Origin of the sequence: Peribacillus asahii, from assembly GCF_004006295.1 — a bacterium.
Lineage (GTDB): Bacteria > Bacillota > Bacilli > Bacillales > DSM-1321 > Peribacillus > Peribacillus asahii_A.
In genome coordinates this window covers 4,552,501-4,667,843 of record NZ_CP026095.1, presented here as the reverse complement: position 1 = coordinate 4,667,843, position 115,343 = coordinate 4,552,501, and the positions used below count along the sequence as shown (strand labels likewise).

Below are 115,343 nucleotides of genomic sequence, written 5' to 3'. Positions count from 1 at the left end.
GTTACAAATACCTGGGCAACAGGAACATCAACAGATAGTATATTAATCGCCGCTACACAGCGAGGAGAGAGGCTTCAATATGCGGGTACAATTACGCCGCTCGGAAAGCTGATTAGTCGAGGTGTATACGATTGTACGGTTGAAGCAATTGAAAGAAATGAGCGGGTGAAGCGAACATGATACTAACTCATCTATATGCTATTACATTGGCGTTTTTCCTCGATGTATTGATTGGGGATCCTCCTAAGTGGCCGCATCCAGTCAAATGGATAGGGACGCTTATTAGCCGATTAGATCAAAAGTTAAATACAGGTCATTATAAGAAACAAAAAGGCATGGTCATGCTAGTGATTGTTTTGCTGCTAGCATTTGGATTAACGGTTGCGATTACCTATTTGGCTTATCAATTACATATGATTGCAGGAATCATTGTGGAAGCGATTTTAATTTTTACAACGATTGCTCAAAAAAGTCTTCGTCAGGCAGGGATGGACGTATTTCGTCCGCTTGTAGAGGGAGATATGTCAGAAGCTCGTTTAAAGCTTTCTTATATTGTTGGTCGTGATACGGATCAGCTGGATGAAGGTGAAATTGTTCGCGGAACGGTTGAAACAGTCGCCGAAAATACGAGTGACGGCATTACGGCTCCTTTATTTTGGGCTCTTATTGGCGGGGCTCCGCTAGCGATGGTGTACCGAGCGATTAATACATGCGATTCGATGGTTGGTTATCGCAATGATAAATACGGAGAGTTCGGCTGGGCATCTGCTAAGTTAGATGATGTTGTGAACTGGATACCGAGTCGACTAACAGGTTTTTTAATGCTGCTCGGTTATCCGTCACGCTATCATCAGTGGAAAAGGCGCTGGTTGATATTATGGGCAGATGCAAAGCGTCATCCAAGTCCAAATAGCGGATGGACAGAAGCGGCAGTGGCTTCTCTTTTAGGTATTCAATTGGGCGGTCGTAATGTGTATAAAGGCGTGGTTTCTTATCGTGCAAAAATGGGGCAGCCTCTTGTTCCATTAAAAGCCATTCATATTCGTAAGACAATCTCTATTATGCATTTCGCGTCGGTGCTTTTCTTAATACTGCTTTGGTTAGGGGGCTTGATTTATTATGGCATTACCAACTCATGGAGCTAATCCGCATTACTTATATGAAGCGCTTGGAATGGACATGCCTTCATCCTATGTCGACTTTAGCGCGAACATTAATCCTCTAGGCCCTCCTTCTAGCTTACAAGAGCATTGGTCTCGTCTGTTTAACAGCATGATCCATTATCCAGATCCGCATGCTGTGGAGTTGACAAAACTTTTAGCTTATAAAGAGCAGCTTTCGGAACATTCTATTCTGGTTGGGAATGGCGGTGCAGAAATGATTACCCTTGTTGCGCGTTTGTTAGCGGGCAAGAAGGTGCTGATTATTCAGCCTGCTTTTGCTGAATATGCAGAAAGCTGTCACGCTGCGGGCTGTGATGTGAGTTTTTATCAGCTGCAAGAACCGAATTGGGAGTTACATATCGAGTCATTGCGTCCGTATTTGCAAAAAAATGATGCTGTTTTTTTATGTACACCGAATAATCCTACAGGTATTTCCTTCGCGAGAGAATCGGTTCGTGAACTCATTGTGGAATGTGAACAAGCGAACTGTATGGTTGTCATTGATGAGGCATTTTATGATTTTACAGAAGATTCTTTTACCTATGCACCACTTCTTGCTCAATATAAGCATGTTATGATTTTACGTTCGTTAACGAAAATTTTTGCCATTCCAGGTTTACGTTTAGGCTATTTATTAGCAGATGCAGAAATGATTCAGCAATTAAAACCGTATAAACCGCATTGGAGTGTTAATGCTATTGCACTAGAGGCAGGGAAGCTCTGTCTTACTGAAGAGATATACGTAGAGAAAACGAGGGCGTATATCCATGAGCAAAAACAGAAACTATTTTCGTTTTTTGAAGAATATGAGTTTGATGTTTCTGATAGTTCCATTAACTTTTACCTATTAAAAGATTCAAAAGTTAAAGATTCAACGGCGATGTTGAAATTTTTATTAAGCCGGGGGATTATCCCACGCCACACGTATAATTTTCCAGGATTAGATGGGAGATGGCTTCGTTTCGCGATTAAAAGTAAACGGGATAATGAAGTATTGATGGAGGGATTACGTGAATGGCGAAAGCAGCACTCTACTTTATAACAGGTGGCGTCAGAAGTGGAAAGAGCCGCTTTGCCGAACAAACTGCGCAAGAATGGGCTATAGAGCAACATGCCACTCTTCACTATTTGGCATGCGGACGAGTATTTGATGCTGAAATGGCAGAGCGTGTAAATAGACATCAAGAGGATCGTGAGAACAGTCCGATTCCATGGAAAACATGGGAATTCCCTACTGATATTGAGAGAATAGTAGAGGGAATCAATCAAGATTCTGTCGTTTTATTAGATTGTTTAACAACGCTTGTGGATAATGAATTATTTACACCGCAAAAGCCGCTTGAAGCGGAGTTTTTAGAAGAGACTTTCATAAAAATTATGAAGGGTATTGAAGAAATTCAGCGTCACGCTGCTTGTTTGATTATTGTAAGCAATGAAGTGGTTCAAGAACCAATTTTCCACAACGAATTTTTGCATACATATGCGAAAATGTTAGGCTTGCTTCATCAAGGCATTGTAGAACGTGCTGATGCAGCGTACATGGTTGAATGGGGGATACCGGTCATGAAAAAAGGAGGCACACGAATATGAGTGCAATGATTGGGTTTCTGATCAACCTGCAATTTTTTACGGTTATTCCGCTGAAAAAAGCACTGCCAATGGAGAAACCATTTATCCATCGCGCAATTCAAACATTTCCTCTAGTAGGGGTGTTACTCGGCTTGGTGATGGGAACCGTTTTATATGCAATGGTTGAATGGACTCCGTTTTCAACGCTTTCAATCGCTTTTGTTCTTTGGTTATTAACGATTGTGTTAACCGGTGGTCTGCATCTTGACGGCTGGATTGATACGAGCGATGCGTTTTTTTCCTATCAGGATAAAGAACGACGTTTAGAGATTATGAAAGATTCGCGTACAGGTGCTTTCGGTGTCATTTCAGTTATTGTGCTGCTCGCTATGCGTTTCTTATTTATTTATGAGATTGTTGACCGCCTAACGATTTGGAGTTATTTTCTCATCATTATTATGCCGTTTTTAAGCAAGTGCGTGATGGGCTATTTGCTCTGTAAAATGCCGCTGGCTAAACAAGAAGGCTTAGGGGCTTTTTTTCAAAGTGCTGCCCGCAAAAATAGTCTGTACGTTTATTGGTTATATTTACTGGCAAGTGCTGTGATAGCCTTTGTATTAGGAACGAAACTCGGTATTTTATTAATGATTCTTATGATAGCAACCGGTTTATTTTTGCTATTTCTTAAGAAGAAAATTGTGCAATGGTATGGCGGAATCACTGGGGACGTATTAGGTGCATCAGTGGAAGGAGTGGAATTATGGTTATGGTTCATTCTATGGCTATTACATTACTTCGTCACGGGCTAACAGAGGCTAACGAGCGAAAGGCCTATCTCGGTTGGACAGATTCTCCTTTGAGTGAAGGCGGCAAGGCAGACATTCAGGCACTAGCCGGCTGTTTTGATACATATGAACATATCATTTCCAGCGATTTGCCTCGTTGTGTAACAACTGCACAGCTCCTATTTCCGACTGCCTCTATTATATCAGACTCCGCTTTTCGTGAAATGAATTGGGGGCTTTGGGAAGGGAAAACGTATGAACAATTGAAGGAAGATTCATACTATCAAACTTGGCTGGAAAACCCGATGAAAGCGGATGTTCCAGAGGGAGAAAGCTACCCTGTTTTTTCGGAAAGAATTAGGGAAGGTTGGCGAAATCTTAACATTGGAAAAGTAGAGAATATCGTGATTATGACACATGGCGGCGTTGTTCGTGAATTGTTAGCTCGTTATGCTCCTGAGGAAAAGTCGTTTTGGGATTGGCAAATTCCGCATGCGGGCGGTTATGAACTATTTTGGAATGATAAAGAGGCATGGAGGAGGGGAGAGCGATGCACTTCGTTACGGGTGGTGCCTATAATGGAAAAGCAGAATGGGTAAGAAACTATTACTCTGAGGAGGCACCGGTGCAATGGATATCTGCTTATCGAGGTGAAGCACTTCCCTTTGATTTCGATGAAGATTTTGTTGTCTTGCAAGGAATCGAGATGTGGCTTCGAAACGAAGTACAACAGCAAACGGCAGCAGCAATTCGCATGAAATGGCAGGAAATCATCAAACGATGGCGAATATGGGAAGAGGAGAAAAAAACAAGGTGTTGTATTATCATTGGAGCGGATATTACAAAAGGGATTGTCCCCATTGAAGCGTATGATCGAACTTGGCGCGATGCTTCCGGCTGGGTTTTTCAAGATATAGCTGCTGCTTCTAGCCGTGTCGATATCATTTGGTATGGAATAGCTCAACAAGTAAAGTAGAGGAGGAATTTTTTTATGAAGATTTACACACGTACAGGTGATAAAGGACAAACAAGTGTGATTGGCGGTCGTTTAGATAAAGACGATATTCGAGTGGAGTCTTATGGTACAGTTGACGAAGTGAATAGTTATATTGGGCTTGCGGTGACGGAGTTAGACCCTGCTGTTTTTGCTGATGTATTAGCAGATCTTGAAAAAATTCAACATGAGCTATTTGACTGTGGCGGCGACTTAGCAACCATTTCTGAAAAAGCACCGAAAAAATTAACGGATGAAGCGATTACATATTTAGAAGAGAGAATTGATGCATTTATCGTAGAAGCTCCAGCATTAGAGCGATTTATTTTACCAGGAGGATCAAAGGCAGCGGCAACAATTCACCTTGCTCGTACAGTGACTCGTCGTGCAGAACGATTAGTTGTTGCCCTTGTGAAAACGGGAGCTGCCGTGTCTCCTTTAGCACTTCAATATTTAAATCGCTTATCAGATTATCTATTTGCAGTTGCCCGTGTTATTAACTTCCGTTTAGGTGTGAGCGATGTAGAATATGCGCGTAGTGCGAATGTATTCCGCGGTGGAAAAAGAAAGGAACGCGAGACAGAATAAGCGTTTAGATTAAAGGAGTTCTTGTTTTCTATGGCTAGTAAAACAAATGCGATGCGTCTTCTTGATGCAAAGAAAATCGACTATCAGATGATGGGATACGACAATCAAGATGGCAAAATTGACGGCTTATCGGTTGCTGAGAAAATTGGCAAAAGCCCTGAGTCAGTGTTTAAAACGTTAGTCGCTCATGGTGCCCCACAGCATGTATATGTCTTTGTCATTCCAGTAGGAGAAGAACTAGATTTGAAAAAAGCAGCTAAAGCAGCGGGTGAGAAGAAGATTGAAATGCTTCATGTCAAAGACCTTTTAAAATGGACTGGCTATATCCGCGGTGGCTGCTCTCCGATTGGGATGAAGAAGCTATATCCAACCTTTGTGGATGATAGTGCTGAAAATCTCGATACAATCATTGTCAGCGGTGGCAAAATTGGTACGCAAATCGAACTAACTGTTGAAAATTTACTCGCTGCGACCGAGGCGAAAGTCGAAGCATTAACGAAATAGGGGCTATCTTCTTAGATAGCCTCTTTGTTGTTTCTATGGAATAAAAAGCATCAACGAAAATCCAGTGGAAAGCCCCCTTCCTTGCTTGATTGCTGGATTTTGTCTTTCAAGACTCTAATGATGAAGGCCATTTCCTGGCCAGATTTCTAGAATTTTGTCCTTAAACATACTTTTTGAGGACGGCAAAAAAGTAATTATCTGAGGAGAATGATTATTTAACTAAATGGGAGGAGTCCTAAGTCGTATAATCAACAATAAAAGTCTATTAAAAAGTAGGCATTCACCTATCCATTCCATTTTGCATACCCTATCCTGAAGCAACACATCTGGTTAAAGAGGAGAGTGTGTTCAAGGTGACAGGAAAAGCATTGCATTACTTTGCCGGGGGAAATACAGCAAGAGGCTATTTCAGCTTATACGAATCTAATTTCGCTGAGTTAGAGAAGGTTTTTATTTTAAAAGGCGGCCCAGGGATGGGGAAATCAACGTTAATGAAAAAACTAGCGAATGAATGGCTAGAAAAAGGCTATGATGTAGAGCATATTCACTGTTCTTCTGATCCCGATTCGATTGATGGTGTTATTTTTCCAGCTTTAAAAATTGGGATTGTAGATGGAACAGAGCCGCATGTCGTAGAACCGAAAGCACCGGGGGCTATTGAAGAGTATGTGAACTTAGGTCATGCATGGAATTCACAGCAGTTAGTTGCGGAAAAAGCGGATATTCTTCGTTTAATGAAAGAACGGCAGGAAGCTTATGAGAGGGCTTACAAACATTATGCTGAAGCGCTGGCCGTTCATGATGAATGGGAAGAAATATATATTGCTAATATGGATTTTGAAAAGTTAAATGCATTAACAGGGAAATTAAAAACAAAGTTCTTCGGCGATATTTTCTTGAATAAAAAGGCAGATGTCCGGCATCGTTTTCTAGGAGCTGCTACACCAATTGGCGCTGTGGACTATGTTCCTAACCTAACGGAAGGTTTGTCGAAACGTTATTTCTTAAAAGGAAGACCAGGTTCGGGAAAATCGACGTTGTTGAAAAAGCTTGCCACGACGGCGGAGAATAGAGGATTTGATGTTGAAATCTATCATTGTGGATTTGATCCAAATAGTTTGGATATGGTGATTGTTCGGGAGCTTGGGATGGCGATTTTTGATAGTACAGCTCCTCATGAATATTTTCCAAGTCGTGCAGGCGATGAAATTATCGATTTATATAAGGTCGCTATTTTACCTGGAACGGACGAAATTTATAGTGATCAAATTAAAGACGTTTCAGCTAGATATCGTGCAAAGATGAATGATGGAACAGCTAGTTTAACTGAAGCCAAGAAGCTGCACGATGAGATAGAAAAGATTTATCAAAGAGCGATTGATTTTACAATTATTGATGATATTCAAAAAGATATGGAAACGGATATCCTCGATTTAGCAAAAGGAAATACAAGTAAATCGATTTTACATTAATAGAGAATGCCGTATTCTTTTATAGAGTACGGCATTTTTCATTAAGTTATGGTTAATTGCCACTAGACAATTACAAAAAACAGGAGTATAGTTACCTAGGTAACTATATATCAGATAAACTTAGTATATTATTTAATTATGTAAAAGGAAGAGAGGGCATAGTAAATTTATGAGTCAAAAACCGAAATTGTGGACGAAAGATTTCATTATCCTTTCGTCGACAAACTTTTTTATTTTTTTAACGTTTTATTTATTAATGGTTACATTGACCGCTTATACAATTGATCAATTCCATACTTCCCCGAGTCAAGCGGGGCTTGCAGCTAGTATCTTTGTACTTGGAGCCGTTCTCGTTCGTCCGATTGCCGGAAAGACAATTAATCGCATCGGTCAGAAGAAGATGTTAATCATTTCACTTGCTCTATTTATGATTGCTTGTATGCTTTATTTTTTTACAAATAGTTTAGCTTTTTTATTCTTGAACCGTATTATTCATGGAATGGCCTTTGGTATCGCGACAACGGCTACAGCAACAATTGCCGCGGGAATTATTCCAGCAGAAAGACGTGGTGAAGGAACCGGTTATTTCTCGATGAGTATGAATATCGCGATGGCTATTGGGCCTTTTATCGGGTTAATGATTACTCAATATTTAAGCTATACATTCGTATTTGTAGCTACGATTATTTTCTCAATTGCTGGATTATTGGCGACGGTGTTTATTCGTATCCCTTCAATGGAGTTTACAGAGGAAATAACGAAAAAAGGGATGAAATGGAGCGATTTCTTCGAGAAACGTGCTGTTCCTATTTCGATATCAGTGGCGTTGATCGGGTTTGTTTATTCGAGTGTTTTATCATTTTTAACAAGTTACGCACAGGAGATTCATTTAGTAAGTGCAGCTAGCTTTTTCTTTGTGATGTTTGCGATATTCTTGTTAGTATCACGTCCATTTACAGGGCAGTGGTTTGATAAATATGGAGAAAATAGAATCATTTATCCATCCATTCTATTATTTGCAATCGGATTGCTTATATTGAGTCAGGCTCATATAGGTGCGATGTTATTGATTGCTGGGGCGATTATTGGGGTTGGCTATGGAACCTATCAATCAAGTACTCAAGCGATTGTAGCGAAAGAAGCTCCGTCTCATCGAATAGGGTTAGCGACATCTACTTATTTTCTGTTTACGGATCTAGGGATTGGAGTTGGTCCATTCCTGTTAGGCTTTGTGATTCCTTATATAGGATTTCGTGGTTTATATGTAACGATGTCAATTGCTGCTTTTGCTTGTATAATTGTGTATTACTTCGTTCATGGAAAAAAAACATCGAACCGAACAGGCAAACCGTTACATGCTGAAAATTTTTAAAAAGAGTATAGAAGATATCATAAGGGGACATACTATTGATGTAATTGAATTTTTCCAAAAGTATTCCCCCTTTTCTCCGCCTGTAATCATATTTACAGGCGTTTTTTTTTGATTAAAAAAATGTACGTTGTAGGTAGTTGATATAGCTGACAATTTTAAGATGATAGTATAATGTGATAATTAGGCCTTTGGCTAAAAATTGAGTCAAAGACCGATTTTCTAATGCTAAAATAGTAGGTAACTATATATCTGGAGGTAGGACAAATGCCTTTTTACAATAAGTTTTTTCATCATTATCTACAAGTATCTCGATTCTTTACGAAGAAATTAAATGAACATCTTTCTAAAATAGATTTGCATCAAGCTCAATGGTCAATTATTTATTATTTACATGAGTTTGGTACAGCAACTCTTGTTGAAATTAGCACTTATTTGAATGTGGAAAAACCAACTATAACAAGAACTGTTAATCGCTTAGAAGAGAGAGGGCTCATTGAACAAATTCCGGGAAAAGACAAGAGGGAACGCCGCATTCAGTTGACGGATCTAGGCATGCATACATATGAGGAAGGTAAAAAAATAGTCGATAAATTTGAACAAAATATTATGAAAGATATTCCTGAAGCTGATCGTGAAGTAACAAGGCGAACTTTAAGAAGCTTACAGAGAAACTTAAAGGAAAGTAGTAAATAAAGACAACCCACTAATAGTGGGTTGTCCTAAAATTTATATGTCCACATACGTTCTTCTTGAAGTTGGGAAATGAATTCTACCTCTTTGTTGGCGACTTGTTCTTCCCAATTTGCTAGAAGTGCCTCTGTTTGAGAACGATGTGCTTTCATGGCAGCTAGTTTTTTACTTTGAACAGAACGGATATCATGCACAATATCTGGATTTCCTAATTCATCTAGGCAGTTGTTTGAAAAAGCTACACAGTGGAGCTTTGGACGTTCAGCTTCTGACATTCTTGCAATAGCTCGTACAACGGCTCTTCCTGTTGCTTCATGGTCAGGATGCACGCTGTAACCTGGATAGAACGTAATAACTAACGAAGGATGAAGTTCATCGATAGCTTCTGCAATCATGTTTGTTAGCTTTTCGTCATCCTCGAATTCAATAGTTTTATCACGCAGTCCCATCATTCGTAAATCCTGAATCCCGACGGCTTTAGCAGCATCAAGGAGCTCTTGCTTACGAATAACGGGAAGGGATTCTCTCGTTGCAAATGGCGGGTTGCCAAGGTTGCGCCCCATTTCACCTAACGTTAAACACATATATGTAACAGGTGTCCCAGCTTGAATGTGTAGAGCAAGTGTTCCGGCAACAGCAAATGATTCGTCATCAGGGTGCGGGAATACGACTAAAATATGTTTTTCCTTTTCCAACATAATCTCTCCTTTCATTCCTTATTCAAAAGGGCTGTAACTAAGCTGTAAGGCAACAGCTAGCTTGCCTGTATAATCAAGTCCGGCTAATAATAATCTACCTGATTGATCCACCTCAAAATGAGTTAAACCTTCTGCGTAAATCCAGCCGATAGAAAGTTTTAAGCCAACTCGGTATGGTCCTTCACCAATGATTTTTCCATGTTCATATTGAACAAGGGCATTTCGAATATAGGCACCTGCTGAGAAGAACGCTTCATTATGATGGCTGGCATATGCTCCATTTGTTGTTTCTAAATGAAGATAAACATCTTGCTTAGCAAAGGAGTCAATGACAGCTTGTACTTCTTTTAAATCAATAGATTTCATTGATTTTCCCCCCTTATAGATGAAAGTGAAAAGGCCGCTCTATATGTTGGAGCAAGCCTTTTATGATGATTCGAATTCATTATTGAGTTACTTTGTTTGGCGTGCCATATTTATGATAAGCTCCGTGATTAACTGGACCTACATATTCATTCATTTTCCAAGAATGACGTACAGCTTCAGTAATGAAGTCTTTTGCCGTATAAATTGCTTCTTTTACTGATTTTCCTTCTGCAAGTTGAGCTGCGATTGCTGCTGAAGATGAGCAGCCAGCTCCATGTGTATTTGTTGTTTCAATTTTTTCGGATTCTAAAATTTCAAACTCTTTGCCATCAAATAAAAGGTCGATGGCTTTATCGTGATCTAATTTGTTTCCACCTTTAATTAGGACATATTTTGCACCAAGCGCGTGAATTTTTTCTGCTGCTTGTTTCATGTCGTCAATTGTTTTAATTGGTGCTGTGCCAGCTAGTTGTGCCGCTTCGAAAAGATTTGGTGTCACAACAGTTGCTCGTGGTACAAGCACATCGCGAAGAGCAACAGCCGTTTCAGGATGAAGTACTTCATCTTCTCCTTTACATACCATAACAGGGTCAATTACGACTCTATCTAATTTTAGCTCGTCTATTTTTCGAGCAACAAGTTCGATGATTTCTACTGAACCAAGCATACCTGTTTTCATTGCATCAATTCCAACAGACAAGATCGTTTCCATTTGTGCTTCTAGTACGTCGACAGGCGTTGGGAAAACGTTATGTGCCCAACCTTTTTTTGGATCCATTGTTACAATCGTTGTTAATGCAGACATTCCGTAAATACCGAACTCTTGGAATGTTTTTAAATCGGCTTGAAGACCTGCACCGCCGCTAGAGTCTGATCCAGCCACTGTCATTGCTTTTTTCATAGTCATATGTGTGACCCCCTTAGGAGAATTAAAATCTGTATAATATTATACCCAATATCCTTGTTTTAGAATATACCATTATTTCCATTCTGTAAAATGAAGAAGACCTTTGTTTTGCTTATCATGATAGGTAATAATGAGAGATAAAAAGGAGGGTAAAAATGATAAACCACGTGTTAGCAAAAGATTGGCAAGTTCTTTTAGAAAAGGAATTTAGAAAACCATATTATATGGAACTCGAACATTTCTTGGAGCAAGAGTATGAGCAGCATCATGTATATCCGAAGGCTGAGAACATTTACCAAGCTCTTCAATTAACTCCTTATGAAGAGGTGAAAGTTGTTATTCTCGGGCAAGACCCGTATCATGGTCCAAATCAAGCGCATGGTTTAAGCTTTTCCGTTCAACCTGAAGTGAAGGTTCCGCCATCTTTAAAGAATATCTATAAGGAGTTGCATCAAGATATAGGCTGTTCCATTCCGAATAACGGTTATCTGATTGAATGGGCTAAGCAAGGGGTGCTGCTGCTAAATACCGTTTTAACTGTACGAGAAGGAGAAGCGAATTCTCACCGTCGAAAGGGATGGGAGACATTTACGACGGAAGTTATTCGTTTGTTGAATGAACGAGAAAAGCCGATGGTGTTTATTCTATGGGGAAAACCAGCTCAAAGTAAAATGTCTCTAATTGATACAGCTCGTCATAAAGTTTTAACAGCTCCACATCCAAGTCCGCTCTCGGCTAATCGAGGATTCTTTGGGAGCAAGCCTTTTTCAAAGACAAACGCCTATTTAAAGCAATGGGGTATGCAAGAAATCGATTGGCAAATTTCAAATCGGTAAAGGGAAGGGAGGAGCCGGTTGATGAAACGGATAAATTGTATAGCATGTAAGCATTATTTTGTTACATGGGATATGAAATTTCCAAAGGGGTGTCGCGCTTTTCAATTTAAAACACCAAACTTACCATCTCTGGATGTCTTTCGCTCGTCAGGAGAAGTATGTCTAAAATTTGAAGATAAGCGAAAGAAGGGAAAAATCTAACGTGCACATTGTTTCTGTTGAAGGGGAATTTTTGATATGCTAAATAAGACCGATAGGCGAGGTGAATAGAATTGCAAATCTCATCGAAGCAAGTATTAGAAAAGATGGAGGAGCTTGTTGCAAGAGCAAAGCAGGCGGACTCTGAAGACGCATTAAAAGGATACATAATGGCTGTACAAGCACTGTGTGAGGTGATGGTGAATGAGCAGCCGCCAACTTCTTCACTGCATATAAGTCAACCCGTGAAGCAGATGACGACTATGCAGCCTATGCAACATACAACAACAGTCCCTATAACAGAGCGGGTAAAGGTAGAAGGGGCTAACGGCAGTTCGTTATTGGATTTTTAAACATAGAGGAGAGAATACGATGAAGCTGTTTATTATTCTAGGAGCGATTAATGGATTTCTAGCGGTCGCTTTAGGAGCATTTGGAGCACATGGCTTAGAAGGGAAAATTCCGGATAAATATTTGAACACATGGGAAAAAGCTGTTCAATATCAAATGTTTCATGCAGGTGGTTTATTAGTCATCGGTTTACTTGCTGGAAAGGTTTCGGGTTCTCTTATTAGTTGGTCTGGCTGGCTGATGTTTGCGGGGATTATTATTTTTTCAGGAAGTTTATATGTTTTATCTGTGACGCAAATTAAGATATTAGGTGCCATTACTCCAATTGGTGGAGTTGCTTTCTTGGCAGCGTGGGTTCTTATGATTATTGCGGTCTATAAATTGTAAAAATCAAAAAGCTGGTGAAAGGTTTATGCCTTTCACCAGCTTTTTTTATCTCGGTGGAAAGGAGGCTAAATTAGGACCACCTGCAAATGGATATTCATATTCAATTTCTTCATCAAATGTAATGTAGTCTAAGTATACCATTGGAATTAAGTAACGTTTTCCGCTTTGTGGATCACTAAGAATGAGATGGTCACGCCCAGCCGCTTCAATAATCCCTTTGAATATTTTTGCATTCCATTCTTTGTTATTCTCAAAAGTTGCATAAACGGTGGCAAGCTTTCCTTTATTTAAGCGGAGGATATTTTCAATATAAGATTGTTCGACAGGAAGCATACCAGGGACTTCAGGTCCTCCTGGAGGCTGGCCTGTTGGTAAGGGACCCTGTGGACCTGCTTGTTGTTGTTGTTGTGGAAAAGGTGCTTGTTGCTGTTGTTGCTGTGGAAAAGGTGCCTGCTGTTGTGGAAAAGACATTTGCTGCTGTGGCGTATACCCTTGTTGAAATCCTTCCCCTTGTCTATACGCAGCATCTGGACTTTCAAAAGGCAGGTAAGGACTGCCATAAGGATACATTCCATAAGGATTTGGGTTATTATTTTGTGACATGGTATTCCCTCCTAATTAATCAATATTTAAAAGGTTTGAGAAACACTTGGGCATTCGGATTGTGTCGGTTGGGAAGGCAGTATGTTGTATAACGATTAGTAAGTGATAGGCTGATAAGCTGTTAAAATTATCACTATTTCAAATTTATGGAGGAAAGGGTTGGATTATGCTAGAAGAAATTTTAATTTCATATGGCATATGAAAAGCCCTCGAATAATCGAGAGCTTACTTAATGGACTTGCACGTTTCTTAATGTCTAGCTTCAAAGGCTGACTGGTCGAGCCGTTTCCGCTTTTCCTGATGTCTAGCTCCAACGGCTAGCTCGCTGTGAAAAAGATGAAAGCCCTCGAAAGGCAAAGAGCGCCTTCCGGGTCTTTCCCTATTTTCTTCACGAGCTGGTCGAGCCGTTTCCGCTTTTCTTAATTAAACATATAGGAAGGATGGAATAGATTCTTCTGTTAAAATATTTCCAACGAAGAATGAACCAAACTCGCCGTAGCGAGCGCTTACTTCATCAAAGCGCATTTCGTATACTAATTTCTTAAATTGAAGTACATCATCCGCAAAAAGTGTAACACCCCATTCATAATCATCGAAACCGACAGAACCCGAAATGATTTGTTTTACTTTTCCTGCATAGCTGCGGCCAATCATACCGTGAGAACGCATTAAGCTTTTGCGCTCATCCATACTAAGCATGTACCAGTTATCGTCTCCTTGACGACGCTTATCCATTGGATAGAAGCATACATGTTTAGCTTGTGGCAGAATTGGATATAGTCGAGCACGTACATGTGGATTTTGATACGGATCTTCACCGTCTCCACCTGCTAAGTAGTTGCTTAACTCAACGACAGAAACATAAGAATAGGCTGGAATTGTATATTCAGCTAGCTTTGTTTTATTGAATTCATTTTCAATCGCATTTAATTCTTCCATTGTAGGACGAGCAAACATAAGCATAAAGTCTGCTTTTTGACCAACGATTGAATAAAGAGCGTGACTTCCTTCATTATTGCTTTGTGTTGTATTCCATTTGTCTAGTAAACCTTGGAATTCCGAAATCGCTAATTGGCGTTCGTCGCTCGAAAGCGTTTTCCAAGAAGCCCAATCAATTAAGCGAAAATCGTGTAAACAATACCAACCATCTAGAGTTTGTGCTGCTTCACTCATTACAATCACTCCTAAAGTGTTAAGATACTTTTAATATAACATAGTTTTCGTAATAGATTTGTCTTTAAACGATCGATTAATGATGTTCGAAAAAAGTTCATAAATAGAGTTTTCCCATTAAGGGAATCATTTAAAACCTTGAAAATAGTTTGAAAGCGGTTTAATAAGTATGGAATTTCAATACATCCTAGAGTATTCTTAAGTTATACCAAAAACCATACGTTTCTCGCCATACATAATGAGCGAACAGAGAAGGGAATCGTATACATTAAGGAGGATGTAGCAATGAGTGATTTATTTAAGATTTTAGAAGAGAAGATCTCTAAAGAAAATGTAAAAATCGTCTTTCCAGAAGGATTAGATGAGCGTATCCTTGCCGCTGCAGCTCGACTTGCCAACGAGAAATTATTAACGCCAATTTTAATTGGAGATATCGAAGAGATTCGGCAGAAAGCGGATCAATTAAAGGTTTCTTTAGAATCGGTAGAATTATATGATCCGAAAAAATATCCAGACATGGATAAAATGATTGCAGCTTTTGTAGAAGTTCGAAAAGGAAAAGTGACAGAGGAGCAAGCGCGCCAAATCCTATTAGATGGAAACTATTTCGGCACGATGTTGGTTCATCTGAATGATGCACAAGGAATGGTGAGCGGTGCTGCGCACTCTACAGCTGATACAGTTCGTCCAGCTCTTCAAATTATTAAAACAAAGCCTGGTATCCAAAAAACTTCTGGTGTATTTATTATGGTGCGCGGGGAAGAGAAATACGTATTCGCTGACTGTGCCATCAATATTTCTCCAGATAGCCAAGATTTAGCTGAAATCGCGGTGGAAAGTGCGAAAACAGGCCAAATGTTTGATATTGAGCCACGTGTAGCTCTATTAAGCTTTTCAACAAAGGGATCTGCTGTTTCACCTGAAACAGAAAAAGTCGTTAAAGCTGTACAGCTAGTACATGAGATGGACCCGCAGCTTGTTGTTGATGGCGAAATTCAATTTGATGCTGCCTTCGTACCAGCTGTTGCAAAAAGTAAAGCACCGAATTCACCCCTTCGCGGAAACGCTAATGTATTCGTTTTTCCAAGTCTGGAAGCGGGTAATATCGGCTACAAAATGGTTCAACGCCTCGGTAACTTTGAAGCAGTCGGCCCAATTCTGCAAGGTCTTAATCGCCCAGTTAATGATCTATCACGCGGTTGCAGCGAAGAAGACGTGTATAAATTAGCAATTATTACAGCAGCCCAGTCACTTTAAGTATTGTGGATAAATTGTGGGTAACTTATTAAAGGGGAGAGCAATATGCGTGAGACAGATTCTTTGTTAGTGCAGCGAGAGTGGAGAGTGATTGACCAGTCATCTCTCGGTCCCAAGTTTCATGCGTTGGAGTCCTTTGCGATGGATGATACGCTTTGCGCTTTAGTTGGAGCAGGGCAAACGACCGCTGTTGCTAGAGCATGGGTTCACCATCAAACTGTCGTGTTAGGCATTCAAGATACAAAGCTTCCTTTTCTTAAACAAGGTATGGATGTGTTGAATAGACATGGTTTTCAAGCGATTGTTCGAAATTCAGGCGGGCTTGCTGTTGTATTAGATGAGGGTGTATTAAATCTATCATTAGTTTTTCCTGAAACAGAACATCGAATTGATATTAATCGTGGTTACGATACAATGTGGGACTTAATTAAGCTTATGTTTGCTGATTTTGCGGTGGAGATTGAAGCGAAAGAAATTGTTGGTTCTTATTGTCCTGGCAGCTATGATTTAAGTATTGCTGGTCAAAAATTCGCCGGTATTTCACAGCGCCGGATTCGAAATGGTGTTGCTGTTCAAATCTATCTTTGTGTTAGTGGAAGCGGCTCTAAACGAGCACAGCTAATCAAAGAGTTTTATCATGCAGCGCTTGCGGAGACAGAAACGAAATTTACATATCCAGATATTCAACCAGATGTGATGGCATCGCTAGAAGAATTACTTCAAATCCGTCTTACGATATCTGATGTAATCAAGCGCTTTTTACAAGTACTCCAAACGCATACTGGACAAGTTCAGATGATACCTCTAACCGTGGAAGAACAACCATTATTTGAGTCTTATTTAACAAGAATTAAAGAGAGAAATGAAAAAGCGATGCCAAAATAAGAAAAGTAGAAGGCATCTGGAGCAAGATATCAAGAAAAGAGAAACTGGCTCGTTTAGATTAATCACAGAGAAGAGTCATCAAAAGGAAAAAATACCCTTTTGATGACTCTTCTTTTTTCAAAAGTGTAGTATAATCATTTTTCAATAAGCAAATTTTAATGGCGTGGAATGGAATACTAACAGCCACTATAGCGAAGCAGAGTAAATAAAAAAGACGATCCCCCTTGAATGAATGCTGGAGAATCGCCTTAGAGTCAAATGAATTTAGATTATGAATTATTCTTTTTAAAGAAATCTAAAAATGCATGGGAAATTTCAATTCCTTGATAAAAAAGAAAGCTAAATGCTGTAAGTGAAAAGAACCCCATCATTAGAAAACGAATCCACATATATATTCCCCCTTGTAATTTTTTAAAAAAATCAAGGAGTACGTATTAGATAATTCGCCTGATAAAAAATGGGTGTAAAGAAAATAAGTTTATTGCGGGTTTGAGCTAACAAGACATTGAATGAGATAAAAACAAGAGACAAATAGATAAAGAATTGTAAAATATTTATTGGAGTGAAAGGATGTTTCTTATTATCATCTTTTAAAGGAAGGTCTTGGACGTCCCCATTAAAGGCGGTGATTGCTTTGCTTTCATGCAAATTTAAAGCTTTCGTATTTTCGCTCGTATATTGAGTAACTAAGAAGGACAAAAAGACAAGTAGCAATACGCCATAAAAAACTTTTGTTTTTCTCATCTTTCCATCCCTCCTTAGAAAAGTATATGTTTATTATAATGGCTTTTTATGTATAGGTAAACAGAAGATTCTGAAAATTTTGGCATAAAATGGAATATGCCTATATGTCAAAAGCACGTTATCTTGAAAAAATAGAGATTATTCGTGAATTCTCTCTTATATAGTAGTCGTTTGTTCTTTGGGGATATACAAGTTTCAAGATTCATTTATATGATAAAAAACTCTGTTTATTCTCTTCCATATTGTTAAGAAGATAAACAGAGTTTTAGTTATTTTAAACTGCTCATGAGCAGTAGTTTATGTTAGAAGGAAAAGACGTATCTTATTACCGCTACATGTTCAACTTGTTAAATGGGCATAAGAATGTTTATTTGAATACGCTGTTGGTTTTTGGCTCCTGCTCGTGTGGGAATACGGTCCCACACACCTTTCAGCTATGCTGAAAGGTAGCTCTAGCTCCATGAAACGAAAGAGAAAGCAGGGGCCAAAAATTATTTCACCAATTAGCTGAGAGGATGTCGAAAACCAAATTGGCTTTATATATAACCTTTTTTCTATACTATCGTTCGTTTAGTATACATTCGGATAGTATAAGAAAATCTTGCTCTCTTATTCCGCCATTTTTTCTAAATTTCCATTACGGTCCATTTTAAATTTCGTTGTTGGACGCTCATCTTCTTCTAATAAAACGAGCTTTCGTGCACGATTCATAATCTTCATTAGAGTTTCATAATCTTCTTGAATTAAGCCCGTATTTTGTTCTAAATGATTAACTTTTCCTTCAAGCTCTTCATTTCGCTTTTTCAATTCTTTAATTTCAAGCTTTAAACGTTCGTTCTCTGTTTTTAACACTTCCGCTTGCAGCGTGCTTCCATTCATTGTTTCAAGGAATGAAATAACCGTATCGAGTGTTAGTGTTGTTTCTGTGAGCGCATAACTTTGAACGGTAGTTTCTGCTTTATTGACTTCATAGTTACTAGTTTCTAATGTTAGTTCAACTTCATTAGGTTCACTTGTTGGTACAGTAATATCTGCCATAGTAGGAGCGGGTGGCGTATATAGTAATTTCTTCTTGCCGCCTTGGTCTCTTCCTAAAATTCTTTGACGTTGCTTTCGTTGTTTTTTGGCGAGTGATAGAGCTTTATCATAGTTATGACGAACGACTGCATTCCAGCGAAAACCGCATGCAGCCGAAGTACGGTTTAATTTGTCGCCCACCTCTTCAAAAGCATTTAATTGTGTGCTTCCTTCACGGACATGACGTAGTACCGTCTCCGCTAATAATAAATCGTCTTCTTCTGTCCAAGCATCTTGCCGAATTTTCATAAGCGCATACTTCCTTTCTTGTACTATCTAAAAATGATAAATTGATGATATTGAAGTTTAGGAACATTGTTGTATTTTACTAATCAGTTTGGACAGGTTCGGGGAATTTTATTCATAAAAGTTAAAAGGATAGTAGTTTTTATTTGACTGCTTTAGATTGTTACTCTATATACGATGTTTGTGAAAAGTAGGAAAAGGAGCGTATATTCGGTGTATGTTCACCTCTTGAAATAAACAAGTAGAAGCGGTAAAATACCATTTAGTTATTTAAATATAAAGAGTAGATTGTTTATATATAGAAAGGATGGTAAACGAAGGATGGCTAATGAATTCCGAGTGTGTGATGACTGCCAGGCAGTTAATATCAAAACTTTGGTACCTCGTTTACAAAAGCTAGATCCGGATGCAAAGATTGACGTGGGCTGCCAATCCTATTGTGGTCCAGGAAGAAAGAAATCTTTTGCTTTTGTGAATAATCGTCCAGTAGCAGCGCCAACAGAAGATGAGTTAATGGATAAGATAGATAAAAAGCTTAAATAATGCAGTGTATTATCATCACCTCGTAGTTGATTGGCGTGGTGATTTTTTATCGCGAATGAATAGATAGGATGCCTCTTTAATAGAAGATTTATTCCAAATTTCTTACAATTTTAGCCGTGTTTCTTGCTGTACAGATAGGATTTTAAAGCGAAACAAGCTATAATTGATAGAAATGATTTTAAAAAAGAGGGGCGCTTATGAAGTATTCCCATGAAAAATTAATGGAAGAGAAAGTGTTTAAAGATCCAGTACATCGCTATATTCACGTTCGTGATCGGGTGATTTGGGATTTAATAGGGACGAAGGAATTTCAACGATTGCGTCGAATTAAGCAGCTAGGTACAACTTATTTGACATTTCACGGAGCTGAACATAGTCGGTTTAATCATTCACTTGGTGTGTATGAAATTGTGCGTCGTATTGTAGATGATGTATTTGTGAATCGACAAGAATGGAAGCAGGAGGAACGGCTTCTTTCTTTATGTGCAGCTCTTTTGCATGATTTAGGGCATGGACCATTCTCTCATTCTTTTGAAAAAGTGTTTAATTTGGACCATGAGCAGTTTACTCGGCAAATTATTCTTGGTGATACAGAAGTGAATACTGTGTTAAAAAGAGTTGCGGAAGATTTCCCAAAAAAAGTCGCAGAAGTCATTGCAAAAACATATGCCAATAAGTTAGTTGTCAGTTTAATTTCAAGTCAAATTGATGCAGATCGTATGGATTACTTGCAGCGTGATGCGTATTTTACAGGTGTTAGTTACGGCCATTTTGATATGGAACGGATTCTGCGGGTTATGCGCCCTCGTGAAGAACAGGTTGTTATTAAGCAAAGCGGGATGCATGCTGTGGAAGATTACATCATGAGTCGTTATCAAATGTATTGGCAAGTCTACTTTCATCCGGTAACACGCAGTGCGGAAGTGATTTTAACAAAGATTTTGCATAGAGCGAAATACTTATCGGAGTCAGGCTATACGTTCGCCCAAGAGCCTGTCCATTTTTATTCGATGTTTAACGGACATGTGACGTTAGCGGATTATTTAAAAATGGATGAAGCCGTGATGCTCTATTATTTTCAATGCTGGGAAAATGAAGAGGATGCCATTTTAAAGGATTTATGTAGTCGGTTTGTAAATCGTAGATTGTTTAAGTATGTGGAATTTCACCCATCAAATGAACAGATGAATAAGTTAATGGAATTAAATACGTTATTTAAAAAAGCGGGCATTGATCCCGAATATTATCTCGTAGTCGATTCTTCATCCGATTTACCCTATGATTTCTATCGTCCAGGTGAGGAAGAAGAGCGTTTGCCGATTCATCTGTTGAAGAATAACGGAGAGATTCGTGAATTGTCTCGTGAATCACAAATTGTCGATGCTATTTCAGGTAAGCGCAGAACGGATCATAAGCTATATTTCCCTGAAGATTTATTGCGCGATGAATCGACAAAGAAAATTGTAAAAAGACAAATTCGAAGACTATTGGATTTGCCGGAATTAAGATAGGAACATTTGGGTAAGGAGTGATGAGCCTTGTTTAAGGATCATGCGAAAATTATAAATGCTATTTCTGTTGCAGGAGAGATTTCTGGCCGAAAAAAACTGCAAAAGATTGTATATATTGCGAAAAAGCTATCATTTCCCTTTCAAGAGAAATATCAGTTCCATTTCTATGGACCGTATTCGGAGGAACTAACATTACGAATTGAAGAGCTGTGCAATATGGGCTACTTAAATGAAGTAAGAGAAAAAAGAGCTGGGTATTACCAATACTGCTATTCCATTACAGAAGCGGGTCGTGGCTTTTTATCGATGCAGGAAGTGGAGATGCCGATGTTAGAAGAGTGCTTGCTAGATATGAACGAACAAAATGCACGCTTTTTAGAGCTTGTTTCTACCGTATTATTTTTTGATACGCTAGAAAAAGATGAAGTAATCGAGAAGATTTTCACATTAAAAAGCAAGCAAAAGTATACGCTCGAAGAAATTGATGAAGCATATGCATATATTGAACAGTTACAAGAGAAAGCTAAGCTGAGCTAACAGCTTAGCTTTTTCTCTATGTATAAAATAAAAAAGCGGAACTAGCTCGTTCAAATCACGTACCAAATAGGGCGCTGATGGCTCCTGTCTTTTTCACGGTGACCTAGCCAGTAGAGCTAGATTTTACACTTTTCTATCCTTTTATAAATCGCTTTTGCGAACGCCTGCGACAGCTAGATGGTTTTTAGACATTTCTTCGATAAAAATCGTTACAGCTTCTGCTGGTGCTCCTGTTGTTTCTGAAACAGCTGCAGTTACTTTTTCTACTAATGCTTTCTTTTGCTCGTCTGTACGGCCTTCTAGCATTTTAACAGTTACATATGGCATATAGTTTCCCTCCTTCCCCAATATGATTGTAGTGTTTCATATTATGGAAGAAATTGCAACAATCTGAAAACAGAGTTTTTTCCCTTCTCAGTGATTTCCTGTATACTAGGGGTATAAAATAATGGGGGAGAAACTATGGATGGATTTTTTAGCGTTTGACTTAGAGCAGTTGCCATATGTCATCGTCGTTCTGTTAATTGCTTTTACCGTACATGAATTTGCCCATGCTTATGTGGCGTATAAGTTTGGTGATTTAACAGCGAAAAATGAGGGCCGAGTGACGTTAAACCCGGTTTCGCATTTAGATCCAGTCGGTACGATTTTTATTTTGCTGTTTGGATTTGGATGGGCGCGACCGGTTCCTGTGAATCGTTTTTATTTTAAAAATCCACGTCTAGCAGGAATTTTAGTATCTTTTGCTGGTCCCTTTAGTAATTTAGTGGTCGCGAGTATAGGGTACTTTGTTTGGTACGGATTGCTTGCTGCAGGAGTAGAAATATCTCCATTGATTGTCCCGTTTTTTGAAATGCTTATTTGGCTGAATCTCGTGTTGTTTGTCTTTAATTTATTGCCGTTTCCTCCTTTGGATGGATATCGGATTATTGAAGACTTAGTTTCGGCAGATATGCGGGCTAAATTAACGCAATTTGAACAGTATGGCATGTTAGTATTTTTAATTATTGTTCTTACCCCGCTCAGTCATTATACGATTGATCCACTATTTCAAACGGTACTGCCGTTTATTTCGGGTACATTAAGTCAATTTTTTAGCGGTATCTTTTTTTAAGATAAATATGGATGGAGGAGAATAGAAGAATGGAAGAACAACAAAAGAAAAAGGTCGGTTTTAATATTATCAAAAACGATCCTACAGAGGGACATGGTGGATTTGGTGCAGGCGTATTAACGCTTGATAATATTTCACCGGTCATTATTGATGTCGAAGCTGGAGAAGCAGAAGTGGATATTGGTGCGATGCATGCGCGCAGTGCGGTAGAACGCGGCATTAAGTTTTTAACTTCTAAAGAGGAAGTCCCAAATGCTAAACCATATTGGCTCGTCTGGGTTACGATTGAAGTAGGTCCAAATGGTCCGTTATATGCTGGTGTAACGGCTTGTGAAATGACGGTTGATCGCTCGATTCGCCGTGGATACAAGTCGTTGCCAGAGCATGTGAATAAAATGGATAAATCATTGAAACGTCATATTATGGTCGAGCATATGGACGATAAATCGAAAAAGATATTATCCGATTATTTACAGAATCATGATGCAGGTATGTGGGAACGTTCTGCAGAGCAATTAAAGCAGGATTTAACGGTTAAATAATATAATCGTGATAAATATAAGAACGAAAAAACCTCGCAGTCATTGAATTGCGAGGTTTTTTGTTAGGGAGAACTGATTAAGCCATTTCTGCTTTTCTTTAGCCCCAAGGTTTTAAAATCCATTTATACCAAGGTTTTTTCGCTGGTTGTTGTTCTTTTGGTGCATCACCTTTGAAATGCTCTGGACAGTATTCTTCTGGCTCTGTTCCTTTGACAAAGTAGGTTAAACGGGAATTGGAGCAGCGTTCGGACGCGATTTTTCCGCTTTTTGGATCGATATGGAGACCGATGACGTTGCTTGTTTCTTTAAAATATTTTACTGGTTTATCTTTAAGACTTGCTTCCATGAAGGTAGCCCAAATTTTCTTGGCGTATACCTTTTCGGCTGGATTTTCAATTTTTTTTGCTTGATCATATCCTGTCCATACACCCGTAACAAGCTGTGGTGTGTAGCCAATCATCCAACTGTCTGTAGAGGTGGAACCGGATTTTCCAGCGTATACGTGCGTTAATTGTTTACTAATCGTGCTGCCTGTTACTTTGGTATAACCGTTAAGCGTTTCATCAAAGACGCCTGTTAGCATTTGTGTCATGACAAAAGTTTGATCAGGGTCCAGCACTTGTTCGTTTTCTTTTTTATATTGAAATAAAACATCGCCTTGGTGATTCTCTACTTTTGTAATGAAAACTGGTTTTACCTTTTTCCCGCCATTAGCAAATAAGCTGTATGCATTGACCATTTCTATGATACGTGCTCCTGATGTTCCTAATGCAAGCGATGGCACGACTTCCATTTTTGATGTTAGTCCAAAACGTTTAGCGGTATCGCGAAGTACTTTTTGTCCAAGAAACAAATGTGTTTTCACCGCATAAATGTTGTCTGATAAGGCAATAGCTTGAGCAAGTGTAATTTCTGAGTCAGCGTACTGATGGTTGTAATTACTTGGTGAATACGAGGATTGGCCCTCGTCAAATTTAAATGTCGTTTTTTCACTCATTAAAGTAGTCGAAGGTGTGAATCCATTTTCTAATGCAGCATAGTAGAGAAGCGGCTTAATCGTAGAGCCCGGTTGACGAATCGCTTGTGTAGCTCGGTTGAAAGGTGATTGTTGATAATCTCTTCCTCCTACAAGCGCTGTTACTTCTCCCGTTTTGGGTTTCATCGCCACGAGTGCTCCTTGAATGTTGGAGGACTTGGTGATGATTTTCTCAAATGCTTCTTCTGCTAATGCTTGCTGTTTTTCATCCAATGTTGTATACACACGTAAACCGCCAAGCTCAATGGTTCGCTCATCGATTCCTAGCTCCTTTTGCAGCGTCTGCTTGACGGCGTCCTGAAAATACGGAGCCATTTTATTTGTAACAATTGTATGTTCACCTTTTAAGGATAAAGGAGCTTGGAGAGCCTGTTTTTGTTCTGCTTCAGAAATGTAGTTTTTTTGTACCATCGAATGTAAAACAATGTTTTGGCGAGTTTTTGCTTTCTCTAGATTTACAATCGGAGAGTAGCTGCTTGGCCCTTTTGGAATGCCAGCCAGAATACTAGCCTCAGCAAGAGTGAGTTCTTTTGCTGTTTTTCCAAAATAATATTGACTGGCTGCCTCGGCCCCATAAGCCCCATGGCCATAATAAATTGTATTTAAGTAGCCTTCGAGAATTTCTTCCTTTGAATAATTCATTTCCAGCCGAATCGTATATAAAGCTTCATTCCATTTTCGCTTCCATGTTTTATCGTGATCGAGAAAAAGATTTCGAGCATATTGCTGAGTAATCGTACTTGCTCCCTGGACTTTTGCTCTTGCTTTTAAATCCGCTATAATGGCGCCGCCAATCCGCTTTACATCAAAGCCTTTATGCGTATAAAACTGTCGATCCTCCACGGCGATAGTCGCGTTAACAAGCTCTGGTGAAATGGAGTCAATCGATACCCAATAGCGTTTTTGGCCATTATTGGTTTCTCCGATGACTGTCCCGCTTTCGCTGTAATAAAGGGTAGATTCCGGGACGGCCAATGGAGGCGGGCCAAGGATTTTTGCATAAATGAGCAGAGACAGAAGCATGATAAATAGAAGGATTATTCCGAGTGTTGCTAGGATTAGAAATGCTCGCACATACTTTCCAGCCCTTTTAAATCGCTGAAGTGGTATCACTTCCATTGCTTTGCCTCCTTATTAAAAAGTTTGCTAAGTAAGGTGAATCATCTATCTATTATTTATTATGGAAAAAAAAGTATTTTTTAAACATGGTAATTGTAAACAGCAAAGATTTATCTTGCAATTTTGCTAGATTCGTCTATACTTTTTCTAGCTAAAGACAACAGCAACCGGTTCATTTCAATAAATAGATGCGGAAAGGAAGCGAATAAATGAGCATTTGGTTTACCGAGAAACAAACTGAGAACTTTGGTATTACGATGAAAGTGAATCGTACTTTACATACAGAACAAACCGATTTTCAAAAGTTAGACATGATTGAGACCGAAGAATGGGGCAACATGCTTTTGCTTGATGATATGGTTATGACTTCACAACGTGATGAGTTCGTGTACCATGAGATGGTAGCCCACGTGCCGTTATTTACGCATCCAAACCCGGAAACCGTATTAGTTGTAGGAGGTGGAGATGGCGGGGTAATCCGCGAAGTATTAAAGCACCCAAGTGTGAAAGAAGCAACACTTGTAGATATTGACGGGAAAGTAATTGAATACTCTAAGAAGTATTTACCGGAAATCGCCGGTATGTTAGAGGATCCTCGTGTGGATGTACAAGTAGGGGACGGCTTTCTGCATATTGCTGAAAGTGAAAACGAATATGACGTTATTATGGTAGATTCTACTGAGCCTGTTGGACCAGCTGTAAACCTATTTACAAAAGGTTTCTATGCCGGTATTTCAAAAGCATTGAAAGAAGACGGTATTTTCGTGGCTCAGTCTGATAATCCCTGGTTTAAAGCGGACTTAATTCGTAACGTACAACATGACGTAAAAGGAATTTTTCCCATTACAAACTTGTACGTAGCGAACATCCCAACCTATCCAAGTGGTCTATGGGCATTTACAATCGGTTCGAAAAAATACAACCCGCTGGAAGTGGCGGATGAGCGTTTCCATGAAATTGAAACAAAATATTATACAAAAGAACTTCATAAAGCAGCTTTTGTATTACCTAAATTTGTTCAAGATTTAGTAAAATAAACGAGAGTTTTTTAGAAACTTCTATAGATATCATATTTAAAAGAACGAAGGCGGGGCGGACGAAACAGAGCTTTGCTCATTTTTAAAGCTCAATCTGATTTTTAGTAAATCCGATGTTCAGGCTAGTTAACTTGGCAAAGTTCCGCCCCTTATTCGTTGAGGAGGCCACAAAGATGCGTTTTGATGAAGCTTATTCAGGCAATGTATTTATTAAAAGTCACCCTAGTTATGAAGAATCGGAAGCAGTCCTTTATGGAATGCCAATGGACTGGACTGTCAGCTTCCGTCCTGGTTCTCGTTTTGGTCCAGCACGTATTCGTGAAGTATCAATCGGTTTAGAGGAATACAGTCCTTATTTAGATCGAGAATTAGAAGAAGTGAGATTTTTTGATGCAGGGGATATTCCGTTACCGTTTGGAAATCCGCAAAAAAGCATTGATATGATTGAAAGCTATATCGACGGATTACTTGAAGATGGTAAATTCCCGCTTGGAATGGGCGGCGAGCATCTTGTGTCTTGGCCGGTCATTAAAGCAATGTATAAAAAGTATCCGGACATGGCGGTTATTCATATGGATGCACATACGGATTTACGCGAAGATTATGAAGGTGAGCCGCTTTCACATGCAGCAATCATCCGTAAAGCAGCTGATTTAATCGGTCCAAAGAATGTGTATTCTTTCGGCATTCGTTCCGGCTTAAAGGAAGAGTTTGAATGGGCGAAAGAGCAAGGGATGCACATTTCGAAGTTTGAAGTTCTAGAGCCATTGAAAGAAGTATTACCGAAGCTTGCAGGTCGTCCTGTCTATGTAACCATTGACATTGATGTATTAGACCCTGCACACGCACCAGGTACAGGTACAGTTGATTGCGGCGGCATTACGTCGAAAGAATTATTAGCGGCGATTCACGCAATTGCTGGTTCGGACATTAAAGTGGTAGGCTGTGACTTAGTCGAAGTAGCACCTGTTTATGACCCCTCCGAGCAAACAGCTAACACAGCAAGTAAGCTGATTCGTGAAATGATTTTAGGATGGGTTCAAAAAAAATAATCATGATGTGTATCAAAACTCTACAAAGACTTTTGTTTCTCTGTAGAGTTTTTTTATATAAGGCTCGTTTATTTCACGTGAAATCGAAGTTGAAACTTCGCTTCAGAATCTTTATACTTAAAAAGTTAAGGATGACGCCATGAAGGAAGTGTTTTTTTGTCTCTTCATCATATAAATAAACAAAAAGTTAAAGTAACTCTCCAAACGAAAATCACGTTTGGTCAAGATACAGAAACGTATGAACTCATTACCTTTGGGACAAGTGTGTACAAAGGAGATACGTTATACATTCAATATACTGAAGAAAACGAAGCGGGTTCGACAAATACAACGGTTAAGCATAAAGAAAATGAAACATTACTGCTTAGAAGCGGTGTGTTTAAAATGCGTCAAGTATTTCGTTTAAACGAATTAACAGACGGCTACTATGAAAGTATATATGGCCGGCTTGGAACGCAGACGAAAACGAAAGTACGCAGTTATCATTGGGATGAACAAGCAAGAGAAGGGAAGCTTATGTTGCGTTATACATTACAGATGCAAGGAAGCGAGCCTGGGCAATATGAGATGAAGATTTCTTATAAGGAGGAAACAGCGAAATGAACGTTGTAGAACAAGTGCAAGCAAAGTTAAAAGAAGAAATTAAAGCAGCTGTCTTAAAAGCTGGCCTAGCAACAGAAGAACAACTGCCAGATGTTATTTTAGAATTGCCAAAAGATAAAGCAAATGGTGATTATTCAACCAATATGGCGATGCGCCTAACAAAGACTGCAAAAAAAGCACCAAAAATGATTGCGGAAGAATTAATTGCGAACTTCGATCAATCTAAAGCATCGATTGAAAAAATTGAAATTGCGGGCCCAGGTTTTATTAACTTTTATATGAATAATTCATATTTAACGGAGCTTATTCCGGTTATTCTTGAAGCGAAGGATGCTTACGGTGCAAGCGATTTTGGAAAGGGCGAGAAAATTCAGGTAGAATTTGTTTCGGCAAACCCAACTGGTGATCTACACCTAGGACATGCTCGCGGGGCAGCTGTAGGGGATTCATTATGTAATGTGTTAGCGAAAGCAGGCTATGATGTATCTCGTGAATACTACATTAATGATGCTGGGAATCAAATTAATAACTTAGCTCTTTCAGTAGAAGCGCGTTATTTCCAAGCGTTAGGCATCGATAAAGAAATGCCTGCCGATGGTTACCATGGGGAAGATATTATCGGGATTGGGAAAAAGCTTGCTGAGGAGTTTGGCGACAAGTATGTGAATGTGGATGAACAAGAACGTTTCGATTTCTTCCGTGAGTACGGTTTAAAATATGAAATGGCTAAATTAAAGCAGGACCTTGAAAACTTCCGTGTCGGTTTTGATGTATGGTATTCAGAAACATCTCTTTACCAAGATGGAAAAATTGATGCTGCACTAGCTGTCCTAAAAGAAAATGGTCATATTTATGAGCAAGATGGAGCAACTTGGTTCCGTTCAACGGAGCTTGGTGACGATAAAGACCGCGTGTTAATTAAACAAGATGGTTCTTATACGTATTTAACACCAGATATTGCTTACCACCGCAATAAATTAGAGCGCGGTTTTGAAACATTAATTAATATTTGGGGAGCGGACCATCACGGGTATATCCCGCGTATGAAAGCGGCTATTGAAGCGCTAGGATACAATCGCGAGCAGCTTGAAGTGGAAATTATTCAGCTTGTACATTTATATAAAAACGGCGAGAAAATGAAAATGAGTAAACGTACAGGTAAAGCCGTGACGATGCGTGATTTAATTGATGAAGTCGGTTTAGATGCAACGCGCTACTTCTTTGCAATGAGAAGTGCCGATACGCATATGGATTTTGACTTGGATCTAGCTGTTTCTCAATCAAATGACAACCCAGTATACTATGCACAATATGCGCATGCTCGTATTTCAAGTATTTTGCGTTCAGGTGCTGAACAAGGCATTAGCTTTGAAGGAGTTACGGATTTCACTGCGGTTTCTTCTGAAAAAGAAATTGAACTGTTGAAAAAGCTAGGAGAATTCCCTCAAGCTATTGCAGAAGCAGCGGATAAACGGATGCCTCACCGCATCACGAACTATATTTTTGACTTAGCATCTACATTCCACAGTTTCTATAATGCGGAGAAAGTATTAGATGCAGATCAGTTGGACAGAAGTAAAGCACGCTTAGCGCTTGTTAAATCTGTTCAAATTACATTGAAAAATGCCCTAGCACTAATCGGCGTATCTGCACCAGAGAAGATGTAAAAGAAAAGCGGAAGCGGCTCGACCAGCTTACGAAAAAACGGACAAACACCAAAATGGTTTGTCCGTTTTTCTATTTCCATATAACACTGCCGCCGCTTACTCTTTTAACACCGCGAATTTTAGTTATGTCTTCAACTAACTGCAGCATCGCTTGATCCTTCATTTTAGCCTCAATCATGAAATCCACATCTTGTCCAAGTTCTTGTAAAGCTTTGAATAAGGGCTTAAGAAACTCAATATCCACAAAATCAGCATGTGAGCGAAAGGCTGTTTCTGATTTTGGAGAAGAAATATGAATTTTCGGTACTACATTCGTATGCTTCCAAGTGGAAAAAACATCATAAAGTAAGTCTGTAAGCGGCACCTCACATAAATTGGCCATATGATGATGATAGTCAAATACAAGTGGAATTTGTTCCTTCTGACAAATATGGAACGTTTCGAGTGCGGTATACGTTTTATCGTCATTTTCTAATGTCATCTGCGCTTTTACTTGTTGGGGAAGCTGTTTTAGATTTTCATGAAAACGAGCAGTAGCTGCAATCTTATCCCCATAGGCGCCGCCGACATGAATATTGATATAGGACTGCTTTTCTATGCCCATTGCTTCAAGCATTCGATAATGAAAGGTCATATCTTTTACTGCATTTTTTGTTATGTGGGGCTGCGGACTTGTAAACAGCGTAAATTGATTAGGGTGGAAGCTAACACGCAAAGCATGCTGTGTAATCCAATCGCCGAGCTCCTTCCATTCTTGTTCAAACGGAGTGACAAAATCCCACTCAATATCAGGATGTGTCGCTAATGGAACAATTGAACTCGAAAGACGATAGAGTTCGATTTGATGAGCGGTATTGTAATATAAAATACGCCGTGTATTTTCGATATTTTGCTTCGTCACGTTAAGCAGTTTTGACAGCCCTTCTTCTTGACCTAGAGTTGTGAATCGCTTAAAGGTCAAAGTTTTAGCAGGGGAGGCCTCCCATAAACAAGTAGCATTGGCCACATAACCGAAGCGGATTTTCATCTATGATTCTCTCCCTTTGTTAGGTTATGCTCAAAGGTGAGGCTGTTCCAAAGGTCTTGAAAATGGCTTTCGGGGCAGCCTTCCCGTTTAGTTGAATAATCATTCTTCTTATATAATTTCTTTTTACCGTTCTCAAAAAGTGTGTGTAAGGATAAAATTCTAGAAATCTGGCCAGGGAATGTCCTTCATAGGAGCCATGAAGGACAAAATTCAGGAATCGGACAAGGGAAATGTCCCTCATCGGGGCCATGAAGGACAAAATTCAGGAATCCAGCCAGTAAAATGTCTTTCATCAAAGCCATGAAGGACAAAATCCAGGAATCCAGCCAGTAAAATGTCTTTCATCAAAGCCATGAAGGACAAAATCCAGGAATCAGACAAGGGAAGTGTCCTTCATCAGAGCCATGAAGAACAAAATCCGGCAATTAGACAAGGAAGATGTCCTTCATTAGAATCATAAAGGAACCCCCACTGATGGAAGTTCCAATTTATCGAAAAATTGTTTAACAAAGCGATTTATAAAAAGGGTGATAAGTAAAAGGCGATTGCTTCTTTTAACTTGTGAAATGCATTAGGTTTTTTATAAGCTTTCTCATTAATTGGAGCGGATTCAGTAATGTCGACTTCTACATACTTTTTGGTCTGTTCAATCGATATGGAATCGAATAGTAAAGCATTAATTTCACTATTTAAAAATAAACTTCGCTTATCGAAATTGGATGTTCCGATATCGCTGATTTGATCATCAATCAGCATCACTTTTGCATGATAGAAACCTCTATGAAATTGTAAAATGGTGGCTCCTTCTTTTTCTAATACACGAAAATACCGATAGGAGGCTTCTTTAACCAAAATATGGTCCGTTGTTTTCGGAACAATAATCGTTAGAGCAACGCCTTTATGAAGCGCTTGTCTTAGTTTATTAAATAATCTTTTACTTGGAATAAAGTAAGGCGTACCAATCACGATTTTTTCTTCTGCCTGGTCAATAAGATCCAGGAATATTCCTTCTACTCCCCAGCCATCTGTTACGATTAGCTGCTGTTTTTGGGTACCAGGCGAAAGTGGTGGAAAATAATGTGGATGTATGCGTAAATCCTCTTTCGTAGCCATGTACCAATCGGTTAAAAATGTACTTTGCACATCCTGGACAGCTTCACCCTTTATTTTTATATGATAATCTCGCCAAGGATTTAGCTTGTTATCTTGATTGACATATTCTTTTGCAATATTTAATCCACCTAGATATCCAATTTTCCCATCAATTACGGTAATTTTTCTATGGTTCCGTCTTTGTAATGTATAAAAAAAGAACGGAAATCGCGGTTTGAAGCAATAGGAAAAATGTACGCCGCTTTGTTTTAATTCCCGAATAATTTTTTTAGACAGTTTATGGGCACCTACCCAGTCTACTAACAAACGAACTTCCACATTGCTTTCGGCCTTTTGTTTTAAAAGCGCAACGAATTGCTGACTGAACTGATCATTTTTAATAATATAAAACAAAATATGAATATGTTTTTGTGCATGTTCGATTTCTGTAAATAAGTCATAGAACAGCTTTGGTCCTGAATTAAAAATTTTGATATTGCTTCGACGTAGCGGATACGTTTTTTTCTTCGTTTTTTTTCGATGTTGTGCTTGGCCCCACTTATAATCAATCCACAATAGAATAAGTATGATGAAGATGATGAAGGCTATCGTTCTAGCAATTTCCAACGATATTTCCCCTTTTTAACCAATTTTTATGTACTAATAATCCTTTAAGTTAGATGAAGCGCAAAGTCTGAAGAGCAAAGAGTAACTTTCTTATTTATTGATTTTTTCCAAAAAAGCCATTTCATAACCAAAGAAAAAAATGTAAAAAATTCAAAAAAGTGATTGACTGAATGCTCATTCATTATATAATAGAGGTAACAGTTAATTTCTTAAAAATACCATTTATACAAAAAAACAGAATATATGGTATTTTTAAATTGTGTAAAATATGCAAAAGGGGGCGGAGTGTAGAAATGAATGGCTTACTGTGGATTAACTTAATTGCTACTCTACTTGTAACCGCTTACGGGGTAAGTTTGTTTGTCTACTTGTTAAAGACACGAACGGCTTATGTGAAGCTCGGTAAGAAAGTAGAATTTGACAATCGTGTAAAAGAACGACTCGAAAAAGTTAAAATCAACGTTTTTGGGCAAAAAAAGCTATTCAAGGATAAAAAGAGTGGTATCATTCATCTTTTTCTTTTCTATGGATTTATTCTTGTTCAATTTGGCGCGATTGATTTCATTATTAAAGGAATTAAGCCAGGGGCTCATTTGCCATTGGGGCCTGTGTATCCAATCTTCACTTTCTTTGAAGAGATTGTTACGCTAGCAGTGCTTATCGCTATTTTTGCTGCTTTTTATCGTCGTTATATTGAAAAGCTAGTTCGTTTAAAACGAGGGTTCAAATCAGGCTTAGTTGTTATTTTTATCATGGGGATTATGATTACAGTTTTACTAGGAAATGGAATGGCAATGATCTGGCATGGGCATGAAGCTGCATGGTCAGAACCTGTTGCTTCCAGTATTGCTTTTTTGTTTGGCTGGATGGGTGAAACTGCGGCTATTACAGTTTTCTACATAGCTTGGTGGTTGCATCTGCTTATTATTTTAACGTTCCTAGTATATATTCCACAATCTAAGCACTTCCATTTGATTGCTGGACCGTTGAATGTATATTTGAATCGTTTAGATAATCCAGGAAAGTTGAAAGCGATTAATTTTGAGGAAGAACCAGAAGATGAAGAAGCGGAAGTGTATTACGGTGCGAAACGCATTGAAGATTTTACGCAACTTCAACTTGTTGATTTATATGCTTGTGTAGAATGCGGGCGCTGTACAAATATGTGTCCGGCAACAGGAACAGGAAAAATGCTGTCTCCGATGGATATCATTGTTAAAATGCGTGATCATTTAACGAATACAGGAGCTGTTGTAACAGGTAAACAGCCGTGGGTTCCAACTTTTGTTTTTGGAAACGCAGAAGGAAACCAATTGGCAGCAGCAGCAGCAAATTCAATTGGTGCTCAAGAATCAGCTGCAGCAGCAGAAGTATATTCAAGGAGCTTAATTGGTGAGGTTATTACAGAAGAAGAGCTTTGGTCATGTACAACATGCCGAAACTGTGAGGATCAATGTCCTGTTATGAATGAGCATGTAGATAAAATCATTGATATGCGCCGTTATCTAGTGTTAACGGAAGGTAAGTTAGATCCAGATGCACAGCGTGCGATGACGAACATCGAGCGTCAAGGGAATCCGTGGGGCTTAAACCGTAAGGAAAAAGAAGACTGGAGAGAGCTGCGTGACGATGTTCATGTACCGACTGTGAAAGAAGCGAAGAAAGCTGGCGAAGAATTCGAATATTTATTCTGGGTTGGCTCTATGGGCTCTTACGATAGCCGGAGTCAAAAGATTGCCCTTTCTTTTGCGAAACTACTAAATGAAGCGGGAGTAAAGTTTGCTATTTTAGGAAATAAAGAGAAAAACTCAGGTGATACTCCACGCCGTTTAGGAAACGAGTTCTTATTCCAAGAACTTGCAAGCAATAATATTGCTGAGTTTGAGAAGAATGAAGTGAAGAAAATCGTAACGATTGATCCTCACGCTTTTAATATTTTCAAAAATGAGTACCCAGATTTCGGTTTAGAGGCAGAAGTCTATCATCATACTGAACTATTAGCGAAGCTTGTTCAAGAAGGGAAACTTGTACCGAAGTATGAAGTAAACGAGAAGATTACATTCCATGATTCTTGTTACTTAGGTCGTTACAATGAGGTCTATGACCCGCCAAGGGAGATTTTAAAATCGATTCCAGGTGTTACGCTTGTTGAAATGGAGCGGAAACGTGAAACAGGTATGTGCTGTGGTGCAGGCGGCGGTTTAATGTGGATGGAAGAAGAAACAGGACACCGTATTAATGTTGCTCGTACTGAGCAGGCTTTAGCGGTTAATCCATCAGTTATTAGTTCTGGATGTCCATTCTGTTTAACAATGTTGTCTGATGGAACAAAAGCAAAAGAAGTCGAAGAAAATGTAAAAACGTATGATGTAGCAGAATTATTAGAAAAATCCATCATTGGTGAATCCACAACTTTAGTGTCTTAAACAGTGGAATACCTGCTTCAATGGTCTATTGAAGCAGGTATCCACCAACTACTAACAATCTATCAGATTGCAATGTATGTTGAAAGTGTAATGAAAAACGCATAGACCCATTTTTTATGATGTCATTTTGAGCGAGCGTTCAGTCAGTTAATTTTCGGAATCTTTATAATATTTCGGAGGGGAATGATTTTAATGGGTAAAACAGTCATTGTGAGTGGAGTTCGAACACCAATTGGAAAGTTTAACGGTGGATTAGGCAGTTTAAAGGCGTCAGAACTTGGCGGAATTGTAATTAAAGAAGCGCTTGAGAGATCAGGTGTACCTTTTGATCAAGTAGATGAAGTCATTATGGGAAATGTATTACAGGCAGGGCAAGGTCAAATTCCGTCCCGTCAAGCTGCTCGTGCTGCGGGCCTTCCTTGGGATATTAAAACAGAGACGATTAATAAAGTGTGTGCTTCGGGCCTTCGAAGTGTTACACTAGCCGATCAAATTATTCGCTCTGGGGATGAGGAAGTGATTGTGGCAGGTGGTATGGAATCGATGAGCAATGCTCCGTACTTCATTCCAAAAGCGAGATGGGGTTTACGCATGGGCGATGCTGAATTAAAAGATTCAATGACTCATGACGGATTAAGCTGCAGCTTTACGGGTGTATCTATGGGGACATATGGAGACCAATCGGCAGAGGAATTCAAGCTATCCCGCGAGGCTCAGGACGAATGGGCATATCGCAGCCATCAAAAATCCATTGAGGCTATAGAAGGCGGCATCTTTAGAGAAGAGATTGTACCTGTTGAAGTTCCGGTCCGCAAAGGCCAACCGATTTTGATTGAAAAGGATGAGTCACCTAGAAAGGATACTTCACTTGAAGTTTTAGCTAAATTAGCACCGGCTTTTAATAAAGAAGGAACAATTACAGCAGGGAACGCTCCAAGTGTGAATGATGGAGCAGGTGCTCTTGTATTGATGAGTGAAGAACGGGCAATGAAAGAAGGAAAAACGCCTTTTGCTTATATTGTTGGTCATGCTGAGTTATCAATGGAAGCAAAGGATTTCCCAAAATCACCGGGCCTTGTCATCAATAAGCTATTAGAGAAAACAGGAAAATCTTTAGAGGAAATTGACTTGTTTGAGATCAATGAAGCCTTTGCAGCAGTGGCACTTATTACTGAGGAGATTGCAAAGGTTGATCCAGAGAAAGTGAATGTCAATGGAGGGGCCGTTGCACTAGGTCATCCGATTGGAGCAAGTGGCGCCAGAATTATTATCACCCTTATGCATGAACTAAAGCGTCGTGGCGGCGGGTTAGGAATTGCAGCGATTTGCAGCGGTGGCGGTCAAGGGGATGCTGTTTTAATTGAAGTACCAAAACAAGATTAATAGATTATTAATAATGGAGGCATACAGTCATGGCAATTAAAAGAATAATGGTCATTGGAGCGGGGCAAATGGGTTCAGGTATTGCCCAAGTATGTGCAATGGGTGGCTATCAGGTTATTCTACACGACTTACAAGAAGCTTTTGTAGAAAAAGGTCTAGCTACTATCACAAAAAATCTAGCTCGCCAAGTAGAAAAGGAAAAGATTACTGCAGAATTGCGAGATGCAACTTTATCAAGATTAACGCCATCAACTGATCTGCAAAATGCAGCAAATGTTGATTTAGTTATTGAAGCAGCTGTAGAAAATATGGAAATTAAGTCAAAGTTGTTTACGGAGTTAGATCAAATTGCTCCAGAACATGCTATTTTAGCAACGAATACATCATCATTACCAATTACAGAGATTGCAGCTGTAACAAAGCGTCCAACTCAAGTGATTGGCATGCATTTTATGAATCCAGTTCCAGTTATGAAGTTGGTAGAGATTATTCGCGGGCTGGCAACTGCTGATGAAGTATATGTGGCGATTGAAGAAATGGCTAAATCATTAGGGAAGACTCCGGTGGAAGTAAATGATGCTCCTGGATTTATATCGAACCGTATTTTGCTGCCAATGATTAATGAAGCGATTTATGCCTTATATGAAGGAGTAGCGACAAAAGAAGCTATTGATGATGTCATGAAACTTGGGATGAATCATCCAATGGGGCCGTTAACGCTTGCTGATTTTATTGGCTTAGATACATGTCTATACATTATGGAAACATTGCACGAAGGCTTCGGTGATGATAAATATCGTCCATGTCCATTGCTGCGTAAATATGTAAAAGCAGGCTGGTATGGCAAGAAATCAGGACGTGGCTTTTACGAGTATAACTAAGTCTTATATTTGATTTTCAGTGGGAGGAATATTCATGAAATTGCAATTTACGGAAGAGCAACAAATGATGCGGAATATGGTCCGTGATTTTGCTAGAGAACATATTTCTCCATTTGTAGCAAACATGGAAAATGGCGAATTTCCGCGCGAGGTTTTGTACAAAATGGGGGAGCTTGGTTTGATGGGTATTCCCATCCCGGAGAAATACGGCGGGGCTGAAATGGATTTCATGTCCTATATTATTGCGATTCATGAGATTTCAAAAGTAAGCCCAACAATCGGCGTTATTCTCTCTGTACATACGTCAGTTGGTACAAATCCAATTGTTTATTTTGGTACGGAAGAGCAAAAGCAACACTATGTACCGAAGCTTGCTTCAGGTGAGTGGCTTGGCGCTTTTTGTTTAACCGAACCGGGTGCAGGCTCAGATGCTGCAAGTTTGAAAACGAAAGCGGTAAAGGAGGGGGATTTTTACCGCATTAATGGTTCGAAAGTGTTTATCACAAACGGCGGAGAGGCTGATGTATACATTGTTTTTGCTTCGACTGATCCGGCCAAGGGCAGCAAGGGGATTTCGGCCTTTATTGTGGAAAAAGGGACACCTGGTCTAGTCTTTGGTAAAGATGAACACAAGATGGGACTTCATGGTTCAAGAACGCTGCAACTATCGTTTGAAGATATGCGAATTCCTAAAGCGAATTTACTTGGTCAAGAAGGAGAAGGGTTCAAAATTGCCATGGCGAACCTTGATGTCGGGCGAATTGGGATTGCTGCTCAGGCGCTTGGGATTGCCGAAGGAGCCTATCAACACGCTGTACAATATGCAAAAGAGCGCATTCAATTTGGAAAACCAATTGCTATGCAGCAGGGCATTGGCTTTAAGCTAGCTGATATGGCGACAGCAATCGAAGCATCTAGACTACTAATCTATCAAGCTGCATCTCTGCGCGCACAAGGGCTGCCATGCAGCAAGCAAGCTTCGATGGCAAAGCTGTTTGCTTCTAAAACAGCGGTGGAAGTGACAACTGAAGCTATTCAAGTGTTTGGTGGTTATGGATATACGAAAGAATATCCTGTGGAACGTTATTTCCGTGATGCAAAAGTAACAGAAATTTATGAAGGAACAAGTGAAATTCAACGAATAGTTATTAGTAAACATCTATAAAAAATTACATTTATTGGGGGAAAAGATTATGCAATTTAAATTAACAGAAGAACATGAAATGATTAGAAAAATGGTTCGCGATTTTGCGTTAAATGAAGTAGCGCCAACAGCAGCTGAGCGTGATGAAGAAGAGCGTTTTGATCGTGAAATTTTTGATAAAATGGCGGAGCTTGGTTTAACAGGTATTCCTTGGCCAGAACAGTACGGCGGTATCGGCAGCGATTATTTAGCATACTGTATTGCAATTGAAGAACTATCAAGAGTATGTGCTTCTACAGGTGTTACACTATCTGCACATACATCACTTGCAGGTTGGCCAATTTATAAATTTGGCTCTGAAGAACAAAAACAAAAATATTTACGTCCAATGGCGCAAGGTGAAAAAATTGGTGGGTACGGTTTAACAGAACCAGGTTCAGGTTCAGATGCAGGCGGCATGAGAACAACAGCTAAACTAGTTGGCGATGAATATATTTTAAATGGCTCTAAAATCTTTATCACAAATGGTGGTATTGCGGATACATATGTAGTGTTTGCACTAACAGATCCAGAATCTAAACAAAAAGGAACAAGTGCATTTATCGTTGAAAAAGACTTCCCAGGCTTCAGCGTAGGGAAAAAAGAACAAAAATTAGGTATTCGTTCGTCTCCAACAACAGAAATCATTTTTGAAGATTGCCGTGTACCAAAAGAAAACTTACTAGGGCAAGAAGGTGAAGGGTTCAAAATTGCGATGATGACACTTGATGGCGGTCGTAATGGGATTGCTGCTCAAGCAGTTGGAATCGCACAAGGAGCAATGGATGCTGCAACGGATTACGCGAAAGAGCGTGTTCAATTTGGAAAGCCAATTGCTCTTCAACAAGGAATTGGTTTCAAATTAGCAGAGATGGCAACAAACATTGAAGCAGCTAGACTATTAACATACCAAGCTGCATGGTTAGAATCTGAAGGTCTACCATACGGGAAAGAATCTGCGATGTCTAAACTGTTTGCAGGTGACACAGCAATGAAAGTAACAACAGAGGCTGTTCAAGTATTCGGCGGCTATGGTTATACAAAAGATTATCCAGTAGAGCGCTATATGCGTGATGCGAAAATCACTCAAATTTATGAAGGAACACAAGAAATTCAAAAGCTTGTTATCTCTAGAATGGTTACAAAATAAATAGAATAAGTGAGCAGTTATCCGGCTTTAAGCATAGCGCCGGGTAACTCCCTTTATAAAGGAGAGGGAGGATGGAGAAGAGAGAGGTTCATGCATCTGTTAAGGATGAGCAGCTTGTCGAGAAGCGGCGGAAGCAAATGATTAAGGGTGCTGTAACTCTTTTTCGCGAAAAGGGCTTCCATCGAACAACTACTCGAGAAATTGCTAAAGCGGCTGGGTTTAGTATTGGCACTCTTTATGAATATATTCGCTCAAAGGAAGATGTCTTATATCTCGTGTGCGATTATATTTATGAACAATTTCAAGAAAATTTACAAGAAGAATTTCATAAAAGTGACGGCACACTTGAAGGGTTAAAGCGATCGATTGCTTACTTCTATCAATCTATTGATGAAAGACAGGATGAAGTGCTTGTCATGTATCAAGAAGTGAAAGCACTGACAAAAGATGCTTTATCCTATGTATTAAAGAAGGAGCTCGAAATGGTCTCCATATTTGAGCAACTGATTCAACAATGTGTCGACAAAGGTGAAATTGAATTAAATGAAAAAGAAGTATATCTCATGGCTCATAACATTTTTGTACATGGGCAAATGTGGAGTTTTCGCAGATGGGCATTGAATAAAACGTACTCTTTAAAAGAGTATATTGAGCTTCAGACGGAATTAATGTTAAAAGGTATATCGAACAAGGAAAGTATCGAATCTAAAACATTTTAATGAGGGGGAGTCCCATGAGTGAGATAGAAGTATATAAACCAAAGCACCATATTCGTTTTGTTACAGCATCTAGTTTATTTGATGGTCATGATGCATCGATTAATATTATGAGACGTATTTTACAATCGAGCGGAGTAGAAGTTATTCATCTAGGTCATAACCGTTCTGTTGAGGAAGTAGTCAATGCGGCAATTCAAGAGGATGTACAAGGAATTGCGATGTCCTCTTACCAAGGCGGACATGTTGAGTATTTTAAATATATGTATGATTTGTTGAAGGAAAAGGGAGCATCGCATATTCGGATTTATGCGGGTGGCGGAGGCGTTATTATCCCTCGTGAAATTAAAGAACTGCATGACTATGGAATTGCAAGAATTTTTTCTCCTGATGATGGGCGGGAGTACGGCCTTCAAGGGATGATTAATTTAATGCTTCAGGAATGTGATTATTCAACAGTTCAATCGTCATTGCAAAATCGTTTTGATCAGCTTTTGGCTGGCGATGTAAAAGCAGTTGCGCAATTTATTACCTTTGCTGAGAATAAGTTGGATACAGTTTGCGAATCAGCGGCTACAATAGAAAGCCTCCTTGAACAAATTAAGACATCTGAGCAAGCGGTTCCAGTTCTCGGTATTACAGGAACAGGCGGTGCAGGAAAAAGCTCCTTAACAGATGAATTAATTCGTCGTTTCCTTAATGAAGTACCTGATCGACAAGTTGCTGTTCTTTCGGTTGACCCGACAAAGCAAAAAACAGGCGGGGCTTTACTTGGTGACCGAATTCGAATGAATGCCATTTTCTCAGATCGCGTTTATATGAGAAGTTTAGCTACGCGAAACTCCAGAACAGAGCTTTCCTTAGCTATTAAGGATGCCATTTCAGTTACAAAGGCAGCTGGCTTTGACTTAATCGTTGTAGAAACGAGCGGTATTGGTCAAGGTGATGCTGAAATTGCAGAGATTTGTGATGTAGCAATGTATGTGATGACGAGCGAATTTGGAGCCCCTTCACAGTTAGAGAAAATTGATATGATTGATTATGCTGATTTAATTGTTATTAACAAGTTCGAGCGCAAAGGTTCAGAGGATGCGCGCAACCAAGTTCGTAAGCAATATCAAAGAAGCCGTCAGGAGTTTGACCGTGATTTAGCTGATATGCCTGTCTATGGTACAATTGCCTCTCAATTTAATGATGAAGGAACAAATGCCTTATTCGCTGCATTAATTGAAAAATTAAATGAGAAAACAGGTGTACAATGGAGCACTCGCTTTACAAAGAAAGCGGAAGTTCATAAGCAAGACGTGATTATTCCAACAGATCGTCGTTACTATTTACGAGAAATTAGTGAAACGGTTCGTTCATATCATAATCAATCAGAAGAGCAAGCTAGAATTGCCCGAAAAGTATTCCAACTAGAAGGTGCAATAGCAGCTGTTCAAGACCGTGAGAACAATGAAGGGGTAATCGCAGCTCTTGAAGCATTAAAAGAAGAAGCGGTCTCTCAATTAACTAACGAATCTAGGAAAATTTTAGCGGGTTGGCAAGCGCTTAAAGAACAGTATGCAGGCGAGAAATTAATCACGAAGGTCCGTGATAAAGAAATTGTTACACAATTGCAAACGAAAAGTCTTTCAGGTCTGTCCATTCCAAAGGTTTCGCTTCCAAAGTATGAAGATTATGGTGAAATCTTGCGCTGGGTTTATCGTGAAAATGTACCAGGTGCTTTCCCTTATACGGCTGGGGTTTTCCCGTTCAAACGTGAAGGGGAAGATCCGAAGCGTCAATTTGCTGGAGAAGGGCCGCCTGAACGAACAAATCGCCGTTTCCATTACTTATCGAAGGATGATGATGCGAAGCGATTGAGTACGGCTTTTGACTCCGTAACTCTTTATGGAGAAGATCCAGATTATCGTCCGGATATCTTTGGGAAAATCGGGGAAAGCGGTGTTAACGTTTGTACGTTAGATGATATGAAAAAATTGTATGATGGCTTTGATCTTTGTCACCCGTCTACATCCGTGTCGATGACAATTAACGGGCCTGCACCAATTATTTTAGCGCTATACATGAATACAGCCATTCACCAACAAGTAGAGAAAAAGGAGCAAGAACTAGGTCGTAAGTTGACGGAGCAAGAATATGCAGAAGTAAAGGCATATACATTGCAAACGGTGCGTGGAACGGTTCAAGCGGATATTCTAAAAGAAGATCAAGGACAAAACACATGTATCTTCTCTACAGAGTTTGCATTGAAATTGATGGGTGATATTCAAGAGTACTTTATTAATAATAAAGTGAGAAATTACTACTCTGTATCTATTTCGGGGTATCATATTGCAGAAGCTGGAGCGAATCCAATTTCTCAGCTTGCATTCACGCTTGCGAACGGTTTGACATATGTCGAGTATTACTTGAGCAGAGGCATGAATATTGATGACTTTGCACCAAACTTATCGTTCTTCTTCTCTAACGGGCTTGATCCGGAGTATACAGTAATTGGGCGTGTGGCACGCCGAATTTGGGCAACGGTAATGCGCAATAAGTATGGAGCAAATGAACGAAGCCAAAAGCTGAAGTACCATGTTCAAACGTCTGGTCGCTCACTGCATGCTCAAGAAATTGACTTCAATGACATTCGAACGACTTTACAAGCGTTAATGGCTCTTCAAGACAACTGTAACTCATTGCATACAAATGCCTATGATGAAGCGATTACAACGCCAACGGAAGAATCCGTTAGACGTGCTATGGCTATTCAAATGATTATTACGAAAGAACATGGTCTTTCTAAAAATGAAAATCCGCTGCAAGGAGCATTTATTGTAGATGAATTAACGGACCTAGTGGAAGAGGCTGTTCTTCAGGAGTTCGATCGAATTAACGATCGTGGCGGCGTGCTAGGAGCAATGGAAACACAGTATCAACGTGGGAAAATTCAAGAAGAGTCAATGACCTATGAAATGAAAAAACATAGTGGAGAGTTACCAATCATTGGCGTTAATACGTATTTAAACCCAAATCCTCCTTCTCTTGAAGAAATTGACAGCATGGAGATTGCTCGAGCAACGTACGAAGAAAAAGAAGGTCAAATCTTAAACCTTCGAGCTTTCCAAGAAAGAAATCAACCTCTATACGATGAGGCAATTAACCGTCTAAAAGCAGCAGCGTTAAATGGAGAAAATCTTTTCGCAGAGCTTATGGAAACGGTTAAAGTTGCAAGCCTTGGCCAAATTACTCATGCTTTATATGAAGTTGGCGGAAAATATAGAAGAAATACTTAAAAGGGAAGAAGGTTGTCGAATATGTTCGACAACCTTCTTTATTGTTGATTCATCAATCCTGTCCATCACATGGTCTTAAGAAAAGGCGTGTGAAACCGCGGTTTCGTACGAAATGATCCAAAAATCAACAGCGTTCTATAACAAAGTAAAGAAAAGAACAAGATGGTGTTTCACTATATATCATTTGTTTTGCAGCCTTTTCGATTATAATAGAGGATAAAACAGGGAATACCCCATTTGGGAGTTGAGAGATGTAATGAGACTGCTTATGATGATCATCGGCTGTGTGTTTACTTTGGTTGTTTGTATCACATTATATGAACATCAATTAGGAGCAATTGCCTTTCTAATTTTATCGATTATTTGTTTTGCAGCAGCTTATCGTCAAAGGAAAGTAAAGTAAGAGGAGTAAAATAGGGAAAAACTGTGAAAGTATTTAGATTGAACTAGCATAAACCTCTGCAATTTGTTTATAATGGTTTATATGTTTAGCTGGAGCTGTGCCTATCAAGTTCTAGTTAAATAGTTGATTAAAAGGCTAATTAATACTATTATTCAAAAGGCAACAATGTCATATAAAAGAGCCTATCAAAAATAGAATGGTTAAGTGAAGCTGTTTAAATAGAGAAGGGAAGTGTGTCATTTGAGTTTACAACAATGCTCAAAAGAACAATTAGCAGAAATGTCGTTAATTGAATTAGCATACGATTTATTAGTAGAGAAAAATGAGCCAATCTTTTTTAATGATTTAGTAGCAGAAATGGCTGCATTAAAAGGTGTATCAAAAGAAGAACTTGCGGCTAAAATTGCTCAGTTCTATACAGATTTAAATGTAGATGGTCGCTTTACTTCACTTGGGGAAAATCGTTGGGGATTAAAAATCTGGTATCCAGTGGATCAAGTGGAAGAAGAAGTTGTACATACAGATAAACCGAAAAAGAAAAAGAAATCGAAGAAGGCTGCAGCTGCTGTGGTTGACGGTTTCGATGAATTGGATGATGAAGAGTTAGAATTTGATGAAGATCTTGAGGATTTAGCAGAAGATCTTGATGATAGTGAAGATGACGATCTTCTTGATGATGATGATGACTTAGATGATGATCTTCTTGATGACGTAGACGAAGAAGACGATTTGGATGAAGATTTATTAAAAGATGAAGAATTTGAGTTGGATGAAGAAGACGAAGAAGAGGAAGAAGAAGAATTATTCGAAGATGAGGAAGATAAAAAGTAAAATAATCGGACTTGACTTTTGATGACGAAATTTGTAGAATCATTTTTGGGCTCCTTAAAAAGGACACAATGATGAATGATATCGCTCCCTTACAATAGTAGGTGGAGCGTTTTTATTTTTGGGTGTATTTTTTATGAGACTTTCGTTTGTTATGCCTTTTCACTAAATGAAATAGGTTAAAAAATGAATGGCGCTATATAACACAGTGTAATTGTCTTGTACTGCTTGGCCTGTAATGGGTTGAGTAAGTTAGTATAGGTAAAACAAGAGCTGCTAGTATATATACAGCTTTTAATCGGTAATGGACTACAGATGATGGAATGAACAATGACATCATTTTTTTATTTTTTCAAATGAATTTTTCAAAGAAGTAGAAACTAGGTAGGAAGCCGAGTGGAAGTTGTAGGATGAACAGAGGATGTGCGCGTTGCTGGGTAAGCATCTGAGCAGTAATTAAATGAACAGCATTGGTTGATAACTTTAAGAGGAGGACATATCATGACCAAATATATTTTTGTAACAGGTGGAGTAGTTTCTTCCCTAGGTAAAGGGATTACAGCTTCTTCTTTAGGGAGACTTTTAAAAAATAGAGGATTAAATGTAACCATTCAAAAATTTGATCCATACATTAACTTGGATCCAGGTACTATGAGTCCGTATCAGCACGGAGAAGTATTCGTAACAGATGATGGAGCAGAAACAGATTTAGACTTAGGCCACTATGAGCGTTTTATCGATATTAACCTAGGTAAACATAGTAACGTAACAACAGGTAAAATTTACTCAACTGTGTTGAAAAAGGAACGTCGCGGTGATTATTTAGGTGGAACAGTTCAAGTTATTCCACATATTACAAATGAAATTAAAGATCGTGTTTTCCGTTCTGGAAAAGAAACGAATGCTGATGTTGTTATTACAGAAATTGGAGGAACTGTAGGGGATATCGAGTCTCTTCCATTCCTAGAAGCAATCCGTCAAATTAAGAGTGATATTGGTCGTGATAATGTAATGTACATTCACTGTACGCTTGTTCCATATATCAAAGCAGCGGGTGAATTGAAAACAAAACCAACTCAGCATAGTGTAAAAGAACTTCGTAGTTTAGGTATTCAACCAAACATTATCGTTGTGCGTACCGAGCAACCTATTTCACAAGATATGAAAGATAAATTAGCGTTATTCTGTGATATTGACAAAGATTCTGTTATTGAATGTCAAGATGCAGATACGCTATACTCGATTCCACTTTCATTGCAAGAACAAAACATGGACCAAATCGTCTGTGACCATTTGAAATTAGATTGTGGTCAAGCGGATATGGAAGATTGGAAAGAGCTTGTAGCAAAAGTAACATCTCTTACAAAGAAAACAAAAATTGCTCTTGTTGGGAAATATGTTGAATTACAAGATGCTTACCTTTCTGTTGTAGAAGCATTAAAACATGCCGGCTATTCTTTCGATGCGGATATTGAAATCGATTGGATTAACTCTGAACATGTTACGAAAGAAAATGCGGCAGAATTGCTTCAAAGTGCAGATGGTATTCTTGTTCCGGGCGGTTTCGGTGACCGTGGAATTGAAGGGAAAATTGTGGCGATTGAATATGCACGTGTCAATAAAGTTCCGTTCCTTGGCATTTGTTTAGGTATGCAGCTAGCATCTATTGAGTATGCGCGCAACGTATTAAACTTACCGGATGCACATTCAGCGGAAATTAAGCCAGAGACAAAAAATCCAATTATCGACTTGCTTCCTGAACAAAAAGATGTCGAAGATTTAGGTGGAACGCTTCGTCTTGGATTATATCCATGTAAATTGACAGAAGGAACAAAAGCGTTTGAAGCATATAAAGAAGCTGTTGTTTACGAACGTCACCGTCATCGCTATGAATTCAATAATGAATATCGTCCACAGATGGAGAAAGCTGGTTTCGTCTTCTCTGGTACAAGCCCAGACGGACGTCTAGTAGAAATCGTAGAGTTGACAGATCATCCTTGGTTTGTGGCATCACAATTCCATCCAGAGTTTATTTCACGCCCAAATCGCCCGCAGCCGCTATTCCGTGACTTTGTTGGCACGGCATTACAACGCAGCGAAAACGCGTAAAAAATAACAAGAGGCTGTCCAATTGGGCAGCCTCTTTGTCTATTTATTCTCAGGAGGAATTCTGCTGATTCACTGATACTCCTGTAAAATTTCCTCTATGGTGAATTTAATGCCATAGTAAGCGAATAAAGCAATTAATAAAGTAGGGTAGCCGACTCGATTGCCTAATTCATCTGGAATTAATCCTCGTTGTACGCGTAAATCAATATGCACATCAGCAAGTGTAGCGAGAGAATCACCTTCTGCTTCAATAACGGTCGATACAGCAACAAAAGGAATGTCCGCTTGTTGTAATTGTTGTGCTAATCGAATGGCTTCCGGGTCGTTAGAGAATCGACTGAACAATAAGAAACGATCTTCAGAGCCGAGTGTTAGTGTTTCATCAAGATGATAGACCTTTGCTGCAGGTAAAGGTTCAACGCCACTTAGGGCCTCCCTCGTTACACCGTCCATTTCTTCAAATCCATATATATAAATGGATCCCTCACCGATAACGGCTTGAGCTAGGAGCCGAGCGGCATCTTCTATATTAAATTCTTCATGGTCCATCATTTTTTTAAATAACCCATTAATTTGAGTAGAAAATATTTTCAACATGGAGTATATAAGCTTCCTTTCATTTTTTCTTTTCATACTATCAGAAATTGCAGTTTTTCACGAATTGAATGATTTTGTCTGTACATTATGGAGAAAAAGGATAAAATAGTGATAAATGTTAATGTATATTACTAATGTGCTAATGCAGGAATTTTATTATTATTAGCGAATTATGAAGCGAGAGAATAGTTTGTACGAAAAATCAGGCGATAAAGAAGAGGTGGTAGTATGGCGGGGAAAATCTTAATTGTCGACGATCAATTTGGAATTAGGATTTTGTTAAATGAAGTTATGGTTCGAGAAGGGTATGAAACTTATCAAGCAGCAAACGGTGTACAGGCGCTCGAAATCGTTCACCAACATGATCCTGATTTAGTTTTATTAGATATGAAAATTCCAGGTATGGATGGTATTGAAATTTTAAAACGAGTAAAGAAAATTAAACCCGAGATTCGAGTGATTATTATGACAGCTTATGGAGAACTCGATATGATTCAGGAAGCGAAAGAATTAGGAGCCATTACTCATTTTGCTAAACCATTTGATATTGATGATATAAGAAAAGCTGTCCGGGATTATTTACCGATTCAATCTAATTAATTCGACAATGTTCAATAAGTGTTTCCCATGAGGATGAAACGGTATATGGACATGCTTTTAGCTCTTTCTAACCATAACAACACGGCTGTCCTTATGAAAAAGAACAGCCGTGTTGCTATGAAAAGCAGTCTCTCACGTCTTTCAAGATGCCGGAGCGGGAATAAGCAATAATAAAATATAGCCTAAAAGTAAGTAAATAAACATGGGGTATTTGTTGCTGTTTTTTTCATGTATTGATATGCTAAAAGAGAAAAACATGAACTCTAAGCGATTGACCAGAGTCATTTAAGGGTATAGCTAGGGATTGGATACATGTTGTAAAAAATACTTAGATTTTTATTTACATAGGAGGAACAAACATGCCTTTAGTTTCAATGAAAGAAATGTTGAACAAAGCACTTGCAGAAAAATATGCAGTGGGGCAATTCAACATTAATAATTTAGAATGGACACAAGCCATTTTAGCTGCGGCAGAAGAAGAAAAGTCTCCGGTTATTCTAGGAGTATCTGAGGGGGCTGCCCGCTACATGGGTGGATTTAAAACGACTGTAATGCTTGTTAAAGGTTTACTAGAAGATATGAATATTACAGTTCCTGTTGCGATTCATTTAGATCATGGATCAAGCTTTGAGAAGTGTAAAGAAGCAATCGATGCTGGTTTCACGTCTGTCATGATTGATGCGTCTCATCATCCGATTGAAGAAAATATTAGTACAACAAAGCAAGTGGTGGAATATGCACATGCACGTAACGTATCTGTAGAAGCGGAAGTAGGAACAGTTGGCGGACAAGAAGATGACGTTGTGGCTGAAGGTGTTATTTATGCAGATCCAAAAGAGTGTGAACAGTTAGTAAAAGAAACAAATGTGGACTGCTTTGCTCCAGCACTTGGGTCTGTTCACGGCCCTTATAAAGGTGAACCAAACCTTGGATATAAAGAAATGGAAGAGGTTCGTGATTTAACGAAAATTCCATTAGTGCTGCACGGTGGTACGGGCATTCCTACGAAAGATATCCAAAAAGCAATCTCACTTGGAACATCTAAGATCAATGTAAATACCGAAAATCAAATCGTCTTTACGAAAGTAGTTCGTGATATTTTGAATAAGGATGCAAAAGTATACGATCCTCGTAAATTTATCGGACCTGGACGTGAAGCGATTAAAGAAACTGTTATTGGAAAGATTCGTGAATTTGGTTCGAACGGAAAAGCGTAATCTTTTTTAATAATCTATCTTATGTCCTTTCATGCAGGAGTTACGTTCATTTAGCATGAAAGGACTTTGTTATCAATTACTTACTTATTGGAGGCTTACTCATGAAATTTTTTATTGATACAGCAAATATTGAAGAAATTCGTGAAGCACATGCTTTAGGGATTTTAGCAGGTGTAACAACGAATCCATCACTAGTAGCAAAGGAAAAAGGCGTTTCGTTTCATGATCGTTTAAAAGAAATTACAAGCTTAGTGAAAGATTCTGTATCTGCAGAGGTTATTGCTCTTGATTTTGAAGGAATGATGAAGGAAGCAGAGGAGCTAACGGCCATCGCTCCAAATATCACGATTAAAGTGCCGATGACTCCAGATGGTTTAAAAACGGTAGCGGCTCTTTCGAAAAAAGGAGTTAAGACAAATGTTACGCTTATTTTCAGTGCTAACCAAGCGCTGTTAGCGGCTCGAGCAGGGGCTACTTATGTATCACCATTCCTTGGTCGTTTAGATGATATCGGGCAAAATGGTTTACAACTCATTTCAGATATTGCAGATATTTTTGCTATTCATGATATTCAAACGGAAATTATCGCAGCATCTATTCGTCATCCAATGCATATTACAGAAGCTGCTTTAAAAGGTGCACATATTGCGACAGTTCCTTATAAAGTTATTCTACAATTATTCAATCACCCACTAACCGACAAAGGGATTGAAGCATTTCTTAAGGACTGGAGCTCACGTGCAGAACAATAAGAATCTTTCTCGCTAAGCCATGGTGTTTTATGCGATTTTTATATAATCGTATAAAAGTCATTTTGACGTAGTCGCTTAGTTTAGGGAAATCGTATACGGGCAACTACGCTTCAGGTTACCTAAAAGCGAGCCAATCGACGAGTTTTCTTTTTATTTTTTCTTAATTTATTACATGAATTTGCCATTTTTGTGCACACTAATAAAATGAAAAAATAAATTTGTCGATTTTTGCACATGTCAATTGGAAAAAATAACTATTTAGAATATCTTCTTCAGTGCTTAGCGTAGAAGGGAGTTTAATATGGAAAAATTAAAAATAGCTGGCGGTTATCCTTTGAAAGGAAGCATTCGTGTAAGCGGTGCTAAAAACAGTGCAGTTGCTTTAATACCTGCAACTATTTTAGCGGATTCTCCTGTGACGATTGAAGGGTTACCAGATATTTCAGATGTGCAAACATTACAAGCGTTAATGGAAGAAATCGGTGGACAAGTTCGTTTTGAAGATGGAGAAATGACGGTAGATCCTAGGCAGATGGTTTCTATGCCATTACCAAATGGGCGTGTGAAAAAGCTTCGTGCCTCTTACTATTTAATGGGGGCTATGCTTGGGAAATTTAAAAAGGCTGTTATCGGTCTCCCTGGCGGCTGTCATTTAGGTCCTCGCCCAATTGATCAGCACATTAAGGGATTTGAAGCACTAGGGGCTAAAGTAACAAATGAACAAGGTGCCATTTATTTGCGAGCAGATGAATTAAAAGGAGCTCGTATTTACCTTGATGTCGTAAGTGTTGGGGCTACGATCAATATTATGTTAGCTGCTGTTTTGGCAAAAGGAAGAACCGTGATTGAAAATGCAGCAAAAGAGCCGGAAATCATTGATGTTGCTACGTTACTAACGAACATGGGTGCCAAAATTAAAGGAGCGGGAACGGATATTATTCGCATTGACGGAGTAGAGCATCTGCATGGTTGCCGCCATACGATTATTCCAGACCGAATTGAAGCGGGAACGTTTATGATTTTGGCAGCAGCCGTAGGGGAAGGGATTTTAATCGATAATGTGATTCCGCAGCATCTTGAATCTGTTACAGCTAAACTTCGTGAAGCAGGTGTTCAGATTGAAGTGGCAGATGATCAAATGTTTGTTTCACGAGGAGAGGGATTGAAAGCTGTTGATATTAAGACGCTTGTATATCCTGGTTTTCCAACGGACTTACAGCAGCCATTTACCTCTTTATTAACGAGGGCTAACGGTTCAAGCATTGTCACAGATACGATTTATGGCGCTCGCTTTAAGCATATTGATGAACTTCGTCGAATGAATGGGAAGATTAAAGTCGAAGGAAGATCCGCAATTATTGACGGTTCTGTTCAGTTGCAAGGTGCGAAGGTCAAAGCGAGCGACTTACGAGCAGGTGCTGCTCTTGTTATTGCAGGTCTTATGGCCGAAGGGGTGACTGAAGTAACAGGACTTGAGCATATTGATCGTGGATATAGTCATTTAGTAGAGAAGCTTTCGGGACTTGGAGCGACTATTTGGCGTGAAAAAATGACGCAAGAAGAAGTAGAACAGCTAAAAAGCTAAATTCTTCTCTTATTGTGTTATCGTATATGATATAATGTGTTATACTATTGTTGGTATAGAAATATAAAAAGTCATATATGTTAGTGAACACTGAGGAGGAACCAGTAATGGAAAGAAGCTTATCAATGGAGCTTGTTCGCGTTACAGAAGCAGCAGCTTTATCTTCTGCACGTTGGATGGGACGCGGAAAGAAAAACGAAGCAGATGATGCTGCCACTACAGCAATGCGTGATGTATTTAATACGATTCCTATGCAAGGAACGGTCGTTATCGGAGAAGGTGAAATGGACGAAGCTCCTATGTTATATATCGGCGAGAAATTAGGGACGGGAATTGGCCCTTTAGTTGATATAGCTGTAGATCCTTTAGAAGGAACGAATATCGTTGCATCTGGTAGTTGGAATGCATTAGCCGTGCTAGCTGTCGCTGATCAAGGCAATCTTCTTCATGCTCCTGATATGTATATGGATAAAATCGCTGTTGGGCCGGAAGCGGTTGGACAGATTGATATAAATGCATCTGTTTTGGATAACTTGAAAGCTGTTGCCAAAGCAAAAAATAAAGACATTCAAGATGTAGTAGCGACTGTTTTAAATCGCGATCGTCATGCTAAAATTATTCATGAACTGCGCGAAGCGGGAGCGCGGATTAAGCTCATTAATGATGGTGATGTAGCTGCGGCGATTAATACAGCTTTTGATCAAACAGGTGTCGATATTTTATTCGGTTCAGGCGGAGCTCCAGAAGGTGTTATTTCTGCCGTTGCATTAAAATGCTTAGGTGGAGAACTCCAAGGGAAATTACTTCCGCAGAGTGATGAAGAATTAATTCGTTGCGGGAAAATGGGCCTTGATGTAAATAAAATTCTCCGTATGGAAGATCTTGTTCGCGGTGATGATGCTATCTTCGCAGCAACAGGGGTAACGGATGGAGAATTGTTACGCGGTGTTCAATTTAAAGGACATTACGGTTCAACTCATTCAGTTGTTATGCGTGCAAAATCAGGTACTGTTCGTTTTGTTGAAGGACGTCACAGCATTGCGATTAAACCAAACGGTTTTGTGGGATAATTGAATCATTAAAATATTTGCATGTTATTTATGAAAAAGCGGGCGATGATGATCGCTCGCTTTCCCTATAAAAATTTTTTAAGTTGAATATTTAATTTAAAGGAAGTACAATAAAACTTAATTTCCTATGATATAAAAAAATATTCTACCTTTAACTCCTAACTTCAAGAAGCCTTCCATTTATTTCTTCATTAAAGTGAGAGTGTATCATCCTTTCTAAAAGAGAAAAGCCGATTCAGGTACAAGATTGTGGTTTTTCTTTCTATCCATTAATCATTTCTTTTTTCAGTATGGGTGAAATATGTCTAATTAACTAAAGTGTGGTGTCAGAATGAATTTAACTATTTCTAATTTAGAAAACATGAAACTAAAAGATCTATATGAGCACGCACGTCAGTATAAAGTGTCTTATTACAGCAAGCTCTCGAAGAAGGAACTGATTTTTGCTATTTTGAAGGCTCAAGCTGAACAAGACGGACTGCTGTTTATGGAGGGTGTATTAGAAATTATTCCTTCAGAGGGATTTGGCTTCTTACGTCCGATTAATTATTCTCCTAGTTCGGAAGATATTTATATTTCTGCGTCTCAAATTCGTAGATTTGATTTACGTAATGGGGATAAAGTATCGGGAAAAGTACGTCCACCGAAGGAAAACGAGCGTTATTATGGGCTCTTGCACGTGGAGGCGGTTAATGGAGATAATCCGGAGTCCGCTAAAGAGCGTGTGCATTTCCCTGGCTTAACGCCGTTATATCCAAATCGCCAAATTAAGTTGGAAACGACTCCTAGAAACTTATCAACAAGAATTATGGATGTATTAGCTCCTGTTGGATTTGGTCAACGTGGTTTAATTGTTGCCCCTCCAAAAGCAGGGAAAACGATGCTCATTAAAGAAATTGCCAATTCCATTACAACGAACCATCCTGATGCGGAATTGATTGTTTTACTTATTGATGAGCGTCCGGAAGAGGTAACGGATATTGAGCGTTCGGTAGCGGGCGATGTTGTAAGTTCAACGTTTGATGAAGTGCCTGAAAATCATATTAAAGTAGCTGAACTTGTGTTGGAACGTGCGATGCGTTTAGTGGAGCATAAACGCGATGTTATTATTTTAATGGATAGTATTACGCGTTTGGCTCGTGCCTATAACCTTGTGATTCCACCAAGTGGACGTACATTGTCCGGAGGGATTGATCCAGCAGCTTTCCATCGACCAAAACGATTCTTTGGTGCTGCTCGTAATATTGAAGAGGGCGGCAGTTTAACGATTTTAGCTACGGCATTAGTCGATACAGGTTCGCGTATGGATGATGTTATTTATGAAGAATTTAAAGGGACAGGTAACATGGAGCTTCATCTAGATCGTTCATTGGCAGAAAGACGTATTTTCCCAGCGATTGATATTAGACGTTCTGGAACAAGGAAGGAAGAGCTTCTGATTCCGAAAGAACATTTAGACAAGCTGTGGGCTATCCGTAAAACGATGTCTGATTCTCCTGATTTTGCTGAGAAGTTCCTGCGTCGCTTAAGACAAACGAAGAGCAATGAAGAATTTTTTAGCAAGTTAGATGAAGAAATGAAAAAGGGAGTTGCGAGTGCAAAACGCTCTTAGTCGAGAGCATTTATGAAACTACTTGCACAACGCCCATAGACTTGTTATAATAGATTCATGTGTTTTTACAATAAATGTGTGGTTATTGCAATCACATCTTGGTTAATATAACTCTGTTTCGCAAGATTCAGGGCAGAAGGAGCTGAAAAGAATGAAAGCTGGAATCCATCCAAATTATAAAGCTGCAAAAGTTATTTGCTCTTGTGGTAACACATTTGAAACAGGTTCAGTAAAAGAAGAGATCCGAGTTGAGACTTGTTCTGAATGTCATCCATTCTACACTGGACGTCAAAAATTCGCTGAAGCTGGCGGACGTGTTGACCGTTTCAACAAAAAATACGGCCTTAAATCATAAGGTGAAGTTAAAAAACAGGCAAGTGCATTATCTTGCCTGTTTTTTTATGGCCTTAAACGGATAAATGAAAAGGGATTTTTGTATTTGGCTCGGTAAAATGGATAGAAAGCGAATAATTCGGTATGCTGTGAAGTAAGTGAGCAAGGAGGATTCGAATGGCACAATTATTTTTTAAATACGGGGCTATGAACAGCGGGAAGTCTATTGAAATTTTAAAAGTAGCGTACAATTATGAAGAACAAAATAAGCCGGTCTTAATGTTTACTTCTGGTATTGATACAAGGGATGAAGTAGGGCATGTTTCGAGTAGAATAGGACTAAAAAGAAAAGCGATTCCTATTTTTGATGAAACGAATATTGTTAATATCGTTAAAGAGCATGCTGAAAAGCCGTATTGTGTATTAGTAGATGAGGTGCAGTTCTTAAAAAAAGAGCATGTTCTGCAATTAACAGAAATCGTCGATGAGTTAGATATTCCTGTTATGGGATTTGGTCTTAAAAATGATTTCCAAAATGAGTTATTTGAAGGAAGTCGCTATTTATTGATATACGCTGATAAAATTGAAGAAATGAAAACCATATGCTGGTTTTGCCATAGAAAAGCCATTATGAATTTAAGGGTAGACGAACAAAGAAAACCGGTTTATGTAGGGGACCAAATACAAATTGGCGGGAATGATACCTATTATCCAGTTTGTAGGAAGTGTCATGCTAATCCACCGCTATAACTTTGAGAATGGGCGAGAGATAAAGAATATTCCACGATAAAGCTGATTTTTCCTGTGCTAAGGGAGATCAGCTTTTTATATATGGGAAGGACATGTTCTGGATGCTCGTTTCGTTTTCCAGGATTGTTTGTAGTTCATTTGAATCTCTTTGACGTTCATTATTTGCATATACTATAATGAAAGAAGTGTGATTACAAAGTCGAGTTCTTGGTGCATGGCAGAGAACATAATGAGGTGAATAAGCGTGTTTGATCGATTACAAGCAGTGGAAGATAGATATGAACGGTTAAATGAATTATTAAGTGATCCGGAAGTGATTAATGATTCGAAAAAACTTCGTGAATATTCGAAAGAGCAATCAGATATTCAAGAAACGGTTATGACATATAAAGAATATAAATCAGTAAAAGAACAAATTCAAGATGCGAAGGCGATGCTTGAAGAGAAGCTGGATGCAGATATGCGAGACATGGTAAAGGAAGAGCTTAGTGAGCTAGAGGAAGCCGAAGAACAGCTTCAAGGGAAATTGAAAATCTTACTGATTCCGAAAGACCCAAATGATGATAAAAACGTTATTATGGAAATTCGCGGTGCAGCTGGTGGAGATGAGGCTGCTTTATTCGCTGGGAACTTATACCGCATGTACAGCCGTTATGCCGAAATGCAAGGTTGGAAAACGGAAGTCATTGAGACGAATGCAACAGGTTTAGGCGGCTTTAAGGAAATTATCTTTATGATTAATGGTCAAGGGGCATACTCGAAGCTGAAGTTTGAAAATGGCGCTCATCGAGTTCAACGTGTTCCTGAAACAGAGTCAGGTGGCCGTATTCATACGTCTACCGCAACAGTAGTCGTTTTACCTGAAACAGAAGAAGTAGAAATTGAAATTCATGATAAAGATATCCGTTTTGATACATATGCATCTTCTGGTGCAGGTGGTCAAAGCGTTAATACGACGATGTCAGCCGTTCGGTTAACCCACATTCCTACAGGCGTCGTTGTTACGTGTCAAGATGAAAAATCGCAGCATAAAAACAGAGAGAAAGCGATGAAAGTATTGCGTGCTCGTGTGTATGATAAGTTTCAAAGAGAAGCTCAAGCGGAATACGATCAAAATCGAAAGCTTGCGGTTGGTACCGGAGATCGTTCGGAACGTATTCGTACGTACAATTTCCCGCAAAATCGCGTAACCGACCATCGTATTGGTTTAACGATTCAAAAGTTAGATCAAATTATGGAAGGGAAACTAGATGAAGTGATTGACGCATTAATTTTAGAAGATCAATCTTCGAAATTGGAGCAAGCTAATGAGTAGTTCCGTGCGTAAAGTATACGAAGCCCTCAATTGGGCTTCTTCTTTTTTAAAGGAATACAGTCGTGATGCAAATGCTGGGGAGTTGTTATTGCAGCATATTTTACAAATGAGTCGCTCGCAGCTATTTGCAAGCTTGCGTGATGAATTATCGGGCGATGCATTCACTGCTTTTGAAAAAGCTGTCAAACAACATGCAGAAGGAATGCCGATTCAATATATTATAGGAAGCGAAGAGTTTTATGGACGAACGTTTTTGGTTAATGAAGAGGTACTCATTCCAAGGCCAGAAACAGAAGAGTTAGTGTATCATACGCTGCGCAAAATTCAATCGATGTTCCCTAAAGATAAAGAGGTACATGTAGTGGATGTAGGTACTGGCAGCGGAGCGATTGCCATTACCATGAAGCTTGAAGAACCGCGTCTACGAGTCACAGCGACGGATATCGCTAGTCCTTCCCTGCAAGTAGCGAAGCGGAATGCTCAAGCTTTAGAAGCGGATGTCCAATTCGTTCAGGGAGATTTATTGCAGCCCTTTATAGAAGCAGGTCAACAGTTTGATGTGTTATTGTCCAACCCGCCTTATATTCCAGATGCTGATAGGATGGAGATGTCTGAAGTGGTGACGGAGCATGAACCGCATCGTGCGCTATTTGCAGGTGTGGATGGCCTCGATTTTTATCGACGGTTTATGGAAGAACTGCCGTCTGTAATGCGTATCTCTGGATTAATTGGCTTTGAGGTTGGTGCGGGTCAAGGCGAACGTGTAGCCGAGCTTTTACGCGGTGCGTTTAGCCAGGCTGAAGTATCGGTGGAATATGATATAAACGGAAAAGATCGTATGGTATTTGCGAGGCTGGTCTAGACTCTTTAGGCAGCCTTTTTTATCCTACACTGTAAGACCCTGCTGACGTAAGTTTCACTTTATGGGAGAGCCTCTTTGAAATAAGCTGTGTACACAGCCGGTCTATATGAGGAAGTTTTTCAAGCCCCTTTCCCATCTCGCCATTTAGAAAATATATTAATTTACTAGTTTAAGATATGGAAAAATTGGTGAGACTGTGGGTACAAGGGGGCGAGAGGAATGAAGAAACGAAACTTAGCTATTATATATCTATTAATCTTAACAATAGGAACAATTATTAGTTTATATATACCGAAGCAGGAAACGGCACAAGCGGATACGATGGTTATTCCGGATGAGGCGATTCGTTTGAGAATACTAGCTAATAGTGATCGGGAGGAAGATCAGGCTGTTAAACGCTTAATTCGGGATGAAGTGAATAAAGATATTACAGAATGGGTGGCGGAATTAACATCATTAGAGGAAGCAAGGAAAGTGATTACGTCACATTTAGATGATATTCAGGCAACGGCTGAGCGTGTAGTGGCTGAGGAAGGATTGGATCAGTCGGTACAAGTGGATTTTGGTCAAGCGGAATTTCCAACAAAACTGTATGGTCAATATTTATATCCAGCAGGTGATTATGAGGCTGTTATTATTACATTAGGTGAAGGGGATGGAGCGAATTGGTGGTGTGTGTTATTTCCACCGTTATGCTTTCTTGATTTTTCAAATGGGACAGCGGTAAGTCAAACTCCATTTGAAGAGGAAGAAGTACCTGCTGAATCTGTGTCTGTGCAGGCCGCTGAGACAGAAAATAGTCAAGTGGAAGAAAATAAGACTGATGCCAATGTTGAAGAAATTGTTGAAGAGCAAGAAGAACAACAGCAAATCGCGCCAAAAACGGCTACTCCTAATCAACCTGTATATGATGAGGAAGAACGACAACAAGAAGAACCGGCACAAAAAGTGGTTACTGCCAGTCAACCTGTATATGATGGAGAAGAAGAGCCGCAAATCGTAGAAAAATCTTTATTTGCAGAAATCTTTTCTAAAGTATTTTAGATGATTTATACACAAACTTATCCACAATATGTACACAACTGTCAAAGTCACTGTGACATAATTATCCACAGTATATACACAGTTTGTGGATAATGTTTGTATTATAGTGTGTATTCTTCTATACTTTCTAAGTGTATGAGCGGATAATTGTTGATAGTTTATGTCGATATTTGTTGTTTTGATAACAATTTGAATTAAGATGAAATGTGAAGATGAAATGAAGGTGTTAGTTGTGGAAACAAAGCTTTGGATAGTGGATAAAACTGTGGATAATACACAGCCTTATCCACAGATAATAGAAGCTGCTCATTTATTAGCTAAAAATGAAGTAGTGGCCTTTCCAACAGAGACGGTATATGGATTAGGAGCAAATGCGAGAAGTGAAGAAGCTGTCAAAAAAGTGTTTGAGGCAAAAGGGCGCCCGAATGATAATCCGTTAATTGTCCACATCGCATCCCAATCTCAGCTTGAAGAGATTGTTGTGGATATTCCGCCTATTGCGAAACAATTAATGGATGCATTTTGGCCGGGGCCTTTAACGCTTATTTTGAAGCAAAAGCCTGGAACACTAGCTGCAGCGGTTACAGCTGGACTAGATACAGTAGCTGTTCGTATGCCTAATCATGCTGTAGCTCACCAATTAATTGAGGCAAGTGGTCTTCCTATTGCTGCACCAAGCGCTAATACATCTGGAAAGCCTAGCCCTACTTTAGCGAAACATGTTCAAGATGATTTATATGGTCGTATAGCCGGTATTGTGGATGGTGGTCCGACGGGAGTAGGGGTGGAATCGACGGTATTAGATTGTACAGAAGATATTCCAATCATTCTTCGTCCGGGTGGTGTGACGAAAGAGCAATTAGAAACGATTATCGGGCAAGTAAAAGAAGACCGAGCGTTCGTAAAAAAAGATGAGGCGCCAAAGGCACCAGGGATGAAATATACTCACTATGCCCCAAAGGCACCACTTACATTAGTAAAAGGTGAGCGTGCTTTTATACAGCAATTGATTAATGAGAAACGAGCAGAGGGAATGAAAGTAGGTCTACTTGCGGCTAGCGAGCATCAAGCGTTGTATGAAGCAGACTATATTGTAGCTCCAGGATCTTTAGCAGAGTTATCCACAGTTGCGAGTGGTCTATATGATGCACTGCGGCAATTTGATGATGTACATGTGGATATTATTTATAGTGAAGTGTTCCCGCAGTCAGGGATTGGTCAAGCGATTATGAATCGTTTGTTTAAAGCGGCGGGTCAACAAATGATTGAACAATAATCGATTGTATTTTAAAGTGAAGCACCCAGCTTATAATTAGCTGGGTGCTTCACTTTTTTATGGTTTCATTTTTGATTCTAACTTTTCTCCGATGTACATAGCTTGTATAAGTACAAGCATATTCGAGGAGGAATCGTATGCAGGCTGTTATGAACGAACTGATTACATTAATCATTATGGCATTTGCGTTAGGGATGGATGCCTTTTCTATAGGATTAGGTATGGGGATGTTTAAATTACGTCTAAAACAAATATTCAAGATTGGGCTGACAGTTGGTTTTTTCCACATTTGGATGCCCTTGTTAGGTATGATATGCGGTCGTTTTTTATCGGAACAATTTGGTACATTTGCTGCTTATGCGGGGGGCATACTGCTTATTCTTCTTGGAATTCAGATGTTATTCTCGGGTATAAAAGGTGGGGAAAGTGCTACGCTTGCACCGGTCGGCAAAGGGTTGCTAGTATTTGCTTTAAGTGTGAGTTTAGATAGCTTTTCCGTTGGTCTGACACTCGGAATTTATGGAGCAAGGACCATTTTGGCACTTACATGCTTTGGTTTGGCGGCGATGATTTTAACATGGAGCGGGCTATTAATTGGAAGAAAGATTCAAGGTCTTTTAGGGTTATACAGTGAAATATTAGGTGGAAGTATTCTTTGTGCCTTCGGACTAAAATTGTTACTGTTTAATTAAATACTAATACAGTTGTGAAAAAATTCATAAAAATTTAATAGTGCGTGAATTGTTTCTGCTCTTGATATACGTTACGATTAGGGGTGCAGGTAATTATCCCTATGAAACCAAGCTTTTGATGTAGTTGTCCCAATCGCTGATGCAATAGTAGAGCGATATACATAACGAAACTTCATAAGCTCTGGGATTTTGAAGTTCGTTGAATAAAGGGTTATGTCGGAAATGTGAAATTACTGTAAAAATTACAGAAAAAATCTAGTTTTTTACAGTAATAATATGTTACATTTTAATAATAAGTAGGCTAAAAGTACCGATAATACTCATAGGGCTGTCATGTATAATTATAAACATAAAGGAGGTCCAACAAAATGATTAAAATACTTTTCGTTTGTACAGGGAATACATGTAGAAGTCCTATGGCAGAAGCGATTTTAAAAGACAAGAATATTCCGGGAGTTAAGGTGAAATCAGCAGGTGTGTATGCAGCTACAGGTCAAGAAGCCTCCGTATATGCCGAAAAAACATTACGTGAGCATAATATTATACATCATCATTCCTCTATGTCGTTGTCAGAAGAAGAATTGGAGTGGGCTACTCATATTCTTACGATGACAGAAGGACATAAATCCACCATTATTAATTCTTTCCCAAAAACTTTGAATAAGGTTTTCACTTTAAAAGAGTACGTAAATGACGATATAACCAATATGGATGTTATGGATCCCTATGGTGGTTCGCAAGATGTATATCGAGAAACATTTAGGGAGCTTGAGTCCTTAATTACTAAACTAATTAAGAAATTAGGAGTATAGGCGCGTGTACAAGGGGGAAAAGCAATGGCAGAGAGAAAGCATTTTAAGTTCGGCTTACGAAAACAAATGGCCATTTTTATTACATTGGTAGCCTTAGTTACTTATACAACGTCAGGTTTGTTTATTTTTGTTCTACAACCATTATTTTTTCCAGAATGGAATTTAGTTGCTTTTATTATTATTACATTATCATTAGGGATTATTTGGTCAGGTATACTTGCCTTTTTTGCAGCAGGCGTGATTATCAATCCATTGCGCAAATTAGAGGCAGTAGCATTAGATGCGGCGAATGGAAATATTACAGAAGAAGTGGAATTAGCGAAGGCCGATGATGAAATTCGTTCTCTAGGTGTTGCTTTCAATCATATGCTGTTTAACTTAAGAGAAATGGTTCAAAGCATTGAGGGGAATTTTCAAGAAACGAATCGTAAAGTCATCCATATTTCAGAAGAAGCGAAGAAGGCTTCTCAGCAAGCGGAAACTATTGCAGCTACAATTGACGATATTTCAAAAGGTGCGGATACTTCAGCTGTATCTATTATGAGTACGGCTCAGTCTATGGAAGATGTCACGATGATTGCACATCAAGTACAAAGTAAGGCGAAAGCATCCGTTGCTTCTTCAAGTGAAATGATGAATGAATTGATGAAGAGTAAAGAAGTGATTGCTTCCCTCGTACAAGGAATTGAGAGTTTAGCTGAAGAAAATCGAGCATCCTTAAAGTCGGTCAAGCGTTTAGAGGAAAATGCAAATAAGATTGGCCAAATTATCGAGCTTGTTGGCGATATTGCAGCACAGACGAATTTGCTTGCTTTAAATGCCTCCATTGAAGCTGCTCGTGCTGGAGAGCATGGGAGAGGCTTTGCGGTCGTAGCGGAGGAAGTTCGTTTATTAGCCGACGAAAGTGCGAAAGCGGTTCAAGGCATCACTGGCTTTATTCAAAATATTCAGCATGAAGTTCAAGTTGTTGTTAGACAAATTACAGAGCAAGTGGCAGCTGCCAATGAAGGTGCGCAAAAAGGGGCCGAAACCGATGTGGTCATTGCCGATATGACGAAAAAAGTTCACAATGTGGTAGCGGAAGTTCAAGACATCACTGATCTTGTCGATCGTCAAATGGAGAGCATTGAGCATACGTCTCAGCAAACGGAGGAAGTAGCAGCTATTGCAGAAGAAACGTCAGCAGGAGCAGAGGAAGTAACGACGACTACACATGAACAAGCTTTAATTATGGAGAATGTAGATGGTTTGGCTTCGGATTTAAAAGAACAAGCAGAGAAATTGAAGCAAACTATTACTCGATTTCGGATTTAATCGTTGAGCAAGAAATCATGATAAGATTTCTTGCTTTTCTTTATCTTTTTATACTTTTGTGACACAATACATATATCAAATATCTAGGGGGATAAGGATGAAAGTAGCAATTGCATCAGATCATGGAGGAATTAAAATCCGTGAAGAAATTAAACAATTAATGGATGAATTACAAATTCCGTATGAAGATTTTGGCTGTGAATGTTCAACATCAGTCGACTATCCAGATTATGCACTGCCAGTTGCCGAGAAGGTGGCTCAAGGAGAATTTGACCGTGGTATTCTTATTTGCGGCACAGGGATTGGAATGAGTATTGCTGCGAATAAAGTAAAGGGTGTTCGCTGTGCGCTTGTGCATGATGTATATAGTGCAAAACTAACACGTCAACATAATGACAGCAATGTATTAGCTATGGGAGAGCGTGTTATTGGACCTGGATTAGCGCGTGAAATTGCACAAGCTTGGCTGACAAATGAATTTGAAGGCGGGCGCCATGCAAATCGTATCGGTAAAATTGCTGATTATGAAGGAAAATAAGTAAGTAAGCATTTTTGAAAGGATGCGCATGTTAGATGATGGATGAGGCTTCTTTTTCAATAGAATTAAACAAATGGAGAGAGCAACTTCGTACGATTTTAACAGAATTTCAAGACGCTGCTCAGTTAAATGACAAGCATTTGTTTGTGATTGGATGCAGTACAAGTGAAGTTATCGGCAAGCGAATTGGCACAGGTGGCACGCTTGCCGTAGCTGAAATGATTTACAGTGAGTTGCAAGCCTTTCAACTACAGACGGGGGTTGGGCTTGCATTTCAATGTTGTGAACATTTGAACCGTGCGCTCGTTTTACCGCGTGAAATCGCTGAGCAACGAGGATATGAAGAAGTATCTGTCGTTCCTGTTCGTAAAGCGGGCGGCTCCATGGCTACGTATGCTTATCAACAGTTAAATAATCCTGTTGTTGTAGAGCATATTACAGCCGAAGCGGGCATTGATATTGGGGATACATTTATTGGCATGCATATAAAACATGTGGCTGTTCCAATTCGAACATCGATTAAAGGGGTTGGACACGCTCACGTAACGCTCGCTAAAACGCGTCCGAAACTAATTGGCGGCGAAAGAGCGGTTTATACGAATGATGTCATGAATACCAGTTGTTAAATAAAGCTGAGGCAAGGGGTTGTAGCAGACAATCGTTTGCCTCAGCTTTTTCTGTTTTATTTTATCAGCTTTGTTAAATAATATTATTGATCATACGATTTTTGGCTCACCTGTCTGAGACTGTGTCTTACATAAATGAGTGAGAGTCAACAACGTGCCATTTTTATAATTCGCGTTGTAAAATAACGGTATAAGGAAGGATTATAACGGTGGGAGATGGAAAAAACGAACGATTTTTTCTTGTTTAAATTTAAATGTTCGCAAAAAAGAGACTATCGTTTCCAAAAAAGACGTGTTAAAATGGAGTAGAATTTTCGAAATAACTAAGCAGTAGGCTTTTTCATGCCTATTTTGAGGGCATGTTGTCCATAAATAAAAAAGCGAAGATACCCGCAACAATAACTTAGGAGGCTTTACGTAATGAGTATTTTAGAAAAACAAGATGAACAAGTGTTTAAGGCGATTCAACTTGAATTAGGCCGTCAAAGAAGTAAAATCGAGCTAATCGCTTCTGAGAACTTCGTAAGCGAAGCGGTAATGGAAGCACAAGGATCTGTATTAACAAATAAATATGCAGAAGGCTATCCTGGTAAACGTTATTATGGTGGCTGTGAGTATGTTGATATCGTGGAAGATTTAGCTCGCGACCGTGCGAAACAAATCTTTGGAGCGGAGTATGTAAACGTACAACCTCACTCTGGAGCACAAGCGAATATGGCGGTTTACTTTACAGTTCTTAAACCGGGGGATACAGTTCTTGGAATGAACCTTTCTCATGGCGGTCACTTAACGCACGGAAGCCATGTAAACTTCAGTGGTGTAAACTACAACTTTGTTGAGTATGGTGTAGATGAAAAAGATCACCGCATTGACTATAACGATGTATTAGAAAAAGCACGTGAACATAAACCAAAATTAATCGTAGCTGGTGCAAGTGCTTATCCACGTCAAATCGATTTCAAGCGTTTCCGTGAAATCGCGGATGAAGTAGGTGCGTACTTAATGGTTGATATGGCGCATATCGCAGGTCTTGTTGCAACAGGTTTACATCCAAGTCCAGTGCCGCATGCACATTTCGTAACAACAACAACGCACAAAACACTTCGTGGACCACGTGGTGGAATGATTCTTTGTAAAGAAGAGTTTGGTAAGCAAATTGATAAATCAGTCTTCCCTGGTATTCAAGGTGGTCCATTAATGCACGTTATCTCTGCGAAAGCTGTAGCATTTGGTGAAACACTTCAAGACGATTTTAAAGAGTACGGAAAACAAATTATTGCAAATGCAAAACGTCTTGGCGAAGGCTTGAAAAAAGAAGGCTTTACACTTGTTTCTGACGGAACAGATAACCACCTTCTTCTAGTAGATGTTCGTTCCGTTAACTTAACAGGTAAAGTAGCTGAGATTGTGTTGGATGAAGTAGGGGTTACAGTTAACAAAAATGCGATTCCATTTGATCCGGAAAAACCATTCGTTACAAGCGGAATTCGTATCGGTACAGCTGCGGTTACTTCTCGTGGCTTTGTAGAAGAAGATATGGACGAAATCGCGTCTATCATCGGTCTTGTATTGAAAAACCATGAAGATGAAGCGAAACTAGAAGAAGCAAGACAACGTGTAGCGGCTCTTTCTGGTAAATATCAATTATATCCATCACTTTAATCAAATAAGAGAGTGACGTAAAGGGACTAGCTTCCACAACATGATCATATCAATATGATCTCGTGGAGGCTGGTCCTTTTTCTTTTTGAAAAATCAGACTTTTAAACCTTTATTGAAGATTGATAGGTTTTTCTGTACAATGAGTTGATGTGAATATTAGAAGTGAAAAACATACGTCCATATTTTATCAATATTTAATATTTGCTTAGTAAAATGTTAATAATGGAGTAGTAACATAAATGAAGGAGAGATGCAAAATGGGAAAAGTATATGTATTTGATCACCCGTTAATCCAACATAAATTAGCTTACATACGCGATGTAAATACAGGAACAAAGGAATTTCGCGAACTTGTTGATGAAGTAGCCTCTTTAATGGCTTTCGAAATTACAAGAGATATGCCGTTAGAAGAAGTAGAAATTCAAACACCTGTTAGTAAAGCAAAAGTAAAAATGCTTTCAGGGAAAAAATTAGGGATTGTTCCGATTTTGCGTGCAGGTATTGGAATGGTTGACGGGATTATTAAGCTCATTCCAGCTGCAAAAGTAGGTCATGTTGGTCTATACCGCGATCCACAAACATTAAAGCCGGTTGAATATTATGTGAAGATGCCAAGTGATTTAGAAGAAAGAGAATGCATCGTTGTAGACCCAATGCTTGCAACAGGCGGATCAGCGATTGAAGCCATTCATTCTATTAAAAAACGCGGAGCGGTCAATATTAAATTCATGTGCTTAATTGCAGCTCCAGAAGGCGTAGATGCATTGAAAGAAGCGCATCCAGATGTTGATATTTATATCGCAGGTCTTGATGAGAAATTAAATGACCATGGCTATATTGTACCGGGACTTGGTGATGCCGGAGATCGTTTGTTTGGTACAAAATAAGCTGAGCGAAGAAAGCGACTGTACATTTTAAACAGTTGTTATTTTGTTTGACTATATGAAAAATGGGGTGTTTGATGTGATAAAACCAATTAAGGTTATGACCATTTTTGGGACAAGGCCAGAGGCTATTAAAATGGCACCGCTTGTTCTTGAATTTCAAAAGCACCCAGAATTTTTTACACCAATTGTGGCGGTAACGGCCCAACATAGACAAATGCTCGATCAAGTGCTTGATTTATTTTCTATCCAGCCTGATTATGACTTAAATATTATGAAAGACCGTCAAACACTGGCGGATATTACAACAAAAGCGCTGTCTGGCTTAGACCGTGTGATGAAAGAAGCTGAGCCAGATATTGTCCTTGTACATGGAGATACGACGACGACATTTGCGGCAAGTCTTGCTGCCTACTATAACCAAATTATTATTGGTCACGTTGAAGCTGGTTTACGAACGTGGAATAAATACTCTCCATACCCTGAAGAGATGAATCGCCAGTTAACGGGTACGCTGGCTGATCTTCATTTCGCTCCAACGCTCCAAGCCGAACAAAATTTAGTTCAAGAACATAAAACGAACCATATTTTTGTTACAGGTAATACCGCAACCGATGCGTTAAAAACAACCGTTCAAGCTGCCTATTCTCATCCAGTTTTATCGGCACTTGGAGAGGATCGTCTTGTTTTATTAACGGCACATCGTCGTGAGAACTTAGGGGAGCCGATGCGAAATATTTTTCGTGCGGTAAAGCGGATTGTGATGGAGCAAGAAGATGTTCAAGTCGTATACCCGGTTCATCTGAATCCAGCTGTTCGGGAATTGGCGGAGGAGATACTAGGTAATGATCCGCGCATTCATTTAATTGAACCATTAGATGTGTTAGATTTTCATAACTTTGCAGCAAGAGCGTATTTGATTTTGACAGACTCGGGCGGTATACAAGAAGAAGCTCCTTCACTTGGGGTACCGGTGCTTGTTTTGCGAGATACGACAGAGCGTCCAGAGGGGATTGCGGCTGGTACGTTACGCTTAGCTGGAACGGATGAGGAAACGGTTTATAAACTGACGCATGAATTGCTGACGAATCGTGATGAGCATGACAAGATGTCAAAAGCTTCGAATCCATATGGAGATGGACATGCTTCAGAGCGGATAGCAAAAGCCATTCGTTATTATTTTAAACAAATTGATATGCCGCCAAATCGATTTGAACCTGAGAAAGAGGTTGTCTAACTTTAGACAGCTTCTTTTTTATGTGTATTATTTGGAAGTATCTTGATGAAATCCCGCCAAATGGCTGGATGATCCCGCTAATTATGAAGGGAATCCCGCCAAATTCCTTCATAATCCCGCCAACTTTCTACGTATACTCTCTCTTTGTTGTGAAATTATAACCCTAAAGGGGGGAGGCGACTGCATGTGAAAAGGCTGATTTGGTTAATAAGCTTTTTGTTAGTTTTGGGAAGTAGTAGTGGATTTGCGGCGATTCATGTCCCGCCATTACCAAAGGTTTCAGAATTAACACGTACAACAGCGGTTGTAATTCTTAAGGACACGATGAAGAAAGAGCAAATTGAGCAGGTGTTAAAAAAATATCCCTCACTAAAGCTAAGAACTATATATAAACATGCGATTACAGGCTTTTCTGTATCAGGGAAAAAGCGTGATGTAGCCAAATTACAACAAGAATCGTTTATTCAAGCGGTAACGGAAATAGCCGTTTATCATGCTGCGTTAGATGAGAGTGTCCCCTTTATTGGAGGCGACCAAGTAAGAGGGGTATATGATTCAAGGAAACAACGAATAACAGGAAAAGGAATTAAAGTGGGGGTTATTGATACAGGGATTGATTATACACATCCGGACTTAAAGCATGCTTATAAAGGAGGCAAAGATCTTGTCGACCATGATAATGACCCAATGGAAACGAGGGGAAACCCTGAGTTGGCAACTATTCATGGGACACATGTTGCTGGAATTATTGCAGCAAACGGAAAGGTGAAAGGGGTTGCCCCTGAAGCTGAAATTTATGCTTACCGTGCTTTAGGACCAGGAGGATCGGGGGATACAGAGCAAGTGTTGTTAGCGATTGATGCCGCTATTGAAGATGGGGTTGATGTGTTAAATTTGTCACTTGGCAATGAAGTGAATGGCCCGGATTTACCAATATCTTTGGCTCTGAATAAAGCCGTAGATCAAGGTATTGTTGCGGTTACTTCAAACGGCAATTCAGGTCCAGCCGTTTGGACAGTTGGTTCCCCGGGAACATCAGAAAAGGCGATATCTGTTGGAGCCTCTACACCACCGATGAAAGTTCCATACCTTATATATGGGCTCGGAACAGAGAAGCAAGAAGTAAGTCTGCTGCCTGTACAAGGGGCAAAAGAGTGGTCTATCGCTTCTTCAGAAAACATAGTAGATGGTGGGCTTGGCGAACGAAAAGAATTAAAAGGTGTTCAAGGGAAAATTGTTCTTATTCAACGAGGGAAATTAAGTTTTTTGGATAAAGTGAAAAATGCGAAAAAAGCAGGAGCTAAGGCTGTCATTATTTTTAATAATACAAAAGGGTCTTTTACAGCTGGGTTAGGGAAAGATGTCAACCTTCCTGCAGCAACGATTCCAAAAAAGGATGGAGAGCGGATTAAAAGGATGATTTCTAATAAAGAAGGCCGGCCCGTCAGCTTTGTTTATCGAAAGGAACAAGATAGACTAGCTGATTTTAGCTCAAGGGGGCCAGTGACCGTAAGCTGGAATATTAAACCTGATATTCTCGCTCCAGGTGTCGGGATTTATAGTACGATTCCTAATGGATATACGGAACTTGCTGGAACAAGTATGTCAGCTCCCCATGTTGCTGGAGCTTGTGCTCTATTGCTGCAAGCTCACCCTAATTGGACACCAAACCAAATCAAATCAGCTTTGATGACAACAGCCAAGCCTTTAAAGAATAAGAGTCGAGACTGGTATCATACGTTTGAACAAGGGGCAGGCCGGTTGCAGATTGCGGAAGCTCTTAAGGCAGATACTTTGTTATATCCGAGTTCTCTTTCGTTTGGGATGTATACACGAAAAGAAGGGATTGACGAACATCAAGAAGAAATTGTGGTAGAAAATACGGGGCCTGCAGAGCAGCATTACTCGTTTCGTATGCCGTTAAAAGAACCAGGTATTACTTGGAATTTGCCAACAATCTTTACCGTTCAGCCAGGTGAAAAGAAAAAGTTGATAATCGGATTACAAATAAACCCATCTGAAATGAAGAAAGGGGTCTATGACGGATATCTTATTTTAATGGAAGGAACTAGGGAAATCAACTTGCCATTCTTGTATGTAAAAGAAGAACCGGATTACCCTAGAATTATGGGATTTGAATTTGGCCAAGGAGATAAAATAGGCACGTATCGCTATGAAATGTATTTACCTCGTGGAGCAGATGAATTTGGCATTGCCCTGTATGATGCAGATAGCTTAGCCTTTGTTGGGTTTATGGACTGGAAAAAAACGGTCCCGCCAGGACTTATTAAACGAGAAGTAACAGGAAAGAAACTACCTCCATCTGGGATATATAAAGCCATTATTTTTGCCAAAAGAGGCACAAGGGAAGATCGAATTGAAACGATGATACACATCGATTAAAAAGGTTGTCAAGTCAAAATTCGACAAAAGATGTGAACAATTCGTTAAAACTTACGAATCTGTGACAAATTTCACTAACCACTCATTGACATTGATTCTAGCCTATTGTATGCTAACTAAGGATATGAAATGAGAGGGTTTTCAAGTGCGAAAAATGTCGTTTGAATACCACTTTCTTCCTTGATTTATCCATCACCAAATTCAACCACGAGGATGCGATTATGAGTCAGAACAAGCGCCACCCATTTAAGGCCATGGCATTGATTTCAGTGATTCTTTCACAATTAGTCGGTCCAATCTTGATAGGTATTTTCTTTGGAAAATGGCTTGATAGCACATTTAATACCGAACCGCTGCTTTTAGTGGTAGGCCTTCTAATAGGACTTGCTACCGGCATTATTGCAATGCTCAGCACAGTTCGACAATATTTCTAGGGAGATTATATGACAACATGCCAGAATTAGATACTATGTTCATTAGGCAACGAAAGTACATTTTGTATTTATTGAGTATTTACATACTAGGAGCAGCATTTACTCCGTATGATACAATTTTCCAAGGACTTATGCTTGGAACAATGTGTAGCCTAATTAATTTCTGGTCAATGGTCAAAAAAAACAGAAAATTCACTGAGGCAGCAGCAGCAGGCAGAAAGATGAAGTCCCTTGGCAGCGTGACAAGAATGTCAGTAGGAGCCCTAGCTGCGGTGATCGCTTTACAGTATCCTGACAAGTTTCAAATAGCAAGTGTGGTTATGGGATTAATGACAGCCTATTTTGTCATTATGATAGATTATTTTATACAAATTTTACGTCGCTAGTAAAGAAGAGAGGTGAATACTGTTGAATCATGAAGCTCCTTTGTGGGAACTTATGGATACCGGGATATATTTCAATTTGGCCAACGTCCTTATGATTACTGTCGCAAGTCTTATAGTCTTTATTATCGCTGTAGCGGCAACTCGTCAACTTGCGATGAAGCCAACGGGAATCCAAAACTTCATTGAGTGGGTTATGGATTTTGTTAAAAATATCATCAACAGCAATATGGATTGGCGTACAGGTGGTCGTTTCCTTATGTTAGGGATGACATTAATCATGTACATCTTTGTATCCAATATGTTGGGGTTACCGTTTGCGGTTGTAGTCGGGCATGAATTATGGTGGAAATCACCTACAGCCGATCCAGCGATTACGTTAACATTAGCCGTAATGGTAATGGGATTAACTCATTATTATGGTATTAAAATGCGAGGCGGAAAAGCTTACGCGAAAACTTATGTTCAGCCAATGGGATTCTTATTCCCGTTAAAAGTAATTGAAGAGTTCTCTAACACGTTAACGTTAGGTCTGCGTCTTTACGGGAATATCTATGCGGGTGAGTTGCTATTAAGCTTACTTGTAGGATTAGGAACAAGTAGTGTATTTGGTGCACTTGGTGCTGTTTTACCAATGTTAGCTTGGCAAGGATTCAGTGTCTTTGTCGGTTCCATTCAAGCGTTTATCTTCACTATGTTAACGATGGTTTATCTTTCTCATAAAGTAAGTGACGACCATTAATTATAAACTTTGTTCAATATTTGAACATTCTATTTAAAAACTAATAAACATTTTCAAGGAGGAAATTTATCATGACAGGTTCTTTAGGTCTTATCGCTGCTGCAATCGCAGTTGGTTTAGGTGCATTAGGTGCTGGTATTGGTAACGGTCTTATCGTTGGTCGTACAATCGAAGGGATGGCTCGTCAGCCAGAAGCTCGTGGTATGCTTCAAACTACAATGTTCGTTGGGGTTGCGTTAGTTGAGGCCCTTCCAATCATCGCGGTAGTTATCGCATTCATCGTTATGGGTCAATAAGATAATTTTAAGAAGTTTAATAATGGCGAAGAGCATTCCAGGAGAACCTTCGCCATTGCTTTATGTTAACTTGAAACTTTTCTAGAATGGTATTGTGAAATAGAAACTTAAAGCTTCAATAGTGAATCTCATGAAGGGAGTGAATCGAGCGTGTTAACAAGCAATTTTGTACTTGGTGCAGCAGCAGCGCACTTTAATGGTGGAGATATCATTTATCAGCTTGTCGTGTTTATTGTTTTGTTAGCTTTGCTTAAAAAGTTTGCGTGGGGTCCTTTAATGGGCATCATGAAAGAACGTGAACAGCATGTTGCTAGTGAAATCGAAGCAGCAGAGGCAAGCAGAAAAGAAGCGCTTCAATATTTAGAAGAGCAACGTGAGATCGTGAAACAATCACGCACGGAAGCAACTCAACTAATCGAAAACGCGAAGAAACAAGGCGAGGCACAACGCGAAGATATTATCAATCAAGCTCGTGCAGAAGCTGAGCGTGTGAAAGAATCAGCAAAACGTGAAATCGTACAAGAGAAGGAAAAAGCAGTTGCAGCGTTACGTGAGCAAGTGGCATCCTTATCTGTTATGATTGCGTCGAAAGTGATTGAAAAAGAACTTTCAGTAGCGGATCAAGAGAAATTAATTAATGAATACATTCAAGAGGTAGGAGAAGAGCGATGAGCGATTTAGCAGTAGCCAAACGTTATGCTGTAGCTCTTTTCCAAATTGCGAAAGAGCAAAATCTTCTTGACCAAATTGAAGAAGAGCTTCGCACCGTTAAAGAAGTATTCTCAAATGATACGGACTTATTAGGCTTTTTAACGCATCCGAAATTAACAAGTGATGCAAAAAGAGACATTATCTCTAGTGCTTTTTCTAGTCTGTCAACATATGTTCAAAACACATTAAAGCTAATGGTTGAGCGTCATCGTTCTGATATGATTGCGCCAATGGCAGATGAGTTTGTTGAATTAGCAAATGAAGAAAAATCAGTAGCGGATGCAACTGTATATACAGTACGCCCACTAACTGAAGCAGAAACAGAAGCGGTTTCAACTTCATTCGCAAAGAAAATCGGTAAGAAAACTTTACGTATTACGAACATTACAGATAGCAATCTGTTAGGCGGAATCAAGCTGCAAATTGGCAACCGTATTTATGACGGTTCAGTGAGCGGAAAGCTTGATCGTTTAAGCAAACAACTATTAGGTTAGTATTCACAAGATAGGGGTGAAATTCATGAGCATCAAAGCTGAAGAAATCAGTGCACTGATTAAAAAACAGATTGAAAATTATCAATCTGAAATTAAAGTGAGCGATGTTGGTACGGTAATCTCTGTTGGTGACGGTATCGCACGTGTTCACGGTTTAGATAATGCGATGGCGGGAGAGCTTCTTGAATTTTCAAATGGTACAATGGGTCTAGCGCAAAACCTTGAAGAAAATAACGTAGGTATCGTTATTCTTGGACCATTCAGAGACATTCAAGAGGGCAGCGAAGTACGTCGTACAGGTAAAATCATGGAAGTACCAGTTGGAGAAGAATTAATTGGTCGTGTTGTAAACCCACTTGGACAACCATTAGATGGTCTTGGCCCAATTAATACAACAAAAACTCGTCCAATCGAGAGCCTTGCAACAGGTGTTATGGATCGTAAATCTGTTCATGAGCCACTACAAACAGGAATTAAAGCGATCGATGCTCTTGTACCAATCGGACGCGGACAACGTGAGTTAATCATCGGGGACCGTCAAACAGGTAAAACATCTGTCGCAATCGATACAATCCTTAACCAAGCAGACCAAGATATGATCTGTATCTATGTTGCTATTGGTCAAAAAGAATCAACAGTTCGTGGAACAGTTGAAACTTTACGTAAAAATGGTGCATTAGATTACACAATCGTTGTATCTGCATCTGCATCACAACCATCTCCAATGTTATACTTAGCTCCTTATGCTGGTGTATCAATGGCTGAGGAATTCATGTTCAACGGTAAACACGTTTTAATCGTATATGATGATCTTTCTAAACAAGCATCTGCATACCGTGAACTTTCCCTACTACTTCGTCGTCCTCCAGGTCGTGAAGCATTCCCAGGGGATGTATTCTACTTGCACTCACGTCTACTTGAGCGTGCTGCGAAATTGAACGATACATTAGGTGCTGGTTCAATCACAGCTCTTCCATTTGTTGAAACACAAGCAGGCGATATCTCTGCTTACATTCCAACAAACGTAATCTCCATCACAGATGGACAAATCTTCTTACAATCTGATTTGTTCTTCTCAGGTGTACGTCCTGCGATTAACGCTGGTCTTTCTGTATCACGTGTTGGTGGTTCAGCTCAAATTAAAGCAATGAAAAAAGTTGCTGGTACATTACGTCTTGACTTGGCTGCTTTCCGTGAGTTGGAAGCATTTGCTCAGTTCGGTTCTGATCTTGATAAAGCGACAAAAGCGAAACTAGATCGCGGTGTTCGTACAGTTGAGGTTCTAAAACAAGACTTGAACAAGCCAATTAAAGTAGAGAAGCAAGTTATGATTCTTTTCGCTTTAACAAAAGGTCACTTAGATGATATTCCAGTAGCAGACATTCGTCGCTTTGAAGAAGAGTACTATGTATTCTTAGATAAAAATCATCCTGAATTATTAGATCATATTCGCACGACAAAAGGTCTTCCTGAAGATGCTGATATCGTAGCTGCGATTAACGAATTCAAAAAATCATTCGTAATCTCTGAATAATGAACTTTAAATAATTGAAAAGGGTGGTGAGAATCAATGGCCTCTTTACGCGATATAAAGACTCGAATTAATTCGACTAAAAAGACAAGTCAAATTACGAAAGCGATGCAAATGGTATCTGCTTCGAAAATGAACCGTGCTGAAGCAAATGCAAAAGCATTTGTACCATACATGGAGAAAATTCAAGAAGTAGTAGCTAGTATCGCAAGCGGTAGTAATAATTCGTCGCACCCAATGTTAGTATCCCGTCCTGTAAAGAAAACTGGTTACCTTGTTATTACATCGGACCGTGGATTGGCAGGGGCATACAACAGCAGTGTGCTACGTCATGTGTATAAAACCATTCAAGAACGTCATACATCGAGTAATGAGTATGTCATTATCGCAATTGGAAGAATGGGTCGCGATTTCTTCGTCAACCGTGGTATCAATGTAGAGCTTGAAGTAACGGGAGTACCGGATCAGCCGAGTTTTGCTGATATCAACTCTTTAACGAAATCAACAGTGAATTTATACTTAAATGAACTGTGTGATGAGCTGTACATGTATTACAACCATTATGTCAGCCCAATCCAACAAGATGTAACGGAGAAGAAAGTTCTTCCGTTATCTGACATTAACTCTTCTAACGGCAAATTGACTTCTTATGAGTTTGAACCGGATGAGGAAACAATTCTTAAAGTATTACTGCCTCAATACGCGGAAAGCTTAATTTATGGCGCATTGTTAGATGGTAAAGCAAGTGAGCACTCTGCACGTATGACAGCTATGAAAAATGCAACCGATAATGCGAAAGAGTTAATCTCAGCATTAGACTTGCAATATAACCGTGCTCGTCAAGCAGCAATTACGCAAGAAATTACGGAAATTGTTGGCGGAGCTGCTGCTTTAGAATAGAACCTTTAGAAGGGACGGGTAGCTTCCGACGATTTGCTGCTCGTTCCATAATCTTGAATAGTCGTCACAGTAATGATAGGAGGGAAAACGATGAATTTAGGACGCGTTACCCAAATTATGGGTCCAGTTGTTGACGTTAAATTTGAAGATGGTCAACTTCCTAAGATCTATAACGCTTTAAGAATCGAAAAAACAGCGTCTGGCGAAGGTTTAACTCTTGAAGTAGCCCTTCAACTAGGTGATAATACTGTGCGTACAGTCGCAATGGCTTCTACTGACGGTCTAACTCGCGGTCAAGAAGTTGTAGATACAGGAGCTCCAATTTCTGTACCTGTAGGTGAAGTGACTCTAGGACGTGTATTCAACGTACTTGGAGAAGAAATTGACCTTGCAGAAGCAATCCCTGCTGATGCTCGTCGTGATCCAATTCACAGACAAGCTCCAGCATTTGATAACTTAACAACACAAGTTGAAATTCTTGAAACAGGTATTAAAGTAGTAGACCTTCTTGCTCCATATATCAAAGGTGGTAAAATCGGTCTATTCGGTGGTGCTGGTGTAGGTAAAACTGTACTAATCCAAGAATTAATCAACAATATCGCACAAGAGCACGGCGGTATCTCTGTATTCGCCGGTGTTGGTGAGCGTACTCGTGAAGGAAATGACCTTTTCCACGAGATGAGCGATTCTGGCGTTATTAAGAAAACAGCGATGGTATTCGGTCAAATGAATGAGCCGCCTGGTGCACGTATGCGTGTTGCTTTATCTGGTTTAACAATGGCTGAATATTTCCGTGATGAACAAGGACAAGATGTTCTTTTCTTCATCGATAACATCTTCCGTTTCACACAAGCAGGTTCTGAGGTTTCTGCCCTTTTAGGTCGTATGCCTTCTGCGGTAGGTTACCAACCAACACTTGCTACTGAAATGGGTCAATTACAAGAACGTATTACATCTACTAATGTTGGTTCTGTTACATCGATCCAAGCAATCTATGTACCAGCCGATGACTATACGGATCCAGCACCAGCGACTACTTTCGCTCACTTGGATGCGACAACAAACCTTGAACGTAAATTATCTGAGATGGGTATCTACCCTGCGGTTGATCCATTAGCATCTTCTTCTCGCGCTCTTAGCCCTGAAGTTGTAGGTGCTGAGCACTATGAAGTTGCTCGTAAAGTTCAATCTACTCTACAAAAATATAGAGAGCTTCAAGATATCATTGCGATCTTAGGTATGGATGAATTAAGCGAGGAAGACAAGCTAACAGTTGCTCGTGCTCGTAAAGTTCAATTCTTCTTATCGCAAAACTTCCACGTGGCTGAGCAGTTCACTGGACAAAAAGGTTCATATGTACCTGTTAAAGAAACAGTTAAAGGATTCAAAGAAATCCTTGAAGGTAGATATGATGAACTTCCAGAAGATGCTTTCCGCTTAGTAGGAAGAATCGAAGAAGTTGTTGAACAAGCTAAAAAAATGGCTTAATTAAAGGGACCAAGGAGGGAATGAAATGAAGACAATTAAAGTCAGTGTAGTAACTCCCGATGGCCCAGTATATGATGCAGAAGTTGAAATGGTAAGTACAAAGGCAAAAAGCGGCGAGCTTGGAGTCATGGCTGGCCACGTTCCGATGGTCGCGCCTCTTGATATCGCAGCTGTACGTCTAAAAAAGGAGAATGGCACTGAGTATGTTGCCGTTAACGGTGGCTTCTTAGAAGTTCGTCCAGATGTCGTAACCATTTTAGCTCAATCTGCTGAAAGAGCTGAAACTATCGACGTTGCCCGCGCACAAGCTGCTAAAGCACGGGCTGAAAAAAGATTAGCAGATAATCAAGGAGCGATTGATGTTGAAAGAGCTGAATTAGCTTTAAAACGTGCAATTAATCGAATCCAGATTTCTGAAATGAAATAATAACTACCAAAGTACCTAGCTTTCTTTTATAAGAGGGTTAGGTGCTTTTTATTTTTCCTCTATATTATGTAAATGTGTTCTTTTATAGGTTAGGAATCTCATCAATTTCTGTCGAATACTGTCCATTTAGTTCTCTAATTGAATGTATACGCTTACATCCCTATTTCCTCAAGTCTTTTACTCATATCCCCTCTTTCTTGTGCATAATAATGAACCATAGCAAAATAGACAAGCCGATACTTTTTTTAAAAAGGAGCCCAACATGGATTCTCAATGGTATCTTTATCAAAATAATTATGTGATGGTGTTTGTTTTCCTTTGCCTTGGGATTTTATTACCCGTAATCGCTCTTTTTCTTGGTAAGCTGCTTCGACCACATAAACCGACTGAAGCAAAATATACAACTTATGAAAGTGGAGTCGAACCATTTCATGATTCTTGGGTTCAGTTTCATGTACGTTATTATTTATTTGGCTTACTATTTGTCATTTTTGATGTAGAAACAGTTTTTCTTTATCCATGGGCCGTTGCCTATGAAAAATTAGGAATCTTTGCTTTAGTAGAGATGCTCATTTTTGTGATGATGCTGCTCATTGGACTACTCTATGCTTGGAAGAAGAGGGTGTTGACATGGAAATGAATGTGCCAGGTGTTACGGATGCTGAATTACATGAGCTTCGCCAAAGTGTTTTTTTATCTACGCTTGAACAGCTTAAAGGCTGGGCAAGAAGCAACTCCTTGTGGCCGATGACGTTTGGGTTAGCGTGCTGTGCTATTGAAATGATGGGTGTTGGTTCATCGCACTATGATCTGGATCGCTTCGGTTCTTTCTTTCGTACCTCGCCTCGTCAATCAGATGTCATGATTGTGTCAGGGACGGTAACGAAAAAAATGGCTCCCATTTTAAGAAGGTTGTATGATCAAATGCCTGAGCCGAAATGGGTCATTGCGATGGGCTCCTGTGCAACAGCTGGCGGACCTTATGTATATTCCTACTCCGTCGTCAAAGGCGTCGATCAAATTGTTCCGGTGGATGTGTACATTCCAGGTTGCCCACCGAATCCAGCAGCACTCATTTATGGTATCCATAAGCTAAAAGAAAAGATTCGCTATGAAGCCAAAACGGGGAAGCGAGTGATGTAAATGGATGAGAACGAACTAACCCGGTTAAAAAAAGAAGCCGCAGAAAAAGCGAAAGCAGCAGCTATCAAAAGAAGGCAAGAGAAAGAAAGGCAAGCATCAGAAAGCGGGCAGGATTTAGAACTGGCTAAGAAGAAAGCCGCTGCCGCCGCCAAAGCGAAGGCTGCCGCTGCTGCAAAGGCTAAAGTAAAAGCCGCTTCAACTGAGACAAAAGAAGAAGAAGCAAGTGTTGAACCATCACCGAATGAGCCGTTTCTTCAACACTATATACAGGTGATTGAAAGACAGGTAGGTGCAGATTCATTTGAAGAATACTATATTAATAGATTATCAAAAGACGTGCCAACCATTTTAGCCAAACCACACACCTATATGGATATCGCACAAGTGTTGAAGCAGCACTTACACTTTGACTTTCTAGCTGAACTACATGGAACGGATTTTGAAGCACATATGGAAGTGTATGTTTATTTATGCTCTTTACAGAATGGACAGTCTGTTGTTTTAAAGGTAAAGCTTGATCGAGACAATCCAATCATTTCATCGTTAGTTCCATTATGGAAAGGAGCTGAATGGCCAGAATGTGAGACGTACGATTTACTCGGAATTCAATTTAGCGGGCATCCGAATTTGAAACGAATTCTCCTTGGTGAAGACTGGATTGGATACCCGCTTCGAAAAGATTATAAGCCGCATGATGAGGAGGTGTAGTGTATGTTACGTACAGAGGAAATGCTTCTGAATGTAGGTCCGCAGCACCCTAGTACTCACGGTGTGTTTCGACTTGTGATTAAAATTGAAGGAGAAATCATTAAAGAAGCAACACCTGTCATTGGTTATCTTCATCGTGGTACCGAAAAACTCGCAGAGAATTTACAATATACGCAAATTATTCCTTATACCGATCGTATGGATTATTTAGCAGCAATGACCAACAATTATGTACTGTGTCATGCAGTGGAAACGATGGCGAGTATTACAGTGCCAGATCGTGCTGAATACTTACGGGTCATCACAATGGAGCTTGGGCGAATTGCTAGTCATCTTGTATGGTGGGGCACGTATTTATTAGATTTAGGAGCAACTAGTCCTTTTTTATATGCGTTTCGTGAACGAGAAATGATTATTAATCTATTAAATGAACTATGCGGTGCCAGGCTTACCTTCAACTATATGCGCGTCGGCGGGGTGAAATGGGATGCACCGGACGGGTGGATCGAGAAAGTCACGGAGTTTATTCCATATATGAGAGAGCAGCTTCACGGGTATCATCAACTTGTAACTGGGAATGAAATTTTTCTAAATCGAGTGAAAGGAGTCGGTACGTATACGCGAGAAGAGGCAATTGCTTATTCTTTAAGCGGTGCGAACTTACGGTGTACAGGAGTGAAAAGAGACTTACGTAAAGATGAACCGTATTCGATTTATGATCGCTTTTCCTTTGAGGTTCCTACACGTGAAGCGGGTGATGCGTGGTCGCGCTATGAGTGTCGCATGGAGGAAATAGAAGAATCACTCAAAATCCTAGAGCAAGCGGTTGCTCAATTTCCAGGTGATGGTCCTATTTTAGCTAAAGTTCCGAAAATCATTAAACCACCAAAGGGAGAAGCCTCTATCAGAATTGAATCGCCCCGTGGCGAAATTGGCTGTTATATTGCGAGCGATGGGAAAAAGGAGCCCTATCGGCTTAAATTTCGTCGCCCTTCCTTTTATAATTTGCAAATTCTCCCGAAGTTGTTGGAGGGCGAAAATATGGCGAATTTAATTGCTATTTTAGGCGCGATTGATATTGTGCTGGGGGAGGTCGATGGATAATGATGCAAGAGTTGCTGCAATCAGCTCCAAGCTGGACGAATTTTGGCATCTTTTTCGGTTTAGCGGTCCTCTTTTTGTTTGTTGTACTAGGGTTTGTCACGTTTGCGATTTTATCGGAGCGGAAGATTATGGGGTTTATGCAGATGCGGATTGGACCTAACCAGGTTGGAGGAAGCTGGGGGCTTTTGCAGACAGTAGCGGATGTGCTAAAGCTGCTGTTAAAGGAAGATACGATTCCGAAGAAAGCTGACCGGCCGCTTTATATATTAGCTCCTGTCCTTGCCTTTGCTCCTGCTTTTATGGTGCTTGCGACGCTCCCGTTTACGAATCAATTTCAGTTTGCAGATATCGGTGTAGGTCTTCTTTATTATATAGCGATTTCAGGGATTACGACTATCGGGGTTGTAACAGCAGGATGGGCTTCTAACAATAAGTATTCATTAATGGGCGGAATGCGTGCGGCTGCTCAAATGATTTCTTATGAAATTCCTCTTGTGATGTCGCTTGTAGGTGTGGTGCTGTTAGCAGGCAGTTTGAATTTAAGAGAAATCGTAGCGGCTCAGGAAGATATTTGGTTTATCTTTTTACAACCAGTCGGATTTATTGTGTTCTTTATCGCAGCGATTGCTGAATTAAATCGAGTTCCATTCGATCTTCCAGAAGCAGAGTCAGAGCTTGTGGCAGGATTTCATGTAGAATATTCCGGTTTCCGCTGGGCATTTTTTATGCTAGCGGAATATGTGTATATGTTTGCGATGGCGACTTTAACAACGCTGCTCTTTTTAGGCGGGTGGCATTCGCTTCCGTTTTTAGACTTTATCCCAGGCGCTGTTTCATTTGCGCTAAAATTTAGCGTTGTTATTTATGTCCTTATTTGGATTCGAGTTTCTTTTCCTCGTCTACGTGCAGACCAGCTTATGGAATTTGCTTGGAAGGTCTTATTACCGATTGCTTTAGCGAATATTTTCTTAACGGCTCTTTTGAAGGAATTATTTTAAAAAAGCGAAGGGAGGTCCCGCTCATGTTCGGACTAGCAAAAGGATTAGCGTATACATTAAAAAACTTATCGCGAAAAAAAGTGACCTATTCATATCCTGATGAACCATTGCCGCTTCCAGATCGGTTCCGTGGCATTCAAAAGTTTTATCCAGATAAATGCATCGTCTGTAATATGTGTGTAAACATTTGTCCAACGGATTGTATTCAATTAACAGGTGTGAAAAATCCAGATCCAACGAAGAAGGGAAAAGTGATTTCCACCTATGATATTAACTTTGAAATTTGCATTTTATGCGATCTTTGCACAGAGGTTTGTCCAACGGAAGCGATTGTGATGACGAACAAATTTGAGTTAGCGGAATATAGCCGGGATGAACTATTTAAAGACTTACAATGGCTTGACGAAAATGACCAGCATGTTCGAAAGGAGAATAAAGTATGAGTGTTTCCGGTGAAATGCTCGCTTTTCTAGGGTTAGCTTTTGTTGCTGTTTTAGGGGGCATTTTACTGATTCAGTTAACGAAAGTTGTGCATATGGTTCTTGCGCTTGTGTTTACTTTTGTCAGTATTGCGGGGATTTACTTGTTGTTATCAGCTGAGTTTGTGGCCGTTGTTCAAATTTTACTGTATTCAGGAGCGATTACGATTGTGATGCTGTTCGGAATTATGCTCACAAACAATCAAAAACAGGAAGAAGAAAAGGGAAACGGGTGGCGTAAAATTCTTTTGCTGCTTGGGATTCTCGGCTTTGCCTTTGCTGTGTATATCGGGATTTATAACTTAGATATCCCTGTTCAACCGACAACGTTACATGAAGCAAATACAGAGCAGATTGGGATTGCGTTATTTTCAAAGTTTATGATTCCATTTGAGCTGATGTCGGTGTTGCTGCTCGTTGCTTTAGTAGGAGCGATTGTATTAGCCAAAAAAGATGATGAGGGGGCATAAGTGATGACATCAGTCCCGTTGTCTGCGTATCTTGTTTTAGCGCTTATTTTATTTTGTATTGGGTTATACGGTGCCTTAACGAAGAGAAATACGGTCATTGTGCTCATTTCGATTGAGCTGATGTTAAATGCCGTTAATATTAATCTCGTTGCTTTTAGTAAATTTGGAATGACGCCATCCATTACAGGGCAAGTCTTTTCTTTATTTACGATGACCATTGCAGCAGCAGAGGCAGCGGTGGGCCTAGCGATTTTAATGGCATTGTATCGCAATCGTAAAACGGTTCATATCGACGAAATGAATACGATGAAGCATTAATCGTATCCGTGTCAAACAAGCCTGTTGAAAAAGGAGTTGGATAGTCATGGTCGACAATGCTTGGCTGATACCGCTTTTTCCGCTTGCCTCATTTTTCCTATTGATTCTATTTGGCAAGCGTTTGGGCTCGCGAAGTGCAGAGGTTGGCAGTCTACTTACGTTTGTGTCCTTTATATGTGCAGCTGTTGTTTTTACTAAGAGTTTACACGATTCAAGTTATAAACAAACATTCAATTGGCTAACAGTTGGAGATGTACAGATTACAGTTGGTTTTGAACTGAATCCATTGAATGTTCTTATGCTTGTACTCGTTTCTTTTATTAGTTTTCTCGTTCATATGTATTCAAAAGGGTATATGAACGGAGAAAAACGAATCTCCACTTTTTATGCTTACTTAGGGCTTTTCACGTTTGCGATGCTAGCTCTTGTTATGTCTCCTAATTTGCTTCAATTATATGTTTTTTGGGAACTTGTTGGTTTAGGCTCGTTCTTGTTAATCGGCTTTTATTTTCATAAACAAGAAGCCAAACAAGCGGCGAAAAAGGCCTTTATTATGACAAGAATTGGGGATATGGGCCTCCTCATTGGGATGATTCTTTTATTCTGGCAAACACGCAGCTTTGAATATAGCGCTATTTTCCAAGCGGTGAAAGCGGGAGACATATCGCAATCATTGCTCACGTTTATTGCGATTATGATCTTTGTCGGCGCGGTCGGTAAGTCCGGACAATTTCCTTTACACACCTGGCTTCCAGATGCGATGGAAGGCCCCACTCCTGTATCTGCTCTTATTCATGCAGCAACAATGGTTGCAGCGGGTGTGTATTTAGTCGCTGCGATGTATCCTTTATTTCAAGCCAGTGAAATAGCCCTCTTAGTCGTAGCGGTGACAGGTGGTTTGACCGCTTTGTTTGCCGCAAGCATCGCGGTTTTCCAAACAGATGTGAAGCGGGTTCTTGCTTATTCAACGATGAGTCAGCTTGGGTTTATGTTTCTTGCACTTGGTACGGCAGGGTATGTTGCGGCGGTCTTTCATTTAGTAACACATGCTTTTTTTAAAGCCCTCCTTTTTCTTGCAGCCGGAAGTGTCATTCATGCTGTGCATACACAAAATATCGAGAAAATGGGCGGGCTTTGGAAGAAGTTGCGATGGACAGGACCTTTATTCTTAATCGGGACGTTGGCCATTTCAGGAGTACCGCTATTATCAGGGTTTTTTAGTAAAGAGGAAATTCTTCTTTCTGTTTGGGAGAACGGGAATTATTTCTTATTTACGCTGGTATTGCTTACTTCGCTTTTAACAGCCTTTTATATGTTTCGTTTGTTTTTTTCCATCTTTGGCGGGGAAGAGAGGACACCCCTTCATGCTGTGAAGGAATCACCTATGATCATGTGGCTGCCAATGACCATTCTCGCCGTTCTTTCGATTGGTATTGGCTATGTTCAAACACCGTGGTTTGGCACATTTCTTGGAGATTGGCTGACAAATGAAAACAGTCATCATGAATCCTCGCTTTGGCTCATGCTTATCGCGACCATTGTTTCGGGAATCGGTATAGGGATTGCTTATATGCTGCACCGAAGAGGCAGCTTGCTTACAGGAGGTAAGTCGATTGCCTATCGAATAGTTGCCAATAAATATTATATCGATGAATTGTATGAACGAACCATGATTGTATCAACCAAAGCCATTAGCCGTGGTTTTGTTTATATAGAACGATATGTAATAGACGGTTTTCTGTTGGTTGTGGTCCGGATTACTCGTATTTTTGCGAAGAGGGCAACAAAGCTGCAATCGGGACAAGTGCAGCAGTATGGGGCAATTGCCTTTCTTAGCTTAGCCGTCTTAGTGGTCGTATATTTGGTTGCAGGGGGGTACTTGCGATGAATGACTATTTGCTTCCCTTATTAGTATTCTCACCAGTCATCGGGATGATTATGATTTGGCTGATGCCAAAAACAGAGGAAAAAACACTCAAGCAATTTGGGTGGATTGGTACATTAATGCCGCTGTTAATCTCACTATTTCTTTATCAACAATGGCTGACGGATGTTTCACTATCTTCTTATCAGATTAAATGGAATTGGATTCAGTTTGGTAATTTAGCGATGTATGATGACACCTTGTATACGGTTGATTTTGAATTAAGCCTTGATGGATTTAGCCTGGTGTTTATCCTATTAACAACGGTTTTGTCGATGCTTGCAGCACTGGCTTCCTTTTATATTAAAACAGAATGGAAAGGCTACTTTTTGTTATTCTTGCTGCTCGAAGTCGGGATGTTAGGTGTGTTTATGGCAGATAATTTACTTTTATTCTTCCTCTTCTTTGAAGTGACATTTGTTTCTCTTTTCTTCTTAATCGGAAGATGGGGGTATCTAAATAAGGAGAAGGCGGCCTATCATTTTCTCGTCTATAACGGCATTGGCTCTGTCTTATTGTTATTTGTGATTGCAACGTTATTTGTTCGAGTAGGAACAACGAATATTGATGCGTTAACGCATATTTTAAATGTCGGTGATGTAGCGCTATTAGCACCGATCTCTCCTTTCTTGACGGACGTGCTTTGTATCCTGCTATTTATCGCTTTTGCAATTAAATTGCCGGTCTTTCCGTTTCATAGTTGGATGGTTCGTGTACATCGTGAAGCGGCGCCGCCTGTTGTCATGCTCCATGCAGGCGTACTGTTGAAAATTGGAGCTTACGGCATGATTCGCTTTGGCCTTGGAATCTTTCCGGAACAGGTGGAAAAGCTCGCGCTGCTGTTTATGATTGTCGGGGTTATCAGCTTTTTATATGGAGCGTTTTTGGCGCTCGTTCAAACGGATTTAAAGCTTGTTTGGGCGTATTCCTCCGTATCACATATGGGCATTGTTTTATTCGGGTTTGGAACGCTTAATGACGCAGGTCTTCAAGGTGCTGTTTTTCAAGTCGTCTCTCACGGTGCGATTGCCGCGCTTCTGTTTTTCTTAATTGCGCTATTATATGAGCGGACAGGAACAACGGAATTGAATGAACTAGGAGGCTTGGCTGCACATATGCCCATTTTCTCAGGTGTGCTTCTGACGGCAGGGTTAGCGGCGCTCGGTTTACCTGGGATGTCAGGGTTTATTAGTGAATTTATGGCCTTTTTGGGGCTCTTTAAAGAACAAATGTTGTTAGCCATCGTCGCTGTAATCGGGCTTATTTTAACAGCAGCTTATACGCTGAGAGCGGTTTTAAAAATAACGTTCGGAAAAAAGACATACTCCGTGACTTGGTGGGATGTGCAGGGCATCGAGTATGTGCCCATTATCATTTTGTTTACGGTTATTGTAGCGATTGGGGTTTATCCGATGTGGCTTGGTCAACTAGTGCAAGAGGATATTACGACATGGCTGTTAAGGATCGGAGGATGATGAAATGGATATGAAAAACGTGCTCTCATATGAATGGGGCGCCATGATGCCAGAATTTATAATCCTTGGGACAGCGATTCTTTTATCCTTATTTGACTTATTTGCACCGAGGCGATTCAACCGGAGGCCGCTCGCTTGGTTTGCGCTAATAGGCATTGCGCTTGCTTTCGTATCACTTATCAGTTTGCTGCCGTTAGCCGAAACGAGTATTTTAGCAGATACATTTCGTCTGGATTCTTTTGCAAAGGCCAGTAAGCTTCTTTTATTAATAGGAGCAGGTCTTGTGATTGTATTGGCGGCAAGTCATTCAGCCAATGATGGTTTACGAGACTATCAAGGAGAGTTTTATTATTTATTTTTAGCTGCTTTACTTGGTGCTATGATGATGACATCGAGCGGTGACTTAATTACGTTAGTTGTTGGGTTAGAGTTGCTGTCTATTTCTTCTTATATATTGGCAGGGATGAAGAAGAAAAACCTTAAGTCTAATGAAGCGGCATTAAAATATATAGTGATGGGCGGCATTTCAACAGCGATTACATTGTTTGGCATGAGTTATTTATATGGATTAACCGGTTCGACGAATTTAGGAGAGATGAGTGAAACGATGGCGAGAGTAAGTGATAGCCAAGTACTCTATTTACTCGGTCTAGCTTTCTTTATGGTTCTTGTCGGGTTGTCCTTTAAGCTGGCAACAGCACCGTTTCATATGTGGGCACCAGATGTGTATGAAGGCGCACCTACGCCAGTAACAGCATTTTTAAGTGTGATTTCTAAAATAGCAGGCTTTGTCATTTTGTTACGCTTGTTATTATCGCTCTTTCTTACAGCATCGGGTGACACGCTCGGAACGGTGACGTTTTTAGAGCAAAATCGCGTGTTTATTGCTGTTTTAGCTGGGGCGACGATGATTATTGGGAATGTATTAGCGTTAAGGCAGCAAAATGTGAAGAGATTACTGGCTTATTCAGGTATCGCTCATGCAGGCTACTTGTTAGTAGCAGTGGCCACATTAGGGGGCGGCTACTTTTTATTAGATACGGTTTGGTTTTACTTTCTTGCCTATTTATTGATGAATATCGGAGCCTTTGCTGTGTTTCAATGGTTAGCAGATGCAAATAGTTCGGAACAAAGGCTTATTTTTGCGGGCTTAGCGAAACGGTCTCCCGCAGCAGCGGTCGCTATGACCATTTTTCTTCTTTCATTAGCAGGCATTCCAGGAACGGCAGGGTTTATTGGAAAGTTTCATATTTTTCTAGGGGCGCTGTTAGGAAGCACGACAACGGATTATATTCTAGCTAGCATTCTATTAGCGACAACGATTCTTTCCTATGTGTATTATTTTAGTTTACTCGTTCAAATCTTTTTTCGCCCAGCTTCAACAAAAGAAGCGGTACGGTTCCCTGTTAGCTTGATGATTGTACTTCTTGTTTGTGTAGTGGGTACGATGATTTTTGGACTTGCTCCAAATATGGCATTAGATTTTCTTCATCAACATTTTGGTGACTTTACGGACTTTATCTCCATGGAGTAATCGAATGATATAGAAGAAGGGGCTTGCACGTGTAGAAGGCAAGCCTTTTTATCCTGTCGAAAAATATTTTTGCGTAATCGGGATGATTAATTCCAAATTAAAGGGTGTTTTGTGATAGAATGAACATTGTATGTATATAGGAGGGTTTATATGTTTTCAGCAATTGGCCAGCAAGCCTTACTCAGCATGATTGTACATCTATGTTTTATTGCAGTAACTTGGTGGGCTTTGCAAGCGTTAAACTTTCAGAAGCTTTTACGATCGAACGCGGTCTTACAAGCGAGAGTATTATATATTTTATTAACGATTGCGATTGGATCAGTTGTGAGTAATTTCTTCCTTGATTACCTAGTTTTTGCGAAACAGCTGCCATATATATTTAATCAGTAAGCAACATGTACTGTGTATAACTATCTATTTCTAGTTACTTAACGAGCATGTCATCAATTGGCGAAAAAAATGGAGTATGAACTCTCTTCCACTGGCAAGAATGATAGGAGGGAGGGATTTAACATGTATAAATGGAACAATAAAATGTTAACATACATATTATTTATCAGCCTGTTGGTGATGGTGTGGGGGAATAGTACGACGGTGGCGAAGGATCAATTAGATATTGTTACAATCGCTGAACATCTAGAAAAAGAAGAGAATGTAAGCATAGAAGAGTGGTCTGTATTTGCGAGAGAAGTAAATAACGAGATTGCTACAAAAGAAGAGTTTGAGAGAAAGGTGCATACTTTAAAACAAAAGTATCCGGACTTTCAATGGAGCTTTTTCGATGAGGATGATGCTTGGAAGGCAGAAGCAACATTCAGCCACGAATCTCATCTGACAGAATCAATCAGAATGGTTACAACAAAGGAACATGCGAACATCGTTACCTATATCATATATGAAGTAAAGGGATACAAATGGGACAAAGGATATCCCCATTTCTTAATTACAACTCTTGAACACAGGATGAATGGCATATTTATGGATACTCCTTCAGTTTTTGCTTGTATGGAAGGGTATATCAGTGATAATATGAATTCGGCTTTACCTGCACAAATGGAAAAATTGTTACAAAGATTTAATGCAAGCGAAATAGAGGGTGTAGAGGATGAGAACTTTGTTTCTACTTCTGCTCATTCTACCTTATTTACACAAAGTTTAAAGAATACTAAAATCAATATGCAACTTGGTTTACGGACAGATGGATTGGGCGCAAGGACAAGTTTTGTTATTGGCACACCCATCATTACGTTTGAATATTAATATAGAGAAAATGGACGCGGAGGGGAATACTTTTGGAAAAAATCATTGTCCGCGGCGGAAAACGGCTTAGCGGAACAGTTAAAGTAGAAGGGGCTAAGAACGCTGTTTTGCCGGTGCTCGCTGCAACCTTATTAGCAAGCGATGGAAAAAGTATCATTCATGATGTTCCAACGCTCTCCGATGTATATACAATTAACGAAGTTTTGCGCAACTTGAATGCAGAGGTTGCCTTTCACAATAATCAAGTAACTGTAGATGCATCAAAGGAGCTTTTAGAAGAAGCGCCATTTGAATATGTACGTAAAATGCGCGCGTCTGTATTAGTAATGGGTTCACTACTTGCAAGAACTGGCCGTGCTCGTGTAGCATTGCCTGGCGGCTGTGCGATTGGTTCACGTCCAATTGATCAGCATTTAAAAGGCTTTGAAGCAATGGGAGCAAAGGTGAAGGTCGGGAACGGCTTCATTGATGCGGAAGTAGAAGGCGGATTAAAAGGTGCAAGAGTTTACCTTGACTTTCCAAGTGTAGGTGCTACAGAAAATATTATGATGGCTGCTACATTGGCTGAAGGTACAACAATTTTAGAAAACGTTGCAAAAGAACCGGAAATTGTTGATTTAGCGAACCTTTTGAATAAAATGGGAGCTAAGGTCAAAGGAGCTGGAACAGCAACGATAAAAATTGAAGGTGTCAAGAAATTATATGGTGCCGAGCATACGATTATTCCTGATCGTATTGAGGCAGGTACATTTATGACAGCGGCTGCGATTACGCGTGGAAACGTACTTGTTAAAGGAGCCGTTCCTGAACATCTAACTTCTTTGATTGCAAAGATGGTAGAAATGGGTGTTGAGATTACGGAAGAAGAGGACGGCTTACGTGTAATTGGACCAGAAAAATTAAAAGCTGTCGATATTAAAACGATGCCGCATCCAGGCTTCCCAACGGATATGCAATCACAGATGATGGCCTTGCTTCTTCGTGCAGAAGGAACAGGGATGATTACAGAAACGGTGTTCGAAAACCGTTTTATGCATGTAGAGGAATTCCGTAGAATGAATGCAAACATCAAGATTGAAGGACGTTCTGTTATTACAAATGGTCCATCTGATTTACAAGGTGCTGAAGTAGCAGCAACTGATTTACGAGCGGCTGCGGCGTTAATTTTAACAGGTCTTGTTGCAGATGGCATTACACGTGTAACAGAATTGAAGCATCTAGATCGAGGCTATGTGAATTTCCATGGTAAGTTAGCTGCACTCGGAGCTGACATCGAACGTGTGACAGAGGTAACGCCAACGGAAACGGTTGCTTTGGATATTAATGCGTAATAGATAGAGAGACTGCGATGAAACGCAGTCTTTTTTTGTTTTTCGATAAGGAATCCCGCCAAATTCTCCGATAATCCCGCTAAATTTGCAAAAAATCCCGCCAAATTCCCTGATAATCCCGCCAAATTCGTGAAAAATCATGCCAATCGATTATTTTAGTTCTACTTGCTTGTCCACTTCCATACATTTATGAGGAGAGTAGAAAATGTGTAGGGAGGCCAAGGAACTTTGAAAGCACTTAAACCGATGTTCATGCTAGTAGTCGTTGTAATCGTCGTGATCATCCTCCTTCCAGCTATGCTTGTGCTTCCGTTTTCCAATGATACAACGTTTGGAAAATTAACGGAAAATATTGAACAAAAGGCAACGAATGAACAAAGTAAGGAGAAGATGAAAGAGCCGGCTGTCGAAGTAGCTGTGCTTCGAACAACGTCTAAGCAAGTTCAAAAATTACCGCTTGAATCGTATTTAATTGGTGTCGTTGCAGCTGAAATGCCCGTTCACTTTGAAAAAGAAGCGCTGAAAGCTCAAGCATTAACAGCTAGAACGTATATTGTCAACCAGCTCATTCAAGGAGACCGAACAGGGTTACCAGCTAATGCAGATGTAAGTGACGGTGAAAACCACCAAGTGTATAAAAGCGATCAAGAGCTAAAAGAGTTATGGGGCTCTCAGTATAAACAGAACCTTCAAAAGATAAAGGGAGCTGTACAGGAGACAGCGGGGCAGATTTTAACATATGATGATGATCCTATTACAGCTACTTTTTTTTCCACGAGTAACGGATATACGGAAAACTCTGAAGAATATTGGAAAGCTGCTTATCCTTATTTAAAGAGTGTTTCAAGCCCTTGGGATACAGAATCTCCGAAATTTTATAACAAAGTCGTGATGACAGTGGCAGATTTTGAACAAAAATTAGGTGTGAATGTTCCGAGTGGGACAGAAATTGGAACAGTTGTTGAACGGACAGCAGGGAAGAGAGTAGGAGTTGTAAGAATTAACGGAAAAGAATTAACAGGGAAGCAAATTCGGGAAAAACTACATTTAATGTCCTCCGATTTTAGCTGGGAACGTCAAGGTAATCAAATTATCATTACGACAAAAGGGTATGGCCACGGAGTAGGAATGAGCCAATATGGAGCGAACGGCATGGCTCAGGAAGGAAAAAGCTATAAAGACATCGTAAAGTATTATTATAAAGGGGTTACGGTTCAGTCATCAAACAAGTGGGTGAATACGCTAACAGTAAAAAAATAAGAGCTGGGATTCCAGCTCTTATTTTTTGTCGGTTAATTTTTCAATAATGGTTAAGAAGCCTCGCTTACGCTTGAAATAGTGATATTGAACGTGGAAATAAGCAGCAAGCACTCCGATGATATCTTTAACGACATCAATCAGTGTAGCAGAACGCGCCGGCACAAATGATTGATGGATTTCATCAACAATTCCATACAGGCTAGCGGCAATCGCAGCCAGCAAGCTCAAACTAGCTGTTAACTTGTGGTTGGCAGCAAAAGCGGCCACAAACAGCATATACAAAATGGCGAAGGCAACTAAGTGAAGTGCCTCTTTTACGAAGCGATCTGTGGCCGATGAAGGCAACTCAATAAACGTATCATCCGGCATGCTCGACATGACCCAAATGGCAATCATATAAATGAGCGGTAATAGCGTCAACGTAACGCGAAAAGCTTTCTGCATCTACAAAACATCCTTTGTTATCTATACTATTAGTCATTTTAACAGGAAATACAGCAGAGTGGAATGAACAAGGGAGATTATCTCAGCAAATGTCGTCATAATTTTACCATTTCAAATTTCTTTGCATAAAAGGAATACCTTTGTCACAAAATAAATCTAAAAATATTTTTCAGGATATGTATATTATTTTAGCAATCTGTTCAGAATGATTGCTGAGGTGATAATTATGAGAGAGGAAGAAAAGAAATCTACTTCCAAATTCCGACGTATTCTGAAAAAACGTTGGGCGTTACCAGCAATCTACATTTCAAGTGCAGCTCTTATCCTAGCCTTGGTATTTATCGTTCAAAATAGCTTCAACAACTCAGCTAGTCCTGATAAGGTAGAGGATTCAGCACAATCAGGTGAAAATTACGATGAGCCTGCAGTTGAAGTAAACAGCAGTCTTGAATCGATTCAAATGCCAGTGAAAGATGTTGCGAGTACTGTCGTAAAGAAGCCATTCTATGATGTGAATGCTGATGAAAAAGCACAGGAAGAAGCATTGGTTTCTTATGATAACCGCTATGAGCCAAACAAAGGAATTGATATCGCACAAAAAGATGGAAAAGCCTTTGATGTAGTAGCTGCTTTAAGTGGCATTGTAACAAAAGTGCAAGAAGATGCTTTATTAGGAAATGTCATTGAAGTAGAGCATGAAGATGGTGTTGTAACACGTTATCAAGCTGTTACAGACATTCAAGTTGCGGTTGGAGATCAAGTGAAGCAAGGGCAAGCAATTGCTACTGCAGGAAAAAGTCAAATCAATGAAGACGCAGGTACACATGTTCACTTTGAAATCCGCAAAGATAAAGTTGCAGTAAATCCAAGTGATTACGAAGGTAAGCAAGCTTCTTCTATTCAAACAGAATCTGTATCTTCAGATGATGAAGAAGTAGAAGCAGAACCAGAACCAAAAGAAGATACAAAAGAAGAGCCAAGTCAAGAAGAGAACAGCAATTCAAACGAAGCAGACGAACAACCAGTACAATAAAAGCATTCGTCAACCCATGTTATGATGCGACAACTGAACAATTTGGTGCAGGAAACTCGTCCACAGGCGGGTTTCTTTTGCTATAGACAAAATGAAAAACTCGACGATAAATTAAAAATTTCGATAGAAGATAAACAGCTATTTATATTTATTATTTATTTAAAAAGCCCAATATCGTCAATTTTTTGAAAAAAACACTTGTCCTATGGTATATATCTTTACCCAAGCTAATACACTGTTAGAAACCGTACAAAGAGAGTGTTTGAGGTGAGGACTCGTCTATTATAATTGAAGGAAAATGTTAGCACCATTAGATTCGACAAACGAATCTCATTTCACACTTCTCACATCCAACTTGGGGAGGTCGAGTGGTGTGCACGATTACATCAAAGAAAGAACTATCAAGATAGGAAAGTATATCGTGGAAACAAGGAAAACAGTGCGTGTCATTGCAAAAGAGTTTGGTGTATCCAAAAGTACCGTTCACAAAGATTTAACCGAAAGACTTCCAGAAATCAATCCTGAATTGGCTAATGAAGTGAAGGATATATTGGATTATCATAAATCCATTCGTCACCTTAGAGGAGGCGAAGCAACCAAGCTCAAATATAAGCGCTCTGAGAGAGAGGAAGAAATTGTGAAGTAATAACCGAAGCCACTTACAAATGTTGTAGGTGGTTTTTTTTAGGCATTTTAGGTAGGAATATGGTACCTTATAAAGGTCGTGATTTTTTAACTAGACATGAAAACACTTGGTACGTTCTGATGTTTAGTTTGTCGTGACAAGATAAGAGTCGCTTATGTATTTCTTACCGTAAGAGACATGATTCGACAGGATTTCTGTTTTGACTCTTACTTGTCATAAGACAATATGATAAAATATAAAATTAGGATAGTTTCGGTTTCATGTGAGGATAATCAAGGAGGATATAAACAAATGTTTGCTAGAGATATTGGGATTGATCTTGGAACAGCAAATGTTCTAATACATGTTAAAGGCAAAGGGATCGTTTTAAATGAGCCATCTGTTGTGGCGATCGATAAAAATACAAATCGTGTGTTGGCTGTCGGTGAGGAAGCAAGAAAAATGGTCGGACGTACACCTGGAAATATTATGGCTATTCGTCCGTTAAAAGATGGAGTAATTGCAGACTTTGATGTTACAGAAGCGATGCTTAAACATTTTATTAATAAATTGAATGTGAAAGGTTTCCTTTCTAAGCCAAGAATTTTAATTTGTTGTCCAACAAATATTACAAGCGTTGAACAAAAAGCGATTAAAGAAGCAGCAGAAAAAAGCGGCGGTAAAAAGGTGTATTTAGAAGAGGAACCAAAGGTAGCTGCAATTGGAGCAGGAATGGATATTTTCCAACCGAGCGGAAACATGGTCGTTGATATCGGTGGCGGAACGACAGACATCGCGGTTCTTTCTATGGGGGATATCGTTACATCTTCTTCGATTAAAATGGCTGGGGATAAATTTGACAATGAGATTTTACACTATGTTAAACGTCAATATAAGCTGCTTATTGGGGAGCGCACAGCAGAAAATATTAAAATTCAAGTAGCGACTGTTTTCCCTGGTTCACGTAAAGAAGAAATCGAAATTCGCGGGCGTGATATGGTTTCGGGTCTACCGAGAACGATTACGGTGAATTCAGAGGAAATTGAAGAAGCTCTTCGCGAACAAGTATCGGTCATTGTTCAAGCGGCGAAAAGTGTGCTTGAAAGAACACCGCCAGAACTCTCAGCGGATATTATCGATCGTGGTGTTATTTTAACAGGCGGCGGTGCATTGTTGCACGGTATTGACTTACTTCTTGCAGAAGAGTTAAAAGTACCCGTATTAGTAGCGGAAAATCCAATGGATTGTGTGGCAGTCGGAACAGGTGTCATGCTTGATAATATGGACAAGTTGCCAAAACGTAAATTTAATTAAATGATGTGGAAGAAGGATCTAACGTTCAGATAAGTAGGGGATGAAACAGAAGCCCGTTGAGCAATAGATCCTTTTTTGTATAGCCTTTAAGAGAGTTCCTTGATACTTCATACCAATATTCTCCTGCACTTTTCACTTCAAATATAGATAGAAGCAGCCGATAATGTACATATACGGTCAAAAATGGAACGGTACATATGATAAGGAGCGATAAGGATGCTAAGAGGATTTTATACAGCAGCTTCAGGGATGCTAACTCAGCAAAGACGGACAGAAATGTTAACAAACAATATGGCGAATGCGAATACCCCGGGCTATAAAGCTGATCAATCGAGTGTACGCTCTTTTCCAGAAATGCTGCTGAATCGAATCGCAGATGAAACGATCCCGAATGGGAATGAAAAGAAAGTGCCTTCTTTTGCACAGGTCGGCAGCTTGAATACAGGCGTATATATACAAGAAACGAATCCGCTATTTAAACAAGGTGATATTAAACAAACAGATTTGAAAACAGATCTTGCCTTAGTGCATGGCGAAATGCCCATTGATGAAGAGACGGGTGTAGCGGGTGCGTTGTTTTTTACTGTTCAAAATGGGAATGGTGATGTACGTTACACACGCAATGGAAACTTTACCTTGGATGGTGAAGGATATTTAACAACGTCCGGCGGCTATTATGTGTTAGATGAGAATAACGAGCGGATTCAACTAGATAATGATCAGTTTACAGTATCAGATAATGGTGTTATTTTACAAGACGCCGCACAGGTCGCTCAAATTGGCATTGCGTATTCCAATGACCCTGCTGGGCAGCTTGTAAAAGAAGGCGATGGTCTTTTTAGTGCCGATGCAGAACTTACGAATGCGTACGATGAGGACGACGTATTTTTTACAATCAAGCAAGGGTATATTGAAAGCTCCAATGTAGATGCAGCGCAGACAATGACGGAAATGTTGTCTGTATATCGTTCTTTTGAAGCCAATCAAAAAGTGCTGCAGGCTTATGATCAAAGCTTAAATAAAACGGTGAATGAAGTAGGTAAAATTGGCTAATTTCAAGAAATCAGCGTAAATGAAGGAGGATAGAGATGAATCGAACGATGATAGCAGCAAGCAATACGCTAGGCCAATTGCAAAAACAAATCGATGTTATTAGCAATAATATGGCCAATGTTGAAACAACTGGTTTTAAGCGAGGCGAAGCAAGCTTTACAGATTTACTTGTTCAGCAATTGAATAATCAACCAAATCAAGCAGCTGAAGTGGGCCGTTTAACACCGCTTGGGATTCGTCAAGGAAACGGAGCAAAGATTGGCCAAATTCAAAATGTACAGTCTCAAGGTTCCCTAAAGACGACAAATCGGGATTTAGATGTAGCTTTCACAAAGGAAAACTTATACTTTATGATTGGTGTAGAAGAAGGGAACGTCATTCGTTTATCAAGAGACGGTGCGTTTTATCTATCGCCTAATGGAAATGAAAACATGCTTGTAACAGCAGACGGGCATACCGTGCTTGATGAAAACGGTAACGACATTGTCATTGAAGGTGACATTAAAGAAATCCAAATTTCTGATGAAGGCATATTAAAGGCAATCACAACAGATGGAGGGGAACAAACCTTCAATCTAGGTGTTGTATCGGTTCAAAAGCCGCAATTCCTTGAAAAGCTAGGCGATAATTTATATGGGCTTCCGGATAACTATGATGGCTTAGGTGTAACGGCTGATGATGTATTGACTGAACTAACAGGCGCTTTACGCACAGATATTTCGATGAAACAAGGTGCACTTGAATCATCTAATGTCGATCTTTCAAAGGAAATGACAGATTTAATTACAGCGCAAAGAATGTATCAATTCCAATCGCGTTCCATCACGATGGCAGATCAAATGTTAGGCTTAGTAAATTCGATTCGTTAAACATTTCGTAAATGGGCATAGTCTTGCCAAAGGTTGGGACTCGTACTGTTTATGAAAACGTGATAAAGTTAAAGCGAATCTCTAAAAAGGAGCTTACATGATATAAAATGGAGCAAAGAAGTTTAACAAAACAACAGTGGGAAGAAGAACCAAAACAGGAAGTAAGACAAAATGAGAAAATTAAAATTCGACTGTTACCAATTTGGCTTCGGTTGTTGATTGTTGCTGCTTTAATCGTCCTTATGGTTATCATTGGGGCATTAATTGGGTATAGTGTCATTGGGAGCGGAAATGCAGTAGATGTATTTAAAATCTCAACGTGGACTCATATTGTTGACATCGTCAATGAAGGTGCATGATGCGGTTGTTTTTAAATCAAGGAGGTATAATCTATGTTAGATATTACGCAAATTAAAGAAATTATTCCACATCGTTATCCTTTTTTATTAGTGGATCGAATCATTGAAATCGAAGAGGGAAAACGAGCGGTTGGATTGAAAAACGTAACAGCGAATGAAGAGTTTTTTAATGGTCATTTTCCAGATTACCCGGTAATGCCGGGGGTGTTAATTGTCGAAGCATTGGCTCAAGTGGGTGCTGTTGCGGTGTTAAAGCAAGAGGAACATAAAGGACGCTTAGCTTTTTTTGCGGGCATTGATAACTGCCGCTTCAAACGCCAAGTGAAGCCAGGGGACCAACTTCGCCTAGAAGTGGAAATTTTACGTTTAAGAGGATCTGTTGGTAAAGGAAAAGCAGTAGCAACGGTTGATGGTGAGGTAGCCTGCGAAACCGAGATTATGTTTGCTTTTAGTGATAAAGAATAAGGCTGCTAGAGAGGGGATGAAGATCTCCTCTTATTTTTTTTGAAAAACACGCAAGTAAATGTCGAATTCGGGCAAAATATTACTGTCGAAGAAAGAAGGGAGGTTACACATAATGAAAAAACGACTATTAGCACTACTTGGTGGCTCATTCCTATCAGCGATGTTTCTAGTTGGTTGCGGGACAAATGACGATAATGATCCAGCACCAGAAAATGATAACAACATGATTGAAGAAGATAACAATGATGTGAATGAACCGAATGTAAATGATGATGTAAATGATAACAACGTAAATGATGATGTAAATGATGTACAAGAAGGCGTTGAAGAAGGCGCAGATGAAGTAGAAGATGCCTTAGATCCAAACGATAATGATGATACATTAACAGATCAAGGCGACAATAACAACAAATAACAATGGCTAAGAAAAGACTGTTTCTTACGGGAAACAGTCTTTTTCCTTTTGGTTAGTGGTTGAATTCAACTATTTTTTAGAGCCATTGTCCCACTTATTCTAGATGTGGGGTAACAGAGAGAAATGGAGTTATTTATGAGTGGCAAGCTTAGGTCTAGAGCGAATCTTTTCTTTGAATTCTTTAATGAGTAAATCGCCAGTGAAGCCTTTGTGGACTAAATCTTCAAGAAGTAGTTCTGCATATTTGCTGCGTGTATTTTGAAGGTGGCCGACGAAAAGAAGACTAACGTGACCGTCGATAAGTTTATGCGTTTTTAAAACCGTTTTAAACATGGCCGGGTCGTTTTCTTTTTTCGTAATCACTGCTTGGATAAGCGCATTTTCATGTTCACGTGGTAGGGAATGTTTTAATTTATCATAATGTTCAGGGGGGACGATTGCTTCAAGAAGCCATGTATTTGCACGATCTTCTTTATTAATAATGAGCCCATCGACTAGATGAATATCAATAAGCTGCAGTTTTTCATTCACAAGTTGTAATGAAATAAGTTTAAATGACTTCATATGCTTCCTCCTACTTCTTAATTTCGTAAAAAAATGTAAATATTCCAATTTATTATAACACACTCAAAAATAACGAAGAAATAGAAAGAATGCGACACGTTTGTCTAAAATATGAACAAAGGAAAAATTTTTGAGAAAAATAACAAAATGGCATATTTCCTCCACTTTCACTATAAATATAGCCTAAAAATAGCAGTTTTAAACGGGAAAATGCCATTTTAGCACGAAAATGGGTGAAAAAAATGGGATTTTGTCGATTTGGTAATTTGAACAAGCTTCAGTATGATAAAAGCATCTTAACAAGAAAGGAGCTGAGATGTTGATTAACCAAGTAACCCTGGTTGGACGCTTGACGAAAGATCCTGAGTTGCGGTACACAGCAGATGGAAAAGCTGTTTCGAATGTAACGATTGCGGTGAATCGTCCTTTTCGAAATCAAGCTGGTGAATACGATGCTGATTTTGTGCAATGCACGCTATGGAGGAAAACGGCTGAAAATACGGTCCAATATTGTCGGCGCGGCTCAATGATTGGGATTACTGGAAGAATCCAGACACGTCGTTATGAGAATCAAGAGGGTAAGCAGGTATATGTAACAGAAGTAGTGGCTGAAATGGTTCAGTTTGTTGGACCGAGGAAGTTAGACGTTCCAAAGCAAGCATATGAGTCTATTGGCTTGTAGTGTGTAGGAGGTGAGATATATTTGAAAGGAAATCATTCATTTCACTCATTTCAAGACGTCGAACGAACAGAGAAGTTGATTGAAAACTTGATTCGATTCATTGCGAATACGCAAGTGAAAACAGTCACAAACGAAGCAGCGCTAGCCAATTTTGAGCGGAAGCTACAGCTCGTCGAAGCACGTTGCGAAGCTTTGGAACAAAGGTTAACAGAACTCCAAAACTAGAAAGTAGAATTCAGCGCTGAGCAACATGCATCTTAGTCCCCTCCGAACTTTGAATCACGGCATGGTGATTCACCACGTAAGACCGACCCCGAACGTTCCTTCTACTGAATCAATAATAATTGATTCCCCTCATTTTTGAATGGCTGCTTCGGCAGTCATTTTTTTATCGTTAGCTCTGTTATGGGATGTTGTTTTCCAAACAGCATTATGGTGAAGTATCAACAGAAAAGAAAAAAGTCTGTGTGTTATACTCTAATAAAAGAGCGTGGAGTGAATCCAAATGGAGGAAATCTTAAAACAAATTCTAAGTGAGATTAAAGATGTAAAAGAAGATGTAACGAATGTAACAGAAGGCCAAGGACGAATTGAAACAAAAGTTGATAATCTTTCCTCCGAGCTCAGTAGCCATTTCAAATATACGAACGATAAGTTAGATGAACATCGTAAAGTCTTTGGAGTTATTTCTGATGAGATGAAAGGGATGAAAGTAGATATTGACTATCTAAGTTCAAAGACAGGTAAGCACGATACGGAGCTTAATAATATCATGAACAGACTTAAAGGCTAGGGTTCATGAAGGTTTCTTTGTATTTTTCATAGGGCTGCCCCAAAAGTCATGAAAAATGGCTTTCGGGGCAGCCTTTTCGTTTAGTTGAAGGACAAAAGGGAGAACTAGGCCAGGGAAATGTCCATCATAAGGGTGATGAAGGACTTTTTCCAGCAACTAGATCAGACAAATGGCCTTCATAAGAGTGATGAAGGACTTTTTCCAGCAACTAGACCCGGCAAATGGCCTTCATAAGAGTGATGAAGGACCTTTTCCAGCAACTAGACCTGTCAAACGGCCTTCATAAGAGTGATGAAGGACTTTTTCCAGTAACTAGACCCGGCAAATGTCCATCATAAGGGTGATGAAGGACTTTTTCCATCAACTAGACCCGTCAAACGGCCTTCATCAGACCCAATGAAGGACAAAATGGGGGAACTGGGTCAGGGAAATGTCCGCCATCAGAGCTTTGAAGAACAAAATCCAGGAAGAAGGAGCTTTCCAAAAAGTCAGGGTAACCGACTTTTTGGCGCTCCTTTTTATTTGTTGATTTTTGTTTAAAGTTCATTGGAATACAATTTTTGGAGAGATGAAAGCTGCAGCCCTTAGATGTGAAGCGAGAACGCAATCTATGCTCGACACAAAGTTGAGGCCAAAAGCATGTTCAGTCACATTAAGGGTAATCGGTCGTTCCGCAGATTTTCTTTACAGGGCTCGACAACGTACAGGTCACGTTGGGCATTAGCCCATAACAGACCGAAAGTAGCAGGCGGATACCTGCTACTTTCAGAAAAAAATACAGGTGGAGAAAAACAAGTCACTTTCTCCACCTGCTTTATTATTTTGGGACTGTTATTCGGTATTCTTTCAATGCAGTGCCACTAGTTCTTTAATTTCCTCTGTTGAAAGCTCAGTAATCCAATTATCGCCGCTAATAATTTCATCGTTTAAGGCTTGTTTCTTATCGAGCATTTCATCGATTTTCTCTTCTAATGTGCCGGTACAGATGAGCTTATGGACATGGACGAAACGTTTTTGACCGATACGGTAGGCGCGGTCGGTCGCTTGATTCTCTACAGCGGGGTTCCACCAGCGATCGTAATGAATCACGTGGTTCGCGGCTGTTAAGTTGAGTCCTGTTCCACCTGCTTTTAAGGACAAAATAAAAATCGGGAACTCGCCTTCTTGGAACTTCGTAATCATCTCATCGCGTTGCTTCTTGTTGGCGCTGCCGTTTAAAAACGGTACATCGATGCCATACCGTTTTTCTAGTAATTCCTTCATCATATTGCCCATGCCAATATATTGCGTGAAGATTAGGCAGCTTTCATCCTGCTCTCGTACCGCATCGACGAGCTCTGTTAGCTTCTCAAGCTTACCTGAACGCTGGCTTGTTTGAAGACTATCATCCTCTTGCTTAAGATACAGCGCTGGATGATTACATAGCTGCTTAAGCTTGTTGAGCATTTGTAAAATGACCCCTTTGCGTTCAAAAGCAGAGAGCTGTTCAAGGTTAGAAAACGTATCTTGAATAAGCTGCTCGTAAAGGGAAGCCTGCTCGGTCGTAAGCGGTACAAATTCTTTTTGCTCTTGCTTATCCGGTAAGTTCAAGGCCACATCTTGGTCACGTTTTGTGCGTCGTAATAAGAACGGTTGAATGAGACGCTGTAACTCTTTAATTTTGTCTTTTTGCTCTTCACGTTCAATGGTGGCGACATATTTTTCTTGGAACTGTCCAAGAGAACCAAGATAGCCTTTGTTGATAAAATCAAAAATCGCCCACAATTCGCTTAAACGGTTTTCCATCGGTGTTCCCGTTAAAGCGACGTGATGCTGTCCTTGCAGCTTACGAACAGCTCGCGATTGCTTTGTCTGTGCATTTTTAATATTTTGCGCTTCATCTAAAATAATGCTGCTCCAATGAACGCTTGCAAGCTCTTCTCCATCTTGATGCGTTAACCCGTAAGACGTTAATACAACATCATAATCTGCGATTTTCGCCGCAAAGTCTTCTCCTTTTGTACGGTTCGCTCCGTAATGAAGATGAACATGCAGGCTTGGGGCAAACTTTTCAAGCTCACGCTGCCAATTGCCAAGTACAGAAGTAGGGCAAACAATAAGTGCAGCCTTTACAGGTCTTGTTTCTGTCTCTACTATTTCTGCTGCCTGAGAAGTCTCTTTCACATGGAGCAAGTAAGTAATCATTTGTACTGTTTTTCCGAGTCCCATATCATCAGCTAAACAAGCGCCAAATCCATGCTCACGAAGGAATAACAGCCAGCTCATCCCAAGCTTCTGATAGGGGCGTAAATCCCCGTGTAATGTCTTCGGCACAGGCAGCAAGGGAATATTCTTCGTTTCACGTAAATGGCTTATCATTTTGCGAAGCTCTTGGTTCAGTTCGAATTGAATTCGCAGCAAGTCATCCTGTTCATCGTCGTCTTCTCCTGCATCCTCTTGCAATAATTCCTGCTGCAAGAGGTCGGACAATTGAAGCCCTTTTTCATTTGCCGTTTCCATCAGCTCTTGGATTTGCTTAATAAAAGCAGGATCGAGCTTTACCCATTGTCCACGAATGTAAATAAGTCGTCTTTTTTCATTTACAAGAGCTTCAAACTCGGCTTCTGTTAAATCCTTTCCATTAAGAGAAAAACGCCAATCAAAGTCCATCAGCGCTTTCAGACCAACATAGGACGGCCCGCGATTTTGCTGGCTTTTCACTTTGGCCTTCACTTTGAGAGAAGATTCTTTGAGTGTCAACCACCATGAAGGGAGTAAAATTTCCGCTCCGAGAAACAGTAATTTTTCACTCGCATCAGTGAGGAATTCCCACGCTTCGAGTTCAGATAGCTCTTGCTTAAACTGCCCATTTTCAGTCAGCCAAGGGACGATTTTGGACCAGCGGGCAATCACTTTATCAATGGCTTCACGATATTTACTCCAGCCGCGCGGCAGCCGTTTTTTCGTATATACTTCCGTAATGTTGGCGTCTTTTTTCGAACGGAGGATAACGTCAAGCGTCCACGCTCCTTCTCCATCTGGAGGCTCGCTTAAACGAAGCCCAATCGTAAAGGGCTTCTCATCCGTTGCTAGACCGAGCCATTCTGCCCAGCTTTCTTGGTCAAAGAATGTTTGCAGTTCCTCTGGAGATAGCTGAGTGGTTTGTAAGGCTGTCATCGCCTCGCTCCATTTATGAGAAATAGGAGAGTATTTCTCCAAGTATAGATTCGCAGCTCCGTTATACCACTTCTCGATAAATGAGCGATTTGTCTCGGCTGTCAGTGTTTGCAAGTCAGGGGAAATCGTCTCTTCCCAAAAGGAAGGAACGAATTCTTCTTCCACCTCATCAGGGAGCTTCCAAGCTAATTCACTTGCTTGAAGACTTGCGAAATCAGGAATAGGCAGGCCTGCTTCAATCACTTCGTGCAATACAGGTGCTGCAGATAAACAAAGAGAAGAAGTTTCTGACCATTCCCAATCAATGAAAGAATTAAAGCTTTCTCGGGCGAAGAAGTTCAACAGTCCCCATGCATCCAGCGTATAGACAGGTTTGCCTTCCCACATATCGGTCGTAACCTGTGTCCCATAGAAGCTCGCGTCATCCCAAGTGAACAACAATCTGCGGATATGGATTGTATCGAGAAATCGCTCCTCCTCATTGATGACAGCTAGACGATACAAGTCGTGGTCAAGCGGTGCCACTTTAATTTTTAACTTTCCTAGATTAACCATCGATTAGCTTACCCCTTTTTAATTCTTCTTGAAAAGCACGCAGCCGTTTTGTGGAGCTAGTGACATAGTTCATATAGCGTTCAAATGTCTCTTCCTGCTTCAACTTTTTATAAATTGTGCGCATTTTCTTTAAGTAGCGGACCGCTTGCTTATACGCTGAGCGATTTTTCAACGATACTTTTTCTTGAACAGCATGATAATACAGCGGCAAAATTAAGGCTGGTTCTTCAGATGTCACTTCTTTAATGAGCTCAGTACTAATTAAATCAATGCTAATGTCAGAATAAATATGCATCTCGACCCACTTCTTATACTGCTTCTGCTCGAATAAAAAGTTCGCATAATTCCAATAACTATGCGGCAATGTGACCCGATAAAATTTCTCTAGCAGGTCGAGCCGCTTTGACTTATAGCACCACTGGCTAATTGGCCGCGTAAATGTCCGCACGAAATCAACGCGCTCATAATAATCCTCGAGATTTGCTAAAAACGTTCGGACATGTGTAATCGCGAATTCAATAAATGGGAGCGGACGCATCTGTTGAAGAGATTGAAGCCAGTAGAATAGATAAGGACAAGCAGCGGCATCTAATTCCTGCAGCCACGCTGTTGCCCGGTCATCATCGTTCTCCAGCACCGACAAATGAATAGCGGCAATCGTATACGTATTCCGTTCCTCTGTATCTCGTTCAAGCTGATTTAATTTTTGTGTAACACGCTCGAGCTCTTCCTTTCGCCATGTGCTATTGGAAAAAAGAAAGGCCCAAATTTCGCGATATAAATCAATCCGTTCATAGGTCAGTAATGGATGATTGTCAAGCAGCGTCACGACATCTGCTTTTAACCCTTCAATAAATGGATCAAAAGCAAACGGACGGGCTTGACGACTAAGCGGCTGCACCATCTCATATAATTCCTCTGTTAAATCTGTAGCAAATGTATAGAAGGTGCGAACGACTTGCGTATTTTTACTATAGGAATTCAATAATGGCAGTGTATGTAAAAATGTACAAAAGAGCGTCGTAAAGTGATACAGCATTTTCCATTCGCTTTCAATTGGCGCCTTCGCTTTTACTTCCTGTAAATATTGTTGAATATGACCGTCTAGCAGGTAGGCAGGTGCATGAAGTTCGCTTTCGACCTTCTCATGAAAGGTGTGTGCAACAAACTCTTTATAAGCAAAATAGTCTTTCGCAAGTCCACTAGCTTCTTGAGCTTTCTTTGCGAACACTTCACTAGCCTTTTGAATCGGTAAGGGACTTGGCTTCTTGCTCTGTTGCCACTCTTCGATCCATTCTGTGACGCTCGCTATTTCACTATAGTGGGAAAAGAAAAGCGCGAGCTGATGCCGGCAGATGAAGTTCGCTCCGCACGTACAGCGTCCGTTTTGTGGAAAGAGGAGCTCCAATTTTACTTGATAACGCTCTACATCATAGACTTCAGCTTGAATCCACTCATCTCCCTGAGACGAGGTTTCAACAACATTTTGTGTGTATAACGTAAGCCCTTCTCCAACGACAGCTGCATCATGCGCAGAATCGGGATTCAACAGTTTCTTCACTTGCTCGGCTGTATACTGTAACAATTGGCTTTCCATGAGTTTCTCCACATCGCTCTCTTACTTATTTAATATCGGCTAAATACCTATTATTCAAACTTTGTCATTTCAATCATCCTTTTATTATACCTTAATGTAGGGAAGGATTTGAAGTAGTGCAGACGTTCTCTCCTTCTTGAGGGGGGATTCACGCTGAAACTTCAAGGAATCCCGCCAAATTTGCTTATAATTCTGCCGACTTGTAGAAATTTGCCGGAATCAGTCACTCTATCACACAACTTTTGCCCCATTTTTGTTAAAATAATAGGGAGTAATGTTAAGAGGGGGAAGTTATGAAAAAGAGACCTTTCATCACCAGCATGATACTAACTAGTTTATTGCTGCTAACAGGTTGTACAGATGAACCAAAACCGGAAGATCGTTTCGCCGATTATACAAAATTATGGAACAAACAGAACTTCGAGGGCATGTATGACTATTTGTCAGCGGACGCAAAGAAAGAGATGAGTGAAGAACAGTTTAGCGAACGCTATGAGAAGATTTACAAAGGTATTGAAATGGAAGATCTTAAAGTAGAATATAAGCTTCCAGAAGAGCTGCCAAAGCATAAAGATGAAGAAAAAGTAGAAGTAACGTATTCCGTTTCGATGGAGACGGTCGCAGGTCCAGTGGAATTCAAAAATGAAGCGACACTTGTGAAAGAAGGAAAAGATGAGAAAGAGAATTGGTATATTCAGTGGGGTCCGAACTACATTTTCCCAGAGCTTGAAGAGGGCGAAAAAGTATCCGTTGAAACATATCCAGCTGTTCGCGGTGAAATCGTCGACCGCTATGAGCACGGTCTTGCAATTAATGGAACTGTGGCTCAAGTTGGAATTGTCCCAGAGAAGATGGGGGAAGAAAGCGCTGCTATCTCACAAGTCGCTAAGCTGTTAAACATGTCAGTAGAAGAAATTGAAGCAGAACTGAACCAATCTTGGGTGCAGCCAAGCTATTTTGTTCCGATTAAGAAACTGCCTCAAAATGACGCGAAGATTGCTAAGCTTATTAGTATACCTGGCGTATCAGTAACGGAAGTAACAGAACGCGTTTATCCATATGGTGCAGCTACTGCTCATTTAATTGGCTATGTTGGTGAAGCATCAGCGGAGGATTTAGAAAAGTTAAAAGGAAAAGGCTATACAGCTAATGATGTTATCGGCAAGCGCGGCTTAGAACAGCTGCTAGAAGAACGACTTCGAGGCGAAGCTGGCGCCAAAATTTATATTAAAGCCGATAATGGTACGGAAAAAGTGATTGCAGAGCGTAAAGGAAAAGAAGGAGAATTCATTGCGCTTACGATTGATGCGGAACTGCAACAAGATATTTATAAGCAATATAACAATGAAGCGGGTACAGCCGCAGCCATCAATCCAAAGACAGGGGAAACGTTGGCTCTTGTTTCGAGTCCATCGTTTGATCCGAACCAATATGTACTTGGCATGAGCAGTGCTCAGCAAAAGGCGCTTGAAGAAAACAAAGACAAGCCATTGCTCAATCGTTTTAGCTCAACCTATGCACCGGGATCAACGATTAAAGCATTAACAGCCTCTGTTGCTTTGAAAAACGGCGTCGATCCAAATAAAGCGCTCAGTATTCAAGGGCTCACATGGAAAAAATCAAATTGGAAAGATCACTCGATTACGCGTGTAGCGAATCCAGGCATTCCAATTGATATGAAAAATGCGCTTATTTATTCTGATAACATCTATTTTGCACGTCAAGCACTAGACCTTGGGAAGGATAAATTTACGAGCGGGCTGAAAGACTTTGGCTTTGAAGATACACTGCCGCTTGAATATCCGATTAAAGCATCGAGTATTGGAGATATAAGCAGTGAAGGCCGTCTGGCTGACAGCGGCTACGGCCAAGGGCAAGTGCAAATGAGTGCGATTCATTTAGCGGCAACCTATACGGCCTTTTTAAATGAAGGAAACGTGATTGCCCCGACACTTATCCAGAAGGACAAAATGGAACCAACTATTTGGAAGAAAAACGTCATTACCGCTAAGCAGGCGAATCAGCTAACAGGTATGCTTAAGCAAGTTGTCACGCATCCGAAAGGAAGTGCTCACAGTCTTAATGACCTTAAACTCGACATTGCAGGCAAAACCGGTACGGCTGAAATTAAAGCATCCAAAAACTCAACCGGAACTGAAAATGGCTGGCTCGTCGCTATGGACACAAAAAGTTCATCTTTACTCATGGCTTGGATGATTGAAGATGTCAAAGGCCGAGGCGGAAGCCACTTTGTTGTTGATCGAATGGAGCCTGTTTTGAAAAAATATATACAATGAATAAAAAAGCACCAGTTTAAACTGGTGCTTTTTTATTATATTGGAATGTTCCAAAATTGGATAAATAAATATTATCCATATAAAAATATCCATATTTTATTTTTATCGAATAATAAAATACGGATAAGGTTAAAGAAAATAATAGTATATATATCACGTTAGTTAATACGAATAGGTTTATTAGTATTGGTCAAAGGTACCTGTTTATTATAGTTACTTTTATTAACTGTTTTGTATTATTTTTAATATACTTGTATTAATTGTTGGATGATTTTAACACTCATAACCATATATACCATAAATTTCTATAAATATAAGTCTACAATTTTAATAAAAAGCTAGAAATTACAAAAAACTTGTATTATTATAGTTATACAAGAATGATTTACTAATTAGATCATTGTTGTTTATTTTTGTGCTAAAGGCACTACTAGTAGAACAAATAACTTGCAAAGATACATATAAAGTTAGTTTACTAGTACTTGAGACGTTAGTTCTGTAAAGTCGTTAGATTAAGTATGTTCTGTTTTGAGCAATGCTACCTAGCGCAACAATATAGATATATTCGAAGGGAGATTACTTTCTAAATGAGTAAAAAGAAAGCAATTAAAATCGCAACGGCATCAGCAATCGCTTTAACAGGAGCAGTAGCAGTGGCACAACCACAAGCAGACGCTGCAACAAATTCTGTTGATCAAGCTATCACAAAAGCTACAAAACAAGTAGATAAAGCATTCAACCTTTACTACAACACTGCTAAGAAAAGCAACAAACTTCCTAGCGGTTCTGCAATCAGAAAAGAAGTTAAGTTAGCTGAAGCATACTACATCGCTGCTGAAGCAGAAATCGCTAAAAAAGGTGGAAGCAAAGCGAAAAAAGCTGCTTACACTAAAAAATTAGAGAAAAGCAAAACTTCTTTAAACCGCGCGAAAAATTATGTTGCAGCAGTTAGCGTAACATTAAAATCTTCAAGAACAGCTCTAGATAAAGCAATCGAATCTGGTAAACAAAGCACAGTTCAATCAGCACAAGCTGCATTAAACAAAAAAATCGCTGAGTTCGAAAAAGCGGTTTCAAAAGTATTCGGTCCAGATGCTCGTCGCTTATTAACAAAAACTTACACAACTCCAGCTAAAGCAGAATCTGCTGCTGTAGATGCTGAAATGAAAGTATACGCTGCTTACAAACAAATCGAGCGTGGAAATCTAATCGAAAAAGATATTGAAAAAGCTGGTCAATTAATCGACAGCGTTAGAGCTGAAGTTGAAGAGTTAAAAGCTAAAGATACTAAACTAGCTGGAAACCTTGTAAAAGCTGCTGAGAAAAACAACAAAGCTTATGAAGCTAAAGTAGAAGCTTTAAAAGTTCCTGTTGTTGCAAGTGTAAGTGCGATTAACGCTAAAGAAATCAAAGTAACCTTCAATAAAGAAGTTGATAAAACAACTGCTGAAAACGCAGCTAACTATGAGTTGAAATTAAAAGGTACAGCTGTAGCAGGCCTTACTGCTGACCTTCAAGAAGATGGTAAAACAGTTCTTTTAAATAAAACTGATGGAACAGATATCTTTACAAATGGTGATTACTATACTGTTGAAGTAGAAGAAGTATTAACTAAAGATCTTAGCAAGAAAGTAGCAACTTATAAGACTGCTACACTTAACTACTTTGATAATGCAGCACCAACTGTAGTATCTTCTGAACTTAACGGTTCAAATGTACGTGTATATTTCAATGAACCAGTTTCTGGTGTTCAATTGAAAGTAGATGGAAGTGCATTATCAGCTGTTCCAGCATCTACTAATAAAGATGGTAAATATTATGTAGAACGTCCGGCTTCAGCAGATGAGAAAAAAGCTGGAACACATAGTGTAACTGTATACGGTGCTACAGATGGCGATAATAATACTCTTTCTGTGGCAGCAACTCAATACGTTGTTTCTGATGATACTTCAGCTCCATCTATTACAAGTGTAACTGCTGATAAATCAAATACTTTCAAAGTGAAAGTAAGTGAAAAACTTGCAGTGGAACCAAGTTTTGAAGTAAAAAAAGGCGGTATTTTATTCATTGATTCTTCAAATACTGCAGCTCAAGTAGCTCTAGATCCTGAAGATTCATCTGACTTAACATATATCGTAACTGTACCTGCTAATGCTACTTCAGGTTCATACAGCTTATATGGAAAAGATGAAAATTCAGTAGCTCTTTCAGTGAAGATTACAAATATTAAAGATAACTCAAATCTTACTGGTGCTGAGTATAATGGATCTGTTACATTGACAAAAGACGCAGTAGGACCAAAAGTATTGAGTGAAAACACAAATACAGTTAGTGCTACTGGATTAATTTCAGTTAAATTTGATGAAAACATTACATTAGCAGATTCAACTAAAGTAAAGGTTTACAAAGATGGAGTACTTTTAGCAACAACTGCGACAGCTGCTGGTGAGTTCTTAAACATCCAACTTCCAGAAGTAGGAAAAGCTGCTACTTACTCTGTAAAATTGGAAGAAGGTGCGGTTAAAGATGCTGCAGGAAACAAAAATGCTGCATTAACAACAACGGCAACATATGCTTCTAAAAATGATATTACTCCAACTATTACTTTAGATGGTACAAACAAATATAAAGTTGCTTTTGCTACTCCAAATTCTGATATGACTGATAGTGCAACAACAGTTTCTAACTACACGTTAGACGGTAAAGCATTACCAGCTGGAACAACAATTGATTTCTCTGGAGACAAGAAAACAGTTATTATTACACTTCCAAAAGAGTCGGTAGCTAAAACTTCTTCTGGGTCGTTACAGATTTCTACAAATGTTGTAAACAAAGCTGGTCAAAAAGTGGCGGATGCTAAAGGTGAAGCCTTTACTCAACTTGTTGCTCTAACTGATAACGTTAAACCAGTATTACAATCAGGTAAATTTATTGATTCTGATGATAATAAATTGGCTAACCAAGTAGAATTAACATTCAGTGAAAATGTTACTGCTGGAAATGTTGACGATTATGAATTCATCGTTAATGGAGCTAAAGTAACTGCTACAGCTATTACTTTCACTAATGATAAAGCAACTGTTACATTCGGAAGCGAACTTAATGTAGCTCAAGCATTGTCAGTTAAAGTACTTCCAGCTGATGATCAAGATGATAAAGACATGGATACTAAAGATACAACTGGTAATAAATTAACTGAAGGAACTACAGTTACTGTTAATACAGTAAAATAATCTTGTGATAGAAAACGAGATTGATGTTTGCATCAATCGGTATATCTTGAACAAAGTGTCCTCTTAATAAAAGGAAGCTCTGTGGAGAGTGAAATCTCTGCAGGGCTTTTCTTTTTCGAGAAATCGAATCAAATAGCGTATCCAATATATTGGACAAGAATTTTGAAAAACAGAACATTTGTCCAATTGAACATAGAACAAAATAGGCAAAATAGGTTCAGAAATGAGCTTATTTTGCCTATTTTTATAAAATTAATAATTTGAATAATCGGTTTTTAATTAGGGGGAAATGGCGAGTATTTCGAGATTGAAATGATTTACTGAACTTTGGGAATCCTGAAGTCTATAGGTTTGTAGCGTTTTTTATAAATTTATCAGATTTATTAGAATGATGTTAAAATAGGGAATAAGAGGAAGGTAAATAGAATTGAGAATCACCTCTATGTAACTTGCACAAACATTTAAATTAATTATGGAATTTGAACAAAGAGAATATCGAATTCTAAATATAAAAGCGTTTTTGTTAATTAAAGGGGCATGTTAGCGGATAGTTATCATAATCTAGACTTATTTTTAACAGCTAAAGTAAAACCAATATCAGAAGTGGTTTGCTAGGAGAATGGAGAAGATCTTGATTCAACAGTCCTATATAAAGAAATCAAGGACCTTGAGCAAGAAGATTTAAAGGTATAAATAGATTTATTCACCAAAAAGGTAGGTTTGAAGAACTTCAAGAGATTCCTGCATTCAAAAGATTATTTACACCGGTTAAGTTTCATCATTAGTACCATAGAAAAAGAAGAATAGCAGAATGTTCGTTTTCAAAAGGATACTCTATTGATGAAGTAGACTTTGTTCTTGTACTCACTAGTAAAGAGGCTTCTAATAAAGCAACATTTAGATAAGTATAAAACGATTGATGTGGAGTTAATGGTTAAAATGTTAACGAAAATTCACTGAAAACAAATGGTGGAGTCTGTTGTAGAACGAATCTTGAAGAAAAACTATCGTGTATAAGAGTAACATCAGTCCTGATTTCTTCCGAGGAGTTGGGGCTATTACTTTATTTGAGTCCATCCATTGTCCGATTGATGGTATTTTATCGTGGTTGATGGAAGTAGTTTGATAAAGGTCAAATCAGTAAATGTAAATTAAAGAGTTTTTCCTACCATGTTAACAAATCATTGTTGTATGGTGATATAATTTGAAATTATATAAAATCATAACAAGTAGGAGATAGAATTGAAATGAATCAACCATTAGCTAAGATTGAGAGTAAACGTAGACCTGAAGTCGATAGAATTCAGAATCAACCATTAATTAATATTGAGAGTAAATTCAGACCAGAAATCGAAGGGTTACGCCTTGTTGCCGCACTATTGGTAGCTGTCTATCATATCTGGCTTAATCGTGTTTCTGGTGGGGTTGATGTATTCTTTGTAATTTCAGGTTTTCTTATTACTACTTCAATTGTTTCTACAATTAATCGAACAGGAGAATTTCGTTTTCGGCTATATATCACAAAGTTAATGAAAAGATTACTTCCTTCTGTATTTTTTATTCTTGGAATGGTTCTGGTTTTAAGTTGGTTTTTATTACCTGAATCAATTTTAAATAAAACGATACGTGAAGTATTTGCTTCCATGTTTTTTTATCAAAACTGGCAACTGGCTTTTTCGAGTACGGATTATTTAGATTCCAGCCAAATGAAAACACCTGTTGAACACTTTTGGGCCTTGTCTATACAAGGACAATTTTATATGATTTGGTTTTTGGTATTCACTTTCATTTTATTATTAATAAAAAAATATAAAATAACTAAAGTTAAAACATTGATCAATACTATTTTAGGGGTATTATTTGTTTCTTCTTTTATATACTCAATATATTTAACGAATATTAATCAACCGTGGGCGTATTTCATTACGATGACACGTGTGTGGGAATTTACTTTAGGTAGCTTGCTTTGTATCAATTTATCATCAATGAAGGTAAATAAATATATTGCTACAGTAATAGGTTGGCTTGGATTAATCGGTTTGATTTTAACCGGAATCGTTTTCAATGTATCTGAAATGTTTCCGGGGTATATTGCCTCATGGCCAATGATCTGTGCATTATTCATTGTTTTGTCTGGTACACAAGATACAAAATATGGTGTCAAACGCTTTTTAGGTTCATCTGTAATGGTAAAGCTAGGCGGAATTTCTTTTGGAATCTATTTATGGCATTGGGTATTATTAGAGTTCTATCGTTATAATGTCCAAGAAACTCCAGGAGCTATCGTTGGAACCCTTATTATTATTTCATCCATTATCTTATCTTTTTTAATGACACGATATATAGAAAAACCAATTCGAAGCTCAGCCGACAATAAATCATTTAATAGACTTGGGATAATGGGTGGTGTGAATATACTCTTAATTGGATCTCTTTTGATGGGAGTATATATCAACCAATCTGAGCTAGAAAAAGAAATAACCTATGAAAATTATCCAGGAGCGTTAGCTGTAGAAAATCCTAATGATGTACCTGATAAGGAGCCGATACCGACATTTTCCAAAGCTTTTAATGACGTACCACAAGCACATTTGGATGGCAGTAATCAGGGTGTAGAAGATAGTGACTTAAAAATAGGGGAATATGGTAAAACTGAAAATTACGATGCGACAATTGCCCTGATTGGTAGTTCCCATTCAGAACATTGGTTAGGTGCAATATTACAAGCAACAAAAGATTCTAATTATCGTGTATTGAGTCTGACTCGTTCAGGTACAAGGTTTTCAACAGGGTATCCGGATGATGAATTGAAAGGTATCTGGGTCAATAATGTTCTAGATTATCTAAAGGATGCAGATGTAGATCTTATCGTTGCTCAAGCTACAGCTTCTGATACGTCTGTTAATAGAATCCAACAACAAATGGTTGATCAGCTGCAGTATGTTAAAGATGAATATGGTATGGAAGTGTTAGCTATTCGTGATGATCCAAGATATAGTTTCAATGTGTTGGAATCATTAGAAACAGATGGACTAGAAGAAACGGCAAAAAAAATGAATTTAGAAGATAATCAGAAAGATGAAAAATTTTGGAGGAAATTTGAAAATGAGAATAAATCATTGCATAAAATTGACTTAACGGATTACTTTAAAGTAAATGGTGAATTCCAGCCTATTATCGGTAATGTTGTGATTTATCGAGATAACAGACATTTAACCAATACTTATTCTGAAAGTTTTGGACCTGTTTTTGAGGAAAAAATCAATAAGATACTCAAAGATGAATGATGGGGTTCCCTGAAGCATAGCCAGGATGCTGGGAATTTGAGATTAGGCTAAAGTTTAAAGCAATAAAGTATGAAAGAAAAGCTCTGTGAGAGAATGAACTGCACCCCAATTGGAGGTGCAGTTTTTTATGGCTTCGAGTTTAATTGCTTTACTATATCTTTTATGTGTTTCTAAGGGTGACATTTTTGCCTTACCTCAACCTATAATTCTAGCTGCTGAAATTTTATAGTGTCTGTTATAAAGAGTACGTTCGGCTTTCTACTTGAAAGGGAGCGGTTCGAAATCTCTATCGGGCTTTTCTTTTTGTGTTCTAATCTGAATAATGGAGGAGAAATTCTTCTTTCTGATATCTTGTTCTTTTTGACAAGTGCACATGTGAAAAAGTTCCTCCATTAAAGGCTTTTGTGTTAACTTAAAACATCTTGTTTTATTTCAGCGTTTTTTTAAAAGTTGTTGACTTCTTTATACTAAGATAGTAATATTATAACTCCCATGAAGGAATTCTAACGAAATAGATGATTTCTTTTTGGGAAGCTTTGAAAAATGAAAGTGAAAGTTGATTTTGAAAATCCTTTCTTTCGTTGAGGCGATAAAAAACATTTCAAAAAAGTTGTTGACTAATTTTAAAAAGATATGGTATATTAATTGAGCGTCATTAAGACATAGTTCTTTGAAAACTAAACAAAACAGAAACGCCAACGTAATTTTTTAAGTGAGTACACACTATTAAAAAGTACAACATGAGCAAGTCAAATTCTATCGGAGAGTTTGATCCTGGCTCAGGACGAACGCTGGCGGCGTGCCTAATACATGCAAGTCGAGCGAATCAAATGGGAGCTTGCTCCCTGAGATTAGCGGCGGACGGGTGAGTAACACGTGGGTAACCTGCCTGTAAGACTGGGATAACTTCGGGAAACCGGAGCTAATACCGGATAGTTTCTTTTCTCGCATGAGAGGAGATGGAAAGATGGTTTCGGCTATCACTTACAGATGGACCCGCGGCGCATTAGCTAGTTGGTGAGGTAACGGCTCACCAAGGCGACGATGCGTAGCCGACCTGAGAGGGTGATCGGCCACACTGGGACTGAGACACGGCCCAGACTCCTACGGGAGGCAGCAGTAGGGAATCTTCCGCAATGGACGAAAGTCTGACGGAGCAACGCCGCGTGAGCGAAGAAGGCCTTCGGGTCGTAAAGCTCTGTTGTTAGGGAAGAACAAGTACGAGAGTAACTGCTCGTACCTTGACGGTACCTAACCAGAAAGCCACGGCTAACTA

Annotated in this window: 112 protein-coding genes and 1 rRNA gene (2 of these 113 only partly in view); 97 read left to right on the top strand and 16 right to left on the bottom strand. The window is 39.4% G+C overall.

Annotated elements, in window-relative coordinates; all coding sequences use genetic code 11:
- The 12 genes from BAOM_RS22955 to BAOM_RS22900 all read left to right on the top strand — a co-directional run.
- A protein-coding gene (locus BAOM_RS22955; RefSeq protein WP_127762260.1) for a heme ABC transporter ATP-binding protein crosses the window boundary here: on the top strand, window positions 1-180 show its end. 1,290 nt of this gene lie to the left of the window's left edge; the window shows 180 of its 1,470 coding nt (coding positions 1,291-1,470); the start codon falls outside the window, past its left edge; the stop codon is at window positions 178-180.
- Window positions 177-1,145: an adenosylcobinamide-phosphate synthase CbiB gene (cbiB, locus tag BAOM_RS22950; protein ID WP_127762259.1), complete on the top strand. Its 969-nt coding sequence runs from the start codon at window positions 177-179 to the stop codon at window positions 1,143-1,145. The genes BAOM_RS22955 and cbiB overlap by 4 nt, the downstream gene beginning before the upstream one ends.
- Window positions 1,120-2,205, top strand: coding sequence for a threonine-phosphate decarboxylase CobD (gene cobD, locus BAOM_RS22945; RefSeq protein WP_127762258.1), 1,086 nt, complete (start codon window positions 1,120-1,122; stop codon window positions 2,203-2,205). Before cbiB ends, cobD begins: the two co-directional genes overlap by 26 nt.
- On the top strand, window positions 2,178-2,753 hold the full coding sequence (locus tag BAOM_RS22940; protein ID WP_127762257.1) for a bifunctional adenosylcobinamide kinase/adenosylcobinamide-phosphate guanylyltransferase: 576 nt from the start codon (window positions 2,178-2,180) through the stop codon (window positions 2,751-2,753). The genes cobD and BAOM_RS22940 overlap by 28 nt, the downstream gene beginning before the upstream one ends.
- Window positions 2,750-3,541, top strand: coding sequence for an adenosylcobinamide-GDP ribazoletransferase (gene cobS / locus BAOM_RS22935; protein WP_252282860.1), 792 nt, complete (start codon window positions 2,750-2,752; stop codon window positions 3,539-3,541). Before BAOM_RS22940 ends, cobS begins: the two co-directional genes overlap by 4 nt.
- Entirely contained in the window at window positions 3,493-4,116 is a 624-nt protein-coding gene (locus BAOM_RS22930) for a histidine phosphatase family protein (RefSeq protein ID WP_252282859.1), read from the top strand. Before cobS ends, BAOM_RS22930 begins: the two co-directional genes overlap by 49 nt.
- Complete coding sequence (locus tag BAOM_RS22925; protein ID WP_127762256.1) at window positions 4,068-4,493, top strand: bifunctional adenosylcobinamide kinase/adenosylcobinamide-phosphate guanylyltransferase; 426 nt, start codon at window positions 4,068-4,070, stop codon at window positions 4,491-4,493. The genes BAOM_RS22930 and BAOM_RS22925 overlap by 49 nt, the downstream gene beginning before the upstream one ends.
- Window positions 4,494-4,508: 15 nt before the next feature.
- Window positions 4,509-5,099, top strand: coding sequence for a cob(I)yrinic acid a,c-diamide adenosyltransferase (locus tag BAOM_RS22920; protein ID WP_119116258.1), 591 nt, complete (start codon window positions 4,509-4,511; stop codon window positions 5,097-5,099).
- Between the two features lie 30 nt (window positions 5,100-5,129).
- Window positions 5,130-5,603 (top strand): Cys-tRNA(Pro) deacylase, encoded by a 474-nt coding sequence (gene ybaK, locus BAOM_RS22915; RefSeq protein WP_127762255.1) that lies wholly within the window; start codon window positions 5,130-5,132, stop codon window positions 5,601-5,603.
- Window positions 5,604-5,956: 353 nt separating this feature from the next.
- Complete coding sequence (locus BAOM_RS22910; protein WP_127762254.1) at window positions 5,957-7,075, top strand: PRK06851 family protein; 1,119 nt, start codon at window positions 5,957-5,959, stop codon at window positions 7,073-7,075.
- A 169-nt stretch (window positions 7,076-7,244) separates the two neighbouring features.
- Window positions 7,245-8,447 carry an MFS transporter gene (locus BAOM_RS22905; protein WP_127762253.1) on the top strand — a complete coding sequence of 401 codons (1,203 nt, stop codon included), beginning with the start codon at window positions 7,245-7,247 and terminating at the stop codon, window positions 8,445-8,447.
- Between the two features lie 264 nt (window positions 8,448-8,711).
- Window positions 8,712-9,140 (top strand): MarR family winged helix-turn-helix transcriptional regulator, encoded by a 429-nt coding sequence (locus BAOM_RS22900; protein WP_127762252.1) that lies wholly within the window; start codon window positions 8,712-8,714, stop codon window positions 9,138-9,140.
- Between the two features lie 26 nt (window positions 9,141-9,166).
- Here BAOM_RS22900 and bshB2 read toward each other — a convergent pair whose 3' ends face one another.
- From bshB2 to pdxK, 3 genes are all read right to left on the bottom strand, one after another.
- Window positions 9,167-9,835, bottom strand: a complete 669-nt coding sequence (bshB2, locus tag BAOM_RS22895; protein WP_164853318.1) for a bacillithiol biosynthesis deacetylase BshB2 — start codon at window positions 9,833-9,835, stop codon at window positions 9,167-9,169.
- Between the two features lie 18 nt (window positions 9,836-9,853).
- Entirely contained in the window at window positions 9,854-10,201 is a 348-nt protein-coding gene (locus tag BAOM_RS22890; protein ID WP_119116252.1) for a YojF family protein, read from the bottom strand.
- 79 nt (window positions 10,202-10,280) lie between these two features.
- Window positions 10,281-11,108, bottom strand: a complete 828-nt coding sequence (gene pdxK / locus BAOM_RS22885) for a pyridoxine/pyridoxal/pyridoxamine kinase (RefSeq protein WP_180319805.1) — start codon at window positions 11,106-11,108, stop codon at window positions 10,281-10,283.
- Window positions 11,109-11,263: 155 nt separating this feature from the next.
- On the opposite strand from pdxK, the gene BAOM_RS22880 reads away from it, so the two are divergent.
- The 3 genes from BAOM_RS22880 (at window position 11,264) to BAOM_RS22865 (ending at window position 12,880) form a co-directional block, all read left to right on the top strand.
- On the top strand, window positions 11,264-11,944 hold the full coding sequence (locus BAOM_RS22880; RefSeq protein ID WP_127762251.1) for a uracil-DNA glycosylase: 681 nt from the start codon (window positions 11,264-11,266) through the stop codon (window positions 11,942-11,944).
- A gap of 272 nt (window positions 11,945-12,216) precedes the next feature.
- A complete protein-coding gene (locus BAOM_RS22870; protein ID WP_252282858.1) occupies window positions 12,217-12,495 on the top strand; it encodes a YwdI family protein in 279 nt (92 codons plus the stop codon).
- 19 nt (window positions 12,496-12,514) lie between these two features.
- The gene (locus tag BAOM_RS22865; protein WP_127762249.1) at window positions 12,515-12,880 is read left to right on the top strand and encodes a DUF423 domain-containing protein; all 366 of its coding nucleotides are present in this window, start codon (window positions 12,515-12,517) and stop codon (window positions 12,878-12,880) included.
- Window positions 12,881-12,925: 45 nt separating this feature from the next.
- Here BAOM_RS22865 and gerQ read toward each other — a convergent pair whose 3' ends face one another.
- Together gerQ and hemQ are read right to left on the bottom strand one after the other, a co-directional pair.
- Window positions 12,926-13,483, bottom strand: coding sequence for a spore coat protein GerQ (gerQ, locus tag BAOM_RS22860; protein WP_252282857.1), 558 nt, complete (start codon window positions 13,481-13,483; stop codon window positions 12,926-12,928).
- A 423-nt stretch (window positions 13,484-13,906) separates the two neighbouring features.
- Window positions 13,907-14,656 (bottom strand): hydrogen peroxide-dependent heme synthase, encoded by a 750-nt coding sequence (gene hemQ / locus BAOM_RS22855; protein WP_127762248.1) that lies wholly within the window; start codon window positions 14,654-14,656, stop codon window positions 13,907-13,909.
- A 285-nt stretch (window positions 14,657-14,941) separates the two neighbouring features.
- Between hemQ and pta the strand changes: the two genes are divergently transcribed.
- Complete coding sequence (gene pta / locus BAOM_RS22850; RefSeq protein ID WP_127762247.1) at window positions 14,942-15,913, top strand: phosphate acetyltransferase; 972 nt, start codon at window positions 14,942-14,944, stop codon at window positions 15,911-15,913.
- Between the two features lie 45 nt (window positions 15,914-15,958).
- Window positions 15,959-16,798, top strand: coding sequence for an octanoyl-[GcvH]:protein N-octanoyltransferase (locus BAOM_RS22845; RefSeq protein ID WP_127762246.1), 840 nt, complete (start codon window positions 15,959-15,961; stop codon window positions 16,796-16,798).
- Between the two features lie 420 nt (window positions 16,799-17,218).
- Here BAOM_RS22845 and BAOM_RS22840 read toward each other — a convergent pair whose 3' ends face one another.
- Window positions 17,219-17,542 carry a hypothetical protein gene (locus BAOM_RS22840; RefSeq protein WP_127762245.1) on the bottom strand — a complete coding sequence of 108 codons (324 nt, stop codon included), beginning with the start codon at window positions 17,540-17,542 and terminating at the stop codon, window positions 17,219-17,221.
- Between the two features lie 609 nt (window positions 17,543-18,151).
- On the bottom strand, window positions 18,152-18,868 hold the full coding sequence (locus tag BAOM_RS22835) for an RsfA family transcriptional regulator (protein ID WP_127762244.1): 717 nt from the start codon (window positions 18,866-18,868) through the stop codon (window positions 18,152-18,154).
- Window positions 18,869-19,186: 318 nt separating this feature from the next.
- Between BAOM_RS22835 and BAOM_RS22830 the strand changes: the two genes are divergently transcribed.
- From BAOM_RS22830 to BAOM_RS22820, 3 genes are all read left to right on the top strand, one after another.
- The gene (locus BAOM_RS22830) at window positions 19,187-19,408 is read left to right on the top strand and encodes a YuzB family protein (RefSeq protein ID WP_127762243.1); all 222 of its coding nucleotides are present in this window, start codon (window positions 19,187-19,189) and stop codon (window positions 19,406-19,408) included.
- 197 nt (window positions 19,409-19,605) lie between these two features.
- A complete protein-coding gene (locus tag BAOM_RS22825; RefSeq protein WP_127762242.1) occupies window positions 19,606-20,919 on the top strand; it encodes an HD domain-containing protein in 1,314 nt (437 codons plus the stop codon).
- A gap of 27 nt (window positions 20,920-20,946) precedes the next feature.
- Complete coding sequence (locus tag BAOM_RS22820; protein ID WP_127762241.1) at window positions 20,947-21,456, top strand: YwgA family protein; 510 nt, start codon at window positions 20,947-20,949, stop codon at window positions 21,454-21,456.
- Between the two features lie 141 nt (window positions 21,457-21,597).
- Here the strand turns inward: BAOM_RS22820 and BAOM_RS22815 are convergent, their stop codons facing one another.
- The gene (locus BAOM_RS22815) at window positions 21,598-21,783 is read right to left on the bottom strand and encodes a 2-hydroxymuconate tautomerase (RefSeq protein WP_119116240.1); all 186 of its coding nucleotides are present in this window, start codon (window positions 21,781-21,783) and stop codon (window positions 21,598-21,600) included.
- 121 nt (window positions 21,784-21,904) lie between these two features.
- Between BAOM_RS22815 and BAOM_RS22810 the strand changes: the two genes are divergently transcribed.
- On the top strand, window positions 21,905-22,570 hold the full coding sequence (locus tag BAOM_RS22810; protein ID WP_252282856.1) for a site-2 protease family protein: 666 nt from the start codon (window positions 21,905-21,907) through the stop codon (window positions 22,568-22,570).
- Window positions 22,571-22,599: 29 nt separating this feature from the next.
- Window positions 22,600-23,112 carry a YwhD family protein gene (locus tag BAOM_RS22805; protein ID WP_127762240.1) on the top strand — a complete coding sequence of 171 codons (513 nt, stop codon included), beginning with the start codon at window positions 22,600-22,602 and terminating at the stop codon, window positions 23,110-23,112.
- Between the two features lie 97 nt (window positions 23,113-23,209).
- Here BAOM_RS22805 and BAOM_RS22800 read toward each other — a convergent pair whose 3' ends face one another.
- Window positions 23,210-25,267, bottom strand: coding sequence for a transglycosylase domain-containing protein (locus BAOM_RS22800; RefSeq protein WP_127762239.1), 2,058 nt, complete (start codon window positions 25,265-25,267; stop codon window positions 23,210-23,212).
- Window positions 25,268-25,476: 209 nt separating this feature from the next.
- On the opposite strand from BAOM_RS22800, the gene speE reads away from it, so the two are divergent.
- The 4 genes from speE to argS all read left to right on the top strand — a co-directional run bounded on the left by speE (window position 25,477) and on the right by argS (window position 29,626).
- Window positions 25,477-26,304 carry a spermidine synthase gene (speE, locus tag BAOM_RS22795; protein WP_127762238.1) on the top strand — a complete coding sequence of 276 codons (828 nt, stop codon included), beginning with the start codon at window positions 25,477-25,479 and terminating at the stop codon, window positions 26,302-26,304.
- A 173-nt stretch (window positions 26,305-26,477) separates the two neighbouring features.
- Complete coding sequence (gene speB, locus BAOM_RS22790; RefSeq protein ID WP_127762237.1) at window positions 26,478-27,356, top strand: agmatinase; 879 nt, start codon at window positions 26,478-26,480, stop codon at window positions 27,354-27,356.
- Between the two features lie 156 nt (window positions 27,357-27,512).
- Window positions 27,513-27,959 (top strand): YwiB family protein, encoded by a 447-nt coding sequence (locus BAOM_RS22785; protein ID WP_119116236.1) that lies wholly within the window; start codon window positions 27,513-27,515, stop codon window positions 27,957-27,959.
- Window positions 27,956-29,626: an arginine--tRNA ligase gene (gene argS, locus BAOM_RS22780; protein ID WP_127762236.1), complete on the top strand. Its 1,671-nt coding sequence runs from the start codon at window positions 27,956-27,958 to the stop codon at window positions 29,624-29,626. The genes BAOM_RS22785 and argS overlap by 4 nt, the downstream gene beginning before the upstream one ends.
- 70 nt (window positions 29,627-29,696) lie before the next feature.
- Here argS and uvsE read toward each other — a convergent pair whose 3' ends face one another.
- Together uvsE and cls are read right to left on the bottom strand one after the other, a co-directional pair.
- On the bottom strand, window positions 29,697-30,653 hold the full coding sequence (uvsE, locus tag BAOM_RS22775) for a UV DNA damage repair endonuclease UvsE (protein ID WP_127762235.1): 957 nt from the start codon (window positions 30,651-30,653) through the stop codon (window positions 29,697-29,699).
- Between the two features lie 516 nt (window positions 30,654-31,169).
- Complete coding sequence (gene cls, locus BAOM_RS22770) at window positions 31,170-32,372, bottom strand: cardiolipin synthase (RefSeq protein WP_257467502.1); 1,203 nt, start codon at window positions 32,370-32,372, stop codon at window positions 31,170-31,172.
- 293 nt (window positions 32,373-32,665) lie between these two features.
- On the opposite strand from cls, the gene BAOM_RS22765 reads away from it, so the two are divergent.
- The 10 genes from BAOM_RS22765 to BAOM_RS22725 all read left to right on the top strand — a co-directional run bounded on the left by BAOM_RS22765 (window position 32,666) and on the right by BAOM_RS22725 (window position 46,735).
- Window positions 32,666-34,798 (top strand): heterodisulfide reductase-related iron-sulfur binding cluster, encoded by a 2,133-nt coding sequence (locus BAOM_RS22765; protein WP_127762234.1) that lies wholly within the window; start codon window positions 32,666-32,668, stop codon window positions 34,796-34,798.
- A 192-nt stretch (window positions 34,799-34,990) separates the two neighbouring features.
- Entirely contained in the window at window positions 34,991-36,181 is a 1,191-nt protein-coding gene (locus BAOM_RS22760) for an acetyl-CoA C-acetyltransferase (RefSeq protein WP_127762233.1), read from the top strand.
- A 29-nt stretch (window positions 36,182-36,210) separates the two neighbouring features.
- Entirely contained in the window at window positions 36,211-37,062 is an 852-nt protein-coding gene (locus tag BAOM_RS22755) for a 3-hydroxybutyryl-CoA dehydrogenase (RefSeq protein WP_127762232.1), read from the top strand.
- 34 nt (window positions 37,063-37,096) lie between these two features.
- Window positions 37,097-38,227, top strand: a complete 1,131-nt coding sequence (locus BAOM_RS22750) for an acyl-CoA dehydrogenase (RefSeq protein WP_127762231.1) — start codon at window positions 37,097-37,099, stop codon at window positions 38,225-38,227.
- Window positions 38,228-38,255: 28 nt separating this feature from the next.
- The gene (locus BAOM_RS22745; protein ID WP_127762230.1) at window positions 38,256-39,395 is read left to right on the top strand and encodes an acyl-CoA dehydrogenase; all 1,140 of its coding nucleotides are present in this window, start codon (window positions 38,256-38,258) and stop codon (window positions 39,393-39,395) included.
- 71 nt (window positions 39,396-39,466) lie between these two features.
- Window positions 39,467-40,114: a TetR/AcrR family transcriptional regulator gene (locus BAOM_RS22740; RefSeq protein WP_127762229.1), complete on the top strand. Its 648-nt coding sequence runs from the start codon at window positions 39,467-39,469 to the stop codon at window positions 40,112-40,114.
- A gap of 14 nt (window positions 40,115-40,128) precedes the next feature.
- Complete coding sequence (gene icmF, locus BAOM_RS22735; protein WP_127762228.1) at window positions 40,129-43,395, top strand: fused isobutyryl-CoA mutase/GTPase IcmF; 3,267 nt, start codon at window positions 40,129-40,131, stop codon at window positions 43,393-43,395.
- A 256-nt stretch (window positions 43,396-43,651) separates the two neighbouring features.
- Window positions 43,652-43,798 carry a hypothetical protein gene (locus BAOM_RS24685; RefSeq protein ID WP_164853317.1) on the top strand — a complete coding sequence of 49 codons (147 nt, stop codon included), beginning with the start codon at window positions 43,652-43,654 and terminating at the stop codon, window positions 43,796-43,798.
- Between the two features lie 231 nt (window positions 43,799-44,029).
- On the top strand, window positions 44,030-44,629 hold the full coding sequence (rpoE, locus tag BAOM_RS22730) for a DNA-directed RNA polymerase subunit delta (protein ID WP_306821282.1): 600 nt from the start codon (window positions 44,030-44,032) through the stop codon (window positions 44,627-44,629).
- Between the two features lie 498 nt (window positions 44,630-45,127).
- Entirely contained in the window at window positions 45,128-46,735 is a 1,608-nt protein-coding gene (locus tag BAOM_RS22725) for a CTP synthase (RefSeq protein ID WP_127762226.1), read from the top strand.
- A gap of 69 nt (window positions 46,736-46,804) precedes the next feature.
- Here the strand turns inward: BAOM_RS22725 and BAOM_RS22720 are convergent, their stop codons facing one another.
- Entirely contained in the window at window positions 46,805-47,332 is a 528-nt protein-coding gene (locus BAOM_RS22720; RefSeq protein ID WP_127762225.1) for a DUF2529 domain-containing protein, read from the bottom strand.
- 228 nt (window positions 47,333-47,560) lie between these two features.
- On the opposite strand from BAOM_RS22720, the gene BAOM_RS22715 reads away from it, so the two are divergent.
- The 46 genes from BAOM_RS22715 (at window position 47,561) to spoIID (ending at window position 91,326) form a co-directional block, all read left to right on the top strand.
- Window positions 47,561-47,932 (top strand): response regulator, encoded by a 372-nt coding sequence (locus tag BAOM_RS22715; RefSeq protein WP_119116223.1) that lies wholly within the window; start codon window positions 47,561-47,563, stop codon window positions 47,930-47,932.
- A gap of 359 nt (window positions 47,933-48,291) precedes the next feature.
- Window positions 48,292-49,149 carry a class II fructose-bisphosphate aldolase gene (locus BAOM_RS22710; protein WP_127762224.1) on the top strand — a complete coding sequence of 286 codons (858 nt, stop codon included), beginning with the start codon at window positions 48,292-48,294 and terminating at the stop codon, window positions 49,147-49,149.
- 101 nt (window positions 49,150-49,250) lie between these two features.
- The gene (gene fsa, locus BAOM_RS22705; RefSeq protein WP_127762223.1) at window positions 49,251-49,901 is read left to right on the top strand and encodes a fructose-6-phosphate aldolase; all 651 of its coding nucleotides are present in this window, start codon (window positions 49,251-49,253) and stop codon (window positions 49,899-49,901) included.
- 301 nt (window positions 49,902-50,202) lie between these two features.
- Entirely contained in the window at window positions 50,203-51,486 is a 1,284-nt protein-coding gene (locus tag BAOM_RS22700; RefSeq protein ID WP_127762222.1) for a UDP-N-acetylglucosamine 1-carboxyvinyltransferase, read from the top strand.
- Between the two features lie 107 nt (window positions 51,487-51,593).
- Window positions 51,594-52,556, top strand: coding sequence for a class II fructose-bisphosphatase (glpX, locus tag BAOM_RS22695; protein WP_127762221.1), 963 nt, complete (start codon window positions 51,594-51,596; stop codon window positions 52,554-52,556).
- A gap of 331 nt (window positions 52,557-52,887) precedes the next feature.
- Window positions 52,888-54,168 carry a transcription termination factor Rho gene (gene rho / locus BAOM_RS22690; RefSeq protein WP_119115803.1) on the top strand — a complete coding sequence of 427 codons (1,281 nt, stop codon included), beginning with the start codon at window positions 52,888-52,890 and terminating at the stop codon, window positions 54,166-54,168.
- 151 nt (window positions 54,169-54,319) lie between these two features.
- Window positions 54,320-54,523 (top strand): 50S ribosomal protein L31, encoded by a 204-nt coding sequence (rpmE, locus tag BAOM_RS22685; protein ID WP_127762220.1) that lies wholly within the window; start codon window positions 54,320-54,322, stop codon window positions 54,521-54,523.
- Between the two features lie 155 nt (window positions 54,524-54,678).
- Window positions 54,679-55,251, top strand: coding sequence for a thymidine kinase (locus tag BAOM_RS22680; protein ID WP_127762219.1), 573 nt, complete (start codon window positions 54,679-54,681; stop codon window positions 55,249-55,251).
- A gap of 244 nt (window positions 55,252-55,495) precedes the next feature.
- Window positions 55,496-56,566, top strand: coding sequence for a peptide chain release factor 1 (gene prfA, locus BAOM_RS22675; protein WP_127762218.1), 1,071 nt, complete (start codon window positions 55,496-55,498; stop codon window positions 56,564-56,566).
- Window positions 56,559-57,428 (top strand): peptide chain release factor N(5)-glutamine methyltransferase, encoded by an 870-nt coding sequence (gene prmC / locus BAOM_RS22670; RefSeq protein WP_127762217.1) that lies wholly within the window; start codon window positions 56,559-56,561, stop codon window positions 57,426-57,428. The genes prfA and prmC overlap by 8 nt, the downstream gene beginning before the upstream one ends.
- Window positions 57,429-57,647: 219 nt before the next feature.
- Complete coding sequence (gene spoIIR / locus BAOM_RS22665) at window positions 57,648-58,472, top strand: stage II sporulation protein R (protein ID WP_127762216.1); 825 nt, start codon at window positions 57,648-57,650, stop codon at window positions 58,470-58,472.
- Window positions 58,473-58,704: 232 nt separating this feature from the next.
- Entirely contained in the window at window positions 58,705-59,748 is a 1,044-nt protein-coding gene (locus tag BAOM_RS22660) for an L-threonylcarbamoyladenylate synthase (protein WP_127762215.1), read from the top strand.
- Between the two features lie 137 nt (window positions 59,749-59,885).
- Entirely contained in the window at window positions 59,886-60,440 is a 555-nt protein-coding gene (locus BAOM_RS22655; RefSeq protein WP_127762214.1) for a manganese efflux pump MntP, read from the top strand.
- 368 nt (window positions 60,441-60,808) lie between these two features.
- Window positions 60,809-61,252 carry a low molecular weight protein arginine phosphatase gene (locus BAOM_RS22650; protein WP_127762213.1) on the top strand — a complete coding sequence of 148 codons (444 nt, stop codon included), beginning with the start codon at window positions 60,809-60,811 and terminating at the stop codon, window positions 61,250-61,252.
- A 24-nt stretch (window positions 61,253-61,276) separates the two neighbouring features.
- Window positions 61,277-62,566, top strand: coding sequence for a methyl-accepting chemotaxis protein (locus BAOM_RS22645; protein WP_127762212.1), 1,290 nt, complete (start codon window positions 61,277-61,279; stop codon window positions 62,564-62,566).
- Window positions 62,567-62,663: 97 nt separating this feature from the next.
- Window positions 62,664-63,104 carry a ribose 5-phosphate isomerase B gene (gene rpiB, locus BAOM_RS22640; protein ID WP_127762211.1) on the top strand — a complete coding sequence of 147 codons (441 nt, stop codon included), beginning with the start codon at window positions 62,664-62,666 and terminating at the stop codon, window positions 63,102-63,104.
- A 38-nt stretch (window positions 63,105-63,142) separates the two neighbouring features.
- Window positions 63,143-63,730: a TIGR01440 family protein gene (locus tag BAOM_RS22635; protein ID WP_127762696.1), complete on the top strand. Its 588-nt coding sequence runs from the start codon at window positions 63,143-63,145 to the stop codon at window positions 63,728-63,730.
- Window positions 63,731-64,150: 420 nt separating this feature from the next.
- Window positions 64,151-65,392, top strand: a complete 1,242-nt coding sequence (gene glyA, locus BAOM_RS22630; protein WP_119115793.1) for a serine hydroxymethyltransferase — start codon at window positions 64,151-64,153, stop codon at window positions 65,390-65,392.
- A 257-nt stretch (window positions 65,393-65,649) separates the two neighbouring features.
- Window positions 65,650-66,279, top strand: coding sequence for a uracil phosphoribosyltransferase (gene upp / locus BAOM_RS22625; protein ID WP_119115792.1), 630 nt, complete (start codon window positions 65,650-65,652; stop codon window positions 66,277-66,279).
- Window positions 66,280-66,376: 97 nt separating this feature from the next.
- Window positions 66,377-67,513, top strand: a complete 1,137-nt coding sequence (wecB, locus tag BAOM_RS22620; RefSeq protein WP_373995352.1) for a non-hydrolyzing UDP-N-acetylglucosamine 2-epimerase — start codon at window positions 66,377-66,379, stop codon at window positions 67,511-67,513.
- 186 nt (window positions 67,514-67,699) lie between these two features.
- On the top strand, window positions 67,700-69,916 hold the full coding sequence (locus BAOM_RS22615) for a S8 family serine peptidase (RefSeq protein WP_127762209.1): 2,217 nt from the start codon (window positions 67,700-67,702) through the stop codon (window positions 69,914-69,916).
- 221 nt (window positions 69,917-70,137) lie between these two features.
- The gene (locus BAOM_RS22610; protein WP_127762208.1) at window positions 70,138-70,350 is read left to right on the top strand and encodes an AtpZ/AtpI family protein; all 213 of its coding nucleotides are present in this window, start codon (window positions 70,138-70,140) and stop codon (window positions 70,348-70,350) included.
- 17 nt (window positions 70,351-70,367) lie between these two features.
- Entirely contained in the window at window positions 70,368-70,736 is a 369-nt protein-coding gene (locus BAOM_RS22605) for an ATP synthase subunit I (RefSeq protein WP_127762207.1), read from the top strand.
- Between the two features lie 22 nt (window positions 70,737-70,758).
- Window positions 70,759-71,475: a F0F1 ATP synthase subunit A gene (atpB, locus tag BAOM_RS22600; RefSeq protein WP_127762206.1), complete on the top strand. Its 717-nt coding sequence runs from the start codon at window positions 70,759-70,761 to the stop codon at window positions 71,473-71,475.
- A gap of 71 nt (window positions 71,476-71,546) precedes the next feature.
- A complete protein-coding gene (atpE, locus tag BAOM_RS22595) occupies window positions 71,547-71,771 on the top strand; it encodes a F0F1 ATP synthase subunit C (protein WP_119115786.1) in 225 nt (74 codons plus the stop codon).
- Between the two features lie 150 nt (window positions 71,772-71,921).
- Entirely contained in the window at window positions 71,922-72,443 is a 522-nt protein-coding gene (atpF, locus tag BAOM_RS22590) for a F0F1 ATP synthase subunit B (RefSeq protein ID WP_127762205.1), read from the top strand.
- Window positions 72,440-72,976: a F0F1 ATP synthase subunit delta gene (locus tag BAOM_RS22585; RefSeq protein WP_127762204.1), complete on the top strand. Its 537-nt coding sequence runs from the start codon at window positions 72,440-72,442 to the stop codon at window positions 72,974-72,976. Before atpF ends, BAOM_RS22585 begins: the two co-directional genes overlap by 4 nt.
- A gap of 25 nt (window positions 72,977-73,001) precedes the next feature.
- Complete coding sequence (atpA, locus tag BAOM_RS22580; RefSeq protein ID WP_127762203.1) at window positions 73,002-74,510, top strand: F0F1 ATP synthase subunit alpha; 1,509 nt, start codon at window positions 73,002-73,004, stop codon at window positions 74,508-74,510.
- A 36-nt stretch (window positions 74,511-74,546) separates the two neighbouring features.
- Window positions 74,547-75,407 (top strand): F0F1 ATP synthase subunit gamma, encoded by an 861-nt coding sequence (locus BAOM_RS22575; RefSeq protein ID WP_127762202.1) that lies wholly within the window; start codon window positions 74,547-74,549, stop codon window positions 75,405-75,407.
- 90 nt (window positions 75,408-75,497) lie between these two features.
- Entirely contained in the window at window positions 75,498-76,895 is a 1,398-nt protein-coding gene (gene atpD / locus BAOM_RS22570) for a F0F1 ATP synthase subunit beta (RefSeq protein WP_127762201.1), read from the top strand.
- Between the two features lie 25 nt (window positions 76,896-76,920).
- Window positions 76,921-77,322 (top strand): F0F1 ATP synthase subunit epsilon, encoded by a 402-nt coding sequence (locus BAOM_RS22565; RefSeq protein ID WP_119115780.1) that lies wholly within the window; start codon window positions 76,921-76,923, stop codon window positions 77,320-77,322.
- A gap of 262 nt (window positions 77,323-77,584) precedes the next feature.
- Window positions 77,585-77,962, top strand: coding sequence for an NADH-quinone oxidoreductase subunit A (locus BAOM_RS22560; RefSeq protein ID WP_127762200.1), 378 nt, complete (start codon window positions 77,585-77,587; stop codon window positions 77,960-77,962).
- Complete coding sequence (locus tag BAOM_RS22555) at window positions 77,953-78,465, top strand: NuoB/complex I 20 kDa subunit family protein (RefSeq protein ID WP_119115778.1); 513 nt, start codon at window positions 77,953-77,955, stop codon at window positions 78,463-78,465. The genes BAOM_RS22560 and BAOM_RS22555 overlap by 10 nt, the downstream gene beginning before the upstream one ends.
- Window positions 78,466-79,173 carry an NADH-quinone oxidoreductase subunit C gene (locus tag BAOM_RS22550; protein ID WP_127762199.1) on the top strand — a complete coding sequence of 236 codons (708 nt, stop codon included), beginning with the start codon at window positions 78,466-78,468 and terminating at the stop codon, window positions 79,171-79,173. It abuts the gene before it with no gap.
- Between the two features lie 3 nt (window positions 79,174-79,176).
- Window positions 79,177-80,277, top strand: a complete 1,101-nt coding sequence (locus BAOM_RS22545) for an NADH-quinone oxidoreductase subunit D (protein WP_127762198.1) — start codon at window positions 79,177-79,179, stop codon at window positions 80,275-80,277.
- A complete protein-coding gene (gene nuoH, locus BAOM_RS22540) occupies window positions 80,277-81,275 on the top strand; it encodes an NADH-quinone oxidoreductase subunit NuoH (protein ID WP_127762197.1) in 999 nt (332 codons plus the stop codon). The genes BAOM_RS22545 and nuoH overlap by 1 nt, the downstream gene beginning before the upstream one ends.
- 23 nt (window positions 81,276-81,298) lie before the next feature.
- Window positions 81,299-81,718 (top strand): NADH-quinone oxidoreductase subunit NuoI, encoded by a 420-nt coding sequence (gene nuoI / locus BAOM_RS22535; protein WP_119115774.1) that lies wholly within the window; start codon window positions 81,299-81,301, stop codon window positions 81,716-81,718.
- Window positions 81,715-82,224, top strand: coding sequence for an NADH-quinone oxidoreductase subunit J (locus BAOM_RS22530; protein ID WP_127762196.1), 510 nt, complete (start codon window positions 81,715-81,717; stop codon window positions 82,222-82,224). Before nuoI ends, BAOM_RS22530 begins: the two co-directional genes overlap by 4 nt.
- Window positions 82,225-82,227: 3 nt before the next feature.
- On the top strand, window positions 82,228-82,542 hold the full coding sequence (gene nuoK / locus BAOM_RS22525) for an NADH-quinone oxidoreductase subunit NuoK (RefSeq protein WP_127762195.1): 315 nt from the start codon (window positions 82,228-82,230) through the stop codon (window positions 82,540-82,542).
- Between the two features lie 46 nt (window positions 82,543-82,588).
- Window positions 82,589-84,430, top strand: coding sequence for an NADH-quinone oxidoreductase subunit L (nuoL, locus tag BAOM_RS22520; RefSeq protein WP_127762194.1), 1,842 nt, complete (start codon window positions 82,589-82,591; stop codon window positions 84,428-84,430).
- Window positions 84,427-85,941 (top strand): complex I subunit 4 family protein, encoded by a 1,515-nt coding sequence (locus BAOM_RS22515; RefSeq protein WP_127762193.1) that lies wholly within the window; start codon window positions 84,427-84,429, stop codon window positions 85,939-85,941. Before nuoL ends, BAOM_RS22515 begins: the two co-directional genes overlap by 4 nt.
- Before the next feature lie 4 nt (window positions 85,942-85,945).
- Window positions 85,946-87,475 carry an NADH-quinone oxidoreductase subunit NuoN gene (gene nuoN, locus BAOM_RS22510; RefSeq protein ID WP_127762192.1) on the top strand — a complete coding sequence of 510 codons (1,530 nt, stop codon included), beginning with the start codon at window positions 85,946-85,948 and terminating at the stop codon, window positions 87,473-87,475.
- Window positions 87,476-87,625: 150 nt separating this feature from the next.
- The gene (locus BAOM_RS22505) at window positions 87,626-87,865 is read left to right on the top strand and encodes a DUF1146 family protein (protein ID WP_119115768.1); all 240 of its coding nucleotides are present in this window, start codon (window positions 87,626-87,628) and stop codon (window positions 87,863-87,865) included.
- A gap of 123 nt (window positions 87,866-87,988) precedes the next feature.
- Window positions 87,989-88,735, top strand: a complete 747-nt coding sequence (locus BAOM_RS22500) for a YwmB family TATA-box binding protein (protein ID WP_164853316.1) — start codon at window positions 87,989-87,991, stop codon at window positions 88,733-88,735.
- Window positions 88,736-88,767: 32 nt separating this feature from the next.
- Window positions 88,768-90,066, top strand: a complete 1,299-nt coding sequence (murA, locus tag BAOM_RS22495; RefSeq protein ID WP_127762190.1) for a UDP-N-acetylglucosamine 1-carboxyvinyltransferase — start codon at window positions 88,768-88,770, stop codon at window positions 90,064-90,066.
- Window positions 90,067-90,294: 228 nt separating this feature from the next.
- Window positions 90,295-91,326: a stage II sporulation protein D gene (gene spoIID, locus BAOM_RS22490; protein WP_257467493.1), complete on the top strand. Its 1,032-nt coding sequence runs from the start codon at window positions 90,295-90,297 to the stop codon at window positions 91,324-91,326.
- 18 nt (window positions 91,327-91,344) lie between these two features.
- Here the strand turns inward: spoIID and BAOM_RS22485 are convergent, their stop codons facing one another.
- A complete protein-coding gene (locus tag BAOM_RS22485; protein ID WP_127762189.1) occupies window positions 91,345-91,770 on the bottom strand; it encodes a VanZ family protein in 426 nt (141 codons plus the stop codon).
- Between the two features lie 226 nt (window positions 91,771-91,996).
- On the opposite strand from BAOM_RS22485, the gene BAOM_RS22480 reads away from it, so the two are divergent.
- From BAOM_RS22480 to BAOM_RS22445, 8 genes are all read left to right on the top strand, one after another.
- Window positions 91,997-92,803 (top strand): stage II sporulation protein SpoIIQ, encoded by an 807-nt coding sequence (locus BAOM_RS22480; protein WP_127762188.1) that lies wholly within the window; start codon window positions 91,997-91,999, stop codon window positions 92,801-92,803.
- 373 nt (window positions 92,804-93,176) lie between these two features.
- Window positions 93,177-93,449 (top strand): sporulation transcriptional regulator SpoIIID, encoded by a 273-nt coding sequence (gene spoIIID / locus BAOM_RS22475; RefSeq protein WP_119115763.1) that lies wholly within the window; start codon window positions 93,177-93,179, stop codon window positions 93,447-93,449.
- Between the two features lie 291 nt (window positions 93,450-93,740).
- Window positions 93,741-94,742, top strand: a complete 1,002-nt coding sequence (locus BAOM_RS22470; RefSeq protein ID WP_127762187.1) for a rod shape-determining protein — start codon at window positions 93,741-93,743, stop codon at window positions 94,740-94,742.
- Window positions 94,743-94,958: 216 nt separating this feature from the next.
- On the top strand, window positions 94,959-95,795 hold the full coding sequence (locus BAOM_RS22465) for a flagellar hook-basal body protein (protein WP_127762186.1): 837 nt from the start codon (window positions 94,959-94,961) through the stop codon (window positions 95,793-95,795).
- A 35-nt stretch (window positions 95,796-95,830) separates the two neighbouring features.
- Window positions 95,831-96,664 (top strand): flagellar hook-basal body protein, encoded by an 834-nt coding sequence (locus BAOM_RS22460; RefSeq protein ID WP_127762185.1) that lies wholly within the window; start codon window positions 95,831-95,833, stop codon window positions 96,662-96,664.
- 107 nt (window positions 96,665-96,771) lie between these two features.
- Window positions 96,772-97,023, top strand: coding sequence for a DNA-directed RNA polymerase subunit beta (locus BAOM_RS22455; protein ID WP_127762184.1), 252 nt, complete (start codon window positions 96,772-96,774; stop codon window positions 97,021-97,023).
- Between the two features lie 33 nt (window positions 97,024-97,056).
- Window positions 97,057-97,488: a 3-hydroxyacyl-ACP dehydratase FabZ gene (fabZ, locus tag BAOM_RS22450; protein WP_119115758.1), complete on the top strand. Its 432-nt coding sequence runs from the start codon at window positions 97,057-97,059 to the stop codon at window positions 97,486-97,488.
- 112 nt (window positions 97,489-97,600) lie between these two features.
- Complete coding sequence (locus tag BAOM_RS22445) at window positions 97,601-97,903, top strand: hypothetical protein (RefSeq protein WP_127762183.1); 303 nt, start codon at window positions 97,601-97,603, stop codon at window positions 97,901-97,903.
- 129 nt (window positions 97,904-98,032) lie between these two features.
- On the opposite strand, the gene BAOM_RS22440 is transcribed toward BAOM_RS22445, so the two are convergent.
- Complete coding sequence (locus BAOM_RS22440; protein WP_127762182.1) at window positions 98,033-98,467, bottom strand: YwpF family protein; 435 nt, start codon at window positions 98,465-98,467, stop codon at window positions 98,033-98,035.
- A 319-nt stretch (window positions 98,468-98,786) separates the two neighbouring features.
- Here BAOM_RS22440 and BAOM_RS22435 point away from each other — a divergent pair, with 319 nt between their 5' ends.
- The 3 genes from BAOM_RS22435 (at window position 98,787) to BAOM_RS22425 (ending at window position 99,942) form a co-directional block, all read left to right on the top strand.
- Window positions 98,787-99,149, top strand: coding sequence for a single-stranded DNA-binding protein (locus BAOM_RS22435; RefSeq protein ID WP_119115756.1), 363 nt, complete (start codon window positions 98,787-98,789; stop codon window positions 99,147-99,149).
- Between the two features lie 21 nt (window positions 99,150-99,170).
- Window positions 99,171-99,374 (top strand): hypothetical protein, encoded by a 204-nt coding sequence (locus tag BAOM_RS22430; protein ID WP_127762181.1) that lies wholly within the window; start codon window positions 99,171-99,173, stop codon window positions 99,372-99,374.
- A gap of 280 nt (window positions 99,375-99,654) precedes the next feature.
- Window positions 99,655-99,942 carry a hypothetical protein gene (locus BAOM_RS22425; protein ID WP_127762180.1) on the top strand — a complete coding sequence of 96 codons (288 nt, stop codon included), beginning with the start codon at window positions 99,655-99,657 and terminating at the stop codon, window positions 99,940-99,942.
- Between the two features lie 846 nt (window positions 99,943-100,788).
- Here BAOM_RS22425 and BAOM_RS22420 read toward each other — a convergent pair.
- On the bottom strand, window positions 100,789-103,653 hold the full coding sequence (locus BAOM_RS22420) for a DEAD/DEAH box helicase (protein ID WP_127762179.1): 2,865 nt from the start codon (window positions 103,651-103,653) through the stop codon (window positions 100,789-100,791).
- Entirely contained in the window at window positions 103,646-105,250 is a 1,605-nt protein-coding gene (locus tag BAOM_RS22415; RefSeq protein WP_127762178.1) for an SWIM zinc finger family protein, read from the bottom strand. The genes BAOM_RS22420 and BAOM_RS22415 overlap by 8 nt, the downstream gene beginning before the upstream one ends.
- Window positions 105,251-105,543: 293 nt before the next feature.
- Here BAOM_RS22415 and BAOM_RS22410 point away from each other — a divergent pair, with 293 nt between their 5' ends.
- From BAOM_RS22410 to BAOM_RS22395, 4 genes are all read left to right on the top strand, one after another.
- A complete protein-coding gene (locus BAOM_RS22410; RefSeq protein ID WP_127762177.1) occupies window positions 105,544-107,547 on the top strand; it encodes a penicillin-binding transpeptidase domain-containing protein in 2,004 nt (667 codons plus the stop codon).
- Between the two features lie 587 nt (window positions 107,548-108,134).
- On the top strand, window positions 108,135-110,780 hold the full coding sequence (locus BAOM_RS22405) for a hypothetical protein (RefSeq protein ID WP_127762176.1): 2,646 nt from the start codon (window positions 108,135-108,137) through the stop codon (window positions 110,778-110,780).
- A gap of 1,247 nt (window positions 110,781-112,027) precedes the next feature.
- Window positions 112,028-114,067 (top strand): acyltransferase family protein, encoded by a 2,040-nt coding sequence (locus BAOM_RS22400; RefSeq protein WP_180319804.1) that lies wholly within the window; start codon window positions 112,028-112,030, stop codon window positions 114,065-114,067.
- Between the two features lie 756 nt (window positions 114,068-114,823).
- Window positions 114,824-115,343, top strand: a 16S ribosomal RNA gene (locus BAOM_RS22395) (it continues 1,031 nt past the right edge of the window).

Bases quoted from the DNA above. Each gene is read 5' to 3' on its own strand.
- hemQ (WP_127762248.1), bottom strand. From the start codon at position 14,656: ATGAGTGAAGCAGCACAAACTCTAGATGGTTGGTATTGTTTACACGAT.
- BAOM_RS22555 (WP_119115778.1), top strand. From the start codon at position 77,953: ATGGAAATGAATGTGCCAGGTGTTACGGATGCTGAATTACATGAGCTT.
- atpE (WP_119115786.1), top strand. From the start codon at position 71,547: ATGACAGGTTCTTTAGGTCTTATCGCTGCTGCAATCGCAGTTGGTTTA.
- BAOM_RS22815 (WP_119116240.1), bottom strand. From the start codon at position 21,783: ATGCCATATGTAACTGTTAAAATGCTAGAAGGCCGTACAGACGAGCAA.
- BAOM_RS22760 (WP_127762233.1), top strand. From the start codon at position 34,991: ATGGGTAAAACAGTCATTGTGAGTGGAGTTCGAACACCAATTGGAAAG.
- BAOM_RS22460 (WP_127762185.1), top strand. From the start codon at position 95,831: ATGAATCGAACGATGATAGCAGCAAGCAATACGCTAGGCCAATTGCAA.
- BAOM_RS22800 (WP_127762239.1), bottom strand. From the start codon at position 25,267: ATGGAAGTGATACCACTTCAGCGATTTAAAAGGGCTGGAAAGTATGTG.
- icmF (WP_127762228.1), top strand. From the start codon at position 40,129: ATGAGTGAGATAGAAGTATATAAACCAAAGCACCATATTCGTTTTGTT.
- BAOM_RS22400 (WP_180319804.1), top strand. From the start codon at position 112,028: ATGAATCAACCATTAGCTAAGATTGAGAGTAAACGTAGACCTGAAGTC.
- cbiB (WP_127762259.1), top strand. From the start codon at position 177: ATGATACTAACTCATCTATATGCTATTACATTGGCGTTTTTCCTCGAT.
- cobS (WP_252282860.1), top strand. From the start codon at position 2,750: ATGAGTGCAATGATTGGGTTTCTGATCAACCTGCAATTTTTTACGGTT.
- BAOM_RS22545 (WP_127762198.1), top strand. From the start codon at position 79,177: ATGTTACGTACAGAGGAAATGCTTCTGAATGTAGGTCCGCAGCACCCT.
- nuoK (WP_127762195.1), top strand. From the start codon at position 82,228: ATGACATCAGTCCCGTTGTCTGCGTATCTTGTTTTAGCGCTTATTTTA.
- BAOM_RS22840 (WP_127762245.1), bottom strand. From the start codon at position 17,542: ATGAGAAAAACAAAAGTTTTTTATGGCGTATTGCTACTTGTCTTTTTG.
- rpmE (WP_127762220.1), top strand. From the start codon at position 54,320: ATGAAAGCTGGAATCCATCCAAATTATAAAGCTGCAAAAGTTATTTGC.
- BAOM_RS22465 (WP_127762186.1), top strand. From the start codon at position 94,959: ATGCTAAGAGGATTTTATACAGCAGCTTCAGGGATGCTAACTCAGCAA.
- BAOM_RS22805 (WP_127762240.1), top strand. From the start codon at position 22,600: ATGGAAGAACAACAAAAGAAAAAGGTCGGTTTTAATATTATCAAAAAC.
- BAOM_RS22470 (WP_127762187.1), top strand. From the start codon at position 93,741: ATGTTTGCTAGAGATATTGGGATTGATCTTGGAACAGCAAATGTTCTA.
- fabZ (WP_119115758.1), top strand. From the start codon at position 97,057: ATGTTAGATATTACGCAAATTAAAGAAATTATTCCACATCGTTATCCT.
- BAOM_RS22890 (WP_119116252.1), bottom strand. From the start codon at position 10,201: ATGAAATCTATTGATTTAAAAGAAGTACAAGCTGTCATTGACTCCTTT.
- BAOM_RS22725 (WP_127762226.1), top strand. From the start codon at position 45,128: ATGACCAAATATATTTTTGTAACAGGTGGAGTAGTTTCTTCCCTAGGT.
- pta (WP_127762247.1), top strand. From the start codon at position 14,942: ATGAGTGATTTATTTAAGATTTTAGAAGAGAAGATCTCTAAAGAAAAT.
- BAOM_RS22905 (WP_127762253.1), top strand. From the start codon at position 7,245: ATGAGTCAAAAACCGAAATTGTGGACGAAAGATTTCATTATCCTTTCG.
- BAOM_RS22655 (WP_127762214.1), top strand. From the start codon at position 59,886: ATGCAGGCTGTTATGAACGAACTGATTACATTAATCATTATGGCATTT.
- BAOM_RS22405 (WP_127762176.1), top strand. From the start codon at position 108,135: ATGAGTAAAAAGAAAGCAATTAAAATCGCAACGGCATCAGCAATCGCT.
- BAOM_RS22920 (WP_119116258.1), top strand. From the start codon at position 4,509: ATGAAGATTTACACACGTACAGGTGATAAAGGACAAACAAGTGTGATT.
- BAOM_RS22940 (WP_127762257.1), top strand. From the start codon at position 2,178: ATGGCGAAAGCAGCACTCTACTTTATAACAGGTGGCGTCAGAAGTGGA.
- BAOM_RS22440 (WP_127762182.1), bottom strand. From the start codon at position 98,467: ATGAAGTCATTTAAACTTATTTCATTACAACTTGTGAATGAAAAACTG.
- BAOM_RS22710 (WP_127762224.1), top strand. From the start codon at position 48,292: ATGCCTTTAGTTTCAATGAAAGAAATGTTGAACAAAGCACTTGCAGAA.
- BAOM_RS22755 (WP_127762232.1), top strand. From the start codon at position 36,211: ATGGCAATTAAAAGAATAATGGTCATTGGAGCGGGGCAAATGGGTTCA.
- prmC (WP_127762217.1), top strand. From the start codon at position 56,559: ATGAGTAGTTCCGTGCGTAAAGTATACGAAGCCCTCAATTGGGCTTCT.
- BAOM_RS22825 (WP_127762242.1), top strand. From the start codon at position 19,606: ATGAAGTATTCCCATGAAAAATTAATGGAAGAGAAAGTGTTTAAAGAT.
- upp (WP_119115792.1), top strand. From the start codon at position 65,650: ATGGGAAAAGTATATGTATTTGATCACCCGTTAATCCAACATAAATTA.
- pdxK (WP_180319805.1), bottom strand. From the start codon at position 11,108: ATGACTATGAAAAAAGCAATGACAGTGGCTGGATCAGACTCTAGCGGC.
- uvsE (WP_127762235.1), bottom strand. From the start codon at position 30,653: ATGAAAATCCGCTTCGGTTATGTGGCCAATGCTACTTGTTTATGGGAG.
- BAOM_RS22715 (WP_119116223.1), top strand. From the start codon at position 47,561: ATGGCGGGGAAAATCTTAATTGTCGACGATCAATTTGGAATTAGGATT.
- BAOM_RS22845 (WP_127762246.1), top strand. From the start codon at position 15,959: ATGCGTGAGACAGATTCTTTGTTAGTGCAGCGAGAGTGGAGAGTGATT.
- BAOM_RS22455 (WP_127762184.1), top strand. From the start codon at position 96,772: ATGGAGCAAAGAAGTTTAACAAAACAACAGTGGGAAGAAGAACCAAAA.
- BAOM_RS22880 (WP_127762251.1), top strand. From the start codon at position 11,264: ATGATAAACCACGTGTTAGCAAAAGATTGGCAAGTTCTTTTAGAAAAG.
- BAOM_RS22865 (WP_127762249.1), top strand. From the start codon at position 12,515: ATGAAGCTGTTTATTATTCTAGGAGCGATTAATGGATTTCTAGCGGTC.
- gerQ (WP_252282857.1), bottom strand. From the start codon at position 13,483: ATGTCACAAAATAATAACCCAAATCCTTATGGAATGTATCCTTATGGC.
- BAOM_RS22425 (WP_127762180.1), top strand. From the start codon at position 99,655: ATGGAGGAAATCTTAAAACAAATTCTAAGTGAGATTAAAGATGTAAAA.
- BAOM_RS22645 (WP_127762212.1), top strand. From the start codon at position 61,277: ATGGCAGAGAGAAAGCATTTTAAGTTCGGCTTACGAAAACAAATGGCC.
- BAOM_RS22930 (WP_252282859.1), top strand. From the start codon at position 3,493: ATGGTTATGGTTCATTCTATGGCTATTACATTACTTCGTCACGGGCTA.
- rho (WP_119115803.1), top strand. From the start codon at position 52,888: ATGAATTTAACTATTTCTAATTTAGAAAACATGAAACTAAAAGATCTA.
- atpA (WP_127762203.1), top strand. From the start codon at position 73,002: ATGAGCATCAAAGCTGAAGAAATCAGTGCACTGATTAAAAAACAGATT.
- BAOM_RS22740 (WP_127762229.1), top strand. From the start codon at position 39,467: ATGGAGAAGAGAGAGGTTCATGCATCTGTTAAGGATGAGCAGCTTGTC.
- nuoN (WP_127762192.1), top strand. From the start codon at position 85,946: ATGGATATGAAAAACGTGCTCTCATATGAATGGGGCGCCATGATGCCA.
- BAOM_RS22585 (WP_127762204.1), top strand. From the start codon at position 72,440: ATGAGCGATTTAGCAGTAGCCAAACGTTATGCTGTAGCTCTTTTCCAA.
- BAOM_RS22505 (WP_119115768.1), top strand. From the start codon at position 87,626: ATGTTTTCAGCAATTGGCCAGCAAGCCTTACTCAGCATGATTGTACAT.
- BAOM_RS22750 (WP_127762231.1), top strand. From the start codon at position 37,097: ATGAAATTGCAATTTACGGAAGAGCAACAAATGATGCGGAATATGGTC.
- BAOM_RS22765 (WP_127762234.1), top strand. From the start codon at position 32,666: ATGAATGGCTTACTGTGGATTAACTTAATTGCTACTCTACTTGTAACC.
- BAOM_RS22745 (WP_127762230.1), top strand. From the start codon at position 38,256: ATGCAATTTAAATTAACAGAAGAACATGAAATGATTAGAAAAATGGTT.
- speB (WP_127762237.1), top strand. From the start codon at position 26,478: ATGCGTTTTGATGAAGCTTATTCAGGCAATGTATTTATTAAAAGTCAC.
- speE (WP_127762238.1), top strand. From the start codon at position 25,477: ATGAGCATTTGGTTTACCGAGAAACAAACTGAGAACTTTGGTATTACG.
- BAOM_RS22410 (WP_127762177.1), top strand. From the start codon at position 105,544: ATGAAAAAGAGACCTTTCATCACCAGCATGATACTAACTAGTTTATTG.
- rpiB (WP_127762211.1), top strand. From the start codon at position 62,664: ATGAAAGTAGCAATTGCATCAGATCATGGAGGAATTAAAATCCGTGAA.
- BAOM_RS22565 (WP_119115780.1), top strand. From the start codon at position 76,921: ATGAAGACAATTAAAGTCAGTGTAGTAACTCCCGATGGCCCAGTATAT.
- BAOM_RS22560 (WP_127762200.1), top strand. From the start codon at position 77,585: ATGGATTCTCAATGGTATCTTTATCAAAATAATTATGTGATGGTGTTT.
- BAOM_RS24685 (WP_164853317.1), top strand. From the start codon at position 43,652: ATGAGACTGCTTATGATGATCATCGGCTGTGTGTTTACTTTGGTTGTT.
- BAOM_RS22700 (WP_127762222.1), top strand. From the start codon at position 50,203: ATGGAAAAATTAAAAATAGCTGGCGGTTATCCTTTGAAAGGAAGCATT.
- ybaK (WP_127762255.1), top strand. From the start codon at position 5,130: ATGGCTAGTAAAACAAATGCGATGCGTCTTCTTGATGCAAAGAAAATC.
- glyA (WP_119115793.1), top strand. From the start codon at position 64,151: ATGAGTATTTTAGAAAAACAAGATGAACAAGTGTTTAAGGCGATTCAA.
- BAOM_RS22635 (WP_127762696.1), top strand. From the start codon at position 63,143: ATGGATGAGGCTTCTTTTTCAATAGAATTAAACAAATGGAGAGAGCAA.
- BAOM_RS22925 (WP_127762256.1), top strand. From the start codon at position 4,068: ATGCACTTCGTTACGGGTGGTGCCTATAATGGAAAAGCAGAATGGGTA.
- BAOM_RS22650 (WP_127762213.1), top strand. From the start codon at position 60,809: ATGATTAAAATACTTTTCGTTTGTACAGGGAATACATGTAGAAGTCCT.
- BAOM_RS22415 (WP_127762178.1), bottom strand. From the start codon at position 105,250: ATGGAAAGCCAATTGTTACAGTATACAGCCGAGCAAGTGAAGAAACTG.
- nuoL (WP_127762194.1), top strand. From the start codon at position 82,589: ATGGTCGACAATGCTTGGCTGATACCGCTTTTTCCGCTTGCCTCATTT.
- BAOM_RS22680 (WP_127762219.1), top strand. From the start codon at position 54,679: ATGGCACAATTATTTTTTAAATACGGGGCTATGAACAGCGGGAAGTCT.
- fsa (WP_127762223.1), top strand. From the start codon at position 49,251: ATGAAATTTTTTATTGATACAGCAAATATTGAAGAAATTCGTGAAGCA.
- BAOM_RS22810 (WP_252282856.1), top strand. From the start codon at position 21,905: ATGGGGGAGAAACTATGGATGGATTTTTTAGCGTTTGACTTAGAGCAG.
- BAOM_RS22835 (WP_127762244.1), bottom strand. From the start codon at position 18,868: ATGAAAATTCGGCAAGATGCTTGGACAGAAGAAGACGATTTATTATTA.
- BAOM_RS22720 (WP_127762225.1), bottom strand. From the start codon at position 47,332: ATGTTGAAAATATTTTCTACTCAAATTAATGGGTTATTTAAAAAAATG.
- glpX (WP_127762221.1), top strand. From the start codon at position 51,594: ATGGAAAGAAGCTTATCAATGGAGCTTGTTCGCGTTACAGAAGCAGCA.
- nuoH (WP_127762197.1), top strand. From the start codon at position 80,277: ATGATGCAAGAGTTGCTGCAATCAGCTCCAAGCTGGACGAATTTTGGC.
- wecB (WP_373995352.1), top strand. From the start codon at position 66,377: ATGACCATTTTTGGGACAAGGCCAGAGGCTATTAAAATGGCACCGCTT.
- BAOM_RS22830 (WP_127762243.1), top strand. From the start codon at position 19,187: ATGGCTAATGAATTCCGAGTGTGTGATGACTGCCAGGCAGTTAATATC.
- BAOM_RS22550 (WP_127762199.1), top strand. From the start codon at position 78,466: ATGGATGAGAACGAACTAACCCGGTTAAAAAAAGAAGCCGCAGAAAAA.
- BAOM_RS22530 (WP_127762196.1), top strand. From the start codon at position 81,715: ATGAGTGTTTCCGGTGAAATGCTCGCTTTTCTAGGGTTAGCTTTTGTT.
- BAOM_RS22575 (WP_127762202.1), top strand. From the start codon at position 74,547: ATGGCCTCTTTACGCGATATAAAGACTCGAATTAATTCGACTAAAAAG.
- BAOM_RS22610 (WP_127762208.1), top strand. From the start codon at position 70,138: ATGAGTCAGAACAAGCGCCACCCATTTAAGGCCATGGCATTGATTTCA.
- BAOM_RS22445 (WP_127762183.1), top strand. From the start codon at position 97,601: ATGAAAAAACGACTATTAGCACTACTTGGTGGCTCATTCCTATCAGCG.
- nuoI (WP_119115774.1), top strand. From the start codon at position 81,299: ATGTTCGGACTAGCAAAAGGATTAGCGTATACATTAAAAAACTTATCG.
- BAOM_RS22480 (WP_127762188.1), top strand. From the start codon at position 91,997: ATGAGAGAGGAAGAAAAGAAATCTACTTCCAAATTCCGACGTATTCTG.
- BAOM_RS22515 (WP_127762193.1), top strand. From the start codon at position 84,427: ATGAATGACTATTTGCTTCCCTTATTAGTATTCTCACCAGTCATCGGG.
- BAOM_RS22500 (WP_164853316.1), top strand. From the start codon at position 87,989: ATGTATAAATGGAACAATAAAATGTTAACATACATATTATTTATCAGC.
- spoIIR (WP_127762216.1), top strand. From the start codon at position 57,648: ATGAAGAAACGAAACTTAGCTATTATATATCTATTAATCTTAACAATA.
- BAOM_RS22420 (WP_127762179.1), bottom strand. From the start codon at position 103,653: ATGGTTAATCTAGGAAAGTTAAAAATTAAAGTGGCACCGCTTGACCAC.
- BAOM_RS22900 (WP_127762252.1), top strand. From the start codon at position 8,712: ATGCCTTTTTACAATAAGTTTTTTCATCATTATCTACAAGTATCTCGA.
- atpD (WP_127762201.1), top strand. From the start codon at position 75,498: ATGAATTTAGGACGCGTTACCCAAATTATGGGTCCAGTTGTTGACGTT.
- bshB2 (WP_164853318.1), bottom strand. From the start codon at position 9,835: ATGTTGGAAAAGGAAAAACATATTTTAGTCGTATTCCCGCACCCTGAT.
- BAOM_RS22485 (WP_127762189.1), bottom strand. From the start codon at position 91,770: ATGCAGAAAGCTTTTCGCGTTACGTTGACGCTATTACCGCTCATTTAT.
- argS (WP_127762236.1), top strand. From the start codon at position 27,956: ATGAACGTTGTAGAACAAGTGCAAGCAAAGTTAAAAGAAGAAATTAAA.
- BAOM_RS22605 (WP_127762207.1), top strand. From the start codon at position 70,368: ATGCCAGAATTAGATACTATGTTCATTAGGCAACGAAAGTACATTTTG.
- cobD (WP_127762258.1), top strand. From the start codon at position 1,120: ATGGCATTACCAACTCATGGAGCTAATCCGCATTACTTATATGAAGCG.